This is a genomic window from Pseudomonas sp. PAMC 26793 (assembly GCF_000313235.1).
Lineage (GTDB): Bacteria > Pseudomonadota > Gammaproteobacteria > Pseudomonadales > Pseudomonadaceae > Aquipseudomonas > Aquipseudomonas yamanorum.
Window position 1 is genome coordinate 56,237 of record NZ_AMXG01000054.1, and the last position, 113,077, is coordinate 169,313.

General features: G+C 61.4%; 103 protein-coding genes and 4 pseudogenes (1 of these 107 only partly in view). 68 read left to right on the forward strand and 39 right to left on the reverse strand.

Annotated features, from left to right (window positions below; all coding sequences use genetic code 11):
* The 9 genes and pseudogenes from tssA (at position 1) to D109_RS0128125 (ending at position 8,071) form a co-directional block, all read left to right on the forward strand.
* A complete protein-coding gene (tssA, locus tag D109_RS0128090) occupies positions 1-1,554 on the forward strand; it encodes a type VI secretion system protein TssA (RefSeq protein WP_026078272.1) in 1,554 nt (517 codons plus the stop codon).
* A gap of 32 nt (positions 1,555-1,586) precedes the next feature.
* Positions 1,587-2,115: pseudogene (tssB, locus tag D109_RS0128095) on the forward strand (type VI secretion system contractile sheath small subunit).
* A complete protein-coding gene (gene tssC, locus D109_RS0128100; RefSeq protein WP_017479840.1) occupies positions 2,112-3,587 on the forward strand; it encodes a type VI secretion system contractile sheath large subunit in 1,476 nt (491 codons plus the stop codon). Before tssB ends, tssC begins: the two are co-directional and overlap by 4 nt.
* Positions 3,584-4,009 (forward strand): type VI secretion system baseplate subunit TssE, encoded by a 426-nt coding sequence (gene tssE, locus D109_RS0128105; RefSeq protein ID WP_017479841.1) that lies wholly within the window; start codon positions 3,584-3,586, stop codon positions 4,007-4,009. Before tssC ends, tssE begins: the two co-directional genes overlap by 4 nt.
* Positions 3,999-5,624, forward strand: a pseudogene (gene tssF, locus D109_RS01000000132210) (type VI secretion system baseplate subunit TssF); the annotation flags it as partial. The gene tssE and the pseudogene tssF, both read left to right, overlap by 11 nt.
* Positions 5,625-6,209 (forward strand): annotated as a pseudogene (locus D109_RS1000000135390) (AAA family ATPase); the annotation flags it as partial. It abuts the pseudogene before it with no gap.
* Positions 6,205-6,471, forward strand: a pseudogene (locus tag D109_RS0128115) (type VI secretion IcmF C-terminal domain-containing protein); the annotation flags it as partial. The pseudogenes D109_RS1000000135390 and D109_RS0128115, both read left to right, overlap by 5 nt.
* Positions 6,468-7,196: a PP2C family serine/threonine-protein phosphatase gene (locus D109_RS0128120; RefSeq protein WP_026078274.1), complete on the forward strand. Its 729-nt coding sequence runs from the start codon at positions 6,468-6,470 to the stop codon at positions 7,194-7,196. The pseudogene D109_RS0128115 and the gene D109_RS0128120, both read left to right, overlap by 4 nt.
* Positions 7,193-8,071 (forward strand): serine/threonine-protein kinase, encoded by an 879-nt coding sequence (locus D109_RS0128125; RefSeq protein ID WP_017479845.1) that lies wholly within the window; start codon positions 7,193-7,195, stop codon positions 8,069-8,071. Before D109_RS0128120 ends, D109_RS0128125 begins: the two co-directional genes overlap by 4 nt.
* Here D109_RS0128125 and D109_RS0128130 read toward each other — a convergent pair.
* Complete coding sequence (locus D109_RS0128130; RefSeq protein WP_017479846.1) at positions 8,068-8,397, reverse strand: DUF6388 family protein; 330 nt, start codon at positions 8,395-8,397, stop codon at positions 8,068-8,070. The two genes, D109_RS0128125 and D109_RS0128130, sit on opposite strands and share 4 nt — an antisense overlap.
* A gap of 27 nt (positions 8,398-8,424) precedes the next feature.
* A complete protein-coding gene (locus D109_RS0128135) occupies positions 8,425-9,741 on the reverse strand; it encodes a serine hydrolase (RefSeq protein ID WP_017479847.1) in 1,317 nt (438 codons plus the stop codon).
* Positions 9,742-9,988: 247 nt separating this feature from the next.
* Here D109_RS0128135 and D109_RS0128140 point away from each other — a divergent pair, with 247 nt between their 5' ends.
* The gene (locus D109_RS0128140) at positions 9,989-12,082 is read left to right on the forward strand and encodes an EAL domain-containing protein (RefSeq protein WP_017479848.1); all 2,094 of its coding nucleotides are present in this window, start codon (positions 9,989-9,991) and stop codon (positions 12,080-12,082) included.
* Here the strand turns inward: D109_RS0128140 and D109_RS0128145 are convergent.
* Positions 12,060-12,926 carry a LysR family transcriptional regulator gene (locus D109_RS0128145; RefSeq protein WP_017479849.1) on the reverse strand — a complete coding sequence of 289 codons (867 nt, stop codon included), beginning with the start codon at positions 12,924-12,926 and terminating at the stop codon, positions 12,060-12,062. The two genes, D109_RS0128140 and D109_RS0128145, sit on opposite strands and share 23 nt — an antisense overlap.
* Before the next feature lie 92 nt (positions 12,927-13,018).
* Between D109_RS0128145 and D109_RS0128150 the strand changes: the two genes are divergently transcribed.
* The 4 genes from D109_RS0128150 (at position 13,019) to D109_RS0128165 (ending at position 15,775) form a co-directional block, all read left to right on the forward strand.
* The gene (locus D109_RS0128150) at positions 13,019-13,573 is read left to right on the forward strand and encodes a DUF4865 family protein (RefSeq protein ID WP_017479850.1); all 555 of its coding nucleotides are present in this window, start codon (positions 13,019-13,021) and stop codon (positions 13,571-13,573) included.
* 92 nt (positions 13,574-13,665) lie between these two features.
* Entirely contained in the window at positions 13,666-14,229 is a 564-nt protein-coding gene (locus D109_RS0128155; protein WP_017479851.1) for a histidine phosphatase family protein, read from the forward strand.
* Positions 14,230-14,287: 58 nt separating this feature from the next.
* On the forward strand, positions 14,288-15,043 hold the full coding sequence (cobF, locus tag D109_RS0128160) for a precorrin-6A synthase (deacetylating) (protein ID WP_017479852.1): 756 nt from the start codon (positions 14,288-14,290) through the stop codon (positions 15,041-15,043).
* Positions 15,044-15,055: 12 nt separating this feature from the next.
* Positions 15,056-15,775: an alpha/beta hydrolase gene (locus tag D109_RS0128165; RefSeq protein ID WP_017479853.1), complete on the forward strand. Its 720-nt coding sequence runs from the start codon at positions 15,056-15,058 to the stop codon at positions 15,773-15,775.
* 145 nt (positions 15,776-15,920) lie between these two features.
* Here D109_RS0128165 and D109_RS0128170 read toward each other — a convergent pair whose 3' ends face one another.
* Together D109_RS0128170 and D109_RS0128175 are read right to left on the reverse strand one after the other, a co-directional pair.
* Positions 15,921-16,499 carry a hypothetical protein gene (locus D109_RS0128170; protein ID WP_017479854.1) on the reverse strand — a complete coding sequence of 193 codons (579 nt, stop codon included), beginning with the start codon at positions 16,497-16,499 and terminating at the stop codon, positions 15,921-15,923.
* A gap of 72 nt (positions 16,500-16,571) precedes the next feature.
* Positions 16,572-18,380: a monovalent cation:proton antiporter-2 (CPA2) family protein gene (locus tag D109_RS0128175; protein ID WP_017479855.1), complete on the reverse strand. Its 1,809-nt coding sequence runs from the start codon at positions 18,378-18,380 to the stop codon at positions 16,572-16,574.
* Positions 18,381-18,694: 314 nt separating this feature from the next.
* Between D109_RS0128175 and D109_RS0128180 the strand changes: the two genes are divergently transcribed.
* From D109_RS0128180 to D109_RS0128195, 4 genes are all read left to right on the forward strand, one after another.
* Positions 18,695-19,069 (forward strand): hypothetical protein, encoded by a 375-nt coding sequence (locus tag D109_RS0128180; protein ID WP_152416421.1) that lies wholly within the window; start codon positions 18,695-18,697, stop codon positions 19,067-19,069.
* A 336-nt stretch (positions 19,070-19,405) separates the two neighbouring features.
* A complete protein-coding gene (locus tag D109_RS0128185; protein WP_017479857.1) occupies positions 19,406-19,711 on the forward strand; it encodes an XRE family transcriptional regulator in 306 nt (101 codons plus the stop codon).
* A gap of 111 nt (positions 19,712-19,822) precedes the next feature.
* Positions 19,823-21,376 carry a DUF726 domain-containing protein gene (locus D109_RS0128190; protein ID WP_017479858.1) on the forward strand — a complete coding sequence of 518 codons (1,554 nt, stop codon included), beginning with the start codon at positions 19,823-19,825 and terminating at the stop codon, positions 21,374-21,376.
* A gap of 41 nt (positions 21,377-21,417) precedes the next feature.
* A complete protein-coding gene (locus D109_RS0128195) occupies positions 21,418-22,737 on the forward strand; it encodes an Nramp family divalent metal transporter (RefSeq protein WP_017479859.1) in 1,320 nt (439 codons plus the stop codon).
* A 10-nt stretch (positions 22,738-22,747) separates the two neighbouring features.
* On the opposite strand, the gene D109_RS0128200 is transcribed toward D109_RS0128195, so the two are convergent.
* The 3 genes from D109_RS0128200 to D109_RS0128210 all read right to left on the reverse strand — a co-directional run bounded on the left by D109_RS0128200 (position 22,748) and on the right by D109_RS0128210 (position 24,564).
* Positions 22,748-23,125 carry a type II toxin-antitoxin system VapC family toxin gene (locus tag D109_RS0128200; RefSeq protein WP_017479860.1) on the reverse strand — a complete coding sequence of 126 codons (378 nt, stop codon included), beginning with the start codon at positions 23,123-23,125 and terminating at the stop codon, positions 22,748-22,750.
* Positions 23,122-23,493 carry a type II toxin-antitoxin system Phd/YefM family antitoxin gene (locus D109_RS1000000135085; RefSeq protein WP_256219617.1) on the reverse strand — a complete coding sequence of 124 codons (372 nt, stop codon included), beginning with the start codon at positions 23,491-23,493 and terminating at the stop codon, positions 23,122-23,124. Before D109_RS1000000135085 ends, D109_RS0128200 begins: the two co-directional genes overlap by 4 nt.
* A 138-nt stretch (positions 23,494-23,631) precedes the next feature.
* Positions 23,632-24,564, reverse strand: a complete 933-nt coding sequence (locus tag D109_RS0128210; protein ID WP_017479862.1) for a LysR family transcriptional regulator — start codon at positions 24,562-24,564, stop codon at positions 23,632-23,634.
* Between the two features lie 118 nt (positions 24,565-24,682).
* Here D109_RS0128210 and D109_RS0128215 point away from each other — a divergent pair, with 118 nt between their 5' ends.
* From D109_RS0128215 to D109_RS1000000133435, 3 genes are all read left to right on the forward strand, one after another.
* The gene (locus D109_RS0128215) at positions 24,683-25,168 is read left to right on the forward strand and encodes a DMT family transporter (protein ID WP_026078275.1); all 486 of its coding nucleotides are present in this window, start codon (positions 24,683-24,685) and stop codon (positions 25,166-25,168) included.
* A 4-nt stretch (positions 25,169-25,172) separates the two neighbouring features.
* The gene (locus D109_RS0128220) at positions 25,173-25,628 is read left to right on the forward strand and encodes a DMT family transporter (RefSeq protein ID WP_017479864.1); all 456 of its coding nucleotides are present in this window, start codon (positions 25,173-25,175) and stop codon (positions 25,626-25,628) included.
* A 92-nt stretch (positions 25,629-25,720) separates the two neighbouring features.
* Positions 25,721-25,891, forward strand: coding sequence for a metallothionein (locus D109_RS1000000133435; RefSeq protein WP_008437063.1), 171 nt, complete (start codon positions 25,721-25,723; stop codon positions 25,889-25,891).
* Positions 25,892-26,017: 126 nt separating this feature from the next.
* On the opposite strand, the gene D109_RS0128225 is transcribed toward D109_RS1000000133435, so the two are convergent.
* Positions 26,018-26,260, reverse strand: coding sequence for a DUF6555 family protein (locus D109_RS0128225; RefSeq protein ID WP_017479865.1), 243 nt, complete (start codon positions 26,258-26,260; stop codon positions 26,018-26,020).
* 116 nt (positions 26,261-26,376) lie between these two features.
* Between D109_RS0128225 and D109_RS0128230 the strand changes: the two genes are divergently transcribed.
* The 3 genes from D109_RS0128230 (at position 26,377) to D109_RS0128240 (ending at position 28,394) form a co-directional block, all read left to right on the forward strand.
* A complete protein-coding gene (locus D109_RS0128230; RefSeq protein ID WP_017479866.1) occupies positions 26,377-27,141 on the forward strand; it encodes a helix-turn-helix domain-containing protein in 765 nt (254 codons plus the stop codon).
* 89 nt (positions 27,142-27,230) lie between these two features.
* A complete protein-coding gene (locus tag D109_RS1000000133440) occupies positions 27,231-27,404 on the forward strand; it encodes a DUF1427 family protein (protein ID WP_017479867.1) in 174 nt (57 codons plus the stop codon).
* A gap of 30 nt (positions 27,405-27,434) precedes the next feature.
* Positions 27,435-28,394 carry a zinc-binding alcohol dehydrogenase family protein gene (locus tag D109_RS0128240; RefSeq protein ID WP_017479868.1) on the forward strand — a complete coding sequence of 320 codons (960 nt, stop codon included), beginning with the start codon at positions 27,435-27,437 and terminating at the stop codon, positions 28,392-28,394.
* Between the two features lie 126 nt (positions 28,395-28,520).
* Here the strand turns inward: D109_RS0128240 and D109_RS0128245 are convergent, their stop codons facing one another.
* From D109_RS0128245 to D109_RS0128255, 3 genes are all read right to left on the reverse strand, one after another.
* Positions 28,521-29,558: a purine nucleoside permease gene (locus D109_RS0128245; RefSeq protein WP_017479869.1), complete on the reverse strand. Its 1,038-nt coding sequence runs from the start codon at positions 29,556-29,558 to the stop codon at positions 28,521-28,523.
* Positions 29,559-29,578: 20 nt separating this feature from the next.
* Entirely contained in the window at positions 29,579-30,535 is a 957-nt protein-coding gene (locus tag D109_RS0128250) for a nucleoside-specific channel-forming protein Tsx (protein WP_026078276.1), read from the reverse strand.
* A 155-nt stretch (positions 30,536-30,690) separates the two neighbouring features.
* A complete protein-coding gene (locus D109_RS0128255; RefSeq protein WP_017479871.1) occupies positions 30,691-31,641 on the reverse strand; it encodes an AraC family transcriptional regulator in 951 nt (316 codons plus the stop codon).
* 266 nt (positions 31,642-31,907) lie between these two features.
* Here D109_RS0128255 and D109_RS0128260 point away from each other — a divergent pair, with 266 nt between their 5' ends.
* Both D109_RS0128260 and D109_RS0128265 read left to right on the forward strand, forming a co-directional pair.
* Positions 31,908-33,167 carry a sugar ABC transporter substrate-binding protein gene (locus D109_RS0128260; RefSeq protein ID WP_371103599.1) on the forward strand — a complete coding sequence of 420 codons (1,260 nt, stop codon included), beginning with the start codon at positions 31,908-31,910 and terminating at the stop codon, positions 33,165-33,167.
* Between the two features lie 22 nt (positions 33,168-33,189).
* The gene (locus tag D109_RS0128265; protein ID WP_017479873.1) at positions 33,190-33,963 is read left to right on the forward strand and encodes an L-iditol 2-dehydrogenase; all 774 of its coding nucleotides are present in this window, start codon (positions 33,190-33,192) and stop codon (positions 33,961-33,963) included.
* Positions 33,964-34,126: 163 nt separating this feature from the next.
* Here D109_RS0128265 and D109_RS0128270 read toward each other — a convergent pair whose 3' ends face one another.
* Positions 34,127-34,834, reverse strand: coding sequence for an NUDIX hydrolase (locus D109_RS0128270; protein WP_017479874.1), 708 nt, complete (start codon positions 34,832-34,834; stop codon positions 34,127-34,129).
* A gap of 147 nt (positions 34,835-34,981) precedes the next feature.
* Here D109_RS0128270 and D109_RS0128275 point away from each other — a divergent pair, with 147 nt between their 5' ends.
* From D109_RS0128275 to nadE, 3 genes are read left to right on the forward strand one after another with little or no spacing between them, the layout of a single operon-like run.
* Positions 34,982-35,629 (forward strand): nicotinamidase, encoded by a 648-nt coding sequence (locus tag D109_RS0128275; RefSeq protein WP_017479875.1) that lies wholly within the window; start codon positions 34,982-34,984, stop codon positions 35,627-35,629.
* A gap of 10 nt (positions 35,630-35,639) precedes the next feature.
* A complete protein-coding gene (gene pncB, locus D109_RS0128280; protein ID WP_017479876.1) occupies positions 35,640-36,866 on the forward strand; it encodes a nicotinate phosphoribosyltransferase in 1,227 nt (408 codons plus the stop codon).
* 1 nt (position 36,867) lies between these two features.
* The gene (nadE, locus tag D109_RS0128285) at positions 36,868-37,683 is read left to right on the forward strand and encodes an ammonia-dependent NAD(+) synthetase (RefSeq protein WP_017479877.1); all 816 of its coding nucleotides are present in this window, start codon (positions 36,868-36,870) and stop codon (positions 37,681-37,683) included.
* On the opposite strand, the gene D109_RS0128290 is transcribed toward nadE, so the two are convergent.
* A complete protein-coding gene (locus D109_RS0128290) occupies positions 37,680-38,042 on the reverse strand; it encodes an NUDIX hydrolase (protein ID WP_026078277.1) in 363 nt (120 codons plus the stop codon). The two genes, nadE and D109_RS0128290, sit on opposite strands and share 4 nt — an antisense overlap.
* A gap of 140 nt (positions 38,043-38,182) precedes the next feature.
* Between D109_RS0128290 and D109_RS0128295 the strand changes: the two genes are divergently transcribed.
* Both D109_RS0128295 and D109_RS0128300 read left to right on the forward strand, forming a co-directional pair.
* The gene (locus tag D109_RS0128295; RefSeq protein ID WP_017479879.1) at positions 38,183-39,163 is read left to right on the forward strand and encodes a Gfo/Idh/MocA family protein; all 981 of its coding nucleotides are present in this window, start codon (positions 38,183-38,185) and stop codon (positions 39,161-39,163) included.
* A 36-nt stretch (positions 39,164-39,199) separates the two neighbouring features.
* Positions 39,200-39,838 (forward strand): ribonuclease T2, encoded by a 639-nt coding sequence (locus D109_RS0128300; protein ID WP_017479880.1) that lies wholly within the window; start codon positions 39,200-39,202, stop codon positions 39,836-39,838.
* Positions 39,839-39,844: 6 nt separating this feature from the next.
* Here the strand turns inward: D109_RS0128300 and D109_RS0128305 are convergent, their stop codons facing one another.
* From D109_RS0128305 to D109_RS0128315, 3 genes are read right to left on the reverse strand one after another with little or no spacing between them, the layout of a single operon-like run.
* The gene (locus D109_RS0128305) at positions 39,845-40,687 is read right to left on the reverse strand and encodes a metal-dependent hydrolase (protein ID WP_017479881.1); all 843 of its coding nucleotides are present in this window, start codon (positions 40,685-40,687) and stop codon (positions 39,845-39,847) included.
* Between the two features lie 15 nt (positions 40,688-40,702).
* Positions 40,703-41,602, reverse strand: coding sequence for an SDR family oxidoreductase (locus D109_RS0128310; RefSeq protein WP_017479882.1), 900 nt, complete (start codon positions 41,600-41,602; stop codon positions 40,703-40,705).
* Positions 41,599-43,134: an NAD(P)/FAD-dependent oxidoreductase gene (locus D109_RS0128315; RefSeq protein WP_017479883.1), complete on the reverse strand. Its 1,536-nt coding sequence runs from the start codon at positions 43,132-43,134 to the stop codon at positions 41,599-41,601. The genes D109_RS0128310 and D109_RS0128315 overlap by 4 nt, the downstream gene beginning before the upstream one ends.
* Positions 43,135-43,437: 303 nt before the next feature.
* Here D109_RS0128315 and D109_RS0128320 point away from each other — a divergent pair, with 303 nt between their 5' ends.
* From D109_RS0128320 to D109_RS0128365, 10 genes are all read left to right on the forward strand, one after another.
* Positions 43,438-44,436, forward strand: a complete 999-nt coding sequence (locus D109_RS0128320) for an alpha/beta fold hydrolase (protein ID WP_026078278.1) — start codon at positions 43,438-43,440, stop codon at positions 44,434-44,436.
* Positions 44,437-44,754: 318 nt separating this feature from the next.
* The gene (locus D109_RS0128325) at positions 44,755-46,035 is read left to right on the forward strand and encodes an alkane 1-monooxygenase (protein ID WP_017479885.1); all 1,281 of its coding nucleotides are present in this window, start codon (positions 44,755-44,757) and stop codon (positions 46,033-46,035) included.
* A gap of 147 nt (positions 46,036-46,182) precedes the next feature.
* Positions 46,183-46,677 (forward strand): alkane oxidation protein activator PraA, encoded by a 495-nt coding sequence (gene praA, locus D109_RS0128330; protein WP_017479886.1) that lies wholly within the window; start codon positions 46,183-46,185, stop codon positions 46,675-46,677.
* A gap of 131 nt (positions 46,678-46,808) precedes the next feature.
* Positions 46,809-47,312, forward strand: coding sequence for an alkane oxidation protein activator PraB (gene praB, locus D109_RS0128335; RefSeq protein WP_017479887.1), 504 nt, complete (start codon positions 46,809-46,811; stop codon positions 47,310-47,312).
* A 126-nt stretch (positions 47,313-47,438) separates the two neighbouring features.
* Positions 47,439-48,845 carry an outer membrane protein transport protein gene (locus tag D109_RS0128340; RefSeq protein ID WP_017479888.1) on the forward strand — a complete coding sequence of 469 codons (1,407 nt, stop codon included), beginning with the start codon at positions 47,439-47,441 and terminating at the stop codon, positions 48,843-48,845.
* Positions 48,846-49,133: 288 nt separating this feature from the next.
* Positions 49,134-51,671, forward strand: a complete 2,538-nt coding sequence (locus D109_RS0128345; protein WP_017479889.1) for an acyl-CoA dehydrogenase — start codon at positions 49,134-49,136, stop codon at positions 51,669-51,671.
* 160 nt (positions 51,672-51,831) lie between these two features.
* Entirely contained in the window at positions 51,832-53,175 is a 1,344-nt protein-coding gene (locus tag D109_RS0128350) for a 3-oxoacyl-ACP reductase (protein ID WP_017479890.1), read from the forward strand.
* Positions 53,176-53,178: 3 nt separating this feature from the next.
* Positions 53,179-54,069 (forward strand): MaoC/PaaZ C-terminal domain-containing protein, encoded by an 891-nt coding sequence (locus tag D109_RS0128355; RefSeq protein ID WP_017479891.1) that lies wholly within the window; start codon positions 53,179-53,181, stop codon positions 54,067-54,069.
* Positions 54,066-55,364 carry an acetyl-CoA C-acetyltransferase gene (locus tag D109_RS0128360; RefSeq protein ID WP_017479892.1) on the forward strand — a complete coding sequence of 433 codons (1,299 nt, stop codon included), beginning with the start codon at positions 54,066-54,068 and terminating at the stop codon, positions 55,362-55,364. Before D109_RS0128355 ends, D109_RS0128360 begins: the two co-directional genes overlap by 4 nt.
* A gap of 31 nt (positions 55,365-55,395) precedes the next feature.
* On the forward strand, positions 55,396-57,099 hold the full coding sequence (locus D109_RS0128365) for an AMP-binding protein (RefSeq protein ID WP_017479893.1): 1,704 nt from the start codon (positions 55,396-55,398) through the stop codon (positions 57,097-57,099).
* A 114-nt stretch (positions 57,100-57,213) separates the two neighbouring features.
* Here D109_RS0128365 and D109_RS0128370 read toward each other — a convergent pair whose 3' ends face one another.
* Positions 57,214-58,110, reverse strand: coding sequence for a MurR/RpiR family transcriptional regulator (locus D109_RS0128370; RefSeq protein WP_017479894.1), 897 nt, complete (start codon positions 58,108-58,110; stop codon positions 57,214-57,216).
* A 303-nt stretch (positions 58,111-58,413) separates the two neighbouring features.
* On the opposite strand from D109_RS0128370, the gene iolC reads away from it, so the two are divergent.
* The 14 genes from iolC (at position 58,414) to D109_RS0128440 (ending at position 75,900) form a co-directional block, all read left to right on the forward strand.
* Complete coding sequence (gene iolC / locus D109_RS0128375) at positions 58,414-60,351, forward strand: 5-dehydro-2-deoxygluconokinase (protein WP_017479895.1); 1,938 nt, start codon at positions 58,414-58,416, stop codon at positions 60,349-60,351.
* Between the two features lie 150 nt (positions 60,352-60,501).
* Positions 60,502-61,395, forward strand: a complete 894-nt coding sequence (gene iolE / locus D109_RS0128380) for a myo-inosose-2 dehydratase (RefSeq protein ID WP_017479896.1) — start codon at positions 60,502-60,504, stop codon at positions 61,393-61,395.
* Positions 61,392-62,186 carry a 5-deoxy-glucuronate isomerase gene (gene iolB, locus D109_RS0128385; RefSeq protein ID WP_017479897.1) on the forward strand — a complete coding sequence of 265 codons (795 nt, stop codon included), beginning with the start codon at positions 61,392-61,394 and terminating at the stop codon, positions 62,184-62,186. The genes iolE and iolB overlap by 4 nt, the downstream gene beginning before the upstream one ends.
* 22 nt (positions 62,187-62,208) lie before the next feature.
* Complete coding sequence (locus D109_RS0128390) at positions 62,209-63,711, forward strand: CoA-acylating methylmalonate-semialdehyde dehydrogenase (RefSeq protein WP_017479898.1); 1,503 nt, start codon at positions 62,209-62,211, stop codon at positions 63,709-63,711.
* Positions 63,712-63,738: 27 nt separating this feature from the next.
* Positions 63,739-64,554, forward strand: a complete 816-nt coding sequence (locus tag D109_RS0128395; protein ID WP_017479899.1) for a TIM barrel protein — start codon at positions 63,739-63,741, stop codon at positions 64,552-64,554.
* Positions 64,555-64,564: 10 nt separating this feature from the next.
* The gene (iolD, locus tag D109_RS0128400; RefSeq protein ID WP_017479900.1) at positions 64,565-66,496 is read left to right on the forward strand and encodes a 3D-(3,5/4)-trihydroxycyclohexane-1,2-dione acylhydrolase (decyclizing); all 1,932 of its coding nucleotides are present in this window, start codon (positions 64,565-64,567) and stop codon (positions 66,494-66,496) included.
* A gap of 19 nt (positions 66,497-66,515) precedes the next feature.
* On the forward strand, positions 66,516-67,526 hold the full coding sequence (locus D109_RS0128405; protein ID WP_017479901.1) for a Gfo/Idh/MocA family protein: 1,011 nt from the start codon (positions 66,516-66,518) through the stop codon (positions 67,524-67,526).
* Positions 67,527-67,862: 336 nt separating this feature from the next.
* Positions 67,863-68,903, forward strand: coding sequence for a Gfo/Idh/MocA family protein (locus D109_RS0128410; RefSeq protein WP_017479902.1), 1,041 nt, complete (start codon positions 67,863-67,865; stop codon positions 68,901-68,903).
* 365 nt (positions 68,904-69,268) lie between these two features.
* Positions 69,269-70,204, forward strand: a complete 936-nt coding sequence (locus D109_RS0128415; protein WP_017479903.1) for a sugar ABC transporter substrate-binding protein — start codon at positions 69,269-69,271, stop codon at positions 70,202-70,204.
* Positions 70,205-70,267: 63 nt separating this feature from the next.
* Positions 70,268-71,827, forward strand: a complete 1,560-nt coding sequence (locus tag D109_RS0128420) for a sugar ABC transporter ATP-binding protein (RefSeq protein ID WP_017479904.1) — start codon at positions 70,268-70,270, stop codon at positions 71,825-71,827.
* Between the two features lie 59 nt (positions 71,828-71,886).
* Positions 71,887-72,924 (forward strand): ABC transporter permease, encoded by a 1,038-nt coding sequence (locus D109_RS0128425; RefSeq protein WP_003214704.1) that lies wholly within the window; start codon positions 71,887-71,889, stop codon positions 72,922-72,924.
* Positions 72,925-73,326: 402 nt separating this feature from the next.
* The gene (locus tag D109_RS0128430) at positions 73,327-73,731 is read left to right on the forward strand and encodes a TraR/DksA C4-type zinc finger protein (protein WP_003214706.1); all 405 of its coding nucleotides are present in this window, start codon (positions 73,327-73,329) and stop codon (positions 73,729-73,731) included.
* A gap of 256 nt (positions 73,732-73,987) precedes the next feature.
* Positions 73,988-75,571: a methyl-accepting chemotaxis protein gene (locus D109_RS0128435; RefSeq protein WP_017479905.1), complete on the forward strand. Its 1,584-nt coding sequence runs from the start codon at positions 73,988-73,990 to the stop codon at positions 75,569-75,571.
* Between the two features lie 125 nt (positions 75,572-75,696).
* A complete protein-coding gene (locus D109_RS0128440) occupies positions 75,697-75,900 on the forward strand; it encodes a hypothetical protein (protein ID WP_003214710.1) in 204 nt (67 codons plus the stop codon).
* A gap of 4 nt (positions 75,901-75,904) precedes the next feature.
* On the opposite strand, the gene D109_RS0128445 is transcribed toward D109_RS0128440, so the two are convergent.
* The 3 genes from D109_RS0128445 to D109_RS1000000133450 all read right to left on the reverse strand — a co-directional run bounded on the left by D109_RS0128445 (position 75,905) and on the right by D109_RS1000000133450 (position 76,853).
* Complete coding sequence (locus D109_RS0128445) at positions 75,905-76,141, reverse strand: DUF2789 domain-containing protein (protein WP_017479906.1); 237 nt, start codon at positions 76,139-76,141, stop codon at positions 75,905-75,907.
* Positions 76,142-76,224: 83 nt separating this feature from the next.
* Positions 76,225-76,455, reverse strand: coding sequence for a hypothetical protein (locus tag D109_RS0128450; RefSeq protein ID WP_017479907.1), 231 nt, complete (start codon positions 76,453-76,455; stop codon positions 76,225-76,227).
* A gap of 143 nt (positions 76,456-76,598) precedes the next feature.
* A complete protein-coding gene (locus D109_RS1000000133450; protein WP_017479908.1) occupies positions 76,599-76,853 on the reverse strand; it encodes a hypothetical protein in 255 nt (84 codons plus the stop codon).
* 414 nt (positions 76,854-77,267) lie between these two features.
* On the opposite strand from D109_RS1000000133450, the gene D109_RS0128460 reads away from it, so the two are divergent.
* The 3 genes from D109_RS0128460 to D109_RS0128470 all read left to right on the forward strand — a co-directional run bounded on the left by D109_RS0128460 (position 77,268) and on the right by D109_RS0128470 (position 79,052).
* Positions 77,268-77,717: a hypothetical protein gene (locus D109_RS0128460; protein WP_017479909.1), complete on the forward strand. Its 450-nt coding sequence runs from the start codon at positions 77,268-77,270 to the stop codon at positions 77,715-77,717.
* Entirely contained in the window at positions 77,717-77,914 is a 198-nt protein-coding gene (locus D109_RS0128465) for a hypothetical protein (RefSeq protein WP_017479910.1), read from the forward strand. Before D109_RS0128460 ends, D109_RS0128465 begins: the two co-directional genes overlap by 1 nt.
* Before the next feature lie 121 nt (positions 77,915-78,035).
* Positions 78,036-79,052 (forward strand): ABC transporter substrate-binding protein, encoded by a 1,017-nt coding sequence (locus tag D109_RS0128470; RefSeq protein WP_017479911.1) that lies wholly within the window; start codon positions 78,036-78,038, stop codon positions 79,050-79,052.
* Positions 79,053-79,174: 122 nt separating this feature from the next.
* On the opposite strand, the gene D109_RS0128475 is transcribed toward D109_RS0128470, so the two are convergent.
* Together D109_RS0128475 and D109_RS0128480 are read right to left on the reverse strand one after the other, a co-directional pair.
* Positions 79,175-81,301 (reverse strand): TonB-dependent siderophore receptor, encoded by a 2,127-nt coding sequence (locus D109_RS0128475; RefSeq protein ID WP_017479912.1) that lies wholly within the window; start codon positions 81,299-81,301, stop codon positions 79,175-79,177.
* Positions 81,302-81,396: 95 nt separating this feature from the next.
* Positions 81,397-81,786: a DUF2946 domain-containing protein gene (locus tag D109_RS0128480; RefSeq protein ID WP_017479913.1), complete on the reverse strand. Its 390-nt coding sequence runs from the start codon at positions 81,784-81,786 to the stop codon at positions 81,397-81,399.
* Positions 81,787-81,879: 93 nt separating this feature from the next.
* Here D109_RS0128480 and D109_RS0128485 point away from each other — a divergent pair, with 93 nt between their 5' ends.
* The 8 genes from D109_RS0128485 (at position 81,880) to D109_RS0128520 (ending at position 89,909) form a co-directional block, all read left to right on the forward strand.
* Positions 81,880-82,317 (forward strand): DUF3995 domain-containing protein, encoded by a 438-nt coding sequence (locus tag D109_RS0128485; protein ID WP_017479914.1) that lies wholly within the window; start codon positions 81,880-81,882, stop codon positions 82,315-82,317.
* A 147-nt stretch (positions 82,318-82,464) separates the two neighbouring features.
* Positions 82,465-83,868, forward strand: a complete 1,404-nt coding sequence (locus tag D109_RS0128490) for an amidase (protein WP_026078279.1) — start codon at positions 82,465-82,467, stop codon at positions 83,866-83,868.
* A 213-nt stretch (positions 83,869-84,081) separates the two neighbouring features.
* Positions 84,082-84,840: a DeoR/GlpR family DNA-binding transcription regulator gene (locus tag D109_RS0128495; protein WP_017479916.1), complete on the forward strand. Its 759-nt coding sequence runs from the start codon at positions 84,082-84,084 to the stop codon at positions 84,838-84,840.
* Entirely contained in the window at positions 84,818-86,098 is a 1,281-nt protein-coding gene (locus D109_RS0128500) for a M20 family metallo-hydrolase (protein ID WP_017479917.1), read from the forward strand. The genes D109_RS0128495 and D109_RS0128500 overlap by 23 nt, the downstream gene beginning before the upstream one ends.
* A gap of 8 nt (positions 86,099-86,106) precedes the next feature.
* Positions 86,107-87,063 (forward strand): aminoglycoside phosphotransferase family protein, encoded by a 957-nt coding sequence (locus D109_RS0128505; protein ID WP_017479918.1) that lies wholly within the window; start codon positions 86,107-86,109, stop codon positions 87,061-87,063.
* Positions 87,060-87,995, forward strand: coding sequence for a choline kinase family protein (locus D109_RS0128510; RefSeq protein WP_017479919.1), 936 nt, complete (start codon positions 87,060-87,062; stop codon positions 87,993-87,995). The genes D109_RS0128505 and D109_RS0128510 overlap by 4 nt, the downstream gene beginning before the upstream one ends.
* A gap of 130 nt (positions 87,996-88,125) precedes the next feature.
* On the forward strand, positions 88,126-88,380 hold the full coding sequence (locus D109_RS0128515; RefSeq protein WP_017479920.1) for a hypothetical protein: 255 nt from the start codon (positions 88,126-88,128) through the stop codon (positions 88,378-88,380).
* On the forward strand, positions 88,377-89,909 hold the full coding sequence (locus D109_RS0128520) for a sodium:solute symporter (protein ID WP_017479921.1): 1,533 nt from the start codon (positions 88,377-88,379) through the stop codon (positions 89,907-89,909). The genes D109_RS0128515 and D109_RS0128520 overlap by 4 nt, the downstream gene beginning before the upstream one ends.
* A gap of 82 nt (positions 89,910-89,991) precedes the next feature.
* On the opposite strand, the gene D109_RS0128525 is transcribed toward D109_RS0128520, so the two are convergent.
* From D109_RS0128525 to D109_RS0128555, 7 genes are all read right to left on the reverse strand, one after another.
* On the reverse strand, positions 89,992-91,632 hold the full coding sequence (locus tag D109_RS0128525) for a BatD family protein (RefSeq protein ID WP_017479922.1): 1,641 nt from the start codon (positions 91,630-91,632) through the stop codon (positions 89,992-89,994).
* Positions 91,629-93,371, reverse strand: a complete 1,743-nt coding sequence (locus tag D109_RS0128530; RefSeq protein ID WP_017479923.1) for a tetratricopeptide repeat protein — start codon at positions 93,369-93,371, stop codon at positions 91,629-91,631. The genes D109_RS0128525 and D109_RS0128530 overlap by 4 nt, the downstream gene beginning before the upstream one ends.
* Positions 93,368-94,456: a VWA domain-containing protein gene (locus D109_RS0128535; protein ID WP_003218538.1), complete on the reverse strand. Its 1,089-nt coding sequence runs from the start codon at positions 94,454-94,456 to the stop codon at positions 93,368-93,370. The genes D109_RS0128530 and D109_RS0128535 overlap by 4 nt, the downstream gene beginning before the upstream one ends.
* Positions 94,449-94,943 (reverse strand): DUF4381 domain-containing protein, encoded by a 495-nt coding sequence (locus D109_RS0128540; protein WP_003218539.1) that lies wholly within the window; start codon positions 94,941-94,943, stop codon positions 94,449-94,451. The genes D109_RS0128535 and D109_RS0128540 overlap by 8 nt, the downstream gene beginning before the upstream one ends.
* The gene (locus D109_RS0128545) at positions 94,940-95,872 is read right to left on the reverse strand and encodes a DUF58 domain-containing protein (RefSeq protein ID WP_017479924.1); all 933 of its coding nucleotides are present in this window, start codon (positions 95,870-95,872) and stop codon (positions 94,940-94,942) included. The genes D109_RS0128540 and D109_RS0128545 overlap by 4 nt, the downstream gene beginning before the upstream one ends.
* A gap of 5 nt (positions 95,873-95,877) precedes the next feature.
* The gene (locus D109_RS0128550) at positions 95,878-96,837 is read right to left on the reverse strand and encodes a MoxR family ATPase (RefSeq protein WP_017479925.1); all 960 of its coding nucleotides are present in this window, start codon (positions 96,835-96,837) and stop codon (positions 95,878-95,880) included.
* Positions 96,838-97,147: 310 nt separating this feature from the next.
* Entirely contained in the window at positions 97,148-97,504 is a 357-nt protein-coding gene (locus tag D109_RS0128555; protein ID WP_017479926.1) for a hypothetical protein, read from the reverse strand.
* Between the two features lie 469 nt (positions 97,505-97,973).
* On the opposite strand from D109_RS0128555, the gene D109_RS0128560 reads away from it, so the two are divergent.
* Positions 97,974-102,833, forward strand: coding sequence for an NAD-glutamate dehydrogenase (locus D109_RS0128560; RefSeq protein WP_017479927.1), 4,860 nt, complete (start codon positions 97,974-97,976; stop codon positions 102,831-102,833).
* A gap of 134 nt (positions 102,834-102,967) precedes the next feature.
* Here D109_RS0128560 and D109_RS0128565 read toward each other — a convergent pair whose 3' ends face one another.
* The 3 genes from D109_RS0128565 to D109_RS0128575 all read right to left on the reverse strand — a co-directional run bounded on the left by D109_RS0128565 (position 102,968) and on the right by D109_RS0128575 (position 105,847).
* The gene (locus D109_RS0128565) at positions 102,968-103,654 is read right to left on the reverse strand and encodes a GntR family transcriptional regulator (RefSeq protein WP_017479928.1); all 687 of its coding nucleotides are present in this window, start codon (positions 103,652-103,654) and stop codon (positions 102,968-102,970) included.
* 17 nt (positions 103,655-103,671) lie between these two features.
* A complete protein-coding gene (locus D109_RS0128570) occupies positions 103,672-104,376 on the reverse strand; it encodes a FadR/GntR family transcriptional regulator (RefSeq protein WP_003212959.1) in 705 nt (234 codons plus the stop codon).
* 145 nt (positions 104,377-104,521) lie between these two features.
* The gene (locus D109_RS0128575; RefSeq protein WP_177325548.1) at positions 104,522-105,847 is read right to left on the reverse strand and encodes a C4-dicarboxylate transporter DctA; all 1,326 of its coding nucleotides are present in this window, start codon (positions 105,845-105,847) and stop codon (positions 104,522-104,524) included.
* Positions 105,848-106,064: 217 nt separating this feature from the next.
* Here D109_RS0128575 and D109_RS0128580 point away from each other — a divergent pair, with 217 nt between their 5' ends.
* Positions 106,065-106,694, forward strand: a complete 630-nt coding sequence (locus D109_RS0128580) for a DNA-3-methyladenine glycosylase I (RefSeq protein WP_026078280.1) — start codon at positions 106,065-106,067, stop codon at positions 106,692-106,694.
* Between the two features lie 73 nt (positions 106,695-106,767).
* Here D109_RS0128580 and D109_RS0128585 read toward each other — a convergent pair whose 3' ends face one another.
* From D109_RS0128585 to D109_RS0128610, 6 genes are all read right to left on the reverse strand, one after another.
* The gene (locus tag D109_RS0128585) at positions 106,768-107,169 is read right to left on the reverse strand and encodes a cupin domain-containing protein (protein WP_017479931.1); all 402 of its coding nucleotides are present in this window, start codon (positions 107,167-107,169) and stop codon (positions 106,768-106,770) included.
* Positions 107,170-107,253: 84 nt separating this feature from the next.
* Positions 107,254-108,687 carry a PLP-dependent aminotransferase family protein gene (locus D109_RS0128590; RefSeq protein WP_017479932.1) on the reverse strand — a complete coding sequence of 478 codons (1,434 nt, stop codon included), beginning with the start codon at positions 108,685-108,687 and terminating at the stop codon, positions 107,254-107,256.
* 59 nt (positions 108,688-108,746) lie between these two features.
* Positions 108,747-109,514, reverse strand: a complete 768-nt coding sequence (locus tag D109_RS0128595; protein WP_017479933.1) for an SDR family oxidoreductase — start codon at positions 109,512-109,514, stop codon at positions 108,747-108,749.
* Between the two features lie 19 nt (positions 109,515-109,533).
* The gene (locus D109_RS0128600; protein ID WP_017479934.1) at positions 109,534-110,601 is read right to left on the reverse strand and encodes a phosphotransferase family protein; all 1,068 of its coding nucleotides are present in this window, start codon (positions 110,599-110,601) and stop codon (positions 109,534-109,536) included.
* A gap of 130 nt (positions 110,602-110,731) precedes the next feature.
* Complete coding sequence (locus D109_RS0128605) at positions 110,732-112,588, reverse strand: pilus assembly protein TadG-related protein (protein ID WP_032869132.1); 1,857 nt, start codon at positions 112,586-112,588, stop codon at positions 110,732-110,734.
* A gap of 90 nt (positions 112,589-112,678) precedes the next feature.
* Positions 112,679-113,077, reverse strand: the 3' portion of a protein-coding gene (locus D109_RS0128610) for a 2-hydroxyacid dehydrogenase (protein ID WP_017479936.1). It continues 552 nt past the right edge of the window; the window shows 399 of its 951 coding nt (coding positions 553-951); its start codon lies beyond the right edge, outside the window; the stop codon is at positions 112,679-112,681.

Genomic DNA, 113,077 nt, shown 5'->3' on the forward strand with positions numbered 1-113,077 from the left:
ATGGTTTATTCAGACAGGCTTTCCGATTATTACCTGAAACTTGCGCAGGCACCCAACTCGACAGTGAGTTATGCGGGCGCCGATATGCGTTTTTCCACTGAGTATGAGGCGCTTGAAACCGAACTGGGCAAGACGCATTCCCTACACGGTAACAGCCAGCCTGAATGGCAATGGGTCGTGGAAAAAAGTGAGGCTCTGTTACGCCAACAGTCCAAGGACTTGCGGGTCGCTGTCTGGTTGACCTGGGCATTGCATCAGCGTGAGTCCTTTCCCGGATTGCTCGCAGGTCTCGGATTGCTGCGCTATCTCTGTGAGCATCATTGGGCGGTCGTGTACCCGGTCAAACTGCGTACCCGCAGTGCCGCATTTGGCTGGCTTGTTCCGCGCCTTGAGCAGGCGCTTGGGCAACATCTTTCGTTCAAGGACCAGCGCTCCCTGTTCCACTGCATGCTCGAACACCTGACCCGGCTGGATGAACTATTGACCCAACACCTCGGCGAAGACGCGCCATCGTTACTGCCGCTTCGCAGGCGGCTCTCGGACGGGTTGCAGCAGGCCACCGAGCGTGATTCCCCGCCCAGCGGTATCGCAGGGGTAAGCGACCAGGTCAGGCAGGTGGCGACTCAACAGCTGGTCCCCGAGCCTGTGGTGGATAACGAAAAGGACGCCCATAAGCTGCTGCGTGCGCTGCAGGAAAATGCCCGGCCTTTGTCTGCCTGGTGGCAGCGCCAGAATGCCACTGACCTGCGCGCGCTGCGTCTGAACCGAACGTTGACCTGGCTGACGATCACCAGCCTCCCGGACTGTGACAACGAACAGGTCACGCCTTTGCGGGGACCGGCGCCAGACAAACTCAAGCGTTACCAGGAGCGCTTTGCCCAAGGGCAACACGCCGACCTGTTGTTGGAGCTTGAGGCCAGCCTGGCCTGCGCACCTTTCTGGTTTGACGGCTTGTACAGGGTGTGGGAGTGCCTGCAGACACTTCAGGCCGATTTGGCCATGACCGAGTTGGAAGTGCACTTCGCCTTGTTGCTCCAGCGTTTGCCTGGGCTCGTGCAGTTGCGCTTTCACGATGGAACGCCATTTGCTGACTCCGTTACCCGGGGCTGGATCAACACTCAGGTTGTCCGCCATTTGCAAGGTCCGGTGCCAGCCAGGTCGGCACTTGATGCCCAGGCCGCGCCTTGGGACAAAGCGTTGCATGACGTCATGCCCGTGCTGCGCAAGGACGGGTTCAAGGCGGCCGTTCGGTCGCTCAAGCAAGGCATGCAAAGCGCTGTAGGTGAGCGTGCCCGATTTCATTGGCGGCTTGGCCTCGCCAGGTTGTCTGTGCTGGCGGGCAAGCATGACCTTGCCAAAGTCCAGCTTGACCACCTGGACCACGAACTGCAGCAGTCAGGCTTGCAACGCTGGGAGCCTGAATTGGCGGTTGAGGTGCTGCAACTCTTGCATGGCTGTTGTGACGTGTTTCCGCAAAGCCACTCTGTGCGTGAGCGCAAGGAAGATGTCCATCGCAGGCTGTGCCACTTCGATCTTGAAGCGGTACTTGAATAGGCTTTCGAGCCACCCGAAAAAGGAGAAACACCATGGCGAAAGAAGGTTCGGTAGCCCCCAAGGAGCGCATCAATATCACGTTCAAACCCGCCGTCGGTACTGCGCAGGAAGAGCTGGAGCTGCCGTTGAAACTGCTGGTACTTGGCGATTTCACCCAGCGTGAAGACCCGCGCCAACTCGAAGACCGCAAGCCCGTAGGGATCGACAAGAACACCTTTGACGAGGTGTTGGCCAAGCAAGCCTTGAGCTTGACCTTAAGCGTCCCCAATCGGCTCCAGGACTCTGCCGAGCTGGATGAGCTGGCGATCCAGGTCAGGATCAATTCGATGAAGGACTTCAACCCTGCGCACCTGGTTGAGCAAATACCCGAGCTGAAAAAACTCATGGAGCTGCGTGATGCACTCGTGGCGCTCAAGGGCCCGTTGGGCAACACACCGAGCTTTCGAAAGGCGATTGAAAACGCGCTTGCCGATGACGAGTCCCGCACCCGGGTATTGGCTGAATTGGGGCTGGGCAGCTCCGCCGCATGACTCCCTCAGTAAAAGGACACTGACACTATGACTACCAGCCAAAGCCCGTTGCATGCTCGCGCAATGGATGAATGCAGCATTCTCGACAACATCATTGCCCAGACCCGTCTCAGCGCCGACGATGAGGCCTATGGCATCGCAAAGCGCGGGGTCTCGGCATTTATCGAGGAGCTGATCAAACCGCAGAACAGGGGAGAGCCGGTCAAGAAGCGCTTGGTTGACCGGATGATTGCCGAGATTGACGCCAGACTCAGCCAGCAAATGGATGAAATCCTCCACCATCCCGATTTCCAGTCATTGGAGTCATCATGGCGCGGCCTGCAGTTGTTGGTTGATCGCACCGATTTTCGTGAAAACATCAAGATCGAACTGCTGAGCGTCTCTCGCCAGGACCTGCTGGATGACTTCGAGGACTCGCCGGAGGTTACCCGGTCCGGCCTCTACAAGCATATTTACAGTGCCGAATACGGTCAGTTCGGCGGTCAGCCCGTCGGGGCAATCATCGCCAATTATTTCCTTTCCCCCAGTGCGCCCGACGTCAGGTTGATGCAGTACGTTTCCAGCGTGGCCTGCATGGCCCATGCACCCTTTATCGCGGCGGCTGGCCCAGGCTTCTTTGGCCTGGAGAGCTTTACCGGCCTACCTGACCTCAAGGACCTGAAAGACCACTTCGAAGGGCCGCAGTTTGCCAAATGGCAGAGCTTTCGCCAGAGCGAAGATGCCCGTTACATCGGTCTCACCGTGCCGCGCTTTCTGCTGCGTACGCCTTACGATCCCATTGATTCCCCGGTCAAGACCTTCGCCTACCAGGAAAATGTAGCCAACAGCCACGAACACTATCTGTGGGGCAACACGGCGTATGCCTTTGCCACCCGCTTGACGGACAGCTTCGCCCGGTTTCGCTGGTGTCCGAACATTATCGGCCCGCAAAGCGGTGGTGCGGTGGAGGACTTGCCGCTGCATCACTTTCACAGCATGGGCGAGATCGAAACCAAGATTCCCACCGAGGTGCTGGTATCCGACCGGCGGGAATACGAGCTGGCGCAAGAGGGCTTCATCGCCTTGACCATGCGCAAGGGCAGCGACAACGCGGCGTTCTTTTCCGCCAGCTCGGTGCAGAAACCCAAGTCCTTTGGCATCAGTGCCGAGGGCAAGGTCGCGGAGCTGAACTACCGGCTCGGCACCCAGTTGCCCTACATGATGATCGTCAATCGGCTGGCTCACTACCTCAAGGTACTGCAGCGCGAACAGCTGGGCTCGTGGAAGGAACGCACCGACCTTGAGCTGGAGCTCAACAAATGGATTCGCCAATACGTAGCCGATCAGGATAACCCCAGCGCCGAAGTGCGTGGACGACGCCCGCTCCGGGCAGCACGCATTGTGGTCAGCGACGTCGACGGGGAGCCCGGTTGGTACCGCGTCAACCTGAGCGTTCGGCCGCACTTCAAGTACATGGGGGCGGACTTCACATTGTCTCTCGTTGGCAAGCTCGACAAAGAATGAGCCGCCGCCACGTGATTACCCAAAACCGCAGCCTGTTCGAGCGCCTGGATTCCGGCGAGGGGCGTAGCCCGCAGGGCTGTGCCGTGGCGTCCGTGGCAAACCACCTGGCGAAAATGCTCAGCACCCGTGTGGGTAGCGTACAGACGCTACCGGACTACGGGTTGCCTGATCTGAATGACATGCGCCTCAGTCTGCATGACGCGTTGAGCCAGGCCCGTTTCCTGATTGAGCGTTCCATCCAGGCCTATGAACCACGTCTGAAGGATGTATGTGTCAGGGCGATACCTCAGGACCGTGACCCGTTGACCCTGGCTTTTTCCATCGAAGGCGCAATGGAGGTCGACGGCCTGACGCAAATAGTCGCTTTCTGCGCAAGCCTGGCTCCCGGCGCACAGGTTGAGGTCAAACCGGATGTCGTTTAACCGCTATTACCAGGGCGAGCTGAGTGCGCTGCGACAGTTGGGGCGACGCTTCTGCGAGCGTAACCCGGCACTCGCACCGTTTCTTGGGGACGCCGGCAATGACCCGGATGTGGAACGGTTGCTGGAGGGCTTTGCGTTTCTCACCGGGCGTTTGCGTCAGAAGCTCGATGACCAACTGCCGGAGTTGAGTCACTCGTTGATGCATTTGCTGTGGCCCAACTACATGCGACCGCTGCCGGCGTTCAGCATGCTGCAGTTTGACCCGCTCAAGCGAGCAGGGCCTGCCATCAGGGTCGAGCGGGATACACCGGTGGAAAGCATTGCGATCAACGGTGAGCGTTGCCGCTTTCGTACCTGTTACCCGACACAGGTTTTACCGCTGCAATTGGCCGCCTTGGAGTACTCGGTACAGGGCGAGGGCGCTTTGCTGTGCCTGCGTCTGGAACTGACGGCCGAGGGTAACTTCAGTGAGTTGGCACTGGGCTGCCTGCGTCTGCATCTCGCGGGAGAGCAGCCCATCAGCCAGGCGCTCTACCTTGGCCTTTTGCGTCAATTGGACGGGTTTGAGTTACTGCCTTTGGACGGGAATGGGCAGCCGGCTATCGGCGCTGACGGCTTGGCTATCTCATTGCGTCTGTCCAGTAGCGAGATCAGTCCAGTGGGCTTTGCCGAGGAAGAGGCACTGATTCCTTATCCGTTGAATACCTTTCGCGGCTATCGCCATTTGCAGGAGTATTTCGCCTTTCCCGAAAAATACCTGTTTGTCGATGTGGGTGGTCTCGACGTGCTCAACGGGTTGCCTTTTGACCTGCTCAAGCAGGTACATGGCCTGGCGCTGCGCTTCAACATGCGTGGTCGCGGCCTTGAGCGACTGACGCCGACCCTGGACAACGTGAAGTTGTATTGCACGCCCATCGTCAATCTGTTCAAGCACGATAGCGTGCCAATACGCCTTGACGGCAGGCAGGACGAATACCTGCTGTTGCCGGGCGAATACACCCGGGGCAACTGCGGCATATTTTCCGTCGACAAAGTCACAGGATGGCGGCCGGGAGGCCTGGGTTATCAGGAGTACGTACCGTTCGAGTCGTTTGAACATGATTTTGGCAGCGGGTCGCCCAGCTATGGCGTTCGCCTGCGACCTTCACTGCAACATACCGGAATGGACACATGGCTGAGTTTCGACCAACGCCGGGGGCATGACCAGGAGACCCTGTCGGTTGAGCTGACCTGTACCAACCACAACCTGCCGCGCCTGTTACAGGTGGGAGATATCAACCAGACCTGCGAGCAGACGCCCGAATTTCTGACGTTTCGCAACCTCACAGCCGCAACGCCCAGTTTTTCGCCCCCTCTGGACAGCGACTTCCTGTGGCGACTGATCAGCAATATGTCGCTCAACTATTTGTCATTGACCGATATCAACGCCTTGAGAGTGATCCTCGAAACCTACGACCTGCCGCGTTATCACGACCGCCAGGTGGAGAAGGTCAGCCGCAGAAGGCTCGGTGCACTCCAGTCGATCAGTCACCAGCCGGTGGACCGATTGCACCGAGGCCTGCCATTTCGCGGCTTGCGGGTTGATCTCACCATCGATCCAGAAGGCTACCTGGGGGGGCGAAGCGAAGTGGAACACGGTGCCTTGTTGCTCGCCTTGTTGCGCAATCCGTTGCAGCACGCGGGCAGCCGTTATCAGGCGGTGTTGAGCAAGCTTGATGCACAGCGCGTGCTCGGTTTTCTCTTGAGCGAAAACCCTCGGACGCCTCCATCTGAAGGGGGGAGTTCATTACTGGAGCGCTTTACTCATGACCTGACTCGCCAGGCTCGTGACGGAAAACTCGACCCCGTACTCTGTCGCGATAACGAAATCCGGCAAATGATCGATACCCTTGCGCGGCGGCGCAAGAACAACCCCATTCTGGTGGGCGAGGCGGGAGTCGGAAAAACCGCGATAGTCGAGGGCCTGGCCCTGAAAATCGTGAGCGCGCAAGTGCCAAAGGTGCTCAGGGACGTACGTCTGCTGACCCTGGATATGGGCTTGCTGCAAGCCGGTGCCAGTATCAAGGGTGAGTTCGAGCGCCGTTTGAAAGGCTTGATCGACGAGGTCAACGTCTCGCTGCAACCGATCATTCTGTTTATCGACGAGGCCCACACCTTGGTAGGCGCAGGCGGCCAGGCTGGCAGCTCCGATGCTGCCAACCGAGGCTGAAAATGGTCGCAGCAGCCTGGTGCTGGAGCGGGGCAGCGAACGGCCGTTGGGCCTCGAGAAAAATGCCGGGGCCTGGTCGCTGTTCCGCTTGTTCGACCTGATGCAAAGCGAAGCCTCCAGCGGGCAGGATGTATTGATCCTCAAGGCCGACCTGGCAGGCTTGCGCGCCAACTATCTGCTGACCAGCCGGCGTACTCCCAACCCGTTTCAGATGACGCAGTGGCGTACTTTTCGCCTGCCGGAGCAGTTGTGAACCGAGGCCCGGATCGCTGGCGCAGCGCTGGCCGTACGGACCGTGGCAAGCTCAGGTCGCGCAACGAGGATGCCTTTCTCGACTGTCCTCGGCAGGGCTGCTGGGCCGTGGCAGACGGGATGGGCGGGCATCAGGCCGGGGATGTCGCCAGCCAACTGGTGGTCGATAGCCTGGCGTTATTGCCTGGCCAGGGGAGCCTGGACGAACGGGTCGAGGCGACCCGCCGTTGCCTGCAATGGCTCAATCGGCGTTTGGGTGAGGAGTTGACGGTCACCGACCATGGCGGTGATCGCACCATGGGGAGCACGGTCGTGGCATTGCTGCTTCAGGGCGATCGCGCCGCGTGTATCTGGGCCGGTGACAGTCGTTGTTATCTGTGGCGAGCGCAGACGCTGTACCAGCTGTCGCGAGATCATTCGCTGTTCGAGCAGTTGATTGACCAGCGGGTGAGCCTGGAGCAGGCCAGGGCGCATCCCGATGCACGGGCGTTGACCCGCGCCATCGGCTCGCGGGAACCGTTGAGGCCGCAGGTATTGGAACTCGGGACCTTGGCAGGGGATGTCTTTCTGCTGTGCAGTGACGGCCTGTACCAGGCGCTTAGCCACGGCGAGCTGGGGCAGGCGTTGAGCCTGGGTGACCCACGGCGGGTCCTGGACCAACTGTTCGCAGGCGTATTGCGCGGTGCCGCCCGCGATAACCTGACCGCTGTGGTCGTGCAGTCATGAGCGACGTGACCCACTTTGCCTTTGCCAAGGCCACGACAAATCCACCGCGTGACGGCGTCCCCGAATTACTCGCCGGGCGATACCTTATCGAGCGCGTGCTGGGTGCCGGCGGCATGGGCGTGGTTTATCGCGCCCGGGACCTGCTGTACGAACAGTTTGGTGAGTCGCGTTCCAGTGTGGCGATCAAGGTGCTGGGTGAAACCATCCGTGAATCTGCGGATGCCCACGTGCTGCTGTACAACGAGTTCGCCCTGACTCGCAGCCTCCGCCATGAGCAGGTGGTGCGTGTATTTTCGTTTGAAGTGGACGCCCCCGGTCAGATCGCCTTCTTCACTATGGAGTTGCTTCAGGGCATGACCCTGGACCGGTTGCTGCTGGAATGCCCTGAAGGTTTACCCTGGCGAGAGTTGCAAGGCATCGCCGTGCAATTGCTTGATGCGTTGCGTCATAGCCATCAACAGGGTGTGCTGCACGGCGATGTGAAACCCTCCAATGTCATGGTGGGAGAGGGCGGGTTGCGTTTGTTCGATTTCGGTCTGGGGCAGGCGTGCGGACAGGCCCCGGCGGGGTCCCCAGGCTTGAGTCGCAGTCGTTTCAATGCCTGGACACCGATGTACGCCGCGCCAGAGTTGCTGGCTGGCGGTGCGCTGTCGGCCAGTGCCGATCTGTATGCAGTGGCCTGTGTGCTTTACGAATTGGCACAAGGCCGGCGCCACTCCAGTGACCGATCGGCCCGGCCCGGGCAATTGCCTCGCCATTGCTGGCGAGCGTTACGCACGGCGTTGGCGATCGAACCTGAACGCAGGACAATCACCCTGGATGAGTTACGTGCGGCGATCGGCGATACCCGCCAGGGCTTGAGCCGCTGGTTCTAACCGGGCAAGTCATGCAACTGGCAATATTCCGCCCAGCTCAGGCCCGCCATTTGCGCCACTTCCTTGTGCACTTCAAGGCGCTGGGCCTCGAACTCCGCGGGTGAATGCGCCGTCAGTTTCAGCGTCAGCTCCCAGGCAAACAGGCCCTGTTGCTCGGCTTCTGCCTCGAAGGCTTCATGCAGGCGCTCGGCGCGGTACTGCTCCATGGTTTCCCCCTTGGCCTGCGCTGCCAAGGGGTTCAACGTATTCAGTTCTGCGGCCAGGGCCGGGTGTTCGCTCAAGAATCGGTCCAGGGCTAGCTGGTGGTTTTCGCCGGGTTGGGACAAAGGTTAACTCCACGATAAGCGAGACGGTCAGTCTGGCTTGGTCATCAAAAATGTCGCCATGGCCTCATAGGCTGGCAACGTCACCCCATCATTGGCAGCATTGCCCGCCACCGGATGGGAGGCATAACGAACAATCACCATCTCGGCCTTGGGGTCGATGTAGATGCTCTGGCCATGCACCCCACGGGCCATGAAGGCACCGTCGGAATTGTGGGTTACCCACCACATGTTGCGATAGCTCCAGCCCTTCAATTGGCCATAACCGGCCTGGGCGAACGCCTGCTTGTCGCCGCCTTGGCGAATAGCCTTGACCACGCTTTCGGGCACGATCTGCTGGCCGTTGAACTGCCCGCCGTTGCGCAGCATTTCAGCAAAGCGGGCCAGGTCCCGTAGCCCGGTGTTCAGGCCACCACCGGCAAACGGTGTGCCGATGGAATCGACGGTGAAGTAGGCGTCCTGTTCGGTGCCGAGCCGGCTCCAGATGCGTTCGCTGAGCAGTTGCGCCACATTGCGCCCGGTCGCGCGGGCGATCACCCAGCCCAGCACGTCGGTATTGACGGTCTTGTAGCCGAAGGCGCGCCCGTGTTCGCCGCGCTGTTTTACGGTTTGCAGGAACTCGTAGTAGCTGCGCGGCCCGGTGTAGTCCTTGGGTTTGGGCAGCGGGTTGCCGGCCTGGGCGTGGGCCCAGACTTCGGCGTTGGGGTCGGCATAGTCTTCGCTGTAGTCCAGGGCGGTGGTCATGTCCAGCACCTGGCGCAGGGTGGCACTGCCAAAGGCGGAACGGCCCAGTTCGGGCACGTAGTCGACGATCTTTTTCTGTGGGTCGAGGGTGCCATCGGCCACCAGCATCGCGCCCAGGGTGCCGATCACCGATTTGGTGACCGACATGGCCGCGTGTTGGCCGTCGTCCTTGAGCACCCCGAAGTAACGCTCATACACCACCGTGCCGCGATGCATCACCACGATGCCATCGGTGTAGGTGGCGTCCAGGGTCTGGCGCCAGCTCAACGGCTGGGTGGAACCCACGGGCTGCACGGGGATTGCATCGAGTCCCGGATCGAGTTTGCGTGGCAACGCCAGCGGCGCACCCAGCCCGCGGGAGACGTTCACCGTGGGCATCAATTGGCGAAAGTGGGCGACGCTCCAGCGCATGGCCGGGAAGCGGAAATAGCTGCCGTCTTCAAAGCGTACGGTGCGATCTGCCGGCGGCGGTGCGCCGACCATCCATTGCAGCTTGGCCGGGTCGCTGGCTTGGGCATCCGGGAAGGTCGGGCTGGCGGCGTTGGCCAAGGGGCTGATGAGGCCGAGAAGCGCGCAAGTGAGCAGGGGGGGAATTCGCAGCATCAGTCGAGTCCGTTCGAGGGCGTGTCGTTTTTTACAACAGCCAGTGCGCCGAAGGATGGGCCAACCGGAGACAATCGACAAGCAGCAGGGCCAAGGGGCGAATCTGAATAATTGCGCCGCTGGCGGCAAAAGCCTTTCGTTCGCGGTATCAGGACGTGTAGCGTTACCTTGTCGATAAAGGCAACGGCTCAGGTGTTTTTGCGACCTTGGCATCAGGGACCGAGTGCTATGTGCAGAGGGACAGGTGATGGCGCAAACACTGTTCAAGCTTTTCTTCACCCAACGGCTGGCGGCCTTGGCCAGCACCGAGTCGTTGCGGGCCATACGTGAGGGGTTGTTGTGGATCCTGCCCTGCCTGCTGGTGTCGGCCGGTTTCCTGATCCTGTCCGAATGCGCCCGTGTGCTGGGTTTCGACCCTCAATGGGTGGCCTTCCTCGCGGGTCTGCACAACCAGATCAGCTCGGTGATCCCGCTGCTGGTGGCCGCCTCCATCGGTTACATGCTTGCGATCCAGCACCGCCTGCCGCAGCTACCGGTGGCGTTCCTGTGCCTGGCCCACGTGGTGATCGCCACCTTTGTGCTGCGGGATTTCCCCCGTGCTTCGGCGACCTTCGTGCTGTTCATCGCCATCGCCTCGCCGTTGATCAATGTGCCCGCCATCGCCTGGCTGCATCGGCGTCGCTGGACCCGGTTGATCAACGAAGACCTGGTGGGGCACAACCTCAAGGGCACCATCAACATGGTGGTGCCGGGGGCGATCACGGCGCTCGTGCTGGTACTCTTGCTGTCGTTGCTGTTGCAGATTCCACAGGTGGCGCAGCTTCAGGGGCCGCAGGTACTCGATGCACTGGAAACGCCCTATGGCAGCGGTCTGTTTGTGACCCTGATGAATTCACTGCTGTGGTTTTTCGGGATCCATGGGGTCTACGCCATGCAGCCGTTGTTTGATGTCCTGGATCAGGCTGTCGCGCTCAACAACGCTGCAGTGGCGGCGGGCGAGCCGGTCAAGTATTTACTGAACGGCGGCTTGCTGGGCAGCTTCGCGTTTATCGGTGGCTCGGGTGGCGCATTGTGCCTGCTGCTGGCGATCCTGCTGTTTTCCAAGAGCCGTTCCATGCGATTGGTGGCGATGGCCAGCCTGCCGCTGTCGTTGTTCAATGTCAGTGAAGTGTTGTTGTTTGGCTTGCCGATCATCCTCAACCCGCGCCTGTTCATTCCCTTTCTGGTGGTGCCGGCCTTCAACGCGATGCTGGCGCTGATGGTGGTGCAGATTGGCTGGGTGTCGCCTGCGGTGGTGAGTGTGCCGTTCACCGCGCCGGTATTGCTAAACGCCTATTTGAGCACCCACGGCGACCTCGCGGCGGTGTTACTGCAGGTGGTGTTGCTGGGGGTTGGCATGCTGATTTACGCGCCCTATGTGCGGGCGATCAATCGCCAGGCCACGGAAGGCGGCACGGTGTATTTGAAGTCGCTGGACATGACTTTTCGCGGCCTGGAAGAAAAGGGCCGATTGCTGGAACTGGACCCGGTGATGGCGTCCCACAAGGCTCAGGCACGCCAGGTCAGCGAGTTGAGCCATATCCAGCAGATCAGCGACTACGAGTTCTACCTCGAATTCCAACCTCAGATTTCCACCCTGACCGGGCTGTGCACCGGTTGCGAAGCGTTGATGCGCGCGCGGGATGCCGAGGGTACGGTGCATTCACCGTGGGAGTTCCTGCAATGGCTGGCTAACGCCAGGTTGATGCCCGATGTGGATGTGTGGGTGGCGTCCCAGGCTGTGCGCCAGTATCAAACGTGGCGAAAGGTCGGTTTTACCTTGCCGATGACGATCAATATCTCCAGCGCCACACTGACCACCCCGGCCTATGGTGACCGACTGGTGGAGATACTGGCCCAGGCCCACGGGCAGGTGTCGGTGGAGATCACCGAGGATGCGTTGGTGGGGGATATTCAGGGCACCCGGCAGATGATCGAGAAGCTGCAGGCGATTGGTGCCAAGGTGTACATCGATGACTTCGGCACCGGGTTTTCAGCGCTGAGTTATCTGCATCAGTTCCCGGTGGACTTCATCAAGATCGATCGCAGTTTTGTAGTGGCCCAACATGATCCGAAGGGCGCCCAGGTGTTGACCGGGATGCTCAGGTTTTGCGAGGCGTTGAACCTCGGGGTGGTGGTCGAAGGGGTGGAAACCGCCGAGCAACTGGCGTTTTTGCAGTCAGGCTCGGAGTTGATTATCCAGGGCTGGTATTTCAGCAAGGCGCTGCCGGGAGACGAACTGGAGCGGTTTGTGCGCGGACGCTACACGCAGATGCAACCTAACGCTCCAGAACCCCTCTGAAGGTCGCACTCAAGGCTCGCAATGTCTCACGGGAGCGGCCGTCGCTGATCCGGCTATGCAGCACGATTTCACTGACGGGCAACGCCGGTAATCCGTACTGTTCACTCACGTCCACAGCGCCCGCGGGCGCCACCCGCCGGGCCAGCGCCGCCACCCCCAGGCCGGCGCTGACCGCCGCACCGACTGCCATCACGCCGCCGCCGACGAACACTTCGGTCCAGTCAATCCGCGCTTCATCCAACGCCCGCACCGCCAGTTGGCGCACACCGCAGGGCGAGGCCATGGTAGCCATGCGTAGCGGCGTATCGGGGGTGTGTTGCCAGGTTGGTGCGGCGAACCAGCCAAAGCGCTCCACCACCAACACTTCGCCGTCCTGGCGGTCGCCTTCATTGCGCACGATCACCGCGTCCAGTTCGTTGCGGTCGAACGCCGCCACCAGGTCCCGGGACGAAGCAATCCGCACCTCCAGGATCACCAGCGGGTCATAGGCGGCCAGGCGGCTGAGCCACAGTGGCAGGTCCGGCCCGGCCACGTGGTCGCTGATGCCGATCACCAGCCTTCGTGGTGCGCCGTTGCCCATGTCACCCAACGCCCGTTCGTGGGCATTGAGCAGCGCGCGAGCGGCGACGATGAACTGCTCGCCCTGGGGCGACAACCGCACATGGCGGGGTGTGCGCACCAGCAGGCGGTAACCGAGGCGGTCTTCCAGGCGCTTGAGCTTGAGGCTGATGGCTGCCTGCGAGGTCTCCAGGGCCTGGGCTGCGCGGGTGAAACTGGCGAAATCCGCCACCAGGACAAAGGCCTGCACGGTGTCGATGTCCAGCGGCTTGAGTGCGTCGCTCATTTCGATTCCTTATCACACCTATATTCGATGATATCTTGCTGAAATCATGGGCGCTGCGCAAGCTGGCCACTCATCTGAACAGGAGCGCCATGATGTTTGCCAAACAGTATTCACACCGCTTGCCAGCTGATTACGACATGGGTGTCATCCGCGAGCGCGCCGCCCGCCTGGGGCCGCAGTGGGATCACGCGGAGGGTTTGTTGTTCAAGGCGTTTATCGCTCAGGAACGGGGGCAGGGGCCGGGCGTGGGCAACCTGTATTCGTCGGTTTATCTGTGGTCCGATCCTTTGCAGGCGGCGGACTTTTTACTCGGCGAGCGCTTTGAGAAGGTCCTCGACAGTTTTGGCCGGCCGCACATTGAGTCTTGGTTACCGCTGGATGTGCAGCGAGGGCCGGCGCAGAACGCCTTGAGCCTGTACCGGGAAGAGTGGGCGCTGGAGCCAAGTGCGGACCGTGGGCAAATCCTGGCAACCGAAAAAGCCCGCAATCAGCAGCTTGCCGACAGCCGCGATCATTTTGCGGTGTTTCTGGCGCTGGATGTGCAGGCGTGGAAGCTGGTACGGATTACCTTGTCGGGCAAGGCGCTGGATGTGAACCATCCGGGCAACGGCTACGAGGTGTTCTACCTGGCGCGGCCCGGGGTGTGAATGCCGGTAGCCGCCGATCCTTCGGCGGCTACCGGTTTCCTGTGTGCGGATCGTTGTAAGCTATTGAACTATTTTCGCCAGAGCGATTTGTCATGCAGGCCACCCGGTTGACCCTGATTGCCCACGCCAGCACCCGCGCCCGGAAACGCGCACGCTTTGCGCTGGATGAGTCGGTGGAGATGGACTGGCAGCAGGCGGCGTTGTCCCAGGCACCGCGCTTCAAGCGTGCGCCCCTTGTGCTGTGCGGCCCCGAGGCGCGGACCCGGCAGACGGCGGCGCTGTTTGCCGCCGAGGCTCGGGTTGAAACAGCCCTGCGCGATTGTGATTTCGGCCGCTGGCAAGGGTTGGCGATCGATGAGGTTCAACAGGCCGAGCCCGAAGCGCTCCAGGCCTGGTTGACCGACAGCACCTGCGCGCCCCATGGCGGCGAATCGGTGATGCAGTTGTGTGAGCGGGTCGGGCAGTGGTTGCAGTCCCTTGAGCAAACGCCGGGGCATGTGCTGGCGGTGACGCATCCATTTGTTATCCGAGCCGCGCTGCTGCACGTCATGCAATCGCCGCCCTCGCTGTTCAACCTGATCGACGTGGAGCCGCTCTCATCCACTGAGCTGCGATTCAACGGCCATTGGCGCCTGCGCCTGGAAACTCACGCCTGACGCCCCGAACATGGCAAAATCCGCTCCCCGCACCGAGAACACCCATGAAGACTTTCCCATGAAACGCATCCTGATCATCGGCATTGGCGCCGGCAACCCCGACTACATCACGATGCAGGCGGTCAAGGCGCTCAACCGCACCGACGTGTTTTTCCTGATGGACAAGGGCCGGAGCAAGGACAAGCTGATCGACCTGCGCCGGGAAATCTGCGAGACCTACATCACCGACCACGCCTACCGCTTTGTCGAGGCCGATTGCCCCGAGCGGGTGCGTGGCGATATCGACTACACCACCGCCGTGAAGGACCTGAACCGCGACAAGCAGCAGACCTTCGAGCGGATGATCAATGAAGAAATGGCCGACGGCGAAGTGGGCGCATTCCTGGCCTGGGGTGACCCGGCGCTTTACGACAGCACCATCCGTATCCTGCAGGCGATTCTGGCCAGCGGCAGCTGCGAGTTCGAGTTTGAGGTGATCCCCGGGATCACCAGCGTCCAAGCGTTGGCGGCCCAGCACAAAGTGCCGCTGAACCGCATCGGTCGCTCCATCGAAATCACCACCGGGCGCCGGTTGGCGGCGGGGCAGGCGAGTGATGCCGACACCCTGGTTGTCATGCTCGACGCCGAAGATTCCTACCGCACCGTGGCCGATCAGGACCTGGATATCTACTGGGGCGCCTACCTGGGCACACCGGACGAAATCCTGATCAGCGGCAAGGTGGCCGAAGTGGCCGAAGAGATCGAACGGGTGCGCAAGGCGGCGCGCCAGGCCAATGGCTGGATCATGGATACCTATTTGTTGCGCAAACCCTAGAGGTTGATGCCCATGCTCAAACTGATTGCCCTGACATTGGCGCTGTTTACCGGCGCCGCACAGGCCGAAGACCTATTGCACACCGACCTGGCCCTGCCTTACCTGGAACAGACCCAAAGCGATGCACGCAACGAGCCCCTGGTGATCTTCCTGCACGGTTATGGCAGTGACGAGGCCGACCTGTTCGGGCTCAAGGACCGCTTGCCATCGACCTGGACCTACCTGTCTGCACGGGCACCGATGCCGGTGGAGGGCGGTGGTTACCGTTGGTTTCGCAAGAAACCGGGCGACGGCGATTTTGATGGCGAGACCGCCGACTTGCAGAGTAGCGGCAAGCTGATCGAAGACTTCGTCGCCCAGGCCACCACCAAGTATCACACCCAAAGTGAGCGGGTGTTTCTGGTGGGGTTCAGCCAGGGCGCGATCATGTCGTACGAAGTCGGGCTAAGGCATCCCGAAACCCTGCGCGGGATTGCGGCGTTGAGCGGCAGCCTGCTGCCGGTACTCAAGGCTGAGCTCAAACCGGACGCGCGACTGGGCAAGCTGGCGATTTTCATCGGGCACGGGACGTTGGACCAGGCGCTGCCTTACTACTCGGCAACGCGGGCCAACGAGGTGTTGCAGGGGCTTGGCCTCACACCGGAATTCCACGGTTACCCGGGGATGATTCATACCGTCGGTGAGGCGGAGTTGCTGGACTTGAAGCAGTGGCTGGAAAAGAGCCTGCGCTGAGTCCGGTGATGTGAACGCGGTCAAAATGTGGGAGCGGGCTTGCTCGCGAAAGCGGTGGGTCAGTTAATACATGTGCTGACTGAAACACCGCTTTCGCGAGCAAGCCCGCTCCCACATTGGATTTTCATTGCCAGATTAAAACCGGTTATTTACCGCCAGTAATCTGCTTCACCAACAGCGCATGGCCTTTCTCGTCATCCGCCCGGGAAATGGCCTGCACCACCAACTGGTGGCTGCCGGAGCCCGTGAGGAAGGTGGAGCTCAGCGTCTTGCCCCCGCCCATGGTCGCAGTGCTGTCGACCTGGCGCAGGGCCAGGCCCTTGACGGTGAGTTTCTTTTCGGCGCCTTTCTTGAAGTCCGGCAGGGCCGCGCTTTGTTCCTTGACGAAATCCGCCACGGCACCGTCGAGGAACTGCGGGTCGTTGTCCTTGATCAGGCCGGCGACACTCGGTTTTTCGACGACGAAGATCACGCTTTTGGTGGCCTGGTCGCTGTACATCGTGCCGCTGGCGCCCGCCGTGCCGTGTTCGGCATCACCGGCCGGCAGTGGGTCGGCCTGGTAGGACTTGGGCAGGTTGAAGCTGAACTTGCCGTCCAGGGTGGAGATGGTCTGGGTGGCGGTTTTCTGCGCCGCAGGCTTGCTGGCGGCGAGGACTTGGCTGGCGCCGAAGCCGGCGGCCAGCGCGAGGGCCAAGAGGGCTGCGGTCTTGCTGAGGGTGGCCATGAAGCTCTCCAGGGATGAACGAAATTGCGCCGTATTCTGTCAGAAATTTCGCAAGATCGTTCATCTCCGTCCTTACACCTTGTCGGACTCTTCCTCGAGCCGGTCCATCTCAAACAGCCGCGCCAATTCTGTCCGGGCTTCCTGGGCCGATTGCATCACCTTGGCCGCGTCGTCATATACCGCGTGCTGGGCTGCCAGCAGTTGCAGGTCGTGGTTTTTGAAACGGCTGATGCGCGCATCCGCCTGGGCCTGGGTCAAACCAAGGCCCACCAGGGTGCGGCGGCTCATTTCCAGGCTGGAGTAAAACGTCTCGCGCACCGGTGACGCGTCGAGGTCCACCAGGCGATGTACGTGCTGGCGGTTACGGGCGCGGGCGATGATCTTCATGTGCGGGTAGAGGCTGCGCACCAGCTCGGCGGTCTTGATATTGATTTCGGGGTCGTCCATGGCGATCACGAAGAATTCAGCCTGGTCGACTTTCGCCGCGTGGAGGATTTCCGGGCGCTGGGGGTCGCCGTAGAACACCGGCATGCCGCCGAAGCTGCGGGTCAGCTCGATGGTTTCCACTGAGGTGTCGAGGGCGATAAACGAGATGTTTTGCGCCCGCAGGATCCGCGCCACGATCTGCCCCATACGGCCCATCCCGGCGATCACCACCCGGGGTGCATCGCTTTCGATGGCGCGGTATTCCTCGGGCACTTCCACCGGCTTGACCTTGGGCTTGAACAGCTTCGGGCAGAGCAACAGCAGCAATGGGGTCACGGCCATGGACAGGGTGATGGTCAGCACCAGGATGTCGTAGAGGTGCGGTTCGAACAGGCCCTGGTCGCGGCCGATCTTGAACACCACGAAGGCGAATTCACCACCGGCCGCCAGCACCACGCCCAGGCGCAGCGCGCTTTCACGGTTCAGGTCACCGGCCAGTCGGCCCACGCAAAACAGCAGCGGCAATTTGATGGCGATCAGCAGCAGGGTCAGGCCCAGCACGATCACCGGCGCACTGAACAACAGGCTGATATTGGCGCCCATGCCCACGCTGATAAAAAACAGACCCAGCAGCAGGCCCTTGAACGGTTCGATCTGCGATTCCAGCTCGTGCCGGTATTCGGAGTCTGCCAGCAGCAGCCCGGCGAGGAAGGCGCCGAGGGCCATGGATACACCTACCAGCTCCATCAGCCATGCCGTGCCGATCACTACCAGCAACGCGGTGGCCGTGGACACTTCCCGCAGCCCGGTCTTGGCAACGATGCGAAACACCGGCCGCAGCAGATAGCGCCCGCCGATGATCACCACGGCGATGCTGCCCAGTACTTCCAGGCCGTGCTGCAGGCCTTGGGAGGTGGTGGCGGGGTGATCGCTGCCGGCGAGCAGCGGCACCATGGCGATCAGCGGGATGGCCGCGATGTCCTGGAACAACAGGATTGCAAAGGCCAGGCGCCCATGGGGCTGGTTAAGCTCCTTGCGCTCGGCCAGGCTCTGCAGGCCGAAGGCGGTGGAGGAGAGCGCCAGGCCAAGGCCCAGCACAATTGCACTGTTCCATGACTGGCCAAACAGGAACAGCGCTACCACGCCAATCACCGTGCCCGTCAGCAACACCTGCGCCAGGCCGACACCGAACACCGCCTTACGCATCACCCACAAACGCTTCGGTGACAACTCCAGGCCAATGATGAACAGCAGCAACACCACCCCCAGTTCGGAGAACTGGCTGACGCTTTGCGGGTTGCCCACCAGCCCCAGCACCGAGGGGCCGATGATCACGCCGGCCAGCAAATAACCCAACACGGCGCCCAACTGCAGGCGCTTGGCCAAGGGCACGGTCAGTACGGCGGCGAACAGGAATACAACCGCCGCTTGTAACAGGTTGCCTTCATGGGGCATTGGGGACTCCAGGATCGTTTTGCTGAATCAACAGGGCGTTATTAGAGCGCTTTTTTACAGGGTGGAATCTGAATTTTTACGCGGCTCAGGGCGTTCACCTCCGCGCTCATGGGATGTCTTCCAGTTTCTGCGCGGCACTCGCCAAAGTATTAATACCATTTATTTCAATGAGTTTTATGCACGCGGCTAACGTTGTGACAAACAGGATCAGTTGTCACCACGGTCAGGTATTTCGAAGTCGATGGGTGTTTGGATCTGTAGTGGGGGCTTCTACGCATTCATGGATGAAAGGCTTTGACCACAAGGAGTTTTACGTGGAAAGAAGACTGGCTGCTGCCGCTATACCTCGTATTTCTCCTCTTGATCTTGCTATTCGCCTCAGTATTACCGACCTGGTTCCAGGCCTGGCGAGCCCGGAGGCGATGGCTGATTGTTCGTCGGCAAGCCCCACGGCAGGCGCCACGGTCACCTGTGCCGGCGTGCCGAGTTTGCCGCTGTTTTTGAACACCTTTGCCAGCGCAGTTAATAACCTGACGGTTAACGTCAACGGTGGCCGCCTGAATGTCAGCGGCTCCCTGGCCAATGGCAACGTCGCGGTCAACAGCGGTGCGACGCTCACGGGCACTGGCAGCCATGGCGGTGCCGTCACCGTCGTCGGCGGCGGTAACAGTTTCTCCCTCGGTTTCTGATCAAGACCGAGTCTCTTCAACCGCCCGAAAGGGCGGTTTTTTTATGGGCGGATAATTGTGCGGGAATAACCTAAAAACATTTTTCCGGGGAAAACGGGAGGCTGTGCGCCCCTGAAGCTTCTACAGTTATGCACTTGAGTTTATATTCCGTGGATGGAATATTTGCATGAGTTGGGACGTTGAATATACGGACGAGTTTGGAGTCTGGTGGGGCGATCTGGATACGAAGGAACAGTCCTCGGTATCGGCCAGCGTGGACTTATCACGAATACGTCCCGCTGGCTGAGACGTCGTATGACGAACATTTGGAAACACTGCGTAAAGAGGGCCGTCACCATGGCTAAAAAATTCAGTGAGCTTCAGGCTCGCCTGACACCGCAAGCTCGGGCCGATGCAGAGCGCATCCTCCAGCAGCACCTGAAAGAAATGCCTTTGCATGAACTGCGCAAGGCGCAACAGATGAGCCAGGATACGTTGGCCAAAGCGCTGAATATCAATCAGGCGGCAGTCTCCAAAATAGAGCGTCGCACCGATATGTATATCAGCACGCTGCGTAACTACATTCGCGCCATGGGAGGGGAGCTGGAGATTGTCGCCACGTTTCCTGATGGCCAGGTAAAGATCGACAACTTTGCCAACTGAGTCATCCATGGTGCATTGAGGCGCTTGCTGCCCGGGCGGGCAGTTTTTCACATTTACCCCGGCAGTGCTTTGATACTATCGCCCTTCGTCGTCACCAGGAGTCACCGTCACATGCAACACCAGTGGGATGAAATGCACCGCACCCGCAAGCCCACGTTTGTCTTGTGTGGCGAGCCCCAAGGGGATGTGCTCAATCTCTACGTCCACGGTTATTCGGCGTTCTTCAACCAGCAGCAACTGGGCAATTTCTCCCGGCAGCTGGCAACCATCGAAGGCTCCACCAACCTGATGCTGTTCTGGCCGGCGGGGCATTTCCTGGAAAACCTGTTTGCACCGTTCAAGGATGTGATTGCCTCGATGCTCGGTGGCGGTAGTCTGGGCGCGGCGACCATCGGGGTGGGCAAGGCGATTGCCTATTTCCTCGACCATTACAAAAGTGTGGAGGCACGGGTGGATGAGGTCGCCAAAAGCCTGTTGCCCGAATTGGCCAACTACCTGCACGGCGAATCGATCAAGGTGCGCCAGATCAACCTGATCGGCCATTCCCTGGGCGCGCGGATTCTGGTCAAGAGCCTGTTGGCAAGCCCCGAAGTTGCCCGTGAATTACCGCTGAACAACCTGTTGCTGATGGGCGGCGCAATTTGCACGTCCAGCCCGTGGGACCTGGTGTCGGCGCCGCTCAAGGGGCGGGTGATCAACTGCCACTCCAGCAAGGATTGGGCCCTGGCCCTCAAGCCCGACACCGAGCGCTGCATCGGTCGTTATGCCATCCCGCTGACACCCGCGCTCAAGGCCAAGGTCGCCAATGTGCACCTGGCCACGTTTGACCATGCCGCTTACTGGCCGCAGTTGAAGGCGGTGGTGCAGTACACCGACCTCTTGCAGGAGCGCCGGGGCATGATCCGCGCCGATCAGCGCAGCCCTGAAGTGCGCTTTGCCGAAGAGGATGTCGACCTGTTCCCGCTGCTGGTGCAGGCGCGGCCGGAGGAGTTGAAGTTCTTTGCCGAGCTGATGGCGCAAAAGCGCAGTGCGTCGATCGACGCCACGGTGCGCGAACCCCTGAAGCTGGCCATCGAGTTGCAGCGCATGGGCGGCGACACCTTTATGAACCTGGCCCGGGGTCATGGCGTGAGCTATCGCGAAATCGCCCAGGACGTCGCGCAGCGGGTGGGTATCAAGTTTGATGAACCGATCGAGAAGGTGGCCCTGGCGGATCTGGAACTGCAGGTCGCCGAGCGGCTGATCGAGCAATACAAGGACAAGCTCAGCCAGGCCGATCGGCAAGTGTTCGAGGCGGAACTGCAGGCTGCCGCGCAAAAGGAGCAGGGCTTTTTCAATCGCTTCGATGTGGGGCGCTCAGCCACCACTGCACTGAGTGGCACCGCGTTGGCCGGGCTGACCGGGTTTATCCTGCGTCGAGGCGCGGCCACGGCAATTCCGGTGGTGGGACAGGCGCTGGCGGCGGCGATGCTGCTGGTGACCGGCGTGCGGGCGTTTTCTGGCCCCGCGTATTCCATCACGACCCTGGCGGTGCTGGTGATTGGGGTGATTCGCGAGCGCCTGGAGCGTGAGGCACTGAACCAGGAGATGGATCTGGTGGTCCAGGTGGTAGAGGCATTTGATCTGCCCCGGGAAACGGTGATGCGTACCGTCGCGTCTGACTGATAAGCTGCGTTCACGTCTTGTGTGAAAGCCTGGTACCCCGCGTGAAATTCAGCCTGCCCAAAATCGCTACCGCCCCGTTCTGCCCACCGGAAGTCGCCGGCTCCATCGTCGTTGATCCCCGTGCCTCCTTTTTCAAGCGCGCGCTGATGTTTGCCGGCCCCGGTTTGCTGATCTCCATCGGCTACATGGACCCGGGCAACTGGGCCACCGCCATCGAGGCCGGTTCGCGCTACGGCTACAACCTGTTGTTTGTGGTGTTGCTGGCGAGCCTGGCGGGGATGGCGGTGCAGTGTCTGTGCTCGCGGCTGGGCATCGCCACCGGCAAGGACCTCGCGCAGCTGAGCCGCGAGCGCTACAGCCGGCGTTCGTCGTTCGTGCAGTGGGTCCTCGCGGAAATCTCGATCATCGCCACCGACCTCGCCGAAGTCCTCGGCTGCGCCTTGGCGTTTCACCTGTTGTTGGGGGTGTCGCTGACCACCGGGATTGTCATCACTGCCTTCGATACGTTGCTGATCCTGGCCCTGCAAAATCGTGGTTTCCGCCGGCTGGAAGCGATCATGCTGGCGCTGGTGGCGACCATCGGCGTGTGTTTTTTCATCGAACTGGTGCTGATCAAGCCTTACTGGCCGGATGTGTTCCGCGGGTTCACCCCGTCGCTGTCCGCCATCAGTGATGCCGCACCGCTGTACCTGGCCATCGGAATTCTGGGGGCCACGGTGATGCCCCATAACCTGTACCTGCATACCTCTATCGTGCAAACCCGCCTGTTCGGCAAGGATTTGGCCAGTCGCCAGGACGCGGTGAAACTGGCGCGTATCGACACCATCGGTTCCCTGGCCCTGGCGCTGCTGGTCAATGCGGCGATCCTGATACTGGCCGCCGCCGCTTTCCACCAGACCGGCCACACCGACGTGGTGGAAATCCAGGACGCCTACCACCTGCTCGACCCACTGGTAGGTGGCGCCTTCGCCAGTGTGCTGTTCGGTGTTGCGCTGCTGGCTTCCGGCCAGAGCTCCACATTTACCGGCACCATCGCCGGGCAAGTGATTATGGAAGGTTATCTCAACCTGCGCATTCCCTGCTGGCAGCGACGCCTGATCACCCGTGGCCTGGCGCTGATCCCGGCGTTCCTCGGGGTGTGGCTGATGGGGGACGATGCCATCGGCAAGCTGCTGATCCTCAGCCAGGTGGTGTTGAGCCTGCAGTTGCCGTTTGCGTTGTACCCGCTGATCCGCATGACGGGTGACAAGCGCCTGATGGGGCCGTTCGTGAACAGTTTGCCAACGCGGCTGTTGGCTTGGAGTTTGTTTGTGGTGATCAGCGGGGCGAATGCCTGGCTGATCGGGCAGTGGTTGTTTTGAGCGAAGTGAATTACGTCAAAACGGCCAACGATGTGTATTTCGCCACTATCGGGTCGGCGGTCACTAACTTCATCGGCTCGATGATAGCCGTTGCAATGATGAGCCGATCAAATGGGTCCCTGTGATGGTGTTCAAGGTCCTTGACCGCGATGGCGTGCTCCGAGGTTATGGGCAGTTCCACGTAGCCGCTTTCCAGGCAGTATTCGCGAATTTCGTCCAGGTTGACGTTGAGCTTCCCGAGCCCGACCTTTATCGCCAGCTCCCAGAATGTGGCGGCGCTGACGTAAATTTCTGCTGCGTTCTCGATCAGCTTTCGGGCCTTTGCTGACAGTTTTGGATCATCGCTCAGGGCCCAGAGCAGGATGTGGGTATCCAGCAGTATTCTCATGGGTGGTTTCCCTCAAACGCATCCAGCATGTCGTCTGGCAATGGCGCATCAAAGTCATCCGGCACCACCAGTTTGCCCTTCATTGCACCGATTCGCCGGCCTGTCGGTTTCCCGACAGGGACAAGGCGAGCCATCGCGCGCCCGTGCTTGGCGATGGTGATGATTTGGCCGGCGGCGGCATCATCCACCAGTTTTGATAAATTATTTTTTGCTTCACCCAACGGTACGGTAATCATTTGGTCTTCCCGAGGTTTTGGCCAAATATAGCCAAAATTTCGTAAGCAGGCAAAGATCAACCGACTGCTGGTGGAGGGTGATTTTTGCGGGGCTGATTGAAGGTTTCCGAACGGGTAATGACTGGCATCCATGACGTCTCTCCTGAAGGAATTCGTCGAAGTCTGCCCGAGTGCAAGCGGTTTTCGACCCGTGTTTTGGAAAATCAGATCGGACTTACTTGAAGGGGGGCTTTTCCCGACAATGCGCGCCGAATAGTTTCCTACGGTTGTTCAACGGTCCCAGTAAGGCACTGCCCCAAAACACTCGACGAAGTAGTCGATCACCGTCCGCACCTTCAACGACAGTCGCCGACTGCCCGGCCACAGCGCCGCAATCTGTTGCGGCTCCAGGGTCGTCGCCACTTCATAGTCGGTCAGCACCGCCTGCAGTGTGCCGGCACGCAGCCCTTCGCCGATCAACCAGGATGGGAACACCACCAGCCCCAGGCCTTGCTCGGCGGCGTGGGTCAGGGTGTCGGCGTGGTTGCCGGTGATTGGGCCCTTGACGCTGTAGGACGTCCAGTCGTCCTGGTCGCGGCGGAAGAACCAGCGTTGTTGGCCGGTGACACCCTTGTAGGCCAGGCACTGGTGGTTCACCAGTTCGTCCGGATGCCGGGGCGTACCGAAACGTTCCAGATAGCCGGGGCTGGCCGCAAGGCGGAAGCGCTGCGGGGCGAAGATTCGCGCCTGCATGCCGGAATCGTTCAGCACGCCGATGCGAAACAGCAGGTCGGTGCCGTCTTGCAGCGGGTCGACGTAGGTGTCGGTTTGCTGGATATCCAGTTGCAGTTTCGGATAACGCCGGCACAACTCCCCGAGCCACGGCGATAGATGGCGCTGGCCAAATACCATCGGCGCATTGATACGCACCAGGCCGCTGGGTTCGCTTTCCTGTTCCTGCAATGCCTGGCCGGCGACTTCCAGTTGCTCCAGCATCAACCGCGCATGATGCCCAAGCAGGCGCCCGGCTTCGGTAGGGCTGACCGCACGGGTATGGCGGTACAGCAACTGTTGGCCAAGGGCCTGCTCCATCAACTGGATTTGCCGGGAAATGGAGGAGGGCGCCAGCCCTTCACGGCGTGCGACTTCGGAGAAACTGCCGTAGTCCAGTACTGCGACAAACAGGCGAAGCGCCTTGAAACTCAGTTCGTTCAGGCCCTGCATCATGACTCCATGCTGTGCGCGTTGCGCAAAGGTGTTGTCGGCATGCTCCCATTTATCGCACAGCAGTGCCACCGGATAATGCGCGTCATTGTTCCTCCCTTTAACGCGCAGGTGATGTATGCAGGCTTCTTCAATGGCGGGTGTGGCTCAGGCCAGGCCCAAGACGTTTCTTCGATTGCTGTTGCTGCCGCTGGTGATTTTCGCTGGCATGGGCTTGTCGGTGGAGGCCGGGTTGCTGGGCCCGTTGGGTGTGCAGGTGGGGCACTTGTGGGCGACCTTGAGCATCTTCGGCGTCGGCTCGGCGATCCTGTTTTTACTGTTGCTGTTCAGCGGCCCGCAAAAGGGCCCGGCGTTGACCGACCTGCCGCGCTGGCAATTGATCGGCGGCTTCCTGGGACCGATGTACGTGGTGGTGCTGACCCTGGCCACACCGCATATCGGCATCGCGATGACCATGATCGCGATCTTGTCGGGCCAGGTGGGCAAGAGCGTATTGATCGACCACTTCGGCTGGTTCGGCACCGCCCGCAAGCGGGTCAACGTTGAGCGCTGGATTGCATTGGCGTTGATCGTGGTGGCACTTGTTTTGATTGCACGAGGTTAAGGCGATGAATCTGATTCTGTTGTTGGTGTTGGTGGTGGCCGCCGGTGCGGTGTTGAGTGTGCAGGCCGCCATCAACGGCCGCCTCGGACAGGCGGTGGGTGTATTGCGCAGCAGTCTGCTGACGTTTGTGGTGGGCGCGGTCAGTACCGGGTTGTTGATTCTGTTCTTTGAGCCAGCCCATGCAGTCAGCCTGCTGGATGTGCCGAAGTGGCAGCTGACCGGCGCATTGTTCGGGGTGGTGTACATGATGGTGATGGTGGGCGCGGTACCGATTGTCGGCACCGCGGTGGCGACAGTGGCGGTGATTGTCGGGCAGTTGGGCATGGGCATGTTGATCGACAACTTCGGCTGGCTCGGCAACCCGGCGATCGAACTGTCCGGCAGCCGGATCGTGGCGATGCTTTGCCTGGCGCTGGCCCTGGTGTTCATGTATCGCAGCAACGCTCGTCGGGCTGACTGAAGGGCCTTTGAACCTTGAATGATTGCCTATAGTCACTGCTTGAGGTGCCGGCGTTCGCCGCATCTGGACGACCACGAAACAGGAGTCTGATCATGCAAGAGAAAACATGCGCCTGCCCCCACTGCAATTGTCAGTTGGGGAAAAACGCGGTGATGAAGGATGGCAAGGGGTATTGCTGCCAAGGCTGCGCCGAGCATCATGCCCATGGTGAGCCTTGTGCTTCGGCGACCGGGTGCGAGTGTGCCAAGTCCGCCCACGGCTAACGCGAACGACCTGTAGGAGCGAGCTTGCTCGCGAAAAACCTGAGAACCACACGGGGTACCAGGTACCCCGCGTTATCGTTAACGACCTTCGCGAGCAAGGTCGCTCCTACAGGTTTCAAGCGGTTTTCAGGCGGTGGGGCGTGCATCCGAGCGGCGCCACTGCACGTTTTCGATGCCGAATTTCTCGGCCTGGGGCTGGCTTGTTTTCTTCACCTGCTCCCGGGCGAAGCGCCCGATGCGCCCCACGCCGGCGTCGCAGCTCGCCCAATGCCAGGCTTCGGCGTTGTCGAGTTTTTCCAGACGGATGATGAACGACTTGGGCTGGCCATGCAGCGTGTAGTCGATCACGAAAAGTTTTGCGTTAGTCATGGATCCGTTAACCCTCCCTGTGTCCTTAAGTGACCCTCCTGACGCGGGAAAAATTCACTCGGATTATCCGCCGCAGGTCTTATCATGGCTTTCCAGCCTTGAACGATGTGCCCTCCATGGCCCTTGCCGCGCCGCCCGACCTCAGCAATCACGCCGTCCCCGTGCAACCCTTGGCGCGTACCTACCCACGCGGGTTGTACGTCGAGCCTCATCAGCACGATTGGGGCCAGTTGCTTTACGCCATGAGCGGCGTGATGTGGGTCGAGACACCCCAGGAAGCGCTGGTGGTGCCGCCCCAGCGCGCGGTGTGGCTGCCGCCGGGTGTCGAGCACGGGATTCGTGTGGTGTCGGACTTGCAGATGCGCAACATCTACCTGCGTCCGGCGCTGGCGGCGACCCTGGACAGCCAGGTGCAAGTGATCGAGGTCGGCGGGCTGCTGCGCGAACTGATCGTGGCGCTGGTGGAGCAGGGCGACCAGGGTGATCAGGCCTACTACGAGGCCGTGGTCGCTCTGGCCTTGCTGGAACTGCAACGGGCCCGGCGCTCGCCGATCCGCATTGCCTTGCCCGTGGGCGCCGATCGACGCCTGACGAGTGCCTGCCAGGCGGTGATGGCGTCGCCTTCCCTGGACATCCCTTTCGAACAGCACGCCGAAGCGGCCGGTGCCAGCGTACGTACCCTGGCCCGGCTGTTTCAGAACAGTCTGGGCATGGGCTTTGCCGAGTGGCGCCGCCAGGTGCAGTTGGCCACCGCCGTGGCTGAGCTGATCCAGGGCCAGTCGGTCAGCGCTATCGCCCGTTCCCTGGGGTATTCGCCGAGCAGTTTCAGCGACATGTTTCGCCGCGAGCTGGGCATGGCGCCGTCGCAGTACCCGGTCTAAGGCTTGGCCGAAATCCTGAAGCACTTGGCCGATGCTTCGGATTTGGCTTCCCTACACTGACCGCATCAACCCTTGCTGCGGAGTGTTCCATGAATTACCTGATTTCCTTGGCCATCGGCCTGTTGGTCGGCGTGATTTACGGTGCCCTGGACTTTCGCTCGCCCGCGCCTCCCGCCATCGCCCTGGTCGGGCTGATGGGCATGTTGATGGGCGAGAAGCTCTGGCCCATGGGCCGGCAGATGGTCAGCACCTGGTTCTCCTGAAACCCTTTTTAACCTCGATGGATATTGGCCATGAAAGCACTGCAATTTTCCGCCACCGGCGATCTCGCTGCCCTCGCTTACGTCGACGTCGCCACCCCGGTGCCGGCAGCCGGTGAAGTTCTGGTGCAGATCAAGGCGGCCGGGTTGAACCCCAGCGATGTGAAGAACGTACTCGGGCGTTTTCCCTACACCACGTTGCCACGCATCTCCGGGCGGGACTTTGCCGGGGTGGTGGTGGACGGTCCGCAGGCGCTGGTGGGCCAGGAAGTCTGGGGCACCGGTCGCGACCTGGGCTTTTTCGCTGACGGTTCCCACGCCCAGTACCTCACCGTGTCGGCCAAGGGCGTGGCGCACAAGCCCAGCCATTTGAGCTTTGCCCAGGCCGCCAGCCTCGGTGTGCCGTACACCACGGCGTGGGACGCCCTTGAGCGCAGTGGTGTAACTAAAGGCACGCGTTTGCTGGTGATTGGAGCCAATGGTGCCGTAGGCAGTGCGGCTTTGGCCCTGGCGAAAATCCGTGGGGCCCAGGTGCTCGGGGCCGTGCGTCGGCCGGAACAGGTCGAGGCCTTGCGCGATCAGGGGTTCGAGGGGCTGTTGCTGGGCCAGCCGGAAGCGCTGGGAGGGCAGGTCAACGCGCTGTTCGGTACGGGCGCCGATGTGATCTTTGACACCACCGGCTTCTGGCTGCCGGCCGCGGTGGCGGCCCTGGCACCTTTTGGCCGTATCGCAATCATTGCCGCGCCGGTGGACGGGCACGTGCAACTGCCGGCCCTGGCGCTGTACCGCAAGGGAGGTTCAGTGGTGGGGATCAATTCGTTGCTCTACAACTGCGAGCAATGCGCCGTGATGCTGGAGCAATTCGGGCGGTTCTTCGATGAGGATTTGTTGCCGTTGCCGACCGGTTTGCGTGAAGTGACGCTGGCCGATGGTGTGCAGTGCTTTGAGGCAGTGAACCAGGGCAGTGCAGACAAGATTATCTTCCTGCCCTGATCCGCTCATTGTGGGGGCGGGCTTGTGTGGGAGCGCGCTTGCTCGCGAAAGCGGTGGATCAGTGCCGAATGTATTGGCTGACACACCGTATTCGCGAGCAAGCCCGCTCCCACATTTGATCTTTATTCAGGCTTCGGGAACGCCTTTTTCCCACGCCGACCAGTTCTTCAGAATCGCCTGCACCAGTGGATTACCGGTGCGGTACAGGTTCTCCAGCGCCGGCACAAAACCGCCCTGGTCCGCGTACTTCAACAGGTTGTCCACTTCGCTGTAGCCCGGGTACGGCCGATCAAAGTCGGAACCGGCCCGCACCACCGCCAACCGCTTGATATCCACCAACCCTTCACGGCTGGCGCGCAGCAACGCTTCGTAGGTGGAGTTGTCTTCCTGCTGGGTGGTGCAGTACACGCCCTTGTTGTCCGTCAGCAACTTGGTCCAGACTTCGGCGCGCTCACTCAGGCGCGTCCCGGAGAACCAGGTATTGCCCGCCAGGGTGTCGCACTGGGTGACCTGCGGCGGCTGATTGGCCGGCGCATACGGATAGTGTTTGCGCCAGGCCGTGGACTCCTTGCTTTCACTGAGCTCGACTTTCTGCGACAGCGCAAACGCTTTGGCTTGCAGCTTGGGATTGAGCTCGAACACTTCGGTCTTGTAGTCCAGTGGCGGCTTCTCGTTCGGCCCCTTGGTATTGATGCCGATATAGCCGGTCGGCCAATCCTTCGGCGCGTCCCGTGAATCCAGTTCCCACTGGGTACCGAATTCCACCAGGTAATGCGCCCACGCGGCGGTGCCGATGGTGCCGTGGTGCGGGTTGATCCCGGCAATCCCGGCAATCAGGAAGTAGCTCTGGCGCAGATCGAATTTGGGCGACAACGCCAGTGCCAGGGTCGAGGCGGCGGCGTTGGTCTGGCCCATGCCGGTCACCAGCAGGCACACGTCCTGGGTGTTGCAGCGGATCATCGGATATTCGGCTGACAAGCCCGGCACGCGAACTTCCTGCTTGAGCTCCAGGCGGTCGATCCAGTTCTGCGCCTCGGGGGCGAACATGGTGATCAGCATCACCTTGGGCTTGATCGGTGCCGGCGCATCGGCCAGTACAACCTGCGGCAACAGCGCCCCGGCGGCCAGGCCGATGGCGATTGAAAGGCGGGTAAAGGTCTTCATCTACTGCTCCTTGTTCACACTCAGAATTGATAGCCCACGCCGGCGTAGTAACCCCAGCCGTTGGAGCGGGCGCGGAAATTACCGTCGCCAAAGTTCAGCTCGCTGCCGTCTTCCCAGTTACCGCCGTTGTGGAAATAACGGCCGACCAGGGTGAAGCGCAGGTGGGTGAACGAATACAACAGCACGTTTGTTGCAACCAGGGCGTTGGCGGTGCGCGCGGGGTTGTCTTTGTGCAGGTCCGAGCCGAAATCGTAGTTGGTGAAACCGATATAGGTCAGCGAGGCCCCGTTGTCGAAGTTGCCAATGGGCACGATGTATTTCATCTGCGCACGGTAGCCGTCCCACGAATACTCGTTGCTGGCGCCGTAGTTTTCCCACTGGTAACGGCCATAGAAGTTGGCCGACAGGTTGACCCGCGAGTGGGTCTCGATGTCGGTGCCCAGGCCGCTGTACAAGGTGTTGGCGCGGTTGTCCTTGTTGCTGCCGTGGTCGTAGATCCAGTCGAACGCTACATACCATTCCTTGAACGGGCCGATGGCCAGGCTGCGGCCGGCCAGGTAGTCGATGGAGATACGCGGCTCGTGCTCCATGAACACTGGGGAACCGTGGTCCCACGCGCCTTTGTCATTGCTGTTGCCGATGCCGAAGATCTTCGGGATGTCGACGTAGCCATACAGTTCGAACGGGCCCTTGCGGCCGAAATATTCGTACTCCAGGTACACGTCATCGGCGGGTTTGGGGCCAAAGCTGATGTCTTTGCTGCCGATCACCGTCAGGTCCTGGTTGAACCAGTCCGACAGGTACACGCCTTTTTTCGAGGGGCTGGCTTCCGGGGCCAGGGTTTCGCCCTGTGCTGAGTCATCGGAGGGCTTTTCTTGCGCCAAAATGGGTGCGCTGAGTACTCCCGTAACGGCAGCCAGTAGCAGGGAAACAGCAAAAGGGGTGGCCGACGCGGGCCGTCTGGAAGTGGGTTGCATTGAAAATCCCTGTTCTTACGCGGTTGTGGCCCGATTCCTCGGGTTGAGGTGAACCCGGTGTCCAGGTTCGTTCCGCAAACGTTTGCACAGGTTGTACCAATTTGTGTCAATTGCATGAAGGAATTGAGAAAAGTGGGAAATAGTCGGCCTTTTGGTCAGAAATGTGCCTTGGTAAACGGCAGCGCCTGATCACCGTTGCGGTTGAACAGGTACATCGCGGTTTCCCGGCGATACTCGCTGGGCGTCTGGTTCATCTCGATGCGAAAGTGCCGGTTGAAATTGGAGAGGTTGGCGTAGCCCACTTCAAAGCAGATATCGGCCACTGACATTTCGCTCTGCAGCAACAAGCGACAGGCACGCTGCACCCGGAACTTGCGCATCAGGTCGATAAAACCGTGGCCGGTGACACGCTTGAAAAACCGCGAGAAGCCCGGCTCGCTCATGTCCAGTCGTTGGGCGATCACCGACAGCCGCAGGTCGCCGGTCAATTCCGTCATCAGGTAGTCGAAAGCCTTGTGGATGCGCTCCGAGCTGCGGGCGTCCAGGCTTGGCGTGTAACAGGCACTGGCCAGGCAATGGGCTTCCCCGGAGGGTGCCTGCATCAAGGTGTGCAGCAACTGGATGAACAGAATCAGGCGTGCCAGCCCTTGGGCAGGGCCGATGGATTCCAGCAATTGCGCGGCCTTCAGTGCCGTGTCGCCGGTGAACTCCAGGCCGCGCCGGGCCCTGTCAAACAGGCCTTGCAGGTCCCCCAGCTCAGGCAGCGTGTTGCGCAGGGCCAGCAGCGCGGCACCGTCGAATTGCAACACCACATCGCGCCCCGTCAGGTATTCGCCCGGTGCCAGGTCGCCGATCCAGTCGTGGGGCAGGTCGGGGCCGATGAGCGCGACATGGCCGGCGCCAAACGCACCGATATAGTCACCCGCCACCAGCTTGCCGCTGCCGTGGCGGATCAGGTGGATTTCAAATTCGGGGTGATGGTTCCAGCGGGCCAGCTCGAATGGATAGTCATGTTCGTACCAGCGAAAGCCATGCTCGGGCTCGGCCAGAATCACTTCCAGCTCGGCGGGGCGTTGCTCGAAAAGGGCGGATCGGCTGGCTGGCATGGGCTTGGCCCTTTTGGGCTTTTTGGAATGGCACCAAAATACGCCCTTTGGGCAAGTGGCCGCTACCCCGGGTTTTGCCCGCCACTGATACTTTTTTGATCCAGGCGGGCGCGGTTAAAAAAGTATCAGCCGGGCATCCGCCAGTCGTTTGTCCGGCCCAGGGCAAGCTGCTGTAATCGGGCCGTCAACAACAAAAACAATAAGTGGAAACCGCCATGTTCAAGATACCGAAAGCGCTGTTCCTGCTCTCCGGCCTCACACTCGCGATGGCCAGTCATGCGGCCGAAACCGTGACCATCGCCACCGTCAACAACAGCGACATGATCCGCATGCAACGCCTGTCCAAGGTGTTCGAACAGCAGCACCCCGAGGTGAAGCTCAACTGGGTGGTGCTCGAAGAAAACGTCCTGCGCCAACGCCTCACCACCGACATCGCGACCCAGGGTGGCCAATTCGACGTACTGACCATCGGCACCTATGAAACCCCGTTGTGGGGCGCCAAGCACTGGCTGGAACCGATTACGCCGCTGCCTGCCGATTACGACGTGGAAGACATCTTCCCCGCAGTGCGCCAGGGCCTGTCGGTGAACAACACCCTCTACGCCTTGCCGTTCTACGGCGAAAGCACCGTCACCTATTACCGCACCGACCTGTTCAAGCAGGCCGGCCTGGCGATGCCGGAACATCCGACCTGGACCCAACTGGGCGAGTTCGCCGCCAAGCTGAACCAGCCCGCCAAGGACCAATACGGCATGTGCCTGCGGGGCAAGGCCGGCTGGGGTGAAAACGTCGCGCTGCTGAGCACCATGGCCAATGCTTTTGGTGCGCGCTGGTTTGACGAGCAATGGAAACCCGAACTGACGAGCCCGGAATGGACCGCAGCAGCGAACTTCTACGTCAACACCCTGAAGAACTACGGCCCGCCGGGCGTCTCCAGCAATGGTTTCAACGAAACCCTGGCGCTGTTCAACAGCGGTAAATGCGCGATCTGGGTCGACGCCAGCGTGGCTGGCTCGTTTACCACCGACAAAACCCAAAGCAAAGTCGCCGACAGCGTGGGCTTTTCCGCCGCGCCTACCGAAGTCACCGACAAGGGCTCGTCGTGGCTGTACGCCTGGTCCCTGGCGATCCCGGCCACCTCCAAGCACAAGGACGCCGCCAAGGCCTTCATCACCTGGGCCACCTCCAAGGAATACATCCAACTGGTGGCGGACAAGGAGGGCATCACCAACGTACCGCCGGGCACGCGCCAGTCCACCTACAACGCGGCCTACCTGGCCGCCGCGCCTTTTGCCAAGGTGACCTTGCAGATGATGCAACACGCCGACCCCGCGCATCCGTCGGCCAAACCCGTGCCGTACGTGGGCATCCAATACGTGACGATCCCCGAGTTCCAGGCCATCGGCACCTCGGTGGGCAAGCTGTTTTCGGCGGCGCTCACCGGCGGCATGACGGTCGACAAGGCACTGGCCGAGGCGCAGTCCACCACCGAGCGCGAAATGAAACGCGCCGGCTACCCGAAATAATCACCTCAGGGACACTGCATTCATGAAACGACTGGAAGGTAAAAGCGCGCTGGTTACCGGCAGCGCCCGGGGCATTGGCCGGGCGTTTGCCCAGGCCTACATCAACGAAGGCGCCACCGTCGCCATCGCCGATATCAACCTGGAACGGGCCCGGGCTACCGCCACGGAGCTGGGCCCGAAGGCCTACGCAGTGGCGATGGACGTCACCGACCAGGCGTCCATCGACGCCGCGATTGCCGCCGTGGTGGCGCAGGCCGGCAAGCTCGATATCCTGATCAACAACGCTGCTCTGTTCGATCTGGCACCCATCACCGACATCACCCGCGACAGCTTCGACCGGCTGTTCTCGATCAACGTCGCCGGCACGCTGTTTACCTTGCAGGCGGCTGCCAGGCAGATGATCAAGCAGGGGCATGGCGGCAAGATCATCAACATGGCCAGCCAGGCCGGGCGCCGGGGTGAAGCGCTGGTGGCGGTGTACTGCGCGACCAAGGCGGCGGTGATCAGCCTCACGCAGTCGGCGGGGCTGAATCTGATCAAGCAAGGGATCAATGTGAATGCCATCGCACCGGGTGTGGTGGACGGCGAGCATTGGGACGGGGTGGACGCGATGTTTGCCAAACACGAAGGGCTGCCACTGGGCGAGAAGAAAAAGCGCGTGGGGGCCGAGGTGCCGTTTGGGCGGATGGGCACGGCGGAAGACCTCACCGGCATGGCGATTTTCCTCGCGTCCAAGGAGGCCGACTACGTGGTTGCCCAGACCTACAACGTCGACGGCGGCAACTGGATGAATTGAGCCGGACGCATCTCCTTGAACCACCGCAGATCAAAAAATGTGGGAGCGGGCTTGCTCGCGAAGGCGGAGTGTCAGTCGCCGGATATGCTGACTGATACACCGCATTCGCGAGCAAGCCCGCTCCCACAATGGATCTTCATTGCCCTGGGAAGGGGGCTTGGTCTTATTCGGCAAAGCTGCGATCAAAGAAGTACACCGCCCCAGGCTTCAGGTTCTCCACTGTCGCCTGCGGCCGTCCGCCTTCGCCATGCTTCTTGCGCCCCGTCTCCCGCAAGAAACCGGCCTCAGTCAACTTCAGCAACCGCTGGCGAATACTGGTCTTCAGCACCGGCCGCGCCAGCACCAGCGAAAAGATCGTCGTCGCCTCCGGCGCACTGAACTCATTGCCCAAAAACATCAACGGCAAGCTGCTGTACAGCGACTTGGAAAGCAGTCTTTCCTGCACCGCCGCCACAATCCCGTTGTGATCGAACGGCAACTTGACCGCGCCACCCGCCACCGCATCGAGCGAGAACCAGCGCTGATGCTCGGCCAGCGTCACTTCATCAGCCACGATCGCCAGGTAATAGGTCGACGACGACCAGCAGCGCGGATCGCGAAACGCATCACCCACCGTACCCACCTGCTCGCACCAGGCCAGCGCGAGGCCGACCTTGTCACTGGCTCGCAACCGTTCCACGGCATCCTGAAGGCTCAGATCTTGCACGCCGCCATTCACCACCACCCCCGGTAACGCCCAGTGCCCGGCGAAGGGCTCGGCTTCGCGCTGGTTGAGCAAGATCTTCAACTCCCCGGAGGCACGGCAATAGAACAGCACGCACAAGTCCACGGTGTGCAGGTAGGCGCTAAGGGGTGGGGCGTGGTCTGGCATGTCGGGTCCTGTTGGCAGCGGTGGGGCACAGTCTAACGGATCAAGCGGCGATGTCGTGTACTCGATCCTGCATAGGTAAATAAATGTTTCTTGCTATGAAAGTACATGACGTATACTTTTGTGTCCAGGCCACAGGAGAACACGACCATGACCGTCTCTAAAAACGCTATCGCCTCATTCGACGTCGACGCCCAGAAGAGCTTCACGCCATTGTGCCCCGATGAATTGCCGGTCGCCGGCGGTGATGAGATCGGCGCCGAGCTCAATTACATGGCCAGCCTTGCCGGGCGTCGTGTCGGCAGCAAGGACGCCCACACCCCGCACGCGCCCTGGGTGGTGCAACACCACAGCGACATGCTGAAACCCACTGGGCTGGTGCATGCCGACGTCACCTGGGTCGCCCACTGTGTGCCGGGCACCGAGGGTTTCACCCTGCTGGACGAATTGCCCACACCCTATGACTACGACTACTTCATCTGGAAAGGCGTCGAGCCCGACCTGCACCCCTACGGGGCCTGCTACCACGACCTCCACGACAAGCTCTCCACCGGCGTCATCGAATACCTCTACTCCCAGGGCATCCGGCGCGTGATCGTCGGCGGCCTGGCCCTGGACTACTGCGTCAAGATCACCGCCTTGCAACTGCTGCAGGCTGGTTTCGAAGTGATCCTGCACCTGCCGGCGTGCCGTGGCATCAGCGAGGAGGGCGGTGTGCAGGCGGTCAACCACCTGCAACAAGTCGGTGTTGTGATTACCCGCAATCGGGAAGAACTGGCCGCAATGGCCGCGCGTTAAGGAGTACCTCATGGAAAGTGCATACGACTACGAAAACGGCGTGATCCAGGGCCTGCTGGACACCGATTACTACACCTTCACCATGATGCAGGCCGTGTTGCACCAGCACCCCAACGTCGATGTGGAATACCAGTTCATCGTCCGCTCCAACGAGAAACTCGGGCACCTGATTCCCGAGCTGCGGGCCGAGCTGGAAAAACTCGCCGGCCTCAACATGCGCGAAGGTGAACTGCGCTTTCTGTTCAACCAACGCCGGGAATACCTGACCCCGGATTTCGAGCGCTTCCTGGGCCTGTTCCGCTTCAACCTGCGCTATATCCACGTCAGTGAAGTCGACGGCCAACTGAACATCCGCGTGGTTGGCCCGATGCTGCACTGCATCATGTTCGAACAGCCGGTATTGGCCCTGGTCAGCGAACTGCGCAACCGCGCCAAATACCCCGACGTGACCCTCGAAGACGTCACCCGCAAGCTCTACCAGAAGTTCGACTGGCTGGAGAAAAACCTCACCCGCGACGAGCTGGCCGACCTGCGCGTCTCGGACTTCTCCACCCGCCGCCGGCTGTCGTTCAAGGCCCAGCGCGAAGTGTTGGACATCATGCGCCGTGACTTTCCCGGCCAGTTCATCGGCACCAGCAACGCGCACCTGGCCTACGAATTCGACTTGCCGCTGATCGGCACCATGGCCCACCAATGGCTGATGGTGCACCAGCAACTGGGCCGGCTGCGGGAAAGCCAGAACGCAGCGCTGGAAAACTGGGTGCGCGAATACCGTGGGCGCTTGGGTATCGCCCTGACCGACTGCATCAGCACCGACTTTTTCCTCAAGGATTTCGACCTGTACTTTGCCAAGCTGTACGACGGTTTGCGCCAGGACTCCGGTGACCCGATCGTGTGGGCCGACAAGGTCCTGGCCCGCTACAAGGCACTGGGCATCGACCCGATGACCAAGGACCTGATGTTCTCCGACGGCCTGAACTTCGAAAAATGCCTGCCGATCCTGCGGCACGTGCGGGGCAAGGCCAAATTCGGCTTTGGCATGGGCACCAGCCTGGCCTGTGATGTCGACGGAGTGGAGCCGCTGAGCATCGTGATGAAACTGGTGCGGGTGCATGGCGAGCCGGTGGTGAAATTCTCCGATGACCCGATCAAGAACGTCTGCGAAGACGCCTCGTTCCTGCAGTACGCGGCGCAGGTGTTCAACGTCAGCAACGTCAATCCGCAATTTGGGGGGTGACATGGACACTCAGGCAAGTATCGCACACGCACTGAATATCAACCGGCTGCTCGGCAAGGGTGGCGAGGGCGCTGAGCTACAGCGGCGTATCGACTTCATCAAGGGCACTTTGCGCCAGTCCGGCTGCCACGCGTTGGTGCTGGGCATCAGCGGAGGCGTCGACTCACTCACCGCCGGGCGCCTGTGCCAACTGGCGGCGGAGCAACTGCGCAACGAGAACTACGAGGCGCGTTTTATCGCGATGCGCCTGCCCTATAAAACCCAGGCGGACGAACGCGACGCCCAGGCCTCCCTGGAATTTATCGCACCGGACCAGATCGAGACGCTGAACATTGCTGCCTGCGTCGACGGGCTGATGGGCAGCCTGTCTGCCGGGCAGGCCAGTGCTGAACGCATCGACTTTATCAAGGGCAACGTCAAGGCCCGGGCGCGGATGATGGCGCAGTACGCCGTGGCGAACCTGCACAATGGCCTGGTGGTGGGCACCGACCACGGTGCAGAGGCGTTGATGGGGTTTTTCACCAAGTTCGGTGACGGCGCCTGTGACCTGGCGCCGCTGTCCGGATTGACCAAGACCCAGGTGCGCCTGCTGGCCAGCGCCCTTGGCGGGCCACGGCACTTGGTGGCCAAAGCACCGACCGCTGACCTGGAAGAGCTGGCCCCGGGCAAGCTGGATGAGCTGGCCTACGGTTGCAGTTATGACGAGATCGATCGCTACCTGATGGGCGAGTCGGTCAGTGAGCGGGTGAGGGCGATTGTCGAAAGCGCCTACCTCAAGACGGCTCACAAACGTGCGTTGCCGTTCGTGCCCGACTAGAGACGGCGCAGGAAGGATTTGACGATTTTCTGGGTGGCCTGGGTGGTGTCCAGGTCATCCAGGCGACTGTAGGGATGCCACTGGCATTCCTTGATTTCACTCAGGGGCCGGGCTTCGTCGATATTGACCACCGACGCCTCGAACACATGGTGCAGCGTGTCGCTGGCCTTCATTTCCTGCAATAACAGCAAACCGTCCACGTTCAGACCGGTTTCCTCTTCCAGTTCCCGCGCGGCCGCGCCCACTGGCCGCTCGTCGCGCTCGACCGTGCCGCCGGGCAGTGCCCATTTCGATCGGGCTTTACGCACGAACAGGATGTGCCCGTCGTTCTCGCAAATCACCGTGGCCCTTATTTTCATCGTCTGTGCCCCCGCAGTTGGATGATTGTCATAAAAGTGTAATGCAATTGTCATGCTCAGTCTTTCTCCGGCAGGGTGGAGAGGGGGCCGGAAAACACCGATACTGCCCCATCGAAAAAACTCACCTGAAGGAGATGCAGATGAACACCGTACGCTGGGGCATGATCGGCTGTGGCAGTGTCACTGAACTCAAGAGTGGACCCGCCTTCTACAAAGCGCCAGGTTCGGCGCTGGTGGCGGTGATGGGGCGGCGCGAGGAAGCCGTGTGCGATTATGCGGCACGCCATGGCATTGCGCGGTTCTACACCGACGCCCAGGCGCTGATTGACGACCCGGAAGTGGACGCGGTCTACATCGCCACGCCGCCCGACAGCCACCTCGAATACAGCCTGATGGTGGCCGCTGCCGGCAAGCATTGCTGCGTCGAAAAGCCGATGTCGCTGAACGCCGAGCAAAGCGCGCTGATGCAACGCACCTTCGAACAGGCCGGGCTGCACCTGTTCGTCTCCTACTACCGGCGTTCCCTGCCGCGCTTCCAGCAGGTGCGGGACTGGCTGCAAGACGGGCGCATCGGCGAGTTGCGCCACCTGACCTGGACCTTGTGCAAGCCGCCGTCTGAAGACGATGCCAGCAGTGCCAATTGGCGCACCGACCCGCTGATTGCCGGCGGCGGCTATTTTGCCGACCTGGCCAGCCACGGTTTTGACCTGTTCCAGTACCTGGTCGGGGATATCGTCGATGTGGCCGGGTTTACCGCGCGCCAGGCCGGGCGTTATGCCGCCGAGGACGCCGTCACCGCCTGTTGGACCTTCGCCTCGGGCGCGCTGGGCATGGGCTGCTGGAACTTTGTCGCCGACCGTCGCGAGGACCTGGTGGAACTGATCGGCAGCAAGGGCCGCATCACCTTCTCGGTGTTCGACGAGGCACCGTTGCGGCTCGAAGCCGATGTGAATGAGACGCTGGAGGTGCCCAATCATGCGCATATCCAGTGGCATCACGTACTGGGGATGAATGCGCATATTCGCGGCGAGAGCAAGCACCCGGCGCTGGCGATCGAGGCGTTGAAGACCGATCGGGTCATGGACCGGGTGCTACAACGTAACCCCAACCTGGCTGTCTAGCAGTGCTTTAATTTTTTCTTTTTAAGGAATGAACGGATGAAAGTGAAAGCAGCCTGGATTGCGTTGTTGTGGGTGCTGGCAAGTGCCGCTATGGCGGCGCCGCGGGCCCAGGGGCAGGCCGGGGAGTTTGATTTTTACGTGCTGTCGTTGTCCTGGTCGCCAACCTTCTGCCTGACGCACCCGGACGACCAGCAATGTTCGGGCAAGGGCTACGGGTTTGTGCTGCATGGGTTGTGGCCACAGTACGCGAAGGGCGGCTGGCCGGCGTCGTGTGAGCCGCAGTCGCGCTTGTCGGATGCGGACTTCGCCCGGGGCAGGACGATGTTCCCGTCGCCCAAACTGCTCAGGCATGAATGGGCCAAGCACGGTACCTGCAGTGGGCTTGAGGCGTCAGCCTACCTGGACAAGACCGACGCGGCACTGGGCGTGGTCAAGATCCCGCAGCAGCTTGAGCCCTTCAATGTCCCCAGCGGCCTGGGCGCGCGGGACATCGAAGCGCTGTTTCGCGAGAGCAACCCGGCCATGGGCAACCACGGCCTTGCAGTGATCTGTAAGGGCGCGGTGCTGACCGAAGTGCGGGTGTGCCTGACCAAGGACCTGGCATTCGCCGGCTGCCCGCGTAGCGTCAAGAGCCAGTGTCGGGATGGCGACATTCGCATCCCGACCCAGCGTTAAGCGGATTCAAGCGGGCCCATAACCGTTTTGGGCCTGCTCGATCTCTTCCACCAAACGGTCAATGCCCGCCAGGCGCGCCCGGTTGTCGTGGTCCCAGGGATGAAACCCGGGCTTGAAGTAATGCAACCAGGGCAGCGCCATACGCGGGAACACACCCTTGGGCCCGTAGAGAAACTTGAGCATCCGCCAGAAACCCTTCAAATGCCCGCCTGAACGCCGGTCGGCAAACAACAGGCGCAGATGGAAATCGAGAATCGTCAGCCAGAACAGCGCGGTGGTGGCCAGCATGGTCCCGGTGCGTAGCAAATAACGCTTGGGCCCGGGCTTGATCACGCTGTTCCACACATCAAAGGCCACCGCCTTGTGCTCGGTTTCTTCCAGGGCATGCCAGTACCACATCTGTTGGTAACCCTTGACCGAGTCACCGAACCGCGAGGGGTCGCTGAGGAGGATTTCCGCCAGCATCGCGGTGTAATGCTCCAGGGCAATGGTCACCGCCAGGTTGAAGGAGGCGGGCATGTATTTCTTTTGCGCGTCGAGGATCATCTTCAGCCGACGGTCCAGGGTATGCGCCGGCAGTCCGGCGGCTTGCAGCAGGTCGTTGTAGGCCACGTGCTCGCGGCTGTGCATGGCTTCCTGGCCGATGAAACCCTGGATTTCCTTCTTCAGTTCCGGGTCTTCGATGCGCTGGCGGTAGTGGCGCACGCTGTCCATGAAGAACAGTTCACCCTGGGGAAACAGCAGCGACAGCGCGTTGAAAAAGTGCGTGATGAACGGGCCTTGTTCATGCCAGTTCTTGATGCGTTCGGCCGGCAGGGCAAAACGGAGGTCGCGGCGAATCGGTAGCATGGTCGGTACTCCAGTTCAGAGACGGTGCTCTTCGTTGGTTTCAAGGACGGGCGAGGGCGCACTGCGTTGTTTCGGTGCCATGCGTTTGCTGGCGAACACCACCAGCGCTTGATAGGCGGCCGGCAGGCAGCGGGCGAGCAGGTCCAGGAAGTAGGCGTCGCGGCCGATCAGCACGCGGCGTTTGTTTTTGCGGACGCCGTTCAGGATCACTTTGGCGGCCTGGTCGGCGTCGGTGATGAACAGCTTTTCGAAGTCGGCTCGGGCCTGTTGTTCGCTGTGGATCAGAAAGCCGGTCATGTTGGCGTCGATCCGGCTGCTGCGGCAGATGTCGGTGCGGATCCCCCCGGGGTGCACGCAGGTGGCCGAGACGCCACTTTTCTGTAAGTCGAGTTCCTGGCGCAGGGACTCGGTAAAACCGCGCACGGCAAACTTGGTGGCGTTATAGCCGCTCATGCCCGGCTGGGCGAACAGACCGAACACGCTGGAGGTATTGATCACATGGCCGTCGCCGCTGGCCTTGAGGTACGGCAAGAAGGCCTTGGTGCCATACACCACGCCCCAGAAGTTGATCCCGACGATCCATTCCAGGTCGGTGTAATCCACGCCTTCGACGGTGCTGGACAGCGCGACGCCGGCGTTGTTGAAGATCATATTGATCTGGCCATGCTCCGCGGCGCAGCGGGCTGCCCACTCTTCCACGGCCTGTCGGTCGGAAACGTCCAGCACCTGCGAGGTCACCAGCACTGGCGCAAGCACCTGGGCCTTGATCAGTGCGACGGTCTGCTCCAGGCCCTGGCTGTTTTTATCCGCCAGCGCCAAGTGGCAGCCTTCACGCGCCAACGCCAGGGCCAACGCGCGGCCCATGCCGGAAGCGGCGCCGGTGATGGCCGCCACGCGGCCGTTGAATGACTTCATGACAGGCTCCCTTCTGCGGTGGTGTGGGGATTTGCGGCCGGGCGCGGGGTGGAGGGTACCGGCACCAGGTTGGCGACGTAGTCCTTGAGGGCGAAGTGCCGGGTGACCTGCTTGAAGCGCCAGGTGGAGCCGGGCCACAGCGTGGTGTTCTTGCCGGTGCGTGGGTCCAGGTACCAGCTCTTGCAGCCGCCGGTGGACCAGATGGTGCCGTGGAGTTTTTCCTGCAGCCGGGCGTTATAGGCCAACTCTACCGTTGGCTTGACGTCCACCGTGGCGATGCGATGGCGCTGCATTTGTTGCAAGGCATCGAGGATGTAGGTGACCTGGGCCTCGATCATCAAAATCATCGAGTTATGCCCCAGCCCGGTGTTGGGGCCGACGATCAGGAACAGGTTCGGATAACCCGGCACCGTCGTGCCCAGGTAGGCATGGGCACCGTCTTGCCAGGTGTCCATCAGGTCGATGCCGTGGCGGCCGATGATGCAGTTGCGGGGCAGGGGATCGGTGGCCTGGAAACCGGTGCCGAAGATGATGCAATCGGCCGGGTGCTTGATGCCGTCGGCAGTGACGACCCCGTCGGCCTCAATGCGCTGCACATTGTCGGTCACCACCTGCACATTGCTGCGCGACAGGGCCGGGTAGTAGTCGTTGGAGATCAACACGCGCTTGCAGCCGATGGTGTAGTCCGGCGTCAGGGTCTTGCGCAGGGAAGGGCGGGCCACTTGTTTGTGCAGGTGGCGCACGGCGATTTTCTGCACCATTTTCATCAGGCGCGGGTGCAGGGCAAAGCCCACCACGCGGCCTTCCAGCGCCCAATAGAACGCACCGCGCACCAGGCGCTGGGTGAACGGCAGGTGTTTGAAAGCCCAGCGCTCGACGCGTGAAATCGGCCGGTCGGGCTTGGGCATGATCCACGGCGGGGTGCGCTGGAACAGGTCCAGATGGGCCACCTGTGGCGCGATCTGCGGCACGAACTGAATGGCACTGGCGCCAGTGCCGATCACCGCCACGCGTTTGCCCTTCAATGAGTACTCGTGGTCCCACTGCTGGGAGTGGAAGCGCTTGCCCTTGAAGCTGTCCAGGCCCGGAATGTCCGGCAGTGCCGGGCGCGACAAGCCGCCCATCCCGGACACCAGCACCCGCGCGCTGACCTGACGGCCATTGCTGAAGCTCAGGCTCCAGCGCTGTTGTGCCTCATCAAACACGGCCTTCTCCAGCCCCATGCCAAAGCGCAGGAACGGCGCCAGTTCGAAGCGTTGGGCGCACTGTTCCAGGTAGGCGCGAATCTCCGCCTGTGGCGCGAATTGCCGCGTCCAGTCCGGGTTGGGCGCAAAGGAAAACGAATAGACATGGGACTGCACGTCGCAAGCGCAGCCAGGGTAGTGGTTATCGCGCCAGGTGCCGCCGAGGGCGTCGGCCTGCTCGGCGACAAAGAAGTCGTTGAACCCGGCTTCCTTGAGTTTGATCGCCATGCACAGTCCGGCAAATCCGGAACCGATGATGGCGATGTCGATGGTGTCATGGGCATTCATAGGCTGTCCCTCGTGGGCCGGTGGCGCCTTACGGGTGTCGACATCGGATGTGCTCCTTGTTTTTGTTTTGGCTTTTTAGATAGAACACCATTGCAAAGGAAAATTGAATTATTTATTTTAAAAAAGATTTTAAATAATCTACCTGAAAATATCGTCTAGGCTACGACCCTGTTCCTCATGTGCGACTTATCCGACGGACGAGAGCTTTTACGCACGCAGTTAGGTCCAGGGGTGGACGATGGCTGAGGCCTTGATCAATACCGGTCGGGCCGCCAGCAACGCAGGGATGCAGAGGACCGAGCTATGGCTGTCGAGTGGGTTGTCGCTGCGGGTGTGTGTGTAGGGTTAAGCGTAGTGTTGTGGGGCTTCAGTGCCCGGATGACACGGCGTATAGAAGCCGCTGTTCCGATCAACGGGCGCTTCCTGGAGATCAACGGCGAGCGCTTTCATTATGTAGACGAGGGCAAGGGCCCGCCGCTGGTGATGATCCACGGGCTGATGGGCAGCAGTCGCAACCTGACGTATGCCTTGTCTGCCCAATTGCGTGAGCACTTTCGGGTGATCACCCTGGATCGTCCGGGTTCGGGCTATTCCACCCGGCATGCCGGGGCGGCCGCCGACCTGCCTGGCCAGGCCCGGCAAGTCGCGAGCTTTATCAAGACCCTGGACCTGGATAAGCCATTGGTGCTGGGGCATTCCCTCGGCGGGGCGATTTCCCTGGCGCTGGCGCTGGACCATCCCCACGCGGTGTCCGGATTGATCCTGGTGGCGCCGCTCACCCATCCCCAGCGCATGCTGCCGCTGGTGTTTATGTCGTTGGCGATACGCCCGGGATGGCTGCGACGCTTTATGTCGCACACCCTGACCATGCCGATCGGATTGCTGACCAAAGGCTCGGTGGTCAAAGGCGTGTTTGCTCCCGACCCTGCCCCGGAAGACTTCGCCACTCGCGGCGGCGGCTTGTTGGGCATGCGGCCCGACAACTTCTATGCCGCCTCCACCGAGATCAACCTGGTCAACGATTTCCTGCCGGACATGGTCAAGCGCTACCCGCAACTGACCCTGCCCATCGGGTTGATCTATGGCGCGCAAGACAAGGTGCTGGACTTCCGCAAGCACGGCCAGGCCCTGGCCAGCCGGGTGCCGGGCCTCAAGCTGCAGTTGGTGGAAGGGCGCGGGCATATGTTGCCGATCACTGCCCCTGAGCGTGTCGCGGCCCTGGTCGAGCAGGTGGCCAAGCGTGTCCGGCCACCGGAAAGCGCCACGATTTTGCACCCGCCATTTGCCGTGGCGAGCAAATAATGGTGCGACTGAACTCGCGGTTCCACGCCGTCAATGCTTGCCCTAGACACCTGACCAAAGGGCTGAAAAAGAGACTGCCCGGTCACGTTCAAAAGGGCTCAAGAAACTAGTTGACGACCTAACGATTCCGCGCTATTTATTTAAAAAAATTATTTCAATGTGTAATTTGAAACAATTTTTGAAATGCCTAAGAGCGAATAAAATAATGAAAAAAACGCCTTTTATCGCATGGTTGAATTCTCGGAGCAGTCATCGCTCCGTGTACCTGTCTCGTGTTGATTTTTGCTCCCTGCCCAGCTGCCTCGTACGGAGGTTGCCATGAATCAGACCCTGGCTGCCCCGAACGTCTGGACCGACGGCAAGCGCCACCTGTGGTGGCTCGGCATCATGCCTCTGGCAACCCCTTTGCTCTCTGGCGCCCTGGCCATCAGCACTGGTGTGCAACAACTGTGGTGGGTCGGCGTACTGGTGATCTTCGGCCTGATCCCATTGATCGACGGCCTGCTGGGTGAAGACGTCAGCAACCCGCCGGAATCCGCCGTCAGCAACCTCGAATCCCAAAGCTACTACCGCTGGATCGTCTATACCGGCGTGCTGTTTGTCATCTCCTCGGTGGTGATCACCGGGTGGCTGGCGGCAGGCGGTATCGACTGGATTATCAACGGCGGCCTGCTGCAAGCTACCGCCACCCTGGACCCATCGAGCTGGCTGGCCAAGACCGCCGCGTTCGTAACCGCTCGCACCCAACTGCACGGCGAAATTAGCTGGTTCACCTACCTGGGCATGGCGATGTCCACCGGCGCCGCCACCGGCATCGCCATCAACACCGCCCATGAACTGGGGCACAAGCCGCGCCTGCTGGAAGTCATCCTGGCCAAGATCACCCTGGCGCCGACCTTCTACGGGCACTTCTATACCGAACACAACCGTGGCCACCACGTACGCGTCGCCACCCCGGAAGACCCGGCTAGTTCGCGGTTGGGGGAGAGCTTCTGGGCCTTCCTGCCGCGCTCGGTATGGTTCAGCGCCCGCTCGGCGTGGAACCTGGAACGTGAGCGCCTGCGCAAACTCGGCCTGCCGGCCTGGCACTGGAAGAACGGCGTACTCAGCGCCTGGATGTACAGCGTGGTGTTGTGGGGCGCGATGATTGCGTGGCTGGGCGCGGCAGTGATTCCGTTCCTGATCATCCAGGGCATCTACGGTTTCTCGCTGCTGGAAGTGGTGAACTATGTCGAGCACTACGGCCTGAAACGCCAGAAGTTGCCCAACGGTCGTTATGAGCGTTGCTCGCCACGCCATTCCTGGAACAGTAATCGGATTGTGACCAATATCTTTCTGTTCCAACTACAGCGCCACTCTGACCATCATGCCAACCCAACCAGAAGTTATCAGTCCCTGCGTCACTTTGATGAATCGCCGCAACTGCCCTACGGTTATGCCAGCATGATTGTCTGGGCTTATGTGCCGTACTTGTGGCGACGACGCATGGATCACCGAGTCCTTAACCACTATGCCGGGGATATCACCCTGACCAATCTTCAACCGTCACAACGTTTGAAGTACCTGGAGAAGTACAGCAACACCACCAGACCCTTCTAACGTAAATCAGTCAGTTGTAGGGCGTACTCGGGATCTGTGTATCGCGCAAGTTCTCATCGCCCAGGCTTTACCGGTTTCGAGTACGGCTTAGTTGCAAGACAGTTGTTTGACCCGAACAAAAATAAAATTAAGGGAAGGACGTACACCATGCAAAACCCTGCCAAGTTCACGACGCACATTGTATTGGCCGCCCTGGGCCTGATTGTTTACCACCAGGCCCAGGCCGCCCGTATCGAACCCGCCGGCAGTGCGTTTACTGCCCAGGGGCCCATCAGCTTTTCCAAGGGCGCGCTGATCAGCGCGGACTGCACCATCAAGGTCGCCGGCAAAGTGGCGGCGGATGGCTCGTCGGTGAATGTCGACAAAGTTGAATTCGACGGCGGCCTCAAGTGCAGCCGGGTGGAAGCGATCAACTTGCCGTGGGTATTGGTGGCTAAAGATACCAAGAGCGGCTCGATGTCGAAGATTGCCGTCGATGTGCACGCCTTTGGGTTGGGCGGTAAATGCGGGCCTTCTACCGCCGATGGCACTTGGGATAACGCCACGGGCAAGTTAGAAGCGGCCAATGTGCCGATCGGCGAAGACTGCACGATTAAAACGGTGTCGATCAAGATGCCGCCGACTTTCAAAGTTGTTGAGTAACAGTTAGGCGTTGTAACGGTAATCGAATTGAAATTTGGCTGGAAAGGGAAGTTCTGCAGATTCACCGTGACCTCTCGATCATGGCCATTACCCCTGGCGAATTGACTCGCCATAACATGTGAGGAAAAACAATGAAAAGCTTGAAAACCCTCGTTTGTGTAGGTTCGTTTGCGTTGTGCTTCGGCGCAGCTTCGATGGCCAATGCGGCCTATACCATTGCTCCGGCGGGTTCGCCCTTCGCAACTACCGGCAGCATTACTGTGAAGTCGCCGGCGTCGCTGCAACAGCCTGTAACTTGCAATATTGCGTTTTCCGGCCAAGTGGCGGCTGATGGTACCTACGCTCAGATCAACAGTGCGACCGTCAATGGCAGCAACCCTCTGTGCGGTGTTCCAAAACTGCTGAACCTGCCATGGAAACTGCAAGTGACCGCCGGTGCCAACCCAAGTTACACCGGTACCGTGTCGGTGAACTTCTCGGTTGTCTCTAACTGTGCATCGGCCGCCGTGCCAATTGCAGTGACCTGGAACAACGGCTCCAACCTCCTGAGTATTGCGACACAACAGGCAGTTGGGTCTTGCACCATCACCGCTCTGACTGCAACACCGAACCCAGCATTCGTCATTTCGCCATAAGTACCGCTCCGCGCAAGACGTGATGATCACACGTTGAAATAAACAGGTGCCTCGTCAGAGGCACCTGTTGAGGTAAGCCCGATCGGGGTTAACGCCCGTGATGGAAAAAATAATAAGGAGTGGAGCATGAATAATAAGAAACAACAGGCTCAAGCGTTTCTCGGCCTGGCATTGTTGGGCGGGCTCATGGCCGCGGCAGGGTCGGTCCAGGCCGGCGGCTTCGCGACTCCGACCTATGGTGCCCAAGGCTGGGGCCGTGCCTTCGGGGGTGGCTCGCTGTTTCAAAACGATCCATCCGCGGCGTTCAACAACCCGGCGGCCATGGCCTTTATCGATCGTAACGTCGCCGAGCTCACCGTCAACTATGCGCGGATCAACATCAAATACAAAGGCACCGAAAAGGACTACGCCGGCAATGCGCCGCAGCTGGTAGACCCGGATACGCTGGCCGGCACGCCCAATGACAACAAAGGCGGGCAGGGCGGCTTCACCGCTTGGGTACCGACCGGATTTGCGGTGATGCCGATTGGCGATCGCTTCGCCTTTGGTCTGAGCCAGGTGGTTCCCATGGGTGCACGTACTACATGGGATTCCGACTGGATTGGACGAGATTTTGCCGTCGACACGCGCATTGAAACCGTTGGCCTGACGGGCGCGCTGTCGTTCAAGGTGAATGATCAGTTTTCCATTGGCGGCGGTGCAATTGTTCAACATACCAAAGGCTTCGTCAGCCAGAACATAGACCTGTATTCCGCCGCGGCCGTGTCTCCGATCGGACTTCAGTTTCCTTCCGGCGTAGGCCATTCGCTGATTCGCGTCAAGGTGGACAATACCTCCGTCGGCTGGTTTGGCGGCCTGGCCTGGAAGCCTACAGACAAAGATACCTTGGGCCTTGCCTACCACGCCAAGATCAAGAACAAGCTGGAGGGCAAATACAATATCTACGCTGACCCCTTGAGCCAGTCGCTGATCGAGGGCGGTCTCCCAGGCCTTGCCTACCCAGGTCTGGACCTGAAGCTCAACGGTGCCAACGCCAGCACACAACTTGATGTCCCGGCCAACGCCACCATCGACTGGGTTCACCAGTTCAGTGATCGTTTCAGCCTGGGTGCCAGTGTCATGTGGACCCAATGGTCGTCATTCAAAGCGCTGACCTTGAAGTCTGACGGCAACCAGATTGTGTCGATTCCTTATAACTACAAGGACGCCTGGATGGTCTCCCTCGGCGGTGACTATAAACTCACCAACGATCTCACTGTGCGCGCCGGTGTGGCCACGGACCAGACGCCAACCCGTAACTCCACCCGTGACCCACGCATCCCGGATGGTGACCGGATCTTCACATCCCTGGGCTTTGGCTACAAAGTTCGTGCAATTCCGGGGTTGGGTATCGACGGTTCCTACTCCCACCAATTCGTGGAAAAAGCCAAGCTGCAAACCCACAACCAGGATCGTCTGGGGGCAGCCACCCTGGATGGCAAGGCGGACGCCTATGGAGACGTAGTCAGTATGGCGATCTCCTACGAGTTCTGATCCACCGTTGTGGCGTGTGTCGGTGTCAGCCTGCAGTCAGCGCATCTTTCTGCACGTCTCACACTGGTATTGCATCGACGGGTCGCCCACGCGACCCGTTCCGATCCCTTTTCCACTGACCTGAACGGCTGATTCATTCAGCCGCTATTTTTTCGCCCAAGCATTAAATAAAAATTTCAAAACAAAATTTGAATTTATCTTTTCAAGTTTGTAGTGTGGCTTTACGTCACAGGTCATTCCGATCTGCTTGAGCGTTGGCCGTACCCTGAATCGAGTAGAGGTATCCCCATGGTTATCTGGTTATTGGCGGGACTCGCAGCAGCGATTGCCCTGGCGTATCGACAAGCCGCTGCCACCCTCTGGCTGGGTGGCGGCCTGGTCTGGCTGGCGGTCGGTTACCTGTTCAGCGTGGTGGCCGGTTTCGGCGCCAGTGTGGTGGCGGTGCTGGTGGTGTTGCCCGCGCTGCTGCTGACGATCAAACCCCTGCGCCGTGCGCTGTTGACCAGCAAGGCCCTGGGCCTTTTCCGCAGCATCATGCCGGCGATGTCCGACACCGAGCGCGCGGCCATCGAGTCCGGCACCGTGTGGTGGGACGCCGAGCTGTTCAGTGGCAAACCGCGCTGGGAGCGTTTGCTGCAAGCTGCACCGGCCAGCCTCAGCGCTGAAGAACAGGCCTTCCTCGATAATGAAGTGGAGACCCTGTGCGACATGTCCAACGACTGGGAAACCACCCAGGTCTGGCAAGACATGTCCCCCGAAGGCTGGCAGTACACCAAGGATGCCGGCTTCCTCGGCATGATCATTCCCAAGCAGTACGGCGGCAAAGGCTTCTCCCACTATGCGCATTCGCAGGTGGTGATGAAGCTCTCGACCCGTTGCTCGGCGGCGGCGATTTCGGTGATGGTGCCCAACTCCCTGGGCCCGGCGGAACTGCTGTTGCACTACGGCACCGACGCCCAGCGTAATTACTACCTGCCACGCCTGGCCCGTGGCGAAGACATCCCGTGCTTCGCCCTGACCAGCCCGTATGCCGGTTCCGACGCGGGGGCGATTCCAGACCTGGGCGTCGTCTGCAAGGGCCTGCACGAAGGCGAGGAAGTGCTGGGGTTCCGTGTGACCTGGGACAAGCGCTACATCACCCTCGGCCCAATCGCCACCGTGCTCGGCCTGGCATTCCGCGCCGAAGACCCGGACGGTTTGCTCGGCCAGCCCGGCTCCCTGGGCATCACCTGTGCGCTGATCCCGACTTCCCATCCGGGGGTGAACAGCGGCCGGCGTCACTGGCCACTCAACGCGGTATTCCAGAACGGCCCAACCACTGGCAAGGATGTGTTTATCCCGCTGGATTGGGTAATCGGTGGCCGCGAGCAAGTGGGCAACGGCTGGCGCATGCTGATGGAGTGCCTGGCGGCTGGCCGGGCGATTTCCCTGCCGTCGGCCAACGTCGGCCTGGGCAAGGTGGCCGTGCGCGGCACCACCGCTTATGCGGCGATGCGCAAACAATTCGGCCTGCCCATCGGCAAGTTCGAAGGCGTACAAGCACCATTGGCCCGCATGGCCGGGCATCTGTATGCCTGCGATGCGGTGCGCAAGGTGTCGGTGGCGTCACTGGATGCCGGTGAAAAGCCGTCGGTGATCTCGGCCATCGCCAAATATCACGTTACCGAACGTGCGCGGATCATCGTCAACGACGGCATGGACATCGTCGCCGGCAAGGGCATCTGCATGGGCCCCAACAATTTCCTCGCCCGGGCCTACCAGCAAAGCCCCATCGCCATCACGGTGGAAGGCGCGAACATCATGACCCGCTGCCTGATCATCTACGGCCAGGGCCTGATTCGTTGCCATCCCTATGTGTTCCGCGAGATGGAAGCGGCGCGCAACACCGACCGGCGCAAGGCCCTGGTGGATTTCGACAGCGCGATGTTCGGCCATCTGAGCTTTGTGCTGGCCAATACCGTACGCGCAGCGGTGCATTCGCTGACAGGCGGGCGCTTGATTTCCGTGCCTGGCAAAACCGATCCGGCGCTGGCGTCCTACTACCGCCAGGCCAATCGGCTGTCGGTGGTGCTGGCGTTGATCTCGGACATTTCCATGGGCGTGCTGGGCGGTGCCCTCAAGCGCAAGGAAAGTATCACCGGGCGGCTGGGAGACATTCTGTCCCAGCTGTACATCCTGTCCTGCGTGCTCAAGCGCTTTGAAGATGATGGCCGGCCCCAGGCAGATCTACCGCTGGTGCATTGGGCGGCTCAGGACGCCTTGCTGCGGGCCCATGAAGCCCTGGCTGAAGTGCTCGACAACTATCCGTCGAAAGCAGCGGCGGCGGTGGTGCGTGGCTTGACCTTTCCGTTTGGCATTCCCCTGCGCAAACCGTCGGATCGCCTGCTGGCGCAAGTGGCGGAACTGGTGCAAGTGCCGGGGGAAAGCCGTGACCGTTTGCTGGGCAATTCCTACATCCCTCGGCCGGAAATCGACAAGCTGGCTTATGGCGAACTGGCCTTGCGCCTGTTGCCACAGGTGGAACTGATCGAGGCGCGGCTCAAGGGTGCAATCAAGCAAGGCCTGATCGAACCGATGCCGATTTCCGGTACCGCGTTTACCCCGTGGCGGGTCAAGGCACGGGCGCTGGACCTGATCAGCGACGACGAGGACAGCTTGCTGGCGCGCTATGTGGAATATGGCGATCACGCGATCCAGGTGGACGACTTCCCGCAGGACTTCGGTTTGCTGGAAGCCTTGCAACAGCGCCAACAGGCGCTGGAACAGGCCGCCAAACCGAGCGCAAAACGCCGCGCCAATCAAAGCGAAAACGCGCCGGTCAACTGATTGGAACTGGAGGAACACAGTCAATGTGGGAGGCTGGCTTGCCTGCGATAGCGTTGGTTCAGTGCCAGATGCATTGGCTGATACACCGCAATCGCAGGCAAGCCAGCTCCCACAGGGATCGGGTTTCCATGGCAAGACAGTGTTGTGAGTGAATTTATCCATGAGTGACAGCTACCTCTCTTTCGTCAATTCCCCTTGGGGCCGCTGGCTGGCCCAGACGGCGGGCCTGCCACAACCCTTGGCGCTGCAACGCCATCGCAGCGGCCAACACGGCCTGGCCAACCCGGTGATCATGGCCGGGGCAGGGCGCCTGGCTGCTGAGATCCAGCGCATCTTCAGTGCCACCGACACCGTGCCCGCCACCGCCGCGACCCTCAAGGCGCCCTCTACAGTCAAAGTCCAGGGCGCGGTGTTCGACGCCAGTGCCATCGCCGACGTCAAGCAACTGGACGAGCTCTACGAATTCTTTCACGCCAACGCCAAGCGCCTGGGCCAACACGCCCGGGTGGTGGTGCTGGGCACCGCGCCGGAACTGTGCAAGGACTTGCCGCAGGCCGTCGCTCAACGCGCCCTTGAAGGGTTGGTGCGCTCACTGGCCAAGGAGCTGCGCCGGGCGATCACCGTGCAGTTGATCTACGTCGCACCGGGTGCCGAAGGTGCGCTGGAAAGCAGCCTGCGGTTCTTCCTGTCGCGGCGCTCGGCCTATGTCTCGGGGCAGGTGGTACGCCTTGAGAAACCGGTCGAAACCCAAGCCGAAATCAACTGGGACAAACCCCTCGGCGGCCGCCGCGCCCTGGTCACCGGCGCATCCCGTGGCATCGGCCTGGCAATCGCCCAGGTGCTGGCCCGTGACGGGGCGCAGGTGGTCTGCGTGGATGTGCCCCAGGCCCGGGAATCACTGCAACAAGCGGCCAGCTGTGTCGGTGGTACGGCCCTGGCGCTGGACATCACCGCCACCGACGCTGCGCAGCAGTTGCAAGACCATGTCAGCCAGCACGGCGCATTCGACGTGGTGGTGCACAACGCCGGCATCACCCGCGACAAGACCATCGCCAAGATGACCGAAGCGGCGTGGCGCAGCGTACTGGCGGTGAACCTGGAAGCGCCGCTGCACCTGAGCACGGCCTTGCTGGAAAGCCAAGGCCTGAACCCGGGTGGGCGGATCGTGTGTGTCTCGTCGATTTCCGGCATTGCCGGCAACCTCGGGCAGAGCAACTACGCCACGTCCAAGGCCGGTGTGATCGGCCTGGTCCAAGGCCTGGCACCGCAAGCGGCGGCGCAGCAGGTGACGGTGAATGCGGTGGCCCCCGGTTTTATCGAAACCCAGATGACCGCGAAGATCCCGCTGATGATTCGCGAAGCGGGGCGGCGGATGAATTCCATGTCCCAGGGCGGGGAACCCATCGACGTGGCGGAAACCATTGCCTGGCTGGCGCATCCGGCTTCCGGCGGGGTCAATGGCCAGGTGGTGCGGGTCTGCGGCCAAAGCCTGTTGGGAGCCTGACCTATGGACTATGTGACTCAGATTATTGACCCACCGCCCTCACGCTCGCGGCTGCTGCTGGACGGTGTCCTGGCCCTGCGCAAACCCAAGGTGGAAGGGGCGCCGATGTTACCGAAAGACCGTCTGGTGCGTTCGGCCGTCGAGCTGTCTGCCCAGGGGATCGCGGCCTACGGTCGGGCCTGTGGTTTCCGCCGCGAGCAAGGCGTACCGCTGTCCTATCCCCATGTGCTGGCGTTCCCGTTGCACCTGATGCTGTTGACCCGGCCGAGCTTCCCTTACCCCGCCAGCGGCATGGTGCATTTGGCCAATCGCATCCGTCAGCATCAACGGCTCGAGGAGGGCCAGGCCCTGCGGCTGGAGGTGTATTGCGAGCGCTGGGTCGCCCATCCCAAGGGCCAGGCTTTGAGCATCGCCACCCGTGCCTACAGCGCGGGCACCCTGGTGTGGGAGAGCGACAGCCTGTACCTGCGCCGTGACGTAAAAGCCCCGGTCGGCGAACCGTGGGACGACGTGCTGCCGTTGCAGGAGGCAGGTTTGCTGCGTACCCAACGCTGGGTGCTGCCGGCCGACCTGGGGCGGCGTTTCGCCAAGGTCTCGGGGGATTTCAATCCGATTCATACCTCGGTGATCGGCGCCAAACTCTTCGGCTTTCGCCGGGCCATCGCCCATGGCATGTGGACCCTTGGCCGCGCACTGGCCGCCCAGCAACCGCCGGGTGGATTGGACCAGGCCGAAGCCCACTGCGACTTCAAGTTGCCGATCTTCCTGCCTGGCCAGGTCGCCTTGTGGAACGTCCCGCCAACCGGCCCGCGCCGTGAGTTTGAAGTGCGCAATTTCGCCGGTGACAAACCCCATATGCGTGGGCTGTTTATCTGGAATGAGAACCCTCGATGAGTGACTACAGCTTCAACCCGGCCCCGACCCGCCGCGTGGCGATTATCGGCGGCAACCGCATTCCGTTCGCCCGTTCCAATACGGTGTATGCCCATGACAGCAATCAGGATTTGCTGGTCGCCGCCCTGCAAGGCCTGGTGGATCGCTACAACCTTCACGGCCTGCGCCTGGGCGAGTTTGCCGCCGGTGCGGTGATCAAGCATTCCCGGGATTTCAACCTGGCCCGGGAGAGCCTGCTGTCCACCACGCTGTCTCCCGAAACCCCGGCCTACGACCTGCAACAAGCCTGCGGCACGGGCCTGGAAGCGGCGTTGCTGGTGGCGAACAAGATCGCCCTCGGGCAGATCGAAGTGGGCATCGCCGGCGGCTCCGACACCACCTCCGATGCGCCCATCGGCATCAACGAGTCCCTGCGCCGCACCTTGCTTTCAGCCAACCGCGCCAAGGGTACCGGCGCCAAGTTGAAGGCCTTGATGGGCGTGCGTCCGTCGATGTTCTTCAAGCCGCTGCTGCCGCGCAATGGCGAACCGCGTACTGGCCTGTCCATGGGTGAACACTGTGAAGAAATGGCCAAGCGTTGGCAGATCAAGCGCCTGGCCCAGGACGAACTGACCCTCACCAGCCACCAACGGTTGGACGCGGCGTACAAGCAGGGGTTTTTCGAAGATTTGATCAGCCCGTATCGCGGCCTGGCCCGGGACAACAACCTGCGGGCCGACACCAGCCTGGAAAAACTCGCCGGCTTGTCACCGGCCTACGACCGCCAGAACGGCACGCTCACCGCTGGCAACTCCACGCCCCTGACTGACGGCGCCTCGGTGGTGCTGCTGGCCAGCGAGGAATGGGCCGCCGAACGTGGCTTGCCCGTATTGGCGTACCTGCGAACCGGCGAAACCGCAGCGGTGAATTTCGTCGACGGCACCGAAGGCCTGCTGATGGCCCCGGCCTACGCCGTGCCACGCATGCTCAAGCGCGAAGGCCTGACGTTTGCTGACTTCGACCTGTTCGAGATCCACGAAGCCTTCGCCGCCCAGGTGCTGTGCACCCTCAAGGCCTGGGAAGACCCGGAGTACTGCCGCGACCGACTGGGCCTCGACGCGCCGTTGGGCAGCATCGACCGCGCCAAAATGAACGTCAACGGCGGCTCCCTCGGCTGCGGTCACCCGTTCGCTGCCACTGGCGGCCGGCAGCTCGCAGCACTGGCCAAGGCCATCCACCAGCGGGGCGGCGGCCGAGGCTTGATTTCGATCTGCGCGGCGGGTGGGTTGGGCATTACCGCTATCGTCGAAAAGTAGTTCCGACCATAAAAACAACAAGGAGACTGCCATGAACGCTGTAAGCCTGGAACAGACCGAACGCCTCTGGTTGAACGCTTACCTGCCCGGCGTACCGGCAGACATCGACGCAGGCATCGAGGACTACCCGTCGTTGCGCGAGGTGTTCCTGGAGCACCTGCACAAATTCAGTGAGCGCGTGGCCTACGTCAGCATCGGCACCGAGATGACTTACGCTGACTGGGAAGTGCAGGGCATCGCCTTTGCCGCGTGGCTGCAAGCCCAGGGCGTGAAGAAGGGCGACCGGGTGGCGCTGATGATGCCCAACTGCTTGCAATACCCGATCTGCCTGCTGGGCACGATCCTCGCGGGTGCCGTGGTGGTCAACGTCAACCCGCTCTACACCGCCCGGGAGCTGCAGCATTTGCTCAAGGACAGCGGAGCGGAGACCCTTGTGATTTTCGAAAACTTCGCCCATACCCTGGAGAAGGTGGTCGCGGCCAGCACCGTCAAACGCGTGGTGATTGCCGCCATCGGCGACTTGCTTGGCACTTTCAAGGGCGCGGCGATGAACTTCATCCTGCGCAACGTGCAGAAGCAGGTCCCGCGCTTCAACCTGCCGGGCGCCGTGCGCTTCAACCAGGTGTTGAAACAGGGACGCGGCCAGACCCATTTGGCCGTGCCGATGAACCGCGAAGACCTGGCCTTCCTGCAATACACCGGCGGCACCACCGGCGACGCCAAGGGCGTGATGCTCAGCCATCGCAACATCATCGCCAACCTGTTGCAGGCCAAGGCGTGGGTGGGTGATCAACTGGACCAGAACCAGCAGGAAACCAACGTCACGCTGCTGCCGCTGTACCACATCTTTTCCCTCACCGTGAACTGCCTGATGTTCATGTGCCTGGGCGGGCGCAACATCCTGATCGCCAACCCACGGGACGTGAAGCGGGTGCAGATGATCCTGCGCAAGGAGCGTTTCAACGGGATTGCCGGAGTGAATACGCTGTTCAATGGCCTGCTGGAAAACAAGGAATTCTGCGCCCGGGACTTTTCCGACCTGCGCATGGTGATCGCCGGCGGCATGGCCACCCACACCGCTGTGGCCAAACGCTGGAAGGAAGTCACCGGCTTGCCGATCATCGAAGGCTACGGCCTCACCGAGTGCTCGCCGGTGGTGAGCATCAGCCCCATCGACATCTCACGCATGCGCGAGATGGAATTCACCGGCAGCATCGGCGTGCCGCTGCCCTCGACCTGGGTACGGTTTGTTCGTGAGGACGGTGAACTGGCGGAGGTGGGCGAGCAGGGCGAACTGCAAGTGCGCGGGCCGCAGGTGATGCAGGGGTACTGGAAGCGCCCGGCGGAAACCGCCGAGGTGCTGGATGCCGAAGGGTGGTTGTCCACCGGCGATATCGGGGTGATGAATGAGCAGGGCTTCATCCGCCTGGTAGACCGCAAGAAGGACATGATCCTGGTGTCCGGGTTTAACGTGTACCCCAACGAAATCGAAGACGTGGTGGCGTTGCATCCCGGCGTGGCGGAAGTGGCGGCGATTGGGGTGGAAGATGGCGTGACCGGCGAGCGGGTGAAAATCATCGTGGTGCGCAAGGACCCGAGTTTGACCCAGGAGCAGATTCTGGCCCATTGCCGGGAGTACCTGACGGGGTACAAGGTGCCACGGTATGTCGAGTTTCGTACGCAGGAGTTGCCCAAGACGACGGTGGGCAAGGTGCTGCGAAGGGCACTGCGCTAAGCCTTACGATCGTTCCCACGCTCTGCGTGGGAACGCCTCTTGTGACGCTCTGCGTCACGCTTTGGACGCGGAGCGTCCGGGGCTGCATTCCCACGCGGAGCGTGGGAACGATCGTCAGTCGTCGAACCCCACCTGCTCATGAATCTCATCGACCTTCAATTCCAGCCGATACGCCACGGCAATAAACAACGCCTGGCACAGGCACAGCGTCGCACTCAGTGACCTGAACGCAAACGACGAGCCCTCATTCACCAGCAACACCGTGCTCGCCCGCTTGGCCAGGGGCGACAGGTTGCTGTCGGTGATAATCAGCGTCTTGGCCTGATGGTGCTGGGCAATCCGCAAGCAGTGCTGGGTTTCCTTGCCGTACGGCGTAAAGCTGATGGCAATCACCAGGTCATTGGCCCGCACACTGCGCATCTGCTCGCGATAACTGCCGCCCAACCCCGACACCAGGTGAATCCGCTTGTTGGTGTGCTGCAGGTTGTACACCAGGTAATCCGCCACGGCGAACGAGCGGCGCACGCCCACCACGTAGATATTGTCGGCATTCACCACCAGGTCCACGGCCTTTTCAAAGGCCACGTCATCCAGCTCCAGCCCCAGGCGCTCGATGCCGGACAGCGTGGCATTCACGCACTCACGCGCCAGGTCGCCGCCGCTGGCTTTCTGCGACTTGTTGGCGATCATGCTGCGGATGCGTTGCTGGTAGTTCTGCACCGGCGTGGTCTTGTGGGTGTAGGCCTCGCGGAACAGCGCCTGCATTTCACTGAAGCCACTGAACCCGAAACGCTGGGAAAACCGCACGATGGCCGACGGGTGCACCTCGCATTCACGGGCGATGTCGCTGATGCGGTCGACCATGATCCGGTCGCTCTGCTGGCTCATGTAGCTGGCGATGCGCTTGAGCTGGCGCGGCAGGCTCTCGTATTCATCGGTGATCAGCTGCAACAACCGCTCGGCGTTCAGCGGCGGGCTGGCGAGTGCGTCTTCCGGGGCGCTCTGGGACATAGGGAATCCTTCTGGCTTGTTCTTATAGGGCGCGTTCAGTCGCCCCTGACAATAAGTCGATGTGCGCAAGTCTACAGGGTAGGCGCAAAAAAATACCTCGGCATCCCGCCCCACGGTACGGCTGAAACGATGCACCGTGGCTGGAACGCGCCGATGATGACGGATTGGAAAATATATTCTACGAAAAATATTTATAGAATAAATATTGATTGGTGTCGCCAGACGTTCTAGTCTGCTTGCACCAAGAGCGTATGCCGCCACCACGACGGCACACGCAGGCTGATAAAAATAACAGGAGCCAGCATGGGCCAGACTCGTTTTGCCAGTGGGCGTCAATTGGATCTGATTTGCCTGGGACGCCTGGGCGTCGACCTTTACGCACAACAAGTGGGTGCACGGCTGGAGGATGTCTCAAGCTTCGCCAAGTACCTCGGCGGTTCCTCCGCCAACATCGCGTTCGGCACCGCGCGGCTGGGGCTCAAGTCGGCGATGTTGAGCCGAGTGGGGGACGACCATATGGGGCGTTTCCTGCTGGAGTCCCTGGTCCGTGAAGGCTGCGATGTCAGCGGCATCAAGGTCGACCCGGAACGCCTCACAGCTCTGGTGCTGCTGGGCCTCAAGGACCGCGAAATCTTTCCCCTGGTGTTCTACCGCGAGAACTGCGCCGACATGGCCCTGCGCGCCGAAGACATCAGCGAAGCCTTCATTGCCTCCAGCAAGGCGCTGCTGATCACCGGCACTCACTTCTCCACCGACGGCGTGTACAAGGCCAGCATCCAGGCCCTGGACTACGCCGAGCGGTACAACGTCAAGCGCGTGCTCGACATCGACTACCGCCCGGTACTCTGGGGCCTGGCCGGCAAGGCCGACGGTGAAACCCGGTTTGTGGCTGACCAGAATGTCAGCCAGCACGTGCAGAAGATCCTCCCGCGCTTTGACCTGATTGTCGGCACCGAAGAAGAATTCCTGATTGCCGGTGGCAGTGAAGATTTGCTCACGGCACTGCGCACGGTGCGTGGCCTGACCTCCGCAACCCTGGTGGTCAAACTCGGCCCACGAGGTTGCACGGTGATTCACGGCGACATCCCGGCCCGCCTCGAAGATGGCGCGATCTACCCTGGCGTACGGGTGGAAGTGCTCAACGTCCTGGGCGCCGGTGATGCCTTTATGTCCGGCTTCCTCAGTGGCTGGCTTGAAGACGCCAGTGACGAGCGCTGCTGCCAGCTGGCCAATGCCTGCGGCGGCCTGGTGGTGTCGCGCCACGCCTGCGCACCGGCGATGCCGACCCGTGCCGAACTCGATTACCTGTTCAACAGCCCGGTGCCGATTACCCGCCCGGACCAGGACGCGGTGCTGCAACGCCTGCACCGGGTCAGCGTGCCACGCAAAGCCTGGAAGCAGCTGTTTGTGTTTGCCTTCGATCATCGCTGGCAGTTGGTGGAACTGGCCCAAAAAGGCGGCCAGGACCCGGCGCGCATCAGCGCCCTCAAGCAACTGTTTATCCAGGCCGTGGAACAGGTTGAAAGCAAACTGGCGGAGCAGGGCGTCGAAGCCGATGTCGGGATTCTGGCCGACCAACGCTTCGGCCAGGACGCGCTGAACGCCGCCAGCGGTCGCGGCTGGTGGATCGCCCGCCCCGTGGAAGTCCAGAACTCACGGCCGCTGGCCTTTGAACACGGCCGCTCAGTGGGCAGCAACCTGATTGCCTGGCCCCAGGAGCAAATCATCAAGTGCCTGGTGCAATTCCACCCTGACGACGAGCCGCTGCTGCGCCTGGAACAGGAAGCTCAACTCAAGAGCCTGTATCAGGCCTCCCTGGTCAGCGGCCATGAGTTGTTGCTGGAAATCGTGCCGCCCAAGGATCATCCGTCCACCTATCCCGACGTGCTCTACCGCAGCCTCAAGCGCCTGTACAACCTGGGTATCTACCCAGCGTGGTGGAAGATCGAGGCGCAGTCGGCGGCGGACTGGAAAAAGCTCGACGAACTGATCCAGGAACGCGATCCCTACTGCCGGGGCGTGGTGCTGCTGGGCCTGAACGCCTCCGCCGAATGCCTGGCCGATGGCTTCCGGCAAGCCAGCCAGAGCCAGACCTGCCGTGGTTTCGCCGTAGGCCGTACGATCTTCCAGGAGCCAAGCCGCGCCTGGCTGGCGGGGGAGATTGACGATCAAACCTTGATTGAGCAGGTGCAGTGCATCTTTGAGCAGTTGATTAATGCTTGGCGCAGTTCTCGAAGTTAAACACGCAATCAAATGTGGGAGCGGGCTTGCTCGCGAAAGCGGAGTGTCAGTCGACTGATACACCAACTGAACTACCGCCTTCGCGAGCAAGCCCGCTCCCACATAAAGCAGATCTCAGGCAACTCTGAAAAAACAATAATAGGTGCAGCCATGCCCGCTATCCGAATTGGCATCAACCCGATCTCCTGGAGCAACGACGACCTGCCGGCCCTGGGCGGCGAAACGCCGTTGAGCACGGCCCTCAGCGAAGGCAAGGACATCGGCTACGAAGGCTTTGAACTCAACGGTAAATTCCCCAAGGACGCCAAGGGCGTCGGTGATGTGCTGCGCCCGTATGACCTGGCGCTGGTCTCCGGCTGGTACTCCAGTCGCCTGGCCCGGCGCTCGGTGGCGGAAGAAATCGAAGCCATCGCCAGCCACGTCGAACTGCTGCGTGAAAACGGCGCCAGCGTGTTGGTGTATGGCGAAGTCGCCGACTCGATCCAGGGTTCGCCGGTGCGCCTGATGGAACGCCCGCGCTTCCACAGCGAGCAGGCCTGGCAGGAATACGCCGACAAACTCACCGAACTGGCGCGCTTCACCCTGTCCCAGGGCGTGCGCCTGGCGTACCACCACCATATGGGCGCCTACGTCGAATCCCCGGACGACATCGACCAACTGATGCGCCGCACCGGCCCGGAAGTCGGCCTGCTGTTCGACTCGGGCCACTGCTACATGGGTGGCGGCGAACCGATCGAAGTGCTGCGCAAACACATCGACCGCATCTGCCACGTGCACTTCAAGGATGTGCGCAAGCCGGTGGTGCAACTGGCGCGCAACCAGATGTGGAGCTTTCCGGACTGCATCGTCAACGGCACCTTCACCGTGCCCGGCGACGGTGATATCGACTTCGCCGCACTGCTGGACGTGCTGCTGGCCGCCAATTACAAGGGCTGGCTGGTGGTGGAGGCGGAACAGGATCCAGCCGTGGCGCCGAGCTACCTCTATGCGAAGAAGGGTTACGACACCCTGCGCGCACTGTTGAGCGAGAGGACTGGACAATGAGCCTGTTGGTCAAAAGCAGCAAGCGCGGGCAAACCATGGTCGCCCTGGAAGAAGGGCGCCTGGAATACGTGGGGTTTGCCGCCTACCGCCTGAGCCTGGGCGAAACCCTGCCGGTGACGGCCGGTGATAAAGAGCTGTGCCTGGTGCTGCTCAGCGGCCGGGTGACGATTCAGGGCGAAGGCTTCAACTGGGAAAACCTCGGTGATCGCCACTCGGTGTTTGAAGACAAATCCCCCTTTGCGGCCTACCTGCCACCGGGCACCGACGCCCAGGTCACCGCGTTGAGCGACGTGCAAATCGCCGTGTGTGCCGCTCCCGGCTCAACCGAAGCCGGCCTGGCGCCCCGTCTGATCCGCCCCGAGCAATGCAAACGCAGCGTACGCGGCAAGGGCGCCAACACCCGCTACGTGTGCGACATCCTGCCCGACAGCGAGCCTGCCCATTCGCTGCTGGTGGTGGAGGTGCGTACGCCGTCCGGTCACTCGTCGAGCTACCCGCCCCACAAGCACGACACCGACGATCTGCCGCACCAGAGCTTTCTCGAAGAAACCTATTACCACCAGATCAACCCGCCCCAGGGCTTTGTGTTCCAGCGCGTCTACACCGACGACCGCAGCATCGACCAGGCCATGGCCGTGGAAAACAGCGATTTGGTGGTGGTGCCCAAGGGTTATCACCCGGTCAGCGTGCCGTATGGCTACGAGTCCTACTACCTGAACGTGATGGCCGGCCCCAAGCGCGCCTGGCATTTCCATAACGACCCGCAGCACAGCTGGCTGCTGGATCTTTAAGCACTTTCGACGGAGAACACTAATGAGCAACGCCCCGGTAATCGGCCATTACATCAACGGCCAGGTGCAGGACAGCAGTAGCGAGCGCTTCAGCAATGTGTTCAACCCGGCCACCGGCGAAGTCCAGGCCCGTGTCGGGTTGGCCAGCCAGAAGACCGTCGATGAAGCCGTCGCGTCGGCACTCAAAGCCTTCCCGGCGTGGTCCGAGCAATCGTCCCTGCGCCGGTCGCGGGTGTTGTTCAAGTTCAAGGAACTGCTCGACCAGCACCATGACGAACTGGCGGAAATCATCAGTCGCGAACACGGCAAGGTGTTCTCCGACGCCAAGGGCGAAGTCACCCGAGGCATCGAGATCGTCGAGTACGCCTGTGGCGCCCCCAACCTGCTGAAAACCGATTTCAGCGACAACATCGGCGGCGGCATCGACAACTGGAACCTGCGCCAGCCACTGGGCGTGTGCGCCGGCATCACCCCGTTCAACTTCCCGGTGATGGTGCCGCTGTGGATGATCCCGCTGGCGTTGGCCACCGGTAACTGCTTCATCCTCAAGCCTTCCGAGCGCGACCCGTCCGCCAGTTTGCTGATGGCCCGCCTGCTGACCGAAGCCGGGCTGCCCGACGGCGTGTTCAACGTGGTGCAGGGCGACAAGAGCGCGGTTGACGGCCTGTTGCAGCACCCGGATATCGAGGCGATTTCGTTCGTCGGTTCCACCCCGATTGCCGAGTACATCCACCAGCAGGCCACCCAGCGCGGCAAGCGTGTGCAGGCATTGGGCGGCGCGAAGAACCATATGATCGTGATGCCGGACGCCGACCTGGACCAGGCGGCAGACGCCTTGATCGGCGCGGCTTATGGCTCGGCCGGCGAGCGCTGCATGGCGATCTCGATTGCCGTGGTGGTGGGCGATGTCGGCGACAAGCTGATCGAAAAACTGCTGCCGCGTATCGATCAGCTGAAGGTCGGCAACGGCCTGCAAAAAGACAGCGAGATGGGCCCGCTGGTCACCGCTGAGCACAAGGCCAAGGTTGAGGGTTTTATCGATCAGGGCGTGGCCCAAGGTGCGAAGCTGATCGTCGACGGTCGTGGCTTCAAGGTGCCGGGCGCGGAGGGTGGTTTCTTCGTCGGTGCAACCTTGTTCGATAACGTCACCACCGAGATGAGCATCTATCAGCAAGAGATCTTCGGGCCGGTGCTGGGCATCGTGCGGGTGGCGGATTTTGCCAGCGCCGTCGCCTTGATCAACGCCCATGAGTTCGGCAACGGCGTGTCGTGCTTTACCAGCGACGGCGGCATCGCCCGTGCCTTTGCCCGCACCATCAAGGTCGGCATGGTCGGCATCAACGTGCCGATTCCGGTGCCGATGGCCTGGCATTCGTTCGGTGGCTGGAAGCGCTCGCTGTTCGGCGACCACCACGCCTATGGCGAAGAAGGCATTCGTTTCTACAGCCGCTACAAAAGCGTGATGCAGCGCTGGCCTGACAGCATCGCCAAGGGCCCTGAATTCAGCATGCCAACCGCCAAGTAAATGTTTCGAGTGTGGAGCACAACAATAATGAAGTCGCCTCTACGTTTTGCCCTGAACCGCATGGTCGCCCCTAGCCTTTCCCTGCCGGATTTCATCCAGCTGGCGGTGACCCTGAAATGCGACGCCATCGAGATCCGCAACGACCTCAAGGGTATCGAAATTGAAGACGGCACCCCTGCCAGCCGCGTGCGCGAATTGTGCGCAGTGCATGGCATCACCGTGCTGTCGATCAACGCGCTGTACCCGTTTGATGTGTGGAATGACGAGCGCCGCGCCCAAGCCATCAAGTTGGCCGCCTATGCCCGCGAAAGCGGTGCGCAGGCGTTGGTGATGTGCCCGTTGAACGACCGCGCCGACCCGCGCAACGAAGCCCAGTGCGCAGCCGGTTTGCGTACGTCCTTGAGTGAACTGGCGCCGATCCTGCGGGAATACGGGATTCTCGGTTTTGTCGAGCCCCTGGGGTTTGAAGAGTGCTCCCTGCGCCGCAAGCGCGTGGCAGTGGATGCGATCAAGGCCATCGGTGGCCTGGATGTGTTCCGCGTGGTGCACGACACCTTCCACCACCACCTGGCCAGCGAACATGAGTTTTTCCCCGAGCTGACCGGGCTGGTGCACATCTCCGGTGTGGAAGACGCCGACGCGCCGCTGAACTCGATCCGCGACGGTCACCGCGTGCTGGTGGGCGAGGGCGATATCCTCGGCAATGCCGCGCAGATCGACACGCTGCTCAGCACCGGCTACAGCGGTTACTTGTCGTTCGAACCGTTCGCCGCAAGCGTGCACGGCCTGGCAGATATCAAGCAGGCGTTGGGGGCGAGTATCGCCCACCTGCAGAAACGATAAGGGGCACTCCATGACCACAACCCGATTGACCATGGCCCAGGCCCTGGTGAAGTTTCTGGATAACCAGTACATCGAAGTCGACGGTGTGCAGAGCAAATTTGTCGCCGGTATCTTCACGATTTTCGGCCACGGCAATGTGCTGGGCCTCGGCCAGGCCCTGGAACAGGACAGCGGCGACCTGGTGGTGCACCAGGGCCGCAACGAGCAAGGCATGGCCCATGCGGCGATCGGTTTTGCCAAGCAGCACTTGCGCCGCAAGATCTACGCCTGCAGCTCTTCGGTGGGGCCGGGTGCGGCGAATATGTTGACCGCCGCGGCGACCGCGACCGCCAACCGGATTCCGCTGCTGCTGTTGCCCGGTGATGTGTACGCCAGTCGCCAGCCCGATCCTGTGCTGCAACAGATCGAGCAGTTCCACGACTTGAGCATCAGCACCAACGACGCGTTTCGTTCCGTCAGCAAATACTGGGACCGCATCAATCGCCCGGAACAGCTGATGACGGCGGCGATCCACGCCATGCGCGTGCTCACCGACCCTGCGGAAACCGGCGCCGTGACCCTGGCCCTGCCGCAGGATGTACAGGGCGAAGCCTGGGATTACCCGGATTACTTCCTGCAAAAACGCGTGCACCGGATCGACCGGCGCCCGCCGACCGAAGCGATGCTGGGGGATGCCGTGGCGGTGTTCAAGGGCAAGCGCAAACCGTTGATCGTGTGTGGCGGCGGGGTCAAATACTCCGGCGCGAATGCCGCACTGCAAGCCTTTGCCGAGCGCTTTGACATTCCGTTCGCGGAAACCCAGGCGGGCAAGAGTGCGGTGGTTTCAAGCCATCCTCTGAACCTCGGCGGCCTGGGTGAAACCGGCTGCCTGGCGGCGAATCTGCTGGCGCCGGAAGCCGACCTGATCATCGGCATCGGCACGCGCTATACCGATTTCACCACCTCGTCGAAGTCGCTGTTCAAGCATCCCGAGGTGCAGTTTCTCAACCTGAATATCAGCCCCTGCGACGCACTGAAACTCGATGGCGTGCAGTTGCTGGCGGATGCCAAGGTCGGTCTGGAAGCTCTGGCTGAAGCCTTGGGCGACTACCGTTCCAGTTGGGGCGATCAACCACGGGATGCCAAGGCGCAGTTGGACGTCGAGGTCGATCGCATCTACCAGGCCGAATACCAGACTGAACACTTCGTCCCGGAAATCAACGACCACATGGACCCGGCGGTGCTGCGTGAGTTTATCGAACTGACCGGTTCCTGCCTGACCCAAAGCCGCGTACTCGGTGTGCTCAACGACACCCTGGCCGACGACGCGATCATCGTCGCCGCCGCCGGCAGCCTGCCGGGTGACTTGCAACGCAGCTGGCGCAGCAAGGGCGTGAACACCTACCACGTCGAATACGGTTATTCGTGCATGGGTTACGAGGTCAACGCCGCATTGGGCGTCAAGCTGGCCGAGCCCGAGCGCGAGGTGTACGCATTGGTGGGCGACGGTTCCTACATGATGCTGCACTCGGAGTTGGTCACCTCGATTCAAGAGCGGCGCAAGATCAACGTGGTGCTGCTGGATAACATGACCTTTGGTTGCATCAACAACCTGCAAATGAACAACGGCATGGACAGCTTCTGCACCGAGTTTCGCTTCCGCAATCCCGAGACCGGCAACCTCGACGGCGGTTTTGTGCCGGTGGACTTCGCCATGAGCGCGGCGGCCTATGGCTGCAAGACCTACAAGGTCAACACCGTTGAACAACTGCAGGCTGCGCTGGCTGATGCACGCACACAAACCGTGTCGACGCTGATCGATATCAAGGTGCTGCCCAAGACCATGATTCACGGGTACCTGTCCTGGTGGCGGGTGGGTGTGGCGCAGGTGTCCACCAGTGAGCGCACCAACGCGGTGGCCAAACAACTCAACGAACGCCTGGCCAAGGCCCGGCAGTACTAATAACAAGAGGAGTGTTTTCATGTCTTTGAAGTTGGGTGTTATCGGTACTGGCGCCATCGGCCAGGATCACATTCGTCGTTGCAGCCAGACCTTGCTCAACAGTCAGGTGGTGGCCGTGACCGACATCAACCTTGAGCAGGCTGCCAAGGTCGTCTCGGACCTGAAACTCACCGCCGAGGTCTACCCGGACGGCCACGCGCTGATCAACTCGCCGCAAGTCGAGGCGGTGCTGGTGACCTCCTGGGGCCCGAGCCACGAAGAATTTGTGTTGGCGGCGATTGCGGCCGGCAAACCCGTGTTCTGTGAGAAGCCGCTGGCGGTGACTGCCGAAGGCTGCCGCAAGATCGTCGAGGCCGAAGTGGCCCACGGCAAGCGCCTGGTGCAGGTGGGTTTCATGCGCCCGTATGACCAAGGCTATCGCGCCTTGAAAGCTGTGATCGACAGCGGCCAGATCGGCGAGCCGTTGATGCTGCACTGCGCGCACCGCAACCCTAGGGTGGGCGAAAACTACAAGACCGACATGGCGATCACCGACACCCTGATCCACGAGCTGGATGTGTTGCGCTGGTTGCTGGCCGATGACTATGTGTCGGTGCAAGTGGTGTTCCCGCGTAAATCGAGCAAGGCGCTGGCGCACTTGCGCGACCCGCAGATCGTGCTGCTGGAAACCGCCAAGGGCACGCGTATCGATGTGGAAGTGTTTGTGAACTGCCAGTACGGCTACGACATTCAGTGCGAAGTGGTGGGGGAGACCGGTATTGCGAAATTGCCGGAGCCGTCCCAGGTGCAGATGCGCAGCGAGGCCAAGCTGTCGAATGCAATTCTGATGGATTGGAAAGACCGGTTTATCGCGGCGTATGACGTCGAGTTGCAAGCGTTTATCGATGGCGTAAGGGCAGGGCAGGTCGGCGGGCCGTCGGCGTGGGATGGTTTTGCGGCGGCGGTGGCGGCGGATGCATGCATTGAGGCGCAGAGCAGTGGGCAGATTGTGAAAGTGGGCCTGCCACCCCGTCCGCATTTCTACGGCTAACCACAACCTTCACTGATGGAATGCAGTCAGTGTGGGAGCGGGCTTGTTCGCGAATGCGGTGTGTCAGTTAATGAATTTGGATACTGATCCACCGCATTCGCGAGCAAGCCCGCTCCCACATAAGGCGATCCGGGAGACTTCATATTATGCGCATCGCATTAGACCCCTGCATGTACCGCTGATGCTGGAGCGGGTTACCCCTTAGATCGTTGTGGCTTGCTCTGTGGCGAGGGAGCTTGCTCCCGCTGGGGTGCGAAGCGCCCCCAAAAGCTAGCGACTGCTACGCAGTCGAGCGGGAGCAAGCTCCCTCGCCACCATTAACCAAGGAGTATTTGTATGCGAATCGGACTGGTTGGATACGGCAAAGGCGGCCGTGTATTTCATGCACCCCTGATAGCCAGCCTGCCGGGGGCGACCTTTGTCGGCGTGGTGACGCGGTCACCCGAACGTCGCCAGCAACTGGCAACGGATCACCCCGGTGTGAAGGCCTTCGACAGTATCGGGCAGATCACCGAGGCCGGCGTCGACGTGCTGGTGATCTCCACCACCCTCAAGGGCCGTCCGGCCCTGGTGCTGGAGGCCATTGAACACGGTGTGGCCGTGGTCAGCGACAAACCCTTCGCCAGCAACGCCGAACAGGCCCAGGCCTTGATTACTGCCGCCGAACGCCAGGGTGTGCTGCTCAGCGTCTACCAGAACCGGCGCTGGGACTCGGACTTCCTGACCCTGCGCAAGCTGATCGATGCCGGCGCCCTGGGCACCATCACCCGCTTCGAATCCCGGGTGGAGCGCTACAACCCAGACTCCGTGGGCAATGCCAGCGGCGGCGGTTTCCTGCGGGACCTGGGCAGCCATCTGGTGGACCAAGCCATGCAGCTGTTTGGCCCGGTGGACCGGGTGTTCGCCCAGTTGTACTACACCGCCGATGAGCCCAACGTGGATCACGGCTTCTTTGTATCGCTGACCCACGCCAACGGGGTGATTTCGCACCTGTGGGGCAATGCCCTGCAAAACAGCCAGGCCCCGCGTTTTCGGGTAAATGGCACCGCCGGTTGTTACACCGTCGAAGGGCTGGACGGTCAGGAAGACGCGCTGCTGGCCGGCAAGACCCCAAAGACCGAAGGCGAGCACTGGGGCGCCGAAGAGCACCGACGCTGGGGCTGGTTCGAGCAAGGTCCGGATCGTGAGCGGGTACCGTCGGAAAAGGGCCGCTGGAATCAGTTCTACAGTCAGTTGCAAAACGCCGTGCACGGTCATGGCGAGTTGCCGGTGAACGTCCAGGATGCGCTGGCAACCACCCGCGTACTGGACGCGGCACGCCTCAGTTCCGAACGTCAGCAGGTGGTGGAAATGGCGGAGGTGGAGCCGCACAGATGAAAAATAGAATAAAATTCTAAAACAGGTTGATATGGAAATTATTTTCCAATAAAGTCATTCCAGGTTGCATAAAGTACGTTCGGACTCGATTCGGGCGACTCGACAAAAACAAGATCAAAACAACCAGGTACCGTCAGATGAAAATCTTCAACGCTGTACTGCGAGTTTTACGTCCTGCCCTCAAGCCTCGCGGTCTGCCCCGCGCCCGGCCGTTTTACTTTTCCCTCCTGAATGTCCTGTGCGTCGAAAGCAAGGGTTCCCTGGTGTGCTGCATTCCGGGGGCGCCGATCGTTCGACTGCCGACCGCTTCGCTCTGAAAAACGCAACGTCCACAAAACCAACAAGAAATTGGAGACAGACCGTTCATGAAGACCCCGATCCGTTTTACCGCGCTGGCCCTGTCCATGATGCTCGCCAGTGGTTTCGCCACGGCGGCCGATATCAAGGTGGGCGTGAGCATGTCGGCGTTCGATGACACCTTCCTGACTTACCTGCGTGAGGACATGGACAAGCAAGCCAAGTCCTACCCCAAGGGTGACGGCGTGCAGCTGCAGTTCGAAGACGCCCGCGCCGATGTGGTCAAGCAACTGAGCCAGGTCGAGAGCTTCATCAGCCAGAAAGTCGATGCCATCATCGTCAATCCGGTCGATACCGCATCGACCAAGAACATTATCACCGAAGCTACCAAGGCGGGGATTCCGCTGGTGTTCGTCAACCGGCGTCCCGACCAGAAAGAATTACCCAAGGGCGTGGTGGCGGTGACCTCCGATGACGTCGAGGCGGGTCGCCTGCAAATGCAGTACATCGCCGAAAAGCTCGGCGGCAAGGGCAAGATCGTGATCCTGCTGGGTGACCTGGCAAACAACTCCACCACCAACCGCACCAAGGGGGTGAAGGAAGTCCTGGCCAAATACCCAGGCATCACCATCGAGCAGGAACAGACCGGCATCTGGCTGCGTGACAAGGGCATGACCCTGGTCAACGACTGGCTGACCCAAGGCCGTGAATTCAACGCGGTGCTGGCCAACAACGACGAGATGGCCATCGGTGCGTCCATGGCGTTGAAGTCGGCGGGCACCAAGCCGGGCACCGTGTTGATCGCTGGGGTGGATGGCACACCGGACGGTTTGAACGCGATTACCAAGGGCGACATGGCCGCGTCGGCGTTCCAGGACGCCAATGGCCAGGCCGTGGGTTCGGTGGAAGCGGCGCGCAAGATGGCCAGGCACGAGCCGGTGGAGCAGAACGTGGTGATCCCGTTCAAGCTGATCACCCCGGACAACGTCAAAGACTTCAAGTAGCCCTTAATAACAACAATAAACCGGCAGGGCAGCCACGGCGGCCCTGCTGACGGAGTACCCGATATGTTTGCTCAAGCGACTGCTTCGCAAGCCCCGCTGCCGGGCCCTCAGCCCGACGGGCTGATCGAGCCCTACCTGCTGGAGATTTCCAATATCAGCAAAGGCTTTCCCGGCGTCGTGGCCCTGGCCGATGTGCAGCTGCGGGTGCGCCCCGGCTCGGTGCTGGCGCTGATGGGCGAGAACGGTGCGGGCAAGTCGACGCTAATGAAGATCATCGCTGGCATCTATCAGCCTGACGCTGGTGAAATCCGCTTGCGTGGCAAGCCGATCAAATTCGAAACGCCGTTGGCGGCGCAGAAGGCCGGGATCGCGATGATCCACCAGGAACTCAACCTGATGCCCCACATGAGCATCGCCGAGAACATCTGGATCGGCCGCGAACAGCTCAACGGCCTGCACATGGTCAACCACCGGGAAATGCACCGCTGCACCGCCGAACTGCTGGCGCGGTTGCGGATCAACCTCGACCCGGAAGAGCACGTCGGCAACCTGAGCATCGCCGAGCGGCAGATGGTCGAGATTGCCAAGGCAGTGTCCTATGACTCCGACATCCTGATCATGGATGAACCGACCTCAGCCATTACCGACAAGGAAGTGGCCCACCTGTTTTCGATCATTGCCGACCTCAAGTCCCAGGGCAAAGGCATCATCTACATCACCCATAAAATGAACGAAGTGTTCGCCATCGCCGATGAAGTGGCGGTGTTCCGCGATGGCGCCTATATCGGCCTGCAGCGGGCCGACAGCATGGACAGCGACAGCCTGATCTCGATGATGGTGGGGCGTGAGCTGAGCCAGCTGTTCCCGGTGCGGGACAAGCCCATCGGCGATCTGCTGCTGTCGGTGCGCGACCTGCGCCTGGACGGGGTGTTCCAGGGCGTGTCGTTTGACCTGCACGCCGGGGAGATTCTCGGTATCGCCGGGCTGATGGGCTCCGGGCGGACCAACGTGGCAGAAACCATTTTTGGCATCACCCCAAGCTCCGGCGGCGAAATCCAGCTGGACGGCAAGACCGTGCGCATCACCGACCCGCATATGGCCATCGAGAAGGGCTTCGCGCTGCTGACCGAAGACCGCAAGCTCAGCGGCCTGTTCCCCTGCCTGTCGGTGCTGGAAAACATGGAGATGGCCGTGCTGCCGCATTACTCCGGCAACGGTTTTATCCAGCAAAAAGCCCTGCGTGCCCTGTGCGAAGACATGTGCACCAAGCTGCGGGTGAAAACCCCGTCGCTGGAACAGTGCATCGACACCTTGTCCGGTGGCAACCAGCAAAAAGCCCTGTTGGCCCGCTGGCTGATGACCAACCCACGGCTGCTGATCCTCGATGAACCCACCCGCGGTATCGACGTGGGCGCCAAGGCCGAGATCTACCGGCTGATTTCCTACCTGGCCAGCGAAGGCATGGCCGTGATCATGATTTCCTCGGAGCTGCCCGAGGTGCTGGGCATGAGCGACCGGGTGATGGTGATGCACGAAGGCGACCTGATGGGCACCCTGGACCGCGCGGATGCGACCCAGGAAAAAGTCATGCAACTGGCTTCCGGTATGACGGCGGTCCACTAACGAACAGACGGCGCCGGCCCGTTGTGGCCGGCGCAACGCGATAAAAAAGGTGAGTGGTTATGAACGCGATACTGGAAAGCAAACCCGAGGAAAAGAAGCCCGCCGCGGCGCCGGTCAAGCACCGTCGACGCATGCCCACCGAGCTGAGCATCCTGCTGGTGCTGATAGGCATCGGCCTGGTGTTTGAGTTGTTCGGCTGGATCGTCCGCGACCAGAGCTTCCTGATGAACTCCCAGCGCCTGGTGTTGATGATCCTGCAAGTGTCGATCATCGGCCTGCTGGCGATTGGCGTGACCCAGGTGATCATCACCACCGGTATTGATCTGTCCTCGGGTTCGGTGCTGGCCTTGTCGGCGATGATCGCTGCCAGTCTGGCGCAGACTTCCGACTTTTCCCGTGCGGTGTTTCCGTCCCTGACGGACCTGCCGGTGTGGATACCGGTGGCGATGGGGCTGGGCGTGGGGCTGCTGGCGGGGGCCATCAACGGCAGCATTATTGCGGTCACCGGGATTCCACCGTTTATTGCGACCCTCGGCATGATGGTCTCGGCCCGTGGCCTGGCGCGTTACTACACCGAAGGCCAGCCGGTGAGCATGCTCTCGGACTCCTACACGGCCATCGGCCACGGCGCGATGCCGGTGGTGATCTTCCTGGTGGTGGCGGTGATCTTCCATATCGCCCTGCGCTACACCAAGTACGGCAAATACACCTACGCCATCGGCGGCAACATGCAGGCGGCGCGGACCTCGGGCATCAACGTAAAGCGCCACCTGATCATCGTCTACAGCATCGCTGGCTTGCTGGCGGGCCTGGCCGGTGTAGTGGCGTCGGCACGGGCAGCCACCGGGCAGGCGGGCATGGGCATGTCCTATGAGCTGGACGCGATTGCCGCCGCGGTGATCGGCGGCACCAGCCTGGCGGGCGGGGTAGGGCGCATCACCGGCACCGTGATCGGCGCGCTGATCCTCGGGGTGATGGCCAGCGGGTTTACCTTCGTCGGCGTGGATGCCTACATCCAGGACATCATCAAGGGCCTGATCATTGTGGTGGCGGTGGTAATCGACCAGTATCGCAACAAGCGCAAACTCAAGCGCTGACGCGGTCCTCAAGGCCGCATCGGTCAAAATGTGGGAGCGGGCTTGCTCGCGAAGACCGTGTATCAGTTAAACATTCAGTGACTGACACACTGCCTTCGCGAGCAAGCCCGCTCCCACATTTAACCGTTTGTCTTCTATATAGCTCCACAACACTGAATTTCTTGCTATAAACGCACTCCGATGACCGTTCGCCGAGCCCGTCCTGGTGCCTTTGCGGGTTATCTTGGAAAAAATGCCTGTCATTTCAGTTGCTGAGCCCTCAAGTCGGCCTTAGACTGCCGCCCCTCGTAAATTGAGTGCCGGGTGGCGCTTGAAATGGACGGCGCCTTTCCGAGACCTGCAGAGGTCGGCCGGAACGCTCCCTTATTCGCCTTAATGCACGTATTTTTTATAGAGAAATCAATGACAAAGGAAAAGTTGCTGGCCATGCCGGCGGATGACTACATGAATGCCGAGCAGCACGCTTTTTTCGAGAAGTTGTTGCAAGACATGAAAGTGGAACACCACGAGCGCATCGAGCAGAACCGCATCGCCATTGAAAGCCTGGACACCCCGGCTGACCCGGCTGATGCCGCGTCTGTCGAAGAAGAGCGCACCTGGCTGGTGAATGCCATCGACCGCGACCAGCGCATGCTGCCGCAACTTGAGCAGGCCCTGGGCCGTATCAAGGAAGACTCCTTCGGCTGGTGCGATGACAGCGGCGAGCCTATCGGCCTCAAGCGCCTGCTGATCAGCCCGACCACCAAGTACTGCATCGAAGCGCAAGAGCGCCACGAGCAAATCGACAAGCACCAGCGTCAAGCCTGATGCCGCCCGTGTAGGAGCGAGCTTGCTCGCGAAGGTCGTTAACGATAACGCGGGAAACCTGATACCCAACGGTGTTCTCAGGTTCTTCGCGAGCACGCTCGCTCCTACATAGATTTCGCCCGTATTACCCCTGTCTATTGATCTGCTGCAAGCCCCCCACTAAAGGCCCATGGATAATGGCTACGTAGTGGCGTCTAATGCAGTCACAATAACGACAAGCAGCGGGGTAACGAACATGGCTGGAGACGGATCTCTCATGGGCGCAGCAGTGTCACCCCCTCCGGTGACGCGACAGTTGCCCGGCTGGTTGACGCCGCTCCTGCAAAGTACCGCCCTGGTGCTGTTGCTGCTGGGCCTGGCGTTCGCCCAACTGTCGATTTACCTGTGCCTGCCGGTAGCGCTGCTACTGATCTGGCTACCCCGCCTGACACATCGCACCCCCAGCGCCGCACCTTCCGAAGCCACCGATGCGATCGGCGAGCTGACCCGCGACCTGTCCTACACCACCAGCCATAACGCATTGTCTGCTGCCGGCGTGGCCTATTCGGTCAAGCAACTGGCGGCCAGGCTGCAATCACAATTAGGCGCGGCGCAGCAGATCGTCAGCAGTGCCGAAGTGATGATCGGCACCGAGAAAGTCACCTCGGCGCTGAGCCGCCAGGCCCTCGGCGCTGCCAGCCAGGCTCATCAACGCAGTACCGAAGGGCGTGAGGTGCTGGCGCAATCCATCACCCGCATGCACCAGCTCAGCCAGCGTGCCAACGACAGTCGCCAGTTGATCGAGGCCTTGAGCCAGCGCAGCGAAGAAATCCAGCGTGTCGCCCTGGTGATTCAGTCGATTGCCAGCCAGACCAACCTGTTGGCCTTGAATGCGGCGATTGAAGCGGCGCGGGCCGGAGAGCATGGTCGTGGGTTTGCGGTCGTCGCCGACGAAGTGCGCGGCCTGGCCGGGCGAACCGCCACGGCGACCGATGAAGTCGGGGTGATGGTGGCGGATATCCAGCAGCGCACCGGCCAGGTGGTGGAGCAGATCCGGCAATTGTCGGCGGATTTGCAATCCGGTGTAGAGCAGGTGGAGCACGCCGGGGAGCAACTGGACAGCATCGCCACCCTGGCGGCGAACGTGGAGGGCCAGGTCAACGAGATCGCCCAAGGCACGGACACTAACCGCGACCAACTCGACAGCCTGTTCCATGCGGTGGAGCAGATGCGCAGCGACTTGACCGTCAGCGACCAGCAAACCCAACAGTTGGCAGCTGCCGCCGTACAAATGGAAGGGCAGGCCGAAACCATCAGCGAGCGCCTCGCCGAGGTCGGCCTGGACGACTATCACCAGCGTATCTATGACCTGGCCCGCGAGGGGGCGAGCCGGATCGCCGCGCAGTTTGAAGCCGACGTCCTGCAAAACCGCATCAGCCTCGATGATCTGTTCGACCGCAACTACACCCCCATTCCCAATACTCAACCCAGCAAGTACCACACGCGCTTTGATGGCTACACCGACCAGGTGCTGCCGGCGATCCAGGAAGCCTTGTTGCCTCGGCATGAAGGACTGGTGTTCGCGATTGCCTGCACGCCACAGGGTTATGTGCCGACCCACAACAAGGTGTTTTCCCAAACGTTGACCGGCGATGCCCAGGTGGACGCGGTACAGAACCGCACCAAGCGCAAGTTTGAAGACCGCACTGGGATCCGCTGCGGCAGCCACCAGCAGGCGGTGTTGTTGCAGACCTACACTCGCGATACCGGTGAGTTGATGCACGACTTGTCGGTGCCGATCACGGTCAATGGCCGGCATTGGGGTGGCTTGCGCCTGGGCTATAAACCCGAGGGGCGCTGACTCAGCGAGGCGATTGTTGCAGGTTATGCAAGGGAGCTATTCCGGGGATAGCTTTTTCCAACTGGAGGAAAACCGTAGCATGGCGAACATTGTTAGCTAGCTAACTAATTCTCTGGAGGCGTTCCATGCAAACCAAAGTCGATGTGGCTGTGATGATTGGCAGTGGCGTACCGCCCACCCTGCGTGCGTTGGGGCAGAAGGCCTGTTGGGTGGTGTTGCTTAACGGAGAGCAGCGCGGCACGGCGTTCGCCAGCCGCGATGAAGCCGAAGAGTGCAGGGCTGCCTGGGAGGCGCTGTTGCACCTGGAGCAGTCAGACAGCCTGCATTGAAAGGTCAGCGTGGCTGGTGCAGGCGCTGGTTCAACTCATCCACCGCAATTGCCCAAACGGCGTCTTCACGCAGTTCATCTTTAAGAAATTGGGCTTGTTGCGGTGACCAGAAATCCGCGTCAATCAGCTTTACGTCATTGGGCAGGGTGTGTTCGCCGATAAAGGCGTCAATCGCCTCGGGGGACGATTCCAGTCCAAGTTGTTCAAACAGGTCTTCGAGGGTGTAAGTCGGCGCTTCCATATCGTTCTCCATGCGGGCTGATCATCGTATGCATGGGAGGGTTGTGGCGGGGCAGAGTTCGATCGAATTTTCGCGCCGGGTAATCAGGAGGTCAGTGCACCTGAATCGACGGCGGCCTTAAGGGCTTTGGCGGCATCCTTGGCCGCCGTGTGGGCGGCGTCTACGGTTTTGAACCAGCGGTCCTTTTCTACCTGGTGGGTCGTCACGGTGGTCAGGGGAGCCTTGGCCCGCATCACAATCACGGCCTGGAACTCACCGTCTACTTCCCTGGCTTCGCCATGGATGAAAAATTCGCCAATATCAAATTCCGTCACGTATAGCCTTCCCTTGGAGGTGATTGCGCTGATGAAACCTGAACCGCAAGGGGACAAATCTCAATGGACGGACCAGTATGGCAGTTGTTAAGCGCTGGCGGCGCAGTAAAGTCAACCAGATGACGAAACGACAACCCAGGCGTTCAGCCTTGTGTGGCGCAGAGGATGGCTTCCAATTGCCTGGCCAGTTCGCAGGCCTCGCTATGGCCACTGCGAAAGCCTTTAACGCGCCCGCTGGGCACCTCAAGAATATGGAAGAAGTTCCTGCCGGCGGGCAACACCCGATAGAGCGCCGAATGCAGGCCACCGTCATGGGCGCATAGGGAGTAGAATTGGCCGTTATCCAGAAAAGATGAACCCGTGTTCGAGGGGGTGGCAATCGCTTGATGTCGTTGCATAATCAGCTCCTGTCGATTGAACTTGCGGACCCGTTTGCAGTATTTCGGGTGGTTTTAACCCGTGGTGCTGTTTTAGTATTGTCGTCGGCGTCTGGCGTTCGGTTCCATCCGAAGCATTTATTTCTGTGTTGGATGTCGGAAAATTGCATTTTTAAAAGGTTATTGTCTGAAGTGGGTCGGCCAGTGTTCTCTGGTCGTCAAACCTGTGATTTCCTGCAACGTCTGGCGACCTGCGTAAGGTGCGTCGGGCACGCCTGTACTAGTCTTATGGCTTGGCAGCGTGATCTTCTTCAGTTTTTTTCAGTGGATGTGTTGTGTGATCGTGCCGTTTCGGCCGTTTTTTTGTGCTGCCCGCTTGGGCGGACAGCACCCTTTTGATGTGGGGGCGTTTCCTTGGCAGTCAGTAATCTGGATATGCACGCGTTATTCGTGCTGGGTGATTTGCGCGCAAAGTTGGTCAAGCAGTTTCAATCCCGTTTCGTCTACATCACTGAGCAGACGCCTGAAGGTATCTACATCGCCGAGATCGATACCGAATCGGCGCTGGTGGTGGACGACAAGCCGCGCCTGGAACTCAAGGTCGGTGATCATTTCCGGGCCGCTGTATTGCCCAGCCGCGAAGGCGGCAAGTTCGAGCTGAAGTTTCGCGATATCAAGTTGACGGTGTATGGCCTGGGCGATTACGCCTTTGTGTCCTCGACCGAAGGCCAGGGCATCGTGTTCAAGGAAGGCCACAGTGTGATGTTGGTGTTCGCCGCCAATGAGCAACTGGTAGAAGGCTTGACCAAAACCCTGAAGGCCGTCACCGGCAAGGCCGCCAAATGGCGCAAGGGTGAACTCGTGACTTTCAAGGCCAGCGAGTAATGAGCCAGGGTAGGGCGCAATTCCACGAGCAGCACCTGCTCGATGCGCAAGCCAGGGCGGCTCAAATGTTTGCCCGCAAGTCCGAGTTGCAGGGCGCCTGGTTGAACTGGGTCGCCGGCCAGTTGTATGAACTCAAGCCCGCCGAATTCGCCAGCATGGTGCGCCGTGAGTTGCAGCGGCTGAACAATCCGCCGTAAAAGCTGCGACATGCCATGTTTGCCGGAACCTCTACTACAGTTGAGTTGACTTAAGTATTCAGAGGCTTCGCGGTGTAACAGCAAAGCCATTCGCTATTGCTGTAGGCATGAGGTGCAAAGCATGAAAGGAATTCGAGCGCTGTTGGCGGCCTCGCTGACGACCCTGAGTCTGTCGGCGGCGTCGCTGCCCGTATCGGCCGCCCAGGCGCCGATTCATTTTGCAGATCTGAACTGGGAAAGCGGCAGTCTGATCACCGAGGTGCTGCGGGTGATTGTCGAAAAGGGTTATGACCTGCCCACCGACACCTTGCCCGGCACCACCATTACCCTGGAAACCGCCCTGGCGAAAAACGACATCCAGGTGATCGGCGAAGAATGGGCCGGCCGCAGCCCGGTGTGGGTCAAGGCCGAGGCCGAAGGCAAAGTGGTGGGCCTTGGGGATATCGTCAAAGGCGCCACCGAGGGCTGGTGGGTGCCGGAGTACGTGGTCAAGGGCGACCCGGCCAAAGGCATCAAACCCCTGGCGCCGGACCTGCGCAGCGTGAAGGACCTGGCGCGCTACAAGGACGTGTTCAAGGACCCCGAAGCGCCGAGCAAGGGCCGTTTCCTCAACAGCCCGATTGGCTGGACCTCGGAAGTGGTCAACAAACAAAAGCTCAAGGCCTATGGGCTGGATGACAGCTACGTGAATTTCCGCAGTGGCTCGGGCGCTGCGCTGGACGCCGAGATTGCCTCGTCGATCCGCCGGGGCAAACCGGTGCTGTTCTATTACTGGTCACCTACGCCGCTGATGGGGCGCTACAAACTGATCCAGCTGGAAGAGCCGCCATTTGATGCCGAAGCGTGGAAGACGCTGACGGATGCGGACAATCCCGATCCGAAACCCACCTGTTCCCTGGCTTCCAAGCTGAGTATTGGTGTGTCCACACCGTTCCAGAAAGAGCATCCGCAGATCGCCGAGTTCTTTGCCAAGGTCGACTTTCCGATCGAACCGTTGAACAAGGCGTTGGCCGAGATGAGCGAGAAGCACAGCCAGCCACGTGAAGTTGCCCAGGCGTTCCTGAAGGATCATCCGGAGATCTGGAAGGCGTGGCTGACTGAGGATGTGGCGCAGAAGGTCGAAGCCAGCCTGAAGTAGGCAGATCGTTCCCACGCTCCGCGTGGGAATGCCGCCCGGGACGCTCTGCGTCCCTTTAAGGTCGTGACGCAGAGCGTCACTGGATGCATTCCCACGCAGAGCGTGGGAATGATCTTGTGGGGTTAGAACTTCGTCTGCACCGCCAGCTCAAACGTTCTCGGCGACCCGAGGTAATACGCCGGCGACACATGGGCAAACTCGGCATACACCTCATTCGTCAGGTTACGCACCCGGCCCGTCACGGAGGTGTGCTGATCCACCTTGTAGGTCAAAAACGTCCCAAACAAGGTATACGCCGGCACCGTCAGGGTGTTGGCATTGTCGGCATACACCGACGCCACATACCGTGCATCCACACCCCCTTGCCAATCCTCCGCAAAGTCATAAGTCAGCCACACATTGCCCACCTGCCTGGGCACATTGGTCGGCGTGTTGCCCTTGCGCGACACCACGGCGCCGCTGGCAGTTTTCTCGTTGAAGTCCTCGTACTCGGCATCGACCCAGGCGTAGTTGACCTCCAGCAATAGCTTGGGGGTAACCCGCAACGAACTGGCCAGCTCGATGCCCTTGGACGACTGCGCGCCCACCGGAATGCTGTTGGTCGGGTCCTGCGGGTCAGTGACGGTGAAGTCCTTGCGCTCGATCCTGTAGGCCGCGACGGTGGCCGAACCTCGACCGTCGAGGTAGTCAAACTTGCTGCCCACTTCCCACTGCTTGCCGGTGGACACATCGAACACCTGGGTGGTGCTGCTCGGCTGTTCGGCGGCGGTGCTGTATTGCACGTAGACATTGGCTTGTGGAATGAACTGATACGTCAGGCCGATGCGCCCGGTCACCGGTTCCCAGCTGCGCTTGACGTGCCGGGGATTGCTGGCGGTGATGTCCCGGTGGTTGGTGACTTCAAGGTCAATCGCGTCGTAGCGCAACCCGGTGAGCAGCGACAGTTTGTCGGTCAGGCCCAGGCGGTTTTCGACGAACAACGCCTTGGTGGTGACGGCGTTGGTCTTGTCCGGGTCGAAGCCGGGCTTGGTGCCGGGAAGGTCATAGAAATGCCCCGGATCGTAGTTGTTCGGGTCCACTGTGTTTTTGGCGGATACATTCAACGGGTTGTTGGTGGTGCTGTTGACCTTGTACTCAAAGCCGCCCGACCAGGTCGTGCTCAAGCCGAAGAACGTGTCGTCATGGCGCAGCTCGAACTGGTTGCCGTTCTGCTCACCCTGATGTCGCACTTGATAGGCCGTGGAGCGATTCACCGCGCTGTTATCGGCGTTGTACTGGTAGGTTTCCAGGTTGCGATAGTCGCGCTGGCTGTCGAGGTGATAGAGGGTATTTTTCAGGGTGGTGCTGTCGTTGATCCGGTAGTCGATGATCGACCGCACCCAGATCGTGCGTTGTTCATAACGGCCGTCGGCCACGTTGTAGTTGTTGAAACGGTTGTGCTTGTCGATCTTCAACTCGCCGGACTTCGGGTTGAGCACCGGCGTGCCCCAGTAGGGACTGTCTTCGTGTTCGTCCTGGTATTCCAGGGCCAGGGTGTGGGACAGGTTCGGGGTGAAGTCGCTCAGCAGGGAAAACGCCACGCTCCAGGCATCGCGCTGTTGGCGATCGATATAGGTGTGGTTGGTGTTGCGGCTCACGTCCAGGCGCGCGTAATGCTGGACCTCGGCGCCCGGCTCGGTCAGGGCGTGGTTCAGGCCGAAGGCCATCCCGGCGGTGTCGTAGCTGCCATACGTCAGTTGCCCCTCGGCAGCCTGTTCCTCACGGGTGGCCAGCTTGGTCACGTAGTTCAGCGAACCACCGACGGAACCGGCACCGTTGATCAGCGAAGAGGGGCCACCGACCAACTCGACCCGGTCATAAATCCACGCATCCACCGGGCGAGCCAGGCCGCCGGACACCGCAACGCCATTGAACATCTGGGTAATCTGGCTGCTGGTAAAACCCCGATAAGAGATAAAACCGCCAAACCCCGGCGGCGCACTGGCATTGACCCCGGGCAGGGTATTGGCCGCGTCCTGAAACGTCTTGGCGCCTCGGCGCTCGATGTCATTGCGATTGGCAATGCTGATGGACGCCGGAGTTTCCCGAACGCTCAGCCCCAGTCGCGAGGCCATGCCGCTGGACTGATCCAGGGCCAGGCCGGCATCGCCGGTTTGCTCGCCATCAATGGTGGTCGGTGCCAGCTCAATCGCCCAGGTGCTGACAGGCAGGCAGCCGAACAGGCCCGCCAAAAGGGGTAAATGTTTCATGGTTGAATCCTGAAAAACATGGCTTGAAAACAACCCACAGCCGTCCGCACTCCCGCTGGAGGCAGCCGCATGGGCAAATCAAAAAAGCGCAGGTATCAGGCGAAGGCGGGCGGGGCGCGCGGATTAGCCGCAGGCCAGGTGAAGCGGGCAGGAACGTCAGCGCTGGCAACGATGGCTGGCGGTGGCGCATGGGGTTGCGGCAGCACTGCCACATTGAGGCTGGAGTTGAGCGCCGGGCCCATGCCGCCGGTGGAGCACAGCGGGCAACCGAAGGCTTTCGAGAGCGTGGGCAGGGATTCATCGGTGGACTTGTAAGGCGCCGGCGCCTGGGTGCGCGGGTCCACCGTACAGAACTGGCCGCCGATGCCGTTGAGCTGCATCCCGACCATTTGCCCATGACCCATGCTGCAGGCGAACACATTGAACAGGACGCAGCAGTAGAGCATCCAGGCAATGAGCGAGCGGTCGGTACGGGCGAGTTTCATGGGGCGGCACTTTATCATCAGCCGCCGACGAATTGCCTGCAAAAAATCTCAAGAGGGCTATCCTCTTCCGGACTTTTCCAAGGATATCCAGCCATGAGCTTTTTTGTCGCGCGATGGATTGTCGGGGTTTTTGGCTTTATCAGCCTGGTGCATTTGTACTGGGCAGCCGGTGGCAAATTGGGTGTTACCGCGGCCATTCCGCAGCTGCCGGGTGAATTCGCCAGCGGGCCAAGGCCAGCGTTCAAGCCGTCGGCACTCGGGACGCTGCTGGTGGGCGTGGGGTTGGTGGCGATTGCGGTGTTGGTGTGTCTGCGGGCCGGGCTGTATTTCGAGCCGGTGTCCAACCATGCGCTGCAGTGGGGGATTAGTGCAGTAGCACTGGTGATGTTTGCCCGGGCGATTGGGGATTCGGAGCTGGTGGGGTTTTTCAAGAAGGTCGGCGGGTCGCGGTTTGCGCGGCTGGATACGTTTTTTTACTCGCCGCTGTGTCTGGTGTTGGGGGCAGGGTTGTTGGTGGTGGCGTGGAATTGATCGGCTTAAAAATAAATCCACAAAAACCACATAAACAACAAATCCAACTTGACACTCGCCCACCGCGAGGCGTTTATTGACGTACCCATCGGACCTTTCGTAGACGTCCCAGGATACTCAATGAACACAGATGCCTCGTCGTCCTTTATGCCCAGCGTGCTAGACGCGGCCGACCGTATCCGCCAAGGCACACTCACCCCCGTGCAACTGGTCGACCAAAGCCTCGAAGCCATCAAAACCCACAATCCCACACTGAATGCCTTCGGCGACGTCTACACCGAATCCGCGCGGGAGCAGGCTGAAATCCTGACCGCCGAAGCACAGGCCAACCAGTTTCGCGGCCCGCTCCACGGCATCCCCTTCGGCATCAAAGACTTGTTCTCCACCGCCAACCTGCGCACCACCCGCGGTTCGCTCACCGGCCTGGACAACGTCCCCACACAAGACGCCCCGATCATCCGCCGCCTCAAAGACGCCGGCGCGATCATCCTCGGCAAGACCGCCACCACCGAATTCGGCTGGACCGGCGCCAGCACCTCCCGGGTCTTCGGCAATGGCCGCAACCCGTGGAACCCCCAGCTCACTAGTGGCGGCTCCAGTTCCGGCTCGGCCATCGCGGTGGCGGCGCGCATGGTCCCGGCCACGCTGGGCTCCGACGGCGGCGGTTCGGTGCGTATCCCCGGTGCCTTCTGCGGTGCATTCGCCCTTAAAGGCTCCCTCGGGCGCATCCCCACCTGGCCCTGGTCCGCCACTGAGATGCTCAGCCACGCCGGCCCGATCACCCGCACGGTGCGCGACAGCGCGTTGCTCTTCGACATCCTCTCCGGCCCCGATCCATTGGATCACCAGGCCTTGCCCGCGCCCACCGAGTCCTACCTGGCGCGCTGCGACCAGCCGCTGGGCCCCTTGCGCGTGGCGTACTGCCCGACCTTGTTCGAGACGCCCGTGGACCCGGTGATTGCCGCCACCGTGGAAGCGGCGGTGCATTACCTCGCCGACGAGCTGCCGGTTACGGTCACCACCCTGACCCTGGACTGGCAAGACCCGCTGGCCACCTTCGAAACCCTGTGGGTTGGCGGGCGCGGGATCGCCTACGGCAAATCCCTGGCCGATCGCCTCGACCAACTGGACCCAGGCTTCGCCGCGCTGATCAAACGCTCCGCCGATTACGATTTGGCGGCCTATCTAAAAGCCGTGCAACAGCGCGCACTGTTCGCCAATCAGGTACACGCGTTATTTAACGACTACGACGTGCTGCTGATGCCGACGATGCCGATCCTGCCGTTCGCCGCCGACCGGGTTGCCCCCGAGGGCTGGCCAGGGGAGGAGGACGCAGTGCCCTGGGCACGCTGGACGCCGTTTACCTACCCGTTCAATATCACCGGCAACCCTGCCGCCAGCCTGCCCTGTGGCTTTAGCCCGTGCGGTTTGCCGATTGGCTTGCAGGTGATCGGCCGGCGTTTTGCCGATGCCCAGGTGCTGCAATTCGGCGCAGCCGTGGAAGCCATCGCCCCGTGGGATCAGCACCTTCCCCCGATGCTGAATCCCTGATTGATTGCAGCCGGAGTGAGCTCAACAGAAGCCCGCCCGTGATAAACGCTTTGTGTTGTCCTGCCCTTTCACACCCTGATGAGTGAGAGGTACCCCGTGACCCTGTCCATGGCCGTATTGCGCTCTATGCTCCCTGCTGGACCGGTTTGCGCCGCGTCTCGCCGTGGGTCGCGCAATACCGCCCGCCTGAACCTGCCCTGGAATACCTCTTTTATGCTCAACCAGCCACGTCTCGACGAAATCATGCTCCTGCTCACCCAACACCAGCGCGTCAAGGCGTCGGACCTTGCGCAGACGCTGTTCGTCTCCGAAGAAACCATCCGCCGCGACTTCAAGTACCTGGAAGAAGCCGGCAAGCTGCGGCGCATTCACGGTGGCGCGATCCTGCCGCGGCTCAACGAAGAGCAACCGCTGCAAGTGCGCAGCCGCATCAAGCCCCAGGCCAAGACGCGCATCGCGGCGTGTGCGGCGAAGCTGGTGAGCGAAGGCATGGTGCTGTTTCTCGACACCGGCACCTCGACCCTGGCCCTGGCCCAGCAACTGATTGGGTTCAGCCAGTTGCGCATCGTCACCAATTCCCTGGACATCGCCCGGCTGATCACCGAACAAAGCGCCAACCAGGTGTTGGTGGTGCCCGGCGATGTGCGCCGCAACGACAACGCGCTGATTGGCGCCCACACCCTGGAATTCGTCCGGCAGTTCCACTACGACATTGCCTTCATGGGCATCGGCGCCGTCGACCTGGAGCTGGGGTTCATGGACTACCAGGAGCCCGAGGCGCTGCTGCGCCGGGAGCTGACCAAACACAGCCTGCGCAGCGTGATCCTGGCCGACGACGCCAAGTTCGGCCACCGCACCTTTATCAATACGCTGCCGTTCAGCGCGATCACGACCCTGGTCACCAATCGTGCGCCGTCCGGCGATTTTGCGACCCGCCTGGAGCAAGCCCATGTCGACGTCCTTTACCCCTGAGTTGCTGTCGCCCAGTGAACAGGACCTTGCAACCTTCGAGACGCTGTTCCGCGAGACCTCAGCCATCGGCGCGACTCAGGCCGGTGGGCTGCATCGCCTGGCGGCCTCGGCCGAAGACGGCGCTGTGCGCGACTTGTTCGCGGCCTGGCTGGCCGAGCGCGGCTTTGAAGTGCGCGTGGATGCAGTGGGTAACCTGTTCGGTTTGATTACCTTTAACCCAGATGCGCCCTACGTGCTGTGTGGCTCGCATCTGGACAGCCAGCCGAGCGCCGGGCGTTTTGATGGTGTGTATGGCGTGTTGGCCGGCGCGGTCGCGGTGGCCAGCGTGGCCCGACAGTTGCGCGAGCGCGGCGAAGTGCCGGCGTGCAACCTGGCGGTGGTGAACTGGACCAACGAGGAGGGCGCGCGCTTCCAGCCCAGCCTGATCGGCAGCAGCGTGTTCACCGGCGACCTGGCCCTGCAAGACGCCTGGGCCTGCCGCGATGGCGACGGCATCAGCCTCAAGCATGCGTTGCAACAGATCGGTTACCTGGGGGAGGGCCGGGTGGAACTGGACGTTGCCGGTTACGTGGAGATCCACGTCGAACAAGGCTACGGCCTTGAGCGCGACGGCCTGGCCATCGGTGTGGTCCGCGACACCTGGGCGGCCCTCAAGCAACGGATTCGTTTTATCGGCGAACAGAACCACACCGGCCCTACGCCCATGACCGCGCGCAAGGATGCCTTGCTGGCCGCCGCCCACGCGATCACCGCTGTGCGGGCTGAAGCCGACCTGCACGGGGCGCAACTGCACAGCTCGGTGGGGCGCCTGGAGATTTACCCCAATTCCCCCAACGTGGTGCCCTCCCGTGTGACGCTGCACGTCGAGTACCGCTCCCCGGACACGGAATTGCTGGCCGCCGCCGGTGAGCGCCTGGACGCCAGTCTCAAGGCCACCGCCAGCGCCACGTCGACGGACTACAGCATCGAAAGCCGCGCCCTGCGTGAACCGACCCACCTGCACCACGGCTTTTCCGAACTGGCCTACAGTGTTGGCCAGCAACTGGGCTTGCCCATCGGCAACAGCGTCACCGTCTCAGGCCACGACGCCATCAGCCTGAGCCGGCATTACCCGGTGTGCCTGCTGTTTATCCCAAGCAGCAATGGCGTGTCCCATAACGAAGCGGAGTTCACCAACGAGCAGGACATGCGCAACGGTTTGCACATGCTGACCGCGTTGTTGCACCGCGCCTGTTCCACCCCCAACGCCTACCGCTGAGGTCTGCCATGTCGAGTCGTTTGCAAGCAAAGTCACGGCTGCTGGGCGCCCTGGAGGCCGCCGGTTTGTCCGCCCATGTGGTGATCGAAGAGGGCACCGCCGGGATTGCCTCGCCGGTGCGGCTGGCCACCGAGTGGACCGGCTATACCGTCAGCGCACCATGGGGGCGGTGTTACGCCAAAGTCTTGCATGACGACATGCGCGCGCTGATCGACATCGAACGCACCGCCCGCGCCACCCAACTGGCGGCGGATTGCGACGTGACGCCCGGCGTGCGCCTGGTAGATGCGGCGGCCGGCGTGTTGCTGCTGGATGCCTTGCCCGCCAACGAATGGCGCTGGGCACGCCTCGACGAATTGATGCAGCCCCAGCGCCTGCAAGCGCTCTGGGCCCTGAAGAAACAACTGCACGCCGGCACCTCGCCGGGCTTCACCCGCTCGCCGCTGCAAGATATCCAGCACCTGCGCGAGCTGTGTGTGCGTTACAGCGTAGCTTTGCCTATCGATCACGCCTGGATCAGCACCTGCATTGACCTGGCCTGGACCTCCCTGCAATTGAGCTCCAGCGACTCGGTACCGCTGCACGGCGACGGCGTGGCGAGCAACGTGATGATCGGCCCCGATGGCGCCTTGCAACTGATCGACTTCGACTACGCTGGCTGCGGCGATCCCTGGTACGACGTGGCCATCAGCCTCAACGAGCTGTATGTCTTTGAAAGCGATTGGCGCGAAGGCATTGTTGCCTGGGCCGGCCACTGCCGCGAAAGCGACTACGCGCGCTGCCGCTTGTACGCCTTGATTAACGATTGGTATTGGACCCTGTGGGGCCTCTGGGTCGGCGCCACCTCGGCGCGGCCGCTGGAGTTCTCCAAGGTTGGGCAATGGACGCTGTTGCGTTGCCGCCAGAGTCTGCAAGACCCACGGTTTGAAGGTTGGCTACGTCATGTACAGGAGGGGCAGGCATGAAAGCGTTAGGTGAGGCGTGTACGCCACAAGAGTGTCAGCTGGAAGCGGCGGTGCGCGGGGTTGCCAGTTGGGGCGGCAGCGGGATTCGTTATGAACCGGTCAGCGGTGGGATATCCAACACCAACTGGCGGGTGGAAGTGGCCGGGATCGACACCGCGTATTTCTTCAAGGTGCCGGGGGTGGGCACCGAGATGTTTATCGACCGTCGCACTGCCCACGACGCCAGCCTCAAGGCCGCGCAAACCGGCTATGGCGCGCCGGTGTTTGCCTTCCTTGAAGAGTTCGGCGTGGAAGTCTTCGAGTTCATGGAAGGCTGGCGCGCCTCGTCCAACCACGACTTTCTCGATCGCGACGTGCGTCATAACGCGCTGCACGCCCTCAAGGCCTTCAACGACCAGCCGCCGTTGGTGCAGACCAAAACCGTGTTCGACATGATCGCCGAGCACCAGCGCCAGGTGGAGCAACTCAACGGCTGCAAGCCCGCCGACGACGCCTGGCTGCGCCGCCAATGCGACCGCGCCCGGGGCGTGCTGCAAGCTTCCGGCATGGATTTGGCGCCGTGCATGAACGACACCCTGGCGGGTAATTTCATGCTCAACGACCGTCGGCAGATTCGCCTGGTGGACTTCGAATACGCCTCCAACAACGACCGGCATTACGAACTGGCGCTGTGGTTCGGCGAAATGTTTTTCACCGATGAAATGGAGCTGGCCCTGATCGAAGACTACTTCGGCCAGGTCACTGCGCAGAACCTGGCGCGCATCAAGTTGCACAAGGCCCTGGCGGATATCAAATGGTCGACCTGGGCGATGGTGCAGCACGCGGTGTCGCAGCTGGATTTCGACTTCTACAAATACGGCACCTGGAAGCACATGCGTGCCCGCAGCATCATCAACGATTCGCAATGGGAAACCTGGCTAAGACAGGCTTGAGCCTGCGCCGTACAACAATAATGCATTGAATGAAGTCACTTGGGCGCTGATTGGTGCCTGCGTTTTCACTGCTTGATTTTTGTTTGATCACACAAAAAAACGATCCACAAATTCAAGGAGCACCCGACTCATGAAATCCGATAACGCGCCACCCGGACGCCTGAAAAGTCAAATTTTCGGTGTGTACTTTTTCCTGTTGCTGATGCTCGCCTTATTCCCCCCGTTCTATTTGAGCGTGAGCGGCAGTACCGCGTTGGTACTGGGCATTCCGTTGCCGATCTTCTACTGGATCGCCATTGCCGTCCTCGCAGGTCTTGGCCTGTGGGCGTTGTACGTCGCCGAGCTGAAGGCCGGCGAAATTCCCGAAGAGGGGGATGCGCAATGATCAGCACCACCAGCGATGCCAACCTCTTTATCACCTTCGGCGTCATCGGCTTGTTTCTGGCCGGGATGATCGCCGTGCTGTACGCCACCAACCGCGAGAGCACGAGCTTTTCCGATTACGCCGTAGGCGGGCGCTCCTATGGGCCGTGGTACATCGCCATGTGTTACACCAACTCCTGGTGGCCGGGCTCGACCTTTACCGCGTTTTTCGCCCTGACCATCGGCGGTGCCCTGGGTTTTTACGGCATGGTCTATGCCACCCTTGGCGTGACGGCGATGTACCTGATGGCCCGCCGCGCCTGGACCTGGGGCCAGCGTTTCAACCTGCGCACCCAGCCGGACTTGCTCGGCATGCGTTTCAACAGCCCGGTGGTCAAGCGCGTGGCCTCGATCATCGGCATCATCTCGGTGTTCCCGTGGGTGGTGATGGGTATCCAGGCCTTGGCGATGCTGTTCCAGTTCGCCAGCTTCGGCCGCTGGGGCGTCACCACCTGCCTGATCGCCGGCGTAGTGGTGGTGCTGGTGCGCCAGTACTGGACTGTGAGCATGGGCATGCGCGGGCTGATCATGACCGACATGTTCCAGGGCCTGATCGCCTATGTCGTGTGTGCGGCGCTGTGTGTGTTCCTGCTGTTCGGCGACCAGGCGTCGTTCTCCAACCTGTCGCACCTGCCGGCCAAGATGTTGCTGATTCCCGGCGCCAGCGGCACCGGTTATGGCCCGTTGTATATGTTCAGCCTGATCTTCACCGGGGTGATCGGCTCGATGTGCTGGCCCATGAGCTTCCAGCGCATCTACACCGCCAGCGGCGTCAAGGCGGTGAAGAAAGGCACGCTGTACACGATCCTGCTGGTGGGTGGTTTCTACGGGATTCTGATGCTGTTTGCCGCGGCCATCAGCCAGGACCCGAACGTCATCGCGCACCCGCAACAAGGTTGGTTCCTGTCGCTGTTCGACATCGGCGGGCCGTGGATGCTGGCGCTGGCGATCGTCATCGTGCTGGCGGCGAGCATCGGCCACGTCGACGGCTGCGTGCAGGTCTGCGGCACCCAGTTCGCCAACGACCTGGCCACCTGGAATACCCCGCGTACCGACCGGCAACTGACGCTGTTGGCCAAGTCCGGGATGGTGGTATTTATCGTCGCCGCCTCGGTGCTGGCGTACCTGACCTTTGATTACGCGCGGTTGCAGTTGCTGGCGCAGATTTCCTACCAGGGGATTATCCAATTGGCGGTGCCGCTGTTCTTCGGCATCTTCAGCCGCCGCGGCAACAAGGAAGGCGCGATTGCCGGGATGCTGGCGGGGATTGTGGTGGCGATCGTGCTGACGACGATGTACCCGGACGACATTCCCGGGCTGGGGTCGTTGACCAGCGGGATCGTTGGGCTGGTGGTCAATGCGGGGATTTTTGTGGCGTGTGCATGGGCGATCAAGCCGAGCGCGGAGGAGAGTGCGCGGGTGGAGCAGTTGTTTGAGATGGCGGCGCCGGGTCGTAAAGTACCGATGGGGGCAACGCCGGTCCTGAACTGAGCCCGCCTCTCAAAAACCAATGAAGATCAACTGTGGGAGCCAGCTCCCACAGTTGCTTTGTGGTGTTTCTGAAAAGGGGGGGCTACTTGGGATACAGCGGCGGCAAGCTGGTGCTGTCCCCCGCAGGGTCCTGCTCACGCTCCGCCATCGGAATCGCCTTCACTGCCCGCCACAATTCCTCACCCTGCCAATACTGCCCACTCTCGCTGTACAGCGCGCCGTTCAACCCGTCCAACGCATCCGACAGCGGCACAAACCGCGCGGCCATGTCCGCCAGGGTCTCCGGTTGCTGCCGCGCCCAGGCATCCAGTGCCTGGCGCGTGGCCTGCGGGTCATTGGCCTGGCTCGCTCGCTTGAGGTCGTCCAGCAGGGTGCGCGGGCTCGGGCCGGTTTGTGCGGCCCGCAGGATTGCCGGCTGCCAGCGTGCACGCCACCACAAACCGAAGCCCAGCAGGGTAGTGCAGGCCAGGATCAGGCTGGTCAGTTGCCAGATCCACAGGCTGTCATTGTCCGGCGCGGTGATCACCGTCGGGCTGGCCGGCGTGTCGACGATCAGGCTCGGGTTGGTCGCCACCTGCAGGGTGCGGGCCGGCAAGCTGGTGCGTTCCAGGTGGTCTTCGTGGGTGTTCCACCACACCACTTCCACCGCTGGCAATTCCAGTGCGCCGACACGGTTGGGCACCAGGGCTTCGCGGTCTTCACGGCTGCCGATCAGGCCACGGTCGTTGTTCTGGTTGCTCAGCACCGGCTGGTCCGGGTAGCGGCGCAGGCCGGGGATGTCGCTCAGCGCCAGCGGCGGCAGTTGCGCGCCGGCCAGGCCTTCGGCGTTCAAGGTCAGGCTGCGGGTCAGGGAGTCGCCGACCTGTACGTGATCGGGCTCAGGGTTCCAGCTTTCCGTGAGGGTCAGGCTGCGTGCCGGCAGCCAGGAAGCATCGGCCGGGTACATTGCCGGCTTGGCCTTGACGGTCAGCGACAGCTCCGGCGAGCTGACGTGGATCAATTTGCCGGGTTTGGAGCCTTGGGGGTTGTTGTCCTGGGCGGGCCTTGGCTCCACCAGGGTCGCGCTGAATGTCTGCGACGGAATAGTCAGCGTGCCGCTGCGCTGCGGGTAGATCGCATAGCGGGTTTCGATCACGCCATGGCGTATGCCGTTGATGACTTTCTCGTAGGTGCGCGACTCGCCCAATTGTTCGATACGCGTATCGGCCACCTGCAACGGCGTGAGGCTGCTGTCGTCGTACAGCGACACCGAGTGGTAGACGCGCACGGTCAGCAGCGCCTGGGCCTGGACGTAGACGCTGTCCTGATCGAGGTTGGTCTCGATGAACACCGGGGCCAGCTGGGCCTCGGTGTTCTGGCTGACGGTCTCCACCACTTGCAGGGTGATCGGCTGGGTCTTGAGTTCGCCGATCTGCAAGGACGGAATCACCACGGTGCCGTTCTCTTTGGGCAGCAGGGTGATGATCCAGCGAGTGGTAGCGTGGTTGTCGCCGCCCAGGGTGGTGAGCTGGTTGATCTGGCGTGTGCCGCTCACTTCAAACAGCGGGTCCAGGGGCGCCAGGTCCGGTTTGCCGAACAGTGTGACGTCGTTGGACTCCACCGTCAGTTCCACCGTCTCCCCGGAATTGATGCGGCTGCGGTCGACACTGGCCACCAGGCCGGCTGCCTGGGCCTGGCTGGCCCACAACGCGAGGGTGAGAAGAAGGGCGGTGCAGCGGTTCATCGAGTCTTGTCCTGATGTTGTTGCTGTTCGTACCAGAATTTGCGTCGCAGCAGCTCGCCGGGGTTGTCCGGGATCTGCCGCAGCCATTGTTCCAGGGCCTGGCGCTGCTCGCCTTCAAGGGTGCCGTTTGCGGGGCGCAGCGGCGGGATGGTGGTTTGCTCATCACCCAACTCGCTGCCGGGTACCTCGTTGCTGCCGGCGTGGGGCGTTGCCCCGGTTTGCGTGTCGGTCGCACCGGGCTGGCCCTGGCCTTGGGACGTCTGCTCGCCACCGGTGGCGGTCTGGCTGTTGGCGCCCGGTTGCGCAGTCTGGCCGGGTTGGGTGGTTTCGTCATCCTCGTTTTTTGCCGGTTTGGCCGGTTCGGTTTTTTCCGGCTCCTGTTGCATCAGGCTCTCCACCAGGGCTTTGTTCTTCAGCGCCGGCTGCAAGTCGGGCTGGGCTTCGAGGGCTTGTTCGTAGGCGTCGATTGCCGCTTCCAGCTCGCCGCTCTTGGCCAGGGCATTGCCTCGATTGTAGTGGGAATAGGCGTCGCTGCCCTCGGCAAACCGCTTGGCGGCTTCGGCGTAGTTGCCTGCTTCATACAGTGCGACGCCCTGCCATTGCGGGTCGTCGAAATGTTCGGCCGCTTCGGCCGGGCGTTTTTTCTTCAGCAGCAGTTGGCCCTGCTGGTCGGGGCGCAACCACAGGTCCTGGAAGTCGAAGGCATAGCTGGGTTGCGGCGCGCCCAACAGCAGCAGCGGCAAGAAGAACAGCCAGCCACGGCGCCCGGCGCAGGCGGCCAGCAGTAACAGCGGCAAGAGCAGCCAGTAACCCTGGTCGGCCCAGGTGTCGAGGTGCAGCAGTTGCCCGTCATTGCGCAGGCTTTGCGGGCCGTCCAGCAGGCCGAGGTGGCGCAGGTCCTTGTCGTCCAGGCGTGCCTGGCGGTAGCGGCCGCCCATTTCGCTGGCGAAGGCCTTGAGGGTCGGGCTGTCGAGGCGCGGCACGAGGATCGCACCCTGGGCGTCCTTGAGGAACTCGCCGCTTTCCTGGGTCACCGGGGTGCCTTCACGGCTGCCGATGCCGAGGATCGACAAGCTTGGCGCCTGGTTGCTTTGCAACTGCAGGCGGATGCCCTGGCGCTCTTGCTTGGACAGCGAGGAGCCGATCAGCAGCAGCCGGCCCTGGCCGAGGCCGCCATGCTTGAGCAGGCTCAGGGCTTTTTCAACCGCCAGATCGGCGCGGTGGCCGGGCTCGGGCATGATCGAGGGGCGCAGGGCTTCCAGCAGGTTATGGCTGGTGGCCAGATCGTCGGACAGCGGCACCAGGGTGTGGGCGCTGCCGGCGTAGACCACGATGGCAGTCTGCGCATCGCTGCGGGCCTGGAGCAAGTCGAACAGCTTGCGCCGCGCCTGTTCGAGGCGGCTGGGCGGGCTGTCGGTGGCGAGCATCTCCGGGGTCAGTTCCAGCAACACCACCAGCGGGTCGGAGGGTTTCTGACTGGGCTGCTCGACGCGCTCCCAGCTCGGGCCAAGCAATGCCAGCCCGGCCAGCAGCCAGGCGATGCCGAGCACCACCCACGGTGATTTGCTTTCGCGGCCACTGCCGCCGCTGAGCAACGCGGCATGGAACGCCGGCGGCAGAATCATCTGCCAGCGCCCGGCGCGTTTCTGGCGGTGCCACAACTGCCACAGCAACCAGCCGAGCAGCGGCAACAGCAACAGCCACCAGGGGCGGAACCAGTGCGGCCACAAGGCGATCATCGACGCCTCCGCAAACGCAGGCGTTTCAGGCGTTCGCGCCATTCAGGATTGGGTTGCAGGAAACGGCCCTTGCTGGACAGTTTGTTGAACAGCCGTTGCAAGGCGTTATCCGGCCAGCGTTCCTGGATCACCAGCAGCATGCTGAGAATCAGCGCCAAGGCCAGCGGCGCGCTGTACAACGCCTGGGCGGGGCGCGCCTGGGTGGGTTGCTGGGCCACGGGTTCGAGCTGGTCGAGGGTTTCCTTGATCTTCAGCAGTTCGTTGCCGTCGCGGGCGCGGAAGTAGCGGCCACCGGTGGCCTCGGCAATGGCTTTGAGGGCCGGTTCGTCCAGGTCGAGGCTCGGGTTGACGCCGAGGATGCCCAGGGAGCCGGTTTGCTCGGGGTCTGCGCCGATGCCGATCGGGTAGATTTTCACGCCTTCTTCAGCGGCCAGGCGGGCGGCGGTCAGCGGGTCGATTTCGCCGGCATTGTTGGCGCCGTCGGTGACCAGGATCAGCACCCGGCTTTGGGCTGGACGCTGGCGCAGGCGCTTGAGGGCCAGGCCGATGGCGTCGCCAATCGCGGTGTTTTTACCGGCGATGCCAATCCGAGCTTCATCCAGCCAGGTGCGCACGGTGCGCCGGTCAAAGGTCAGCGGCGCTTGCAGATAAGCCTGGCTGCCGAACAGGATCAATCCCACGCGGTCACCTTCGCGGCCTTCCAGGAAATCCCCCAGCAGGTGCTTGACCAGGCTCAGGCGGCTGACGTCTTCGTCCTGCCACTGCATGTCGGGGAAGTCCATCGAACCGGAGACGTCCACCGCCACCAGCAAGTCGCGGCCGCTGGCTGCAATAGGCAGCGGCTCGCCGAGCCATTCCGGGCGCGCGGCGGCGGTCAACAGCAGTAGCCACAGGAAAACGAACGGCGCTTGCTGGCGCCATCCCGGCAGGTTGACCCGCGCACGGCGGCGGGCCAAGCCTTCGAGGTCGCTGAGGAAGCTGACTTTCAGCGCCGGTTCGCCACTGTCGGCCACCGGCAGGATGAGCCGCAGCAACCACGGCAATGGCAACAGGGCAAAGATCCACGGCCAGGCGAACTCAAACATGTTTGCGAATCCAGGTATCGACGGCTTGGGTCAGGCCGGCGATGGCCTTGTCGTCGAGTTTGCATTCGGGCTTGTAGGCGCCTTCCACCAGCACCATCCAGCGGGTCAGGCCGGCAGCCGGGCAACGGTTGTCGAGGAACGCCAGCCACTTGCGGCCGTTGAGGGTGTGGCTCTGGCTGTAGGGGTAGTCGTTGCGGCACAGGCGTTTGAGCAAGCCGTTGAGTTGTTGCAGCCAGGCACCGGCTGGCGCGCCGTCATAGGGTTTGGGCATCAGCGCCAGCTCGGCGAGGGCGGCGATGCGCAGCGGGTCCAGGGGTTGCTCGGCACGGGCCAGCGGGCGCTTGGCCGGCAGGAAGCGGCGCAGCCACCACAGGCCCCAACCCGCCAGCGGGATGATCAGCAGCAACAGCCACCAGCCCGGCGCTGGCGGCCAGAAGCCGATCACGGGCGGGGCGATCAGGGGTTGCAGTTGGTCGAGGCTGCTCATTGCTTTTTAACCGGGCGTTGCGGGTTCAGGTATTCGCGCAGTTGCTCGACCATTTCACCTTGGGTACTCAAGGGCATCAACAGCACTCGCAGCTTTTGCGCGAGCAATTCCCAGCGTGCGCTGCGGGCTTCGGCCTGGGCTTTGTAGGCCTGGCGCAGGTCGAAGTTCAGAGTGTCCAGTTCCAGTTGTGCGCCGCGCTCGGCGAAGCGCAGCAGCCCGGCGGCGGGTAGCGCGTGGTCCAGCGGGTCGGACACCGGCAACAGCAGCAGGTCGCAATGCCGCGACAACAGGCTCAGCTGTTGCTCGGCGCCTTCCGTCAGGGCGCGCTCGTCGCAGATCACAATCACCAGGCTGCCCGGGCGCAATACTTCCCGGGCCCGGCGCAAGGCCATGCCGAGGGCGTCGGCTTCCGGGCGGCGCTCGGTGTTGAGGCTCTGGTTGACCCGTACCAGACGGTTGAGCAGTTGCAGCAGGCTTTGCTTGCTGCGTCGTGGTTTGATTTCGTAGTGCTCGCTGTCACCGAACACCAGCCCGCCGACGCGGTCGTTGTGGCCCAGTGCCGCCCAGCCGATCAGGCTCGCCGCCTGGGCCGCCAGTACCGACTTGAACATCTGCCCTGAGCCGAAAAACAGCCGGCAGCTTTGCTCCACCATGATGAAGATCGGCCGTTCGCGCTCTTCATGGAACAGTTTGGTGTGGGGCTCCTGGGTACGTGCGGTAACGCGCCAGTCGATGGTGCGTACGTCGTCGCCGGCCTGATAGACCCGCACCTGATCGAAGTCGACCCCGCGCCCGCGCAGTTTCGAGTGGTGCAGGCCGATCAGCGGGCTGCGCTGGCTCGGCGTTGAAAACAGTTGCACTTCCCGCACGCGATGGCGCATCTCGATCAATTCGCTCAGGGTGATACGGGTTCCATCGCCAGCGTTCATGGGCGTCAAGCGACGGCAACGACGTCGAGAATGCGTTGCACCACGCGGTCCTGGTCGATGCCGGCCGCTTCAGCTTCGAACGACAGGATGATGCGGTGACGCAGCACGTCGAACAGCACCGCCTGGATGTCTTCCGGGCTGACGAAATCGCGACCGGCCAGCCAGGCGTGGGCGCGGGCGCAGCGGTCCAGGGCAATCGAGCCGCGAGGGCTGGCGCCATAGGCAATCCACTCGGCCATTTCCGGGTCGAACTTGGCCGGGGTACGGGTGGCCATCACCAGTTGCACCAGGTATTCCTCCACCGCGTCGGCCATGTACAGGCCAAGGATTTCCTTGCGCGCGGCGAAGATTGCCTGCTGGCTGACCCGGCGCTCGGGCTTGGTTTCGCCGTTGAGCGCCTCGCCACGGGCTTGCTGCAGGATGCGACGCTCGACAGCGGCGTCCGGGAAGCCGATTTTCACGTGCATCAGGAACCGGTCGAGCTGGGCTTCAGGCAGCGGGTAGGTGCCTTCCTGCTCGATCGGGTTTTGCGTGGCCATCACCAAAAACAGCGGTGACAGGTCGTAAGTGCTGCGCCCCACGCTGACCTGGCGCTCGGCCATGGCTTCGAGCAATGCCGATTGCACCTTGGCCGGTGCACGGTTGATTTCGTCCGCCAGCACCAGGTTGTGGAAGATCGGGCCTTGCTGGAACACGAAACTGCCGGTTTCCGGGCGATAGATCTCGGTGCCGGTGATGTCGGCGGGCAGCAGGTCGGGGGTGAACTGGATGCGATGGAACTGTGCCTCGATCCCTTCGGCAAGCTCCTTGATGGCCTTGGTCTTGGCCAGCCCGGGAGCGCCTTCAACCAGCATATGGCCATCGGCGAGCAGGGCAATGAGCAAGCGCTCGATGAGTTTTTCCTGGCCGAGAATCTGCGTTGAAAGAAAGGTTCGCAGCGCAAGCAGCGCTTCACGATGTTCCATCGATGACGGTTCCTGGAGGGGTGAGACTGGGCATTGCGAAAAATGCCAGGCCTGGGGGCGTTACTTTAATGCATCGGAGGGGGTGGCGACTAACGGCGCGGGGGGTATTTTTTGGGAAATGTGGGAAATTTCTGAGGTTTTTTCCGATAGGCGCCTGCCTTTGTGGCGAGGGAGCTTGCTCCCGCTGGGCTGCGCAGCAGCCCCAATAAGGCTGTCGCGTTTTTCCAGGCAGAACCCAGCAGGCTGGTTTAGGGCCGCTTCGCAGCCCAGCGGGAGCAAGCTCCCTCGCCACATTGTGCGGGTTTGGCAGCTAGGCCCGGATATAGGTCCCGGTGCCCTTGAGAATGTTCTGCAAGGTTTCTTCCACTTCGGCCAGGTCCGACTCGGCGGTGCCGTGGGTGATTTCCAGATGATCGCTCCCGCCCAACGCATCGGCGTCCGCTGCGCCAATCTCCACGAGCAACGTCGTGGCACTCAGGGTGATCTTCAGCCCGTCCAGGGTCGACGGCTCGTAATCCCAGGTGATCTCCACCTCGTCCTCATCCGGATAACGGGTCACCATGAACATCTCGCCCTTGTCGCCGTGGCAGCAGAGCATGGCCATGTTGTCTTCTTCGTCATCGCACGGGTTGACGATCAGGTGGGCGGTGGTGAGTTGCAATGGCATGGTTAATCCTGTCTGGGGGAGGGCGAAGCAGGGCAATTGTGCCATTGCGGCGAATTTTGTGCTGCATCGTGTGTCAGACCTTTTGGTATGACCTGGCGGGCTACATCAGTCATTTCCGATACTCGGCGCTCCGGGATTTCTCTGAAAAACACCCGGTTGCCCAAGTCGCAACCCGCCAGCAGCGTGCCGATGACCGAATATGTCGCAGCGTCGCAAGCAGCCTGCTTCCTACACTCGTTAAGCTGCGCAACGGATGTGCCCTGCCGGGAGTCTGACCTGCCCGTCGTACCGTCACCTGGTGGGCGGCACATCTTATGGAAGTTGAATGTGACCTCATTGTCTTGTCCAGCTTCACCCACCTGTCACTCTGAATTCGTTACTGTAGACCGCGAACAGAGCTGACGGTCTCCCCGCAAGGGGATAACACGCGACGCTTCCATCAATAACAAGCCCAAGCGGAGTACCACAGATGGCGTTCTTCACCGCAGCCAGCAAAGCCGACTTCCAGCACCAACTGCAAGCGGCACTGGCGCAGCACATCAGTGAACAGGCACTGCCACAAGTGGCGCTGTTCGCTGAACAATTTTTCGGCATCATTTCCCTGGATGAACTGACCCAGCGTCGCTTGTCCGACCTGGCCGGTTGCACCCTGTCTGCCTGGCGCCTGCTTGAGCGCTTTGATCACAACCAACCGCAAGTGCGGGTCTACAACCCCGATTACGAACGTCATGGCTGGCAATCGACCCACACCGCGGTCGAAGTGCTGCACCACGACCTGCCATTCCTGGTGGACTCGGTACGCACCGAGCTGAACCGCCGTGGCTACAGCATCCACACCCTGCAAACCACCGTGCTCAGCGTGCGTCGTGGCAAGAAGGGCGAGTTGCTGGAAATCCTGCCGAAAGGCACCCAGGGCGAAGACGTTCAGCAAGAATCGCTGATGTACCTGGAAATCGACCGTTGCGCCAACGCCGCCGAGCTGAGTGTCCTGAGCAAGGAACTTGAGCAGGTACTGGGCGAAGTGCGCGTTGCAGTCGCCGATTTCGAACCGATGAAAGCCAAGGTCCAGGAGCTGCTGGCCGGTATCGACGCCAGCTCTTATGTGATCGACGGCGAAGAGAAAGCCGAGATCAAAAGCTTCCTGGAGTGGTTAGTAGGCAACCACTTCACCTTCCTCGGCTATGAAGAGTTTGTGGTACGTGACGAGGCGGATGGCGGTCATATCGAATATGACACTAACTCGTTCCTCGGTCTGACCAAGCTGCTGCGCCCGGGCCTGACGGCCGATGACCTGCGCATCGAAGACTACGCAGTGAACTACCTGCGTGAGCCGGCTGTGCTGTCGTTCGCCAAGGCTGCTCACCCAAGCCGCGTACACCGCCCGGCCTACCCGGACTACGTGTCGATCCGCCAGATCGATGCCGACGGCAAGGTCGTCAAGGAATGCCGCTTCATGGGCCTCTACACCTCCTCGGTGTACGGCGAAAGCGTGCGAGTGATTCCTTACATCCGTCGCAAGGTTGCGGAAATCGAACGTCGTTCGGGCTTCCAGGCCAAGGCGCACTTGGGCAAGGAACTGGCCCAAGTGGTCGAGGTACTGCCCCGTGATGATCTGTTCCAGACCCCGGTGGACGAGCTGTTCAGCACTGTGATGTCGATCGTGCAGATCCAGGAACGCAACAAGATCCGCGTGTTCCTGCGCAAAGACCCGTACGGTCGCTTCTGCTACTGCCTGGCCTATGTGCCGCGCGACATCTATTCCACCGAAGTGCGCCAGAAGATCCAGCAAGTCCTGATGGATCGCCTGAAAGCCTCGGACTGCGAGTTCTGGACCTTCTTCTCCGAGTCCGTACTGGCTCGCGTCCAACTGATCCTGCGGGTAGACCCGAAGAACCGCCTGGACATCGACCCGCTGCAACTGGAAAAAGAAGTGGTGCAGGCCTGCCGCAGCTGGCAGGACGACTACTCCAGCCTGGTGGTGGAGAGCTTCGGCGAAGCACACGGCACCAACGTGCTGGCAGATTTTCCGAAAGGCTTCCCGGCCGGCTACCGCGAGCGTTTCGCCGCGCATTCGGCCGTGGTCGACATGCAGCACTTGCTCAGCCTCACCGAAGCCAACCCGTTGGTAATGAGCTTCTACCAGCCATTGGGCCAGGTTTCCGGTCAGCGCGAGTTGCACTGCAAGCTGTATCACGCCGATACCCCGTTGGCCTTGTCTGACGTGCTGCCGATCCTGGAAAACCTCGGCCTGCGCGTACTGGGTGAATTCCCATACCGCCTGCGTCACGCCAATGGCCGCGAGTTCTGGATTCACGATTTCGCGTTCACTGCCGCTGAAGGCCTGAACCTCGACATCCAGCAGCTCAACGACACCCTGCAGGACGCGTTCGTGCACATCGTCAACGGCGATGCCGAGAACGATGCGTTCAACCGCCTGGTGCTGACCGCCGGCCTGCCGTGGCGCGATGTAGCGCTGCTGCGTGCCTATGCGCGTTACCTGAAGCAGATTCGCCTGGGCTTCGACCTGGGTTACATCGCCAGCACCCTGAACAACCACACCGACATCGCCCGCGAGTTGACCCGGTTGTTCAAGACTCGCTTCTACCTGGCGCGCAAGCTCACCGCCGAAGACCTGGAAGACAAGCAGCAACGCTTGGAACAAGCGATCCTCACGGCCCTGGACGACGTCCAGGTGCTCAACGAAGACCGCATCCTGCGTCGCTACCTGGACCTGATCAAGGCTACCCTGCGGACCAACTTCTACCAGGCGGATGCCAACGGTCAGAACAAGTCGTACTTCAGCTTCAAGTTCAACCCGCACGCCATTCCAGAATTGCCGAAGCCAGTGCCGAAGTTTGAAATCTTCGTCTACTCGCCACGGGTTGAAGGCGTGCACCTGCGCTTTGGTAACGTGGCTCGCGGCGGCCTGCGCTGGTCTGACCGTGAAGAAGACTTCCGCACCGAAGTGTTGGGCCTGGTAAAAGCCCAGCAAGTGAAGAACTCGGTGATCGTGCCGGTGGGCGCCAAGGGCGGCTTCCTGCCGCGTCGTCTGCCATTGGGCGGCAGCCGGGACGAGATCGCGGCCGAGGGCATCGCCTGCTACCGCATCTTCATTTCCGGCCTGTTGGACATCACCGACAACCTGAAAGACGGCGCCCTGGTGCCACCGTTGAACGTGGTGCGTCACGACAACGATGACCCGTACCTGGTAGTAGCAGCGGACAAGGGCACTGCGACCTTCTCCGACATCGCCAACGGCATCGCCATCGACTACGGCTTCTGGCTGGGTGACGCGTTCGCTTCCGGCGGTTCTGCCGGTTACGACCACAAGAAAATGGGCATCACCGCCAAGGGCGCTTGGGTGGGTGTGCAGCGTCACTTCCGTGAGCGCGGCATCAACGTCCAGCAAGACAGCATCACCGTGGTGGGCGTGGGCGACATGGCCGGCGACGTGTTCGGCAACGGCTTGTTGATGTCCGACAAGCTGCAACTGGTCGCGGCCTTCAACCACCTGCACATCTTCATCGATCCAAACCCGAACCCGGCCAACAGTTTCGCTGAACGTCAGCGCCTGTTCGACCTGCCGCGCTCGGCCTGGACCGACTACGACACCAGCATCATGTCGGAAGGTGGCGGTATCTTCTCGCGCAGCGCGAAGAGCATTGCCATCTCGCCGCAGATGAAAGAACGCTTCGACATCCAGGCTGACAAGCTGACCCCGACCGAACTGCTGAACGCCTTGCTCAAGGCGCCGGTGGACCTGTTGTGGAACGGCGGCATCGGTACTTACGTCAAGGCCAGCACCGAAAGCCATGCCGATGTGGGCGACAAGGCCAACGACGCCCTGCGCGTCAACGGCAACGAGCTGCGCTGCAAGGTAGTGGGCGAGGGCGGTAACCTCGGCATGACCCAATTGGGTCGTGTGGAATTCGGCCTCAATGGCGGCGGTTCCAACACCGACTTCATCGACAACGCCGGTGGTGTGGATTGCTCCGACCACGAAGTGAACATCAAGATCCTGCTCAACGAAGTGGTGCAGGCCGGCGACATGACCGACAAGCAGCGCAACCAGTTGCTGGCGAGCATGACCGACGAAGTCGGCAGCCTGGTGTTGGGCAACAACTACAAGCAAACTCAGGCCCTGTCCCTGGCTGCCCGCAAAGCTTTCGAGCGAGCTGCCGAGTACAAGCGCCTGATGAGCGACCTGGAAAGCCGTGGCAAGCTGGACCGCGCCATCGAGTACCTGCCTTCGGAAGATCAACTGACCGAGCGTGCCGCCACCGGCAAGGGCCTGACCCGTCCGGAGCTGTCGGTACTGATCTCCTACAGCAAGATCGACCTCAAGGAAGCGTTGCTCAAGTCCCTGGTGCCGGATGACCACTACCTGACCCGCGACATGGAGACCGCGTTCCCGCCGAGCCTGGTGGCGAAGTTCTCCGAAGCCATGCGTCGCCATCGTCTGAAGCGCGAGATCGTCAGCACCCAGATCGCTAACGACCTGGTCAACCACATGGGCATCACTTTCGTTCAGCGACTCAAAGAGTCCACCGGCATGAGCCCGGCGAACGTGGCCGGTGCTTACGTGATTGTGCGTGACATCTTCCACCTCCCGCACTGGTTCCGTCAGATCGAAGCCCTGGACCACCAGGTTTCGGCTGAAGTGCAACTGGCGTTGATGGACGAACTGATGCGCCTGGGCCGCCGTGCCACACGCTGGTTCCTGCGCAGCCGTCGCAACGAGCAGGATGCTGCCCGTGACGTCGCGCACTTCGGTCCGCACCTGGCGGCGTTGGGCCTCAAGCTCGACGAACTGCTGGAAGGTCCGACCCGCGAAGGCTGGCAGAACCGTTACCAGGCCTATGTCGAAGCCGGTGTGCCGGAGTTGTTGGCGCGCATGGTGGCAGGCACTACCCACCTGTACACCTTGCTGCCGATCATCGAAGCCGCTGACGTGACCGGTCAGAGCGCGGCGGACGTGGCCAAGGCCTACTTCGCCGTGGGCAGCGCCCTGGACTTGCCGTGGTACCTGCAGCAGATCAGCGATCTGCCGGTGGGCAACAACTGGCAGGCCCAGGCTCGTGAAGCCTTCCGCGACGACGTGGACTGGCAGCAACGGGCGATCACCATCAAGGTTCTGCAAATGGCCGATGCGCCAGAAGACATGGAAGCCCGCGTGGCGCTATGGCTTGAGCAGAACGCGAGCATGGTGGAGCGCTGGCGCGCGATGATGGTGGAGATTCGTGCTGCGGTTGGTACGGACTACGCCATGTACGCGGTAGCCAACCGTGAGTTGCTGGACCTGGCGATGAGCGGTCAGTCGGTGCTGTAACTGCTCTGACTGAGCGCTAAAACAAAAAGCCCGGTATCGAAAGATATCGGGCTTTTTTGTGTTTGATTATCGGGGTGTTCTCTCAACCTGTGGCGAGGGAGCAAGCTCCCTCGCCACAGGTTAAAGCAGTGTGATCAATTGCTGCGTAGTAGCTTGGCTTCCAGATGGTCCAGATGTTGAGTCATCAAGGCTACGGCTTTGCCGGTATCGCCTTGCTCCACCGCATCCACAATCGCCCTATGTTCCTGCCAGGCGCAATACGTGCAAGCCTTGGCCTCAAACTGCGCAATCGCCAATGAGGTCAGCGGCACCAGGCTGTTGAGAAATTGTGCCAGCGGCGCGTTACCCGCAATCGCCGCCAGTTGCAGGTGAAACTCCCCGGAAAGGCGAATCGCCGGGCCACGCTCGTCACGCTCGATGCAGTCGCGCTCCCGTGCGATCAACTCCCGCAGTTGGCGGATCTGCGCCGGTTTTGCCTGGGCACACGCCAACTGCACCACGGTGATTTCCGTCAGGCGTCGCGCCTCGAGAATCTGCTGTGTCTGTTGTGCATCCGGTGCCGCCACCTGGGCCCGATGGTTGGGACGCAGGATGATCACTTGCTGGTGCGACAGCCGCGCCAGCACTCGGCGAATCACGCTGCGGCTGACGCCAAAACTTTGCCCGAGGCTCTCCTCGGTAAAACGGCTGGCGGGGGCGATGCGTTGCTCGAGAATGGCGTCGAACAACGCCGGGTAGATGTCGTCCACCGAGAGTTTCGGCTTGCCCACCAGGCGCAACGGCGTAAAGGGGAAAGGGGTGTGCAGGGCGTGAGCGGTCATGCGCGGTCTCCTGGAAGTCAGCTACCCAGATGGTCATCCGGGATGTTCAAGCGAATGCCCATGCGCAAGCCTTCCTGCAGGATATGCCGGCGCATTTCGGCGCTGGCCAGGGCGCTGTTTTTGTTGCGAATCGCGCGCACCACGGCGTCGTTTTCCTGCAAGCGTTCCGCCAGGTGTTCGGGGGAGTTGCGCAGCACCTGGGCGCTTTGCTTGAGGGCATTGCTGGTCTGTTGCACCACGTTCTGGAAGATCGGGTTGGAGGTCAGGGCGAACAGTTCTTCGTGGAACGCGATGTAGGCGTTCATCCCGGCTTCGCTGTCGCCGGCGTCGAGGGCTTCGCGCATGTCCATCAGGGTCAGGCGCAGTTGCCCGACTTCCTTGCTGCTGATGGATTGCGCCACCAGGCCGACGATAAAGGGCTCGAGGGTGTAGCGCAGTTGCAGGATGTCTTCGAGGCTGGCGTCGGCCACGCCGCTGTCCTGGGCCTGGGATTCGCTGAGGGTGGTTTCCAGCACCACCACGCCCTTGCCGGGCATGGAACGTACCAGGCCGAGGGTTTCCAGCACGATCACCGCTTCGCGCAGGCTTGGACGGCTGATGCCCATTTGCTCGGCCAGTTCACGCTGGCCGGGCAGCATCTCGCCGCGCCGCCACTGACCCCTCGCCAGGGCGGCGCGCAGTTTTTCTACCACTGAATTGACGACGGTTGACGAGGTGATCACGTGTGGCTCCCTTTAAATTGGACTGCCTGCTTTGTGTGGCGAGGGAGCTTGCTCCCGCTGGACTGCGCAGCAGGCCCATTTTTTGGGGCCGCTGCGCGCCCCAGCGGGAGCAAGCTCCCTCGCCACAGAGGATGAGTCAGTCTCATCAGAACTCTTGGTGGGCAGGCAGCACTGGCTTCTTGGCCTGGAAGGCATACCCTTGTTGCCCGTCCAGCACCTTGTTGGCGCGCTGGATGTCGATGTCTTTCTCCCAACGGGCGATGGCCACGGTAGCGACGCAGTTGCCGATCAGGTTGGTCAGCGCCCGGCCAATGCCCATGAACCAGTCCACCGCCAGCACCAGCACCAGGCCCACCACGGGAATGGCCGGGATGGCGGTGAGTGTCGCCGCCAGGATCACCAGTGCCGAGCCCGGTATCCCGTGGGCGCCCTTGGAGGTGATCAGCGACACCAGCAGGATGGTCATTAGGTCGGTCATCGACAGCGGCGTGCCGGTGGCGTTGGCGATAAACACGATGGCGAGGGTCAGGTAGATCGAGAAACCGTCGAGGTTGAACGAGTACCCGGTGGGAATCACCAGGCCCACGGTGGAGCTGCCAATCCCGAGGTGCTCCAGTTTACGCATGATCTGGGGCAACACCGCGTCGGAGGAGGCGGTGCCCATCACGATCAGCAGTTCTTCCCGCAGGTACTTGAGCAGCGGCAGCATCCGCAGGCCCGAAAGGCGCATTACCAGGCCGAGAATCACCGCGACGAACAGGAAGCAGGTGAGGTAGAACAGGCCCACCAGGCTGCCCAGGTGTTGCAGGGAGTCCAGGCCATAAGTACTGGTGGTGAAGGCGATGGCGCCGAACACGCCAATGGGCGCGAGGCGCACGATCATGCCCATGATGCGGAAGATTACGTGGCTCAACTCGTTGATCAACCGCGAGATCCCGGAAGCAGCTTCGCCCACCAGGTTCAGCGCGCTGCCGAACAACACCGAGAACAACAGCACTTGCAGCACGTTGTTATCCGCGAAGGCGCCGATTACCGAGTTGGGAATCAGATCCATCAGGAATTGGCTGGTGCCCTTGATGTGCTGGCCTTTGTCGGCCAGTTCATTCAGGCCGGCGGACGACAGTTGCTCCAGATGGATATTGGCACCGGTGCCGATCCCGGTGCTGAAGGCCATGATCAGGCCGATCACCAGGGCCACGGTGGTCAGTGCTTCGAAGTAGATCACCGACTTGAGGCCGATGCGTCCGACTTTCTTCAAGTCGCCGGCGCCGGAAATACCGCTGACCACCACGCAGAAGACGATCAGGCCAATCAGCATTTTGATCAGCTTGATAAAGCCGTCACCCAGGGGTTTGAGTTGCGAGGAGAATTCGGGGAGGGCGAGGCCGCAGATTATGCCGATCACCAGGCCAATCACGACTTGCAGGAAAATCGAACGCGAGCACCATCTGAGCATGGGAGGGATCTCTATTCGGCGCCTTGGTGGGTCCAGGGCTTAATTGTTGTGGTCTGACCGGTATGTCCAGTGCGGGGCCAGTCTACGCTCGGTTTTTTTCAAGTCGCAAGTAAATATTACGTGGATGGCCGGTCCCGGTCTGACCAGTGGGTATGTAAGGTCTGTGCTTGAGCGGTTGGCGGTGGGAATTTTTTTTCGCTTATCATCCGCAGCTTGGGCAAATAGGTGAGCTATGGATATTCCGGGACTGACGACGGATGAGAATGGCCTGACGCGCTGCACATGGCGCACGGCCGCAGTGGAATACCCGGATTACCACGACCATGAATGGGGCGTGCCGGTGGCTGATGACATTGCGCTGTACGAGAAGATTTGCCTGGAAGGTTTTCAGGCGGGCATGGCGTGGATCACTATCCTACGTAAGCGCGAGGCGTTTCGCCGGGCGTTCGAGGGCTTTGATTTTCGCCGGGTGGCGCAGTACACCGAACAGGATATCGACCGCTTGATGGCCGACCCGGGCATCGTGCGTAATCGCGCCAAGATCGTCTCCGCCATCAACAACGCCCGGCGGGCCTGTGAGCTGGTGGATGAAACCGGATCGCTGGCGGCGTGGCTGTGGTCGTTTGAACCTTCCGCCGATGAGCGCCCGGCGCAGGTCGACCTGGCGTACTGGACGGCCAACCCGACTTCAGCCGCTTCAACACGCTTGTCCAAGGCCCTGAAAAAACGCGGTTGGAGCTACGTGGGGCCGACCACCCTGTATGCGTTCATGCAGGCGATGGGCATGGTCAACGACCACCTTGAAGGCTGTGCCTGCCGGCCTCGAATCGAACACCTGCGCCACCACTTCAAACGACCCTGAGCCACTGACTGTGCGCGGTTAAAACTGTGGGAGCAGGCAAGCCAGCTCCCACAGGAGAGGGCGGTGGCGCGGGTTAGTGTGGCAGCGGCGTGAGTACGTCGGCCTTGTCGTCCATCACCATCACCACCAGCAGTTTCGCCGGTTGGGTCTGGCTGGCATTGCTCGATTCAAAGTGCCGCGAGCCGGCGGGTTCATAGAACGACTGGCCGACCTTGTAGGTGACCGCCTTCTCATCGTTGACCCGCGAGGTGATTGTACCTTCCAGCACGTAGGCCACGGCAGTGCCGGTGTGGCTGTGGGGCACGGTGGCCTGGCCCGGGGCGTAGTCCACGGTGAGCATGACGGTTTTCTTGCCGGGGACGTTGGTCAGGGCGTGTTCCTGCAAGACGTTGATTTTTTCCTGGTTGTACACCGGGTCGTGGGCAAAGGCGCTTAACGAGGCCAGCAGCAGGGTGGTGCCGAGCAGTACTTTCATGGGGACGCTTCCGAGTGAGTCGAGACCCGTTCACCCTAGGCCCCGATCCGGATTTGACCAATAGCCAATCCGGCGGAAATTCCCTCAGCCAATCTGTCGCAGGATATCCCGCACCACGTCCAGCGCCGGGTCAATGTCCAGGGTTTCGATCGCGCCAAACCCGATCTTCAGCCCCTCGCGTACCGGTGTGTCGTGGAAAAACACGCTCAGCGGATAGAGCCCCACGTCAGCCTCCCGTGCCCGTTGGATCAGCTGTGGAATATTCACCGGCACCTTGCACAGTGCGGCCAGATGGAACCCGGCCACGGTGGGGACCACGTCGAACCACGGCGAGAGGTCCCCCGCCAGGCGCTGCAGAATCCGTTCCCGGCGTCCGGCATACACCCCATGGCAGCGCCGAATGTGCTTGAGCAGGTAGCCTTCGCTGATGAACTTGGCCAGGGCCCATTGCGGCAGGGTGGAGCTGTGCTGGTCGGTGAGTTGCTTGGCCTTGAGCACCGCGCCAAAAATCGCCGGCGGCAACACCGTGTAGCCCAGGCGCAACTCCGGCAGCAGGGTTTTCGAGAAGGTCCCGACGTAGGCGACCACGCCGCGGGTGTCCATGCTTTGCAGGGAGTCGGTGGGGCGGCCCTCGTAGCGGAATTCGCTGTCGTAGTCATCCTCGATCACAATGGCGCCCAGCGCCAGCGCACGTGCCAGCAACGCTTCACGGCGCGGCACGCTCATGGGCATGCCCAGGGGGAACTGATGGGACGGGGTCACGTAGATCAGCCGCGTGCCGTCGGGAATCAAGTCGACCCGCAGGCCGTGTTCGTCCACCGGCACGCCCACCACGGTCGCCCCCATGGCGTCGAACATCAGTCGCACCGGGGGGTAGCCGGGGTCTTCCATGGCGACGACGCTGCCCGGTTCCAGCACCACGCGGGCGATCAGGTCGAGCGCCTGCTGAGCGCCGTTGGTGACTACGATGTCGTCTTCACTGCACCTGACCCCACGGGAAAATGCGATATGCCCGGCGATTGCACTGCGCAGGGCCGGCAAGCCTTCCGGCCGGCTGTAGAAGCCGCTGTCCTGTGAGATACGGCGCAAGGCGTCGAGGGTGCAGCGCCGCCATTCATCCTGGGGGAACTGGCTGCGGGCCGTCGCGCCGCCGATAAAGTCCCGGCTCGGGCGGGTTTCACGGTTGGGGTGGCCCATGGGCGCGGGAAGGGCCTGCCATTTGGCGAGGTTGGCGGCGCAGGCGAGGTCGGCGGCACTTTGCAGGTGTTCGCGACGCGTGGCCCAGGCGTTGACGAACGTGCCACGGCCGATCTTGCCGACCAACAACCCTTCGTAGGTCAGCGTCGCGTAGGTGTCTGAGACTGTCTTGCGTGACACGCCCAGTTGCAGGGCCAGCAAGCGGCTGGGCGGCAATTGCGACCCGGCCACCAGTTGTCCCGACTCAATGGCCGTGCGCAGTTGCTGGTACAGCTGTTCGGCCAGGTCCTTGCGGCCCTTGATAACGACGTGCAGTTCCATGTTTCATCCAGAGGCAAGCAATCACCCGCAAGATTACCGCAAGTCACCCGCCAGCCGAATCAGGACAGGAAACCACCGTCCACGTTCAACGAAACGCCGGTGGTGTAGCTCGACGCATCGCTGGCCAGGTACAGCACTGCGCCGGCCATTTCGCTCGGGTCGGCCACGCGCTTGAGGGGGATCTGCGCCAGGGCCATTTTCAGGATCGAGTCGTTTTTCACCAGCGCCGAGGCGAATTTGGTGTCGGTCAAGCCCGGCAGCAGTGCGTTGCAGCGAATGCCGAACGGCGCGCATTCCTTGGCGAAGACTTTGGTCATGTTGATCACGGCGGCCTTGGTCACCGAGTAGATGCCCTGGAACACGCCCGGCGAAATCCCGTTGATCGACGCCACGTTGATGATGCTGCCACCGCCGTTCTCGCGCATCAGCTTGCCGGCTTCCACGGACATGAAGAAGTAGCCGCGAATGTTCACGTCGACGGTCTTCTGGAACGCACCCAGGTCGGTGTCCAGCACGTTGCAGAACTGCGGGTTGGTGGCGGCGTTGTTGACCAGAATGTCCAGGCGACCGAACTGTTCGCGGATCGCGGCAAACACGTGAGTGATCTGTTCCATTTCGCCGATATGGCAGGCCATCGCCGTGGCCTTGCCGCCGTCGGCGATGATCGCGTCGGCCACGTGCTGGCAGCCGTCGATCTTGCGGCTCGACACGATCACGTGGGCGCCTTGCTGGGCCAGCAACTTGGCGATGGCCTCACCGATACCGCGGCTGGCGCCGGAAACGAAAGCGATCTTGCCATCGAGGTCGAACAGTTGGGTCTTGGACATGGTTTTTCCTTGAAGAGGGTCAGAGGGAAGACTGTTTGATGACGTTCAGGCTAATCTGCTCCAGCAGCTTGTTCATGTGAATGAACTGCGCAAAGCGTTTGTCCTGGGTCTGGCCATGGAAGAAGCGGTAGTAGATCTGCTGCACGATGCCGGCCAGGCGGAACAGGCCGTAGGTGTAGTAGAAGTCGAAATTGTCGATCTGGATTCCGGAGCGTTCGGCGTAGTAGTCGACGAACTGGCGGCGGGTGAGCATGCCGGGGGCGTTGCTCGGCTGGCGGCGCATCAGTTGCACCGGCGCCGGGTCGGCGGCTTCGATCCAGTAGGCGAGGGTGTTGCCCAGGTCCATCAGCGGGTCGCCGAGGGTGGTCAGTTCCCAGTCCAGCACGCCGATGATCTGCATCGGGTTATGCGGGTCGAGGATCACGTTATCGAAGCGGTAGTCGTTGTGGACGATGCTGGAGGTGGGGTGGTCAGCCGGCATCTTGTCGTTGAGCCAGGCACGTACGGCTTCCCAGCGCGGTGCATCGGGGGTCAGGGCCTTTTCGTAGCGGTCGCTCCAGCCGCGAATCTGCCGCTCCACGTAACCTTCAGGCTTGCCCAGGTCGGCCAGGCCGCAGGCGCTGTAGTCGACCTGGTGCAGCTCGACGAACTTGTCGATAAAGCTTTTGCACAAGGCTTCGGTCTTCGTCGTATCCAGGCCCAGTTCCGGCGGCAGGTCCGAGCGCAGGATGATCCCGTTGACCCGCTCCATCACGTAGAACTCGGCGCCGATCACCGACTCGTCGGTGCAGTGCACGTAGGCCTTGGGGCAATACGGGAAACCGTCCTTGAGCTGGTTGAGAATCCGGTATTCGCGGCCCATGTCGTGGGCAGACTTGGCCTTGTGGCCAAAGGGCGGGCGGCGCAGCACGAATTCCTGGCCGGGGTATTCCAGCAGGTACGTCAGGTTCGAGGCACCACCCGGGAACTGGCTGATTTTGACGCTGCCGCTCAAGCCCGGGATATGGGCCTTGAGATAGGGATCGATGAGGCTGGCATCAAGTTCTTCGCCGGGGCGAATCTGGGTCGATTGGTCATTAAGCGCCATGCTTATCCCTTCTGCTTATTCTTAAGGCCTTGGACTATTGGCTAATCTAATGCGCGCGGCCGCCCAGCCACAAGGTTGGGGCGGCTTAATAGGTTAGCGTGTTGGCCGATGATCAGCGGGCTTGATGTGCTCAGATCACCAGAATTGCGCGCCCGCTGGGGTTGCAGGACAGGTTGGCACCGATTTCGACTTTTGCCAGGTCCACGCCCAGGCCGGCCAGCAGGTTGTTGACCAATGGGTCGAGGAGGGGGCTGAGTACGCCTGAGATAATGCTGGTGAGGAGATTGAGAACACCCGTCACCAGGCCGACCACCAGATTCAGCACCAACCCCAAGAGCCCGCCTTGTGTGGGTGGATGGTTGATCAACTGGATGCCACTGAGGGTGTTGCTCAAGCTGCCTACCACGTTGCTGGAACTGAAGCTGAAGTAGTCGGGGGGCTGCTTCACCTCGGGCGGCGACACATAGGTGTGGTTCCTGATGGTCTTGGCCACGCTGCTGTCGACTCGCAGGCTGATGCCGCCGATGGCATAGGGTTGTCGAGGGTCGCAGGCGCCCTTGCTGCAGGTTTGTATGCCCAGGTCGAGCAATGGAAACTCGTCGACGCTCAGCGGGGCAGTGGAGGAAAACAGCTTTTTCGGATCGATCTGGCCGACCATCAAGCGCACGGCCGAAGTGGTGCCCACCACCGACAACGATTTGTCCGCCGGCCCGTTGCAGCGAAAGCCGGTCACCTCGCTACTGCCACTGGCCGCTTCCAGGGCCACGTCGAGTTGGGTGCCGATTTTCGCGTCCAGGGAGCTGCCGAGCAACAACCCCAGCAGGCCTGTCACCCCGCCCACCACATCGTTCAGCACGCCGACCACGGGCAAGTTCACGGAGATCAGGGTCCTGACCTGTGCGGTCCTGACGTAGATCGGCTGGGTGGCGATCAGCTTCGGGTTGCCGATGGCGGATATCTGCGCCGGTTCAATGACCTTGGTCTTGACCGTGATGTTCAGTAATCCCAGTACATCCACCGGCAGCTCCACCGCCACGGCGTTGTACTTGTTCGACAGTTGCACAAACCCCTGGATCAGGTTGAACAGTTGCAGCTTGACGTCGAGGGCGCTCTTGTCGGTGCCGTTCTGGATGGTCAGCAGGTCGCCCAGGTGCAGGATCTTGGTGCCGGGTGCAATCAGCTTGATCGCCTCCAGGTTGTTGATCACCACCTTGACCGCATCGCTCCCCAGCTTGAGTACGTCAATCGCGGCCTGGATCAAATCGCCGACGCTGGCGTCGGTCTTGAGCAGTTCGTCGTAATTGCCGGCGCTGACATTCAGCCGGATGGCCAGGGCGTCGAGATAACTGAGCAGGCTGATGTTGGTGTTGATCAGTCCTTCCCAGCCCACCGCGTTGAGTTGCAACTTGCCCCCCAGCAGGCCGCCGATCAGCGCGTTGAGCGCTGCGGACTTGGTGCTGTCCACGGTCAACAGCGTGCTGCGAATGGTCAGCGTTGCCACTGGTGGTGCGGGGACGGCGGCCACGGCCACGGCCTGCAATCGGATGGTCGGTTCGAAAGGGCCAGGGGAGAACAGCATGAGCAGGCCGTTGGCGATACTGGTGACAACGCGGTGGGTGGCGATGACCTGGATCGCGTCGGCCTTGGCAGGATTGGGGCTGAAGGTGCGTATGAAGTCAGCCCCGGTGACCAGGGTGCCGCAGGCGGTGGCCAGGGTGCGGTTGTCGTCGATCGGGAAGTCATTGCGGGTCGCGCTTTGGATCGCGAATTGCGCGGCGTTGGTGTTCGGGGAGACGCAGGCGCCGCCGCGGGTCACTACTTCCAGTGCCGCGGTGTCGGCAACCCGTTGCAGCTTGCGCTTCTCCAGGTATAGCCGGCCGCTATCGACTACCAACAACATAAACAGCAGGGCGATGCCGAGGGTCATCGCGCCCATCAGTCCTATTGCGCCGCGTTGCCGGGCCGGGCCGAGTCCGTGGCAAACCATCCTGCGTTCCTTTGCCGGTCCAGTGCCGACGTCCTGAGCATCCCCGCAAGCAGTGTAGCCAGGATTTGGATGGTTGCTGGCTATTGGCTACTATTTTTTGGGTGGCAATGTCACGGGTGTCAGTACCGGGCGACCGGCGAAGTATTCCAGCAAGTTGTCCGCCACGCGCTGCACGGTGTCATGGGCGGCTTCCGGCGACAGGCCAGCGACGTGGGGCGTGAGTACGGTGTTGCTGAGGCGCTTGAGCGCATCGGGCACGTTGGGTTCATCGTCGAACACATCCAGCGCCGCGCCGCCGATGCGCCGTTGTTCCAGGGCGGCAATCAGGTCGGCGGTGACCACCACGCTGCCACGGCCGATGTTCACCAGGAAACCGTTGGGCCCCAGCGCGTCGAGGGCCTGGCGGTCGATCAAATGCCGGGTGCTGGCGCCGCCTGGCGTTGCAAGGATCAGGAAGTCCGAGGCCCGCGCCAGTTCCACGGCGGTGGC

Excerpts from the sequence above, each read along its gene's own strand:
- D109_RS0128135 (WP_017479847.1), bottom strand. The coding sequence starts at position 9,741 with ATGCTGCGAATTCCCCCCCTGCTCACTTGCGCGCTTCTCGGCCTCATC.
- D109_RS0128490 (WP_026078279.1), top strand. The coding sequence starts at position 82,465 with ATGCCCAGCGTGCTAGACGCGGCCGACCGTATCCGCCAAGGCACACTC.
- D109_RS0128220 (WP_017479864.1), top strand. The coding sequence starts at position 25,173 with ATGAATCTGATTCTGTTGTTGGTGTTGGTGGTGGCCGCCGGTGCGGTG.
- D109_RS0128225 (WP_017479865.1), bottom strand. The coding sequence starts at position 26,260 with ATGACTAACGCAAAACTTTTCGTGATCGACTACACGCTGCATGGCCAG.
- D109_RS0128150 (WP_017479850.1), top strand. The coding sequence starts at position 13,019 with ATGTTTGCCAAACAGTATTCACACCGCTTGCCAGCTGATTACGACATG.
- D109_RS0128445 (WP_017479906.1), bottom strand. The coding sequence starts at position 76,141 with ATGGAAGCGCCGACTTACACCCTCGAAGACCTGTTTGAACAACTTGGA.
- D109_RS0128545 (WP_017479924.1), bottom strand. The coding sequence starts at position 95,872 with ATGAACGCTGGCGATGGAACCCGTATCACCCTGAGCGAATTGATCGAG.
- D109_RS0128530 (WP_017479923.1), bottom strand. The coding sequence starts at position 93,371 with ATGATCGCCTTGTGGCCGCACTGGTTCCGCCCCTGGTGGCTGTTGCTG.
- D109_RS0128420 (WP_017479904.1), top strand. The coding sequence starts at position 70,268 with ATGTTTGCTCAAGCGACTGCTTCGCAAGCCCCGCTGCCGGGCCCTCAG.
- nadE (WP_017479877.1), top strand. The coding sequence starts at position 36,868 with ATGGACACTCAGGCAAGTATCGCACACGCACTGAATATCAACCGGCTG.
- D109_RS0128415 (WP_017479903.1), top strand. The coding sequence starts at position 69,269 with ATGAAGACCCCGATCCGTTTTACCGCGCTGGCCCTGTCCATGATGCTC.
- D109_RS0128370 (WP_017479894.1), bottom strand. The coding sequence starts at position 58,110 with ATGTCCCAGAGCGCCCCGGAAGACGCACTCGCCAGCCCGCCGCTGAAC.
- D109_RS0128580 (WP_026078280.1), top strand. The coding sequence starts at position 106,065 with ATGGATATTCCGGGACTGACGACGGATGAGAATGGCCTGACGCGCTGC.
- D109_RS0128600 (WP_017479934.1), bottom strand. The coding sequence starts at position 110,601 with ATGGCGCTTAATGACCAATCGACCCAGATTCGCCCCGGCGAAGAACTT.
- D109_RS0128475 (WP_017479912.1), bottom strand. The coding sequence starts at position 81,301 with ATGAAACATTTACCCCTTTTGGCGGGCCTGTTCGGCTGCCTGCCTGTC.
- D109_RS0128290 (WP_026078277.1), bottom strand. The coding sequence starts at position 38,042 with ATGAAAATAAGGGCCACGGTGATTTGCGAGAACGACGGGCACATCCTG.
- D109_RS0128410 (WP_017479902.1), top strand. The coding sequence starts at position 67,863 with ATGCGAATCGGACTGGTTGGATACGGCAAAGGCGGCCGTGTATTTCAT.
- D109_RS0128495 (WP_017479916.1), top strand. The coding sequence starts at position 84,082 with ATGCTCAACCAGCCACGTCTCGACGAAATCATGCTCCTGCTCACCCAA.
- D109_RS0128295 (WP_017479879.1), top strand. The coding sequence starts at position 38,183 with ATGAACACCGTACGCTGGGGCATGATCGGCTGTGGCAGTGTCACTGAA.
- D109_RS0128550 (WP_017479925.1), bottom strand. The coding sequence starts at position 96,837 with ATGGAACATCGTGAAGCGCTGCTTGCGCTGCGAACCTTTCTTTCAACG.
- praB (WP_017479887.1), top strand. The coding sequence starts at position 46,809 with ATGAAAAGCTTGAAAACCCTCGTTTGTGTAGGTTCGTTTGCGTTGTGC.
- D109_RS0128300 (WP_017479880.1), top strand. The coding sequence starts at position 39,200 with ATGAAAGTGAAAGCAGCCTGGATTGCGTTGTTGTGGGTGCTGGCAAGT.
- D109_RS0128515 (WP_017479920.1), top strand. The coding sequence starts at position 88,126 with ATGAAATCCGATAACGCGCCACCCGGACGCCTGAAAAGTCAAATTTTC.
- D109_RS0128535 (WP_003218538.1), bottom strand. The coding sequence starts at position 94,456 with ATGTTTGAGTTCGCCTGGCCGTGGATCTTTGCCCTGTTGCCATTGCCG.
- tssA (WP_026078272.1), top strand. The coding sequence starts at position 1 with ATGGTTTATTCAGACAGGCTTTCCGATTATTACCTGAAACTTGCGCAG.
- D109_RS0128555 (WP_017479926.1), bottom strand. The coding sequence starts at position 97,504 with ATGCCATTGCAACTCACCACCGCCCACCTGATCGTCAACCCGTGCGAT.
- D109_RS0128430 (WP_003214706.1), top strand. The coding sequence starts at position 73,327 with ATGACAAAGGAAAAGTTGCTGGCCATGCCGGCGGATGACTACATGAAT.
- D109_RS0128185 (WP_017479857.1), top strand. The coding sequence starts at position 19,406 with ATGGCTAAAAAATTCAGTGAGCTTCAGGCTCGCCTGACACCGCAAGCT.
- D109_RS0128320 (WP_026078278.1), top strand. The coding sequence starts at position 43,438 with ATGGCTGTCGAGTGGGTTGTCGCTGCGGGTGTGTGTGTAGGGTTAAGC.
- D109_RS0128265 (WP_017479873.1), top strand. The coding sequence starts at position 33,190 with ATGAAACGACTGGAAGGTAAAAGCGCGCTGGTTACCGGCAGCGCCCGG.
- D109_RS0128390 (WP_017479898.1), top strand. The coding sequence starts at position 62,209 with ATGAGCAACGCCCCGGTAATCGGCCATTACATCAACGGCCAGGTGCAG.
- D109_RS0128460 (WP_017479909.1), top strand. The coding sequence starts at position 77,268 with ATGCACGCGTTATTCGTGCTGGGTGATTTGCGCGCAAAGTTGGTCAAG.
- D109_RS0128155 (WP_017479851.1), top strand. The coding sequence starts at position 13,666 with ATGCAGGCCACCCGGTTGACCCTGATTGCCCACGCCAGCACCCGCGCC.
- D109_RS0128500 (WP_017479917.1), top strand. The coding sequence starts at position 84,818 with ATGTCGACGTCCTTTACCCCTGAGTTGCTGTCGCCCAGTGAACAGGAC.
- D109_RS0128340 (WP_017479888.1), top strand. The coding sequence starts at position 47,439 with ATGAATAATAAGAAACAACAGGCTCAAGCGTTTCTCGGCCTGGCATTG.
- iolD (WP_017479900.1), top strand. The coding sequence starts at position 64,565 with ATGACCACAACCCGATTGACCATGGCCCAGGCCCTGGTGAAGTTTCTG.
- praA (WP_017479886.1), top strand. The coding sequence starts at position 46,183 with ATGCAAAACCCTGCCAAGTTCACGACGCACATTGTATTGGCCGCCCTG.
- D109_RS0128485 (WP_017479914.1), top strand. The coding sequence starts at position 81,880 with ATGAGCTTTTTTGTCGCGCGATGGATTGTCGGGGTTTTTGGCTTTATC.
- D109_RS0128605 (WP_032869132.1), bottom strand. The coding sequence starts at position 112,588 with ATGGTTTGCCACGGACTCGGCCCGGCCCGGCAACGCGGCGCAATAGGA.
- pncB (WP_017479876.1), top strand. The coding sequence starts at position 35,640 with ATGGAAAGTGCATACGACTACGAAAACGGCGTGATCCAGGGCCTGCTG.
- D109_RS0128165 (WP_017479853.1), top strand. The coding sequence starts at position 15,056 with ATGCTCAAACTGATTGCCCTGACATTGGCGCTGTTTACCGGCGCCGCA.
- cobF (WP_017479852.1), top strand. The coding sequence starts at position 14,288 with ATGAAACGCATCCTGATCATCGGCATTGGCGCCGGCAACCCCGACTAC.
- D109_RS0128210 (WP_017479862.1), bottom strand. The coding sequence starts at position 24,564 with ATGCAGGGCCTGAACGAACTGAGTTTCAAGGCGCTTCGCCTGTTTGTC.
- iolC (WP_017479895.1), top strand. The coding sequence starts at position 58,414 with ATGGGCCAGACTCGTTTTGCCAGTGGGCGTCAATTGGATCTGATTTGC.
- D109_RS0128355 (WP_017479891.1), top strand. The coding sequence starts at position 53,179 with ATGGACTATGTGACTCAGATTATTGACCCACCGCCCTCACGCTCGCGG.
- D109_RS0128395 (WP_017479899.1), top strand. The coding sequence starts at position 63,739 with ATGAAGTCGCCTCTACGTTTTGCCCTGAACCGCATGGTCGCCCCTAGC.
- D109_RS0128590 (WP_017479932.1), bottom strand. The coding sequence starts at position 108,687 with ATGGAACTGCACGTCGTTATCAAGGGCCGCAAGGACCTGGCCGAACAG.
- D109_RS0128565 (WP_017479928.1), bottom strand. The coding sequence starts at position 103,654 with ATGACCGCTCACGCCCTGCACACCCCTTTCCCCTTTACGCCGTTGCGC.
- D109_RS0128255 (WP_017479871.1), bottom strand. The coding sequence starts at position 31,641 with ATGCCAGCCAGCCGATCCGCCCTTTTCGAGCAACGCCCCGCCGAGCTG.
- D109_RS0128540 (WP_003218539.1), bottom strand. The coding sequence starts at position 94,943 with ATGAGCAGCCTCGACCAACTGCAACCCCTGATCGCCCCGCCCGTGATC.
- D109_RS0128465 (WP_017479910.1), top strand. The coding sequence starts at position 77,717 with ATGAGCCAGGGTAGGGCGCAATTCCACGAGCAGCACCTGCTCGATGCG.
- D109_RS0128315 (WP_017479883.1), bottom strand. The coding sequence starts at position 43,134 with ATGAATGCCCATGACACCATCGACATCGCCATCATCGGTTCCGGATTT.
- D109_RS0128250 (WP_026078276.1), bottom strand. The coding sequence starts at position 30,535 with ATGCAACCCACTTCCAGACGGCCCGCGTCGGCCACCCCTTTTGCTGTT.
- D109_RS1000000135085 (WP_256219617.1), bottom strand. The coding sequence starts at position 23,493 with ATGGATGCCAGTCATTACCCGTTCGGAAACCTTCAATCAGCCCCGCAA.
- D109_RS0128305 (WP_017479881.1), bottom strand. The coding sequence starts at position 40,687 with ATGCTACCGATTCGCCGCGACCTCCGTTTTGCCCTGCCGGCCGAACGC.
- D109_RS0128345 (WP_017479889.1), top strand. The coding sequence starts at position 49,134 with ATGGTTATCTGGTTATTGGCGGGACTCGCAGCAGCGATTGCCCTGGCG.
- D109_RS0128435 (WP_017479905.1), top strand. The coding sequence starts at position 73,988 with ATGGGCGCAGCAGTGTCACCCCCTCCGGTGACGCGACAGTTGCCCGGC.
- D109_RS0128360 (WP_017479892.1), top strand. The coding sequence starts at position 54,066 with ATGAGTGACTACAGCTTCAACCCGGCCCCGACCCGCCGCGTGGCGATT.
- D109_RS1000000133435 (WP_008437063.1), top strand. The coding sequence starts at position 25,721 with ATGCAAGAGAAAACATGCGCCTGCCCCCACTGCAATTGTCAGTTGGGG.
- D109_RS0128505 (WP_017479918.1), top strand. The coding sequence starts at position 86,107 with ATGTCGAGTCGTTTGCAAGCAAAGTCACGGCTGCTGGGCGCCCTGGAG.
- D109_RS0128215 (WP_026078275.1), top strand. The coding sequence starts at position 24,683 with ATGCAGGCTTCTTCAATGGCGGGTGTGGCTCAGGCCAGGCCCAAGACG.
- D109_RS0128175 (WP_017479855.1), bottom strand. The coding sequence starts at position 18,380 with ATGCCCCATGAAGGCAACCTGTTACAAGCGGCGGTTGTATTCCTGTTC.
- D109_RS0128520 (WP_017479921.1), top strand. The coding sequence starts at position 88,377 with ATGATCAGCACCACCAGCGATGCCAACCTCTTTATCACCTTCGGCGTC.
- iolB (WP_017479897.1), top strand. The coding sequence starts at position 61,392 with ATGAGCCTGTTGGTCAAAAGCAGCAAGCGCGGGCAAACCATGGTCGCC.
- iolE (WP_017479896.1), top strand. The coding sequence starts at position 60,502 with ATGCCCGCTATCCGAATTGGCATCAACCCGATCTCCTGGAGCAACGAC.
- D109_RS0128170 (WP_017479854.1), bottom strand. The coding sequence starts at position 16,499 with ATGGCCACCCTCAGCAAGACCGCAGCCCTCTTGGCCCTCGCGCTGGCC.
- D109_RS0128325 (WP_017479885.1), top strand. The coding sequence starts at position 44,755 with ATGAATCAGACCCTGGCTGCCCCGAACGTCTGGACCGACGGCAAGCGC.
- D109_RS0128275 (WP_017479875.1), top strand. The coding sequence starts at position 34,982 with ATGACCGTCTCTAAAAACGCTATCGCCTCATTCGACGTCGACGCCCAG.
- D109_RS0128525 (WP_017479922.1), bottom strand. The coding sequence starts at position 91,632 with ATGAACCGCTGCACCGCCCTTCTTCTCACCCTCGCGTTGTGGGCCAGC.
- D109_RS1000000133440 (WP_017479867.1), top strand. The coding sequence starts at position 27,231 with ATGAATTACCTGATTTCCTTGGCCATCGGCCTGTTGGTCGGCGTGATT.
- D109_RS0128405 (WP_017479901.1), top strand. The coding sequence starts at position 66,516 with ATGTCTTTGAAGTTGGGTGTTATCGGTACTGGCGCCATCGGCCAGGAT.
- D109_RS0128310 (WP_017479882.1), bottom strand. The coding sequence starts at position 41,602 with ATGAAGTCATTCAACGGCCGCGTGGCGGCCATCACCGGCGCCGCTTCC.
- D109_RS0128365 (WP_017479893.1), top strand. The coding sequence starts at position 55,396 with ATGAACGCTGTAAGCCTGGAACAGACCGAACGCCTCTGGTTGAACGCT.
- D109_RS0128510 (WP_017479919.1), top strand. The coding sequence starts at position 87,060 with ATGAAAGCGTTAGGTGAGGCGTGTACGCCACAAGAGTGTCAGCTGGAA.
- D109_RS0128350 (WP_017479890.1), top strand. The coding sequence starts at position 51,832 with ATGAGTGACAGCTACCTCTCTTTCGTCAATTCCCCTTGGGGCCGCTGG.
- D109_RS0128470 (WP_017479911.1), top strand. The coding sequence starts at position 78,036 with ATGAAAGGAATTCGAGCGCTGTTGGCGGCCTCGCTGACGACCCTGAGT.
- D109_RS0128260 (WP_371103599.1), top strand. The coding sequence starts at position 31,908 with ATGGCCAGTCATGCGGCCGAAACCGTGACCATCGCCACCGTCAACAAC.
- D109_RS0128240 (WP_017479868.1), top strand. The coding sequence starts at position 27,435 with ATGAAAGCACTGCAATTTTCCGCCACCGGCGATCTCGCTGCCCTCGCT.
- D109_RS0128560 (WP_017479927.1), top strand. The coding sequence starts at position 97,974 with ATGGCGTTCTTCACCGCAGCCAGCAAAGCCGACTTCCAGCACCAACTG.
- D109_RS0128595 (WP_017479933.1), bottom strand. The coding sequence starts at position 109,514 with ATGTCCAAGACCCAACTGTTCGACCTCGATGGCAAGATCGCTTTCGTT.
- D109_RS0128585 (WP_017479931.1), bottom strand. The coding sequence starts at position 107,169 with ATGAAAGTACTGCTCGGCACCACCCTGCTGCTGGCCTCGTTAAGCGCC.
- D109_RS0128245 (WP_017479869.1), bottom strand. The coding sequence starts at position 29,558 with ATGAAGACCTTTACCCGCCTTTCAATCGCCATCGGCCTGGCCGCCGGG.
- D109_RS0128190 (WP_017479858.1), top strand. The coding sequence starts at position 19,823 with ATGCAACACCAGTGGGATGAAATGCACCGCACCCGCAAGCCCACGTTT.
- tssC (WP_017479840.1), top strand. The coding sequence starts at position 2,112 with ATGACTACCAGCCAAAGCCCGTTGCATGCTCGCGCAATGGATGAATGC.
- D109_RS0128200 (WP_017479860.1), bottom strand. The coding sequence starts at position 23,125 with ATGAGAATACTGCTGGATACCCACATCCTGCTCTGGGCCCTGAGCGAT.
- D109_RS0128145 (WP_017479849.1), bottom strand. The coding sequence starts at position 12,926 with ATGAGCGACGCACTCAAGCCGCTGGACATCGACACCGTGCAGGCCTTT.
- D109_RS0128480 (WP_017479913.1), bottom strand. The coding sequence starts at position 81,786 with ATGAAACTCGCCCGTACCGACCGCTCGCTCATTGCCTGGATGCTCTAC.
- D109_RS0128140 (WP_017479848.1), top strand. The coding sequence starts at position 9,989 with ATGGCGCAAACACTGTTCAAGCTTTTCTTCACCCAACGGCTGGCGGCC.
- D109_RS1000000133450 (WP_017479908.1), bottom strand. The coding sequence starts at position 76,853 with ATGCAACGACATCAAGCGATTGCCACCCCCTCGAACACGGGTTCATCT.
- tssE (WP_017479841.1), top strand. The coding sequence starts at position 3,584 with ATGAGCCGCCGCCACGTGATTACCCAAAACCGCAGCCTGTTCGAGCGC.
- D109_RS0128440 (WP_003214710.1), top strand. The coding sequence starts at position 75,697 with ATGCAAACCAAAGTCGATGTGGCTGTGATGATTGGCAGTGGCGTACCG.
- D109_RS0128425 (WP_003214704.1), top strand. The coding sequence starts at position 71,887 with ATGAACGCGATACTGGAAAGCAAACCCGAGGAAAAGAAGCCCGCCGCG.
- D109_RS0128270 (WP_017479874.1), bottom strand. The coding sequence starts at position 34,834 with ATGCCAGACCACGCCCCACCCCTTAGCGCCTACCTGCACACCGTGGAC.
- D109_RS0128230 (WP_017479866.1), top strand. The coding sequence starts at position 26,377 with ATGGCCCTTGCCGCGCCGCCCGACCTCAGCAATCACGCCGTCCCCGTG.
- D109_RS0128125 (WP_017479845.1), top strand. The coding sequence starts at position 7,193 with ATGAGCGACGTGACCCACTTTGCCTTTGCCAAGGCCACGACAAATCCA.